This is a genomic window from Haemophilus sp. SZY H56, from assembly GCF_054332415.1.
This window is the reverse complement of sequence record NZ_JBTGNX010000006.1, coordinates 1-115,343: the sequence shown is the minus strand read 5'-3', so window position 1 is coordinate 115,343 and position 115,343 is coordinate 1. Positions and strand designations below refer to the sequence as shown.

Annotated in this window: 113 protein-coding genes, 1 other RNA gene and 1 pseudogene (1 of these 115 running past the window's edge); 56 read left to right on the top strand and 59 right to left on the bottom strand. The window is 39.7% G+C overall.

What is annotated here, in order from left to right:
* From ACXVWP_RS06230 to arsB, 7 genes are all read left to right on the top strand, one after another.
* A protein-coding gene (locus ACXVWP_RS06230; RefSeq protein ID WP_070776048.1) for a D-alanyl-D-alanine carboxypeptidase family protein crosses the window boundary here: on the top strand, window positions 1–92 show its 3' portion. Its footprint begins 784 nt before the window's first position; the window shows 92 of its 876 coding nt (coding positions 785–876); the start codon falls outside the window, past its left edge; it ends in the stop codon at window positions 90–92.
* Window positions 93–246: 154 nt separating this feature from the next.
* Window positions 247–1,128, top strand: coding sequence for a metal ABC transporter substrate-binding protein (locus ACXVWP_RS06225; RefSeq protein WP_049364985.1), 882 nt, complete (start codon window positions 247–249; stop codon window positions 1,126–1,128).
* The gene (locus ACXVWP_RS06220; protein ID WP_297567501.1) at window positions 1,128–2,024 is read left to right on the top strand and encodes a manganese/iron ABC transporter ATP-binding protein; all 897 of its coding nucleotides are present in this window, start codon (window positions 1,128–1,130) and stop codon (window positions 2,022–2,024) included. Before ACXVWP_RS06225 ends, ACXVWP_RS06220 begins: the two co-directional genes overlap by 1 nt.
* A gap of 3 nt (window positions 2,025–2,027) precedes the next feature.
* Complete coding sequence (locus ACXVWP_RS06215) at window positions 2,028–2,879, top strand: metal ABC transporter permease (protein ID WP_297567499.1); 852 nt, start codon at window positions 2,028–2,030, stop codon at window positions 2,877–2,879.
* Complete coding sequence (locus ACXVWP_RS06210) at window positions 2,872–3,705, top strand: metal ABC transporter permease (RefSeq protein ID WP_225852613.1); 834 nt, start codon at window positions 2,872–2,874, stop codon at window positions 3,703–3,705. The genes ACXVWP_RS06215 and ACXVWP_RS06210 overlap by 8 nt, the downstream gene beginning before the upstream one ends.
* A 542-nt stretch (window positions 3,706–4,247) precedes the next feature.
* On the top strand, window positions 4,248–4,529 hold the full coding sequence (locus ACXVWP_RS06205) for an ArsR/SmtB family transcription factor (protein WP_297567497.1): 282 nt from the start codon (window positions 4,248–4,250) through the stop codon (window positions 4,527–4,529).
* A 65-nt stretch (window positions 4,530–4,594) separates the two neighbouring features.
* Window positions 4,595–5,635 carry an ACR3 family arsenite efflux transporter gene (gene arsB, locus ACXVWP_RS06200; RefSeq protein WP_297567495.1) on the top strand — a complete coding sequence of 347 codons (1,041 nt, stop codon included), beginning with the start codon at window positions 4,595–4,597 and terminating at the stop codon, window positions 5,633–5,635.
* Between the two features lie 460 nt (window positions 5,636–6,095).
* Here arsB and rlmC read toward each other — a convergent pair whose 3' ends face one another.
* From rlmC to rpmH, 11 genes are all read right to left on the bottom strand, one after another.
* Window positions 6,096–7,289, bottom strand: coding sequence for a 23S rRNA (uracil(747)-C(5))-methyltransferase RlmC (gene rlmC, locus ACXVWP_RS06195; RefSeq protein WP_297567493.1), 1,194 nt, complete (start codon window positions 7,287–7,289; stop codon window positions 6,096–6,098).
* Complete coding sequence (gene nagZ / locus ACXVWP_RS06190) at window positions 7,286–8,329, bottom strand: beta-N-acetylhexosaminidase (protein WP_297567490.1); 1,044 nt, start codon at window positions 8,327–8,329, stop codon at window positions 7,286–7,288. Before nagZ ends, rlmC begins: the two co-directional genes overlap by 4 nt.
* Window positions 8,330–8,332: 3 nt before the next feature.
* Window positions 8,333–8,680 (bottom strand): putative periplasmic lipoprotein, encoded by a 348-nt coding sequence (locus tag ACXVWP_RS06185; protein ID WP_297567488.1) that lies wholly within the window; start codon window positions 8,678–8,680, stop codon window positions 8,333–8,335.
* Window positions 8,680–9,030: a purine nucleoside phosphoramidase gene (hinT, locus tag ACXVWP_RS06180; protein WP_297567485.1), complete on the bottom strand. Its 351-nt coding sequence runs from the start codon at window positions 9,028–9,030 to the stop codon at window positions 8,680–8,682. Before hinT ends, ACXVWP_RS06185 begins: the two co-directional genes overlap by 1 nt.
* Before the next feature lie 100 nt (window positions 9,031–9,130).
* Window positions 9,131–11,008, bottom strand: coding sequence for a peptidylprolyl isomerase (gene ppiD / locus ACXVWP_RS06175; RefSeq protein ID WP_297567482.1), 1,878 nt, complete (start codon window positions 11,006–11,008; stop codon window positions 9,131–9,133).
* A gap of 68 nt (window positions 11,009–11,076) precedes the next feature.
* Window positions 11,077–11,634, bottom strand: coding sequence for a manganese efflux pump MntP (locus ACXVWP_RS06170; protein WP_297567479.1), 558 nt, complete (start codon window positions 11,632–11,634; stop codon window positions 11,077–11,079).
* A gap of 10 nt (window positions 11,635–11,644) precedes the next feature.
* On the bottom strand, window positions 11,645–13,003 hold the full coding sequence (mnmE, locus tag ACXVWP_RS06165; RefSeq protein ID WP_178160955.1) for a tRNA uridine-5-carboxymethylaminomethyl(34) synthesis GTPase MnmE: 1,359 nt from the start codon (window positions 13,001–13,003) through the stop codon (window positions 11,645–11,647).
* 127 nt (window positions 13,004–13,130) lie between these two features.
* Complete coding sequence (gene yidC, locus ACXVWP_RS06160; RefSeq protein WP_111406815.1) at window positions 13,131–14,759, bottom strand: membrane protein insertase YidC; 1,629 nt, start codon at window positions 14,757–14,759, stop codon at window positions 13,131–13,133.
* Complete coding sequence (gene yidD / locus ACXVWP_RS06155) at window positions 14,759–15,022, bottom strand: membrane protein insertion efficiency factor YidD (protein WP_005695569.1); 264 nt, start codon at window positions 15,020–15,022, stop codon at window positions 14,759–14,761. The genes yidC and yidD overlap by 1 nt, the downstream gene beginning before the upstream one ends.
* On the bottom strand, window positions 14,977–15,345 hold the full coding sequence (gene rnpA, locus ACXVWP_RS06150) for a ribonuclease P protein component (RefSeq protein WP_111406817.1): 369 nt from the start codon (window positions 15,343–15,345) through the stop codon (window positions 14,977–14,979). Before rnpA ends, yidD begins: the two co-directional genes overlap by 46 nt.
* Before the next feature lie 12 nt (window positions 15,346–15,357).
* Window positions 15,358–15,492 (bottom strand): 50S ribosomal protein L34, encoded by a 135-nt coding sequence (gene rpmH / locus ACXVWP_RS06145; protein WP_005539760.1) that lies wholly within the window; start codon window positions 15,490–15,492, stop codon window positions 15,358–15,360.
* Between the two features lie 318 nt (window positions 15,493–15,810).
* Here rpmH and dnaA point away from each other — a divergent pair, with 318 nt between their 5' ends.
* The 3 genes from dnaA to recF are packed head-to-tail and all read left to right on the top strand — an operon-like array spanning window position 15,811 to window position 19,377.
* On the top strand, window positions 15,811–17,178 hold the full coding sequence (gene dnaA / locus ACXVWP_RS06140) for a chromosomal replication initiator protein DnaA (protein ID WP_128787010.1): 1,368 nt from the start codon (window positions 15,811–15,813) through the stop codon (window positions 17,176–17,178).
* 10 nt (window positions 17,179–17,188) lie between these two features.
* Window positions 17,189–18,289, top strand: a complete 1,101-nt coding sequence (gene dnaN / locus ACXVWP_RS06135; RefSeq protein WP_014064018.1) for a DNA polymerase III subunit beta — start codon at window positions 17,189–17,191, stop codon at window positions 18,287–18,289.
* A gap of 5 nt (window positions 18,290–18,294) precedes the next feature.
* On the top strand, window positions 18,295–19,377 hold the full coding sequence (recF, locus tag ACXVWP_RS06130) for a DNA replication/repair protein RecF (protein ID WP_070590556.1): 1,083 nt from the start codon (window positions 18,295–18,297) through the stop codon (window positions 19,375–19,377).
* A gap of 63 nt (window positions 19,378–19,440) precedes the next feature.
* Here the strand turns inward: recF and nagA are convergent, their stop codons facing one another.
* The 6 genes from nagA to ACXVWP_RS06100 form a co-directional block, all read right to left on the bottom strand.
* A complete protein-coding gene (gene nagA / locus ACXVWP_RS06125) occupies window positions 19,441–20,586 on the bottom strand; it encodes an N-acetylglucosamine-6-phosphate deacetylase (protein ID WP_289901509.1) in 1,146 nt (381 codons plus the stop codon).
* A gap of 36 nt (window positions 20,587–20,622) precedes the next feature.
* Window positions 20,623–21,426: a glucosamine-6-phosphate deaminase gene (nagB, locus tag ACXVWP_RS06120; RefSeq protein ID WP_197546925.1), complete on the bottom strand. Its 804-nt coding sequence runs from the start codon at window positions 21,424–21,426 to the stop codon at window positions 20,623–20,625.
* Window positions 21,427–21,516: 90 nt separating this feature from the next.
* Window positions 21,517–22,395, bottom strand: a complete 879-nt coding sequence (nanA, locus tag ACXVWP_RS06115) for an N-acetylneuraminate lyase (RefSeq protein WP_049367080.1) — start codon at window positions 22,393–22,395, stop codon at window positions 21,517–21,519.
* Between the two features lie 9 nt (window positions 22,396–22,404).
* A complete protein-coding gene (locus ACXVWP_RS06110; RefSeq protein WP_289901416.1) occupies window positions 22,405–23,271 on the bottom strand; it encodes a MurR/RpiR family transcriptional regulator in 867 nt (288 codons plus the stop codon).
* Window positions 23,264–24,202: an N-acetylmannosamine kinase gene (locus tag ACXVWP_RS06105; protein ID WP_289901417.1), complete on the bottom strand. Its 939-nt coding sequence runs from the start codon at window positions 24,200–24,202 to the stop codon at window positions 23,264–23,266. The genes ACXVWP_RS06110 and ACXVWP_RS06105 overlap by 8 nt, the downstream gene beginning before the upstream one ends.
* 11 nt (window positions 24,203–24,213) lie before the next feature.
* Window positions 24,214–24,903: an N-acetylmannosamine-6-phosphate 2-epimerase gene (locus ACXVWP_RS06100; protein ID WP_070590546.1), complete on the bottom strand. Its 690-nt coding sequence runs from the start codon at window positions 24,901–24,903 to the stop codon at window positions 24,214–24,216.
* Between the two features lie 215 nt (window positions 24,904–25,118).
* On the opposite strand from ACXVWP_RS06100, the gene nagE reads away from it, so the two are divergent.
* Window positions 25,119–26,585: an N-acetylglucosamine-specific PTS transporter subunit IIBC gene (gene nagE / locus ACXVWP_RS06095; RefSeq protein ID WP_128787006.1), complete on the top strand. Its 1,467-nt coding sequence runs from the start codon at window positions 25,119–25,121 to the stop codon at window positions 26,583–26,585.
* A gap of 509 nt (window positions 26,586–27,094) precedes the next feature.
* On the opposite strand, the gene crp is transcribed toward nagE, so the two are convergent.
* The 5 genes from crp to coaBC all read right to left on the bottom strand — a co-directional run bounded on the left by crp (window position 27,095) and on the right by coaBC (window position 30,408).
* Window positions 27,095–27,763 (bottom strand): cAMP-activated global transcriptional regulator CRP, encoded by a 669-nt coding sequence (crp, locus tag ACXVWP_RS06090; protein ID WP_049357048.1) that lies wholly within the window; start codon window positions 27,761–27,763, stop codon window positions 27,095–27,097.
* Window positions 27,764–27,779: 16 nt separating this feature from the next.
* The gene (locus ACXVWP_RS06085; RefSeq protein ID WP_005695554.1) at window positions 27,780–27,998 is read right to left on the bottom strand and encodes a YheU family protein; all 219 of its coding nucleotides are present in this window, start codon (window positions 27,996–27,998) and stop codon (window positions 27,780–27,782) included.
* Between the two features lie 21 nt (window positions 27,999–28,019).
* Window positions 28,020–28,673 carry a nucleoid occlusion factor SlmA gene (slmA, locus tag ACXVWP_RS06080; RefSeq protein ID WP_049357050.1) on the bottom strand — a complete coding sequence of 218 codons (654 nt, stop codon included), beginning with the start codon at window positions 28,671–28,673 and terminating at the stop codon, window positions 28,020–28,022.
* 3 nt (window positions 28,674–28,676) lie between these two features.
* On the bottom strand, window positions 28,677–29,132 hold the full coding sequence (gene dut, locus ACXVWP_RS06075) for a dUTP diphosphatase (RefSeq protein ID WP_049357052.1): 456 nt from the start codon (window positions 29,130–29,132) through the stop codon (window positions 28,677–28,679).
* A 73-nt stretch (window positions 29,133–29,205) separates the two neighbouring features.
* A complete protein-coding gene (coaBC, locus tag ACXVWP_RS06070; protein ID WP_289901419.1) occupies window positions 29,206–30,408 on the bottom strand; it encodes a bifunctional phosphopantothenoylcysteine decarboxylase/phosphopantothenate--cysteine ligase CoaBC in 1,203 nt (400 codons plus the stop codon).
* Window positions 30,409–30,612: 204 nt separating this feature from the next.
* Between coaBC and radC the strand changes: the two genes are divergently transcribed.
* The 4 genes from radC to mutM all read left to right on the top strand — a co-directional run bounded on the left by radC (window position 30,613) and on the right by mutM (window position 32,802).
* Complete coding sequence (radC, locus tag ACXVWP_RS06065; protein WP_289901510.1) at window positions 30,613–31,278, top strand: RadC family protein; 666 nt, start codon at window positions 30,613–30,615, stop codon at window positions 31,276–31,278.
* A gap of 217 nt (window positions 31,279–31,495) precedes the next feature.
* On the top strand, window positions 31,496–31,732 hold the full coding sequence (rpmB, locus tag ACXVWP_RS06060; RefSeq protein WP_005542826.1) for a 50S ribosomal protein L28: 237 nt from the start codon (window positions 31,496–31,498) through the stop codon (window positions 31,730–31,732).
* Between the two features lie 11 nt (window positions 31,733–31,743).
* Window positions 31,744–31,914, top strand: a complete 171-nt coding sequence (gene rpmG, locus ACXVWP_RS06055) for a 50S ribosomal protein L33 (protein ID WP_005613503.1) — start codon at window positions 31,744–31,746, stop codon at window positions 31,912–31,914.
* Window positions 31,915–31,986: 72 nt separating this feature from the next.
* Window positions 31,987–32,802 carry a DNA-formamidopyrimidine glycosylase gene (mutM, locus tag ACXVWP_RS06050; protein WP_289901420.1) on the top strand — a complete coding sequence of 272 codons (816 nt, stop codon included), beginning with the start codon at window positions 31,987–31,989 and terminating at the stop codon, window positions 32,800–32,802.
* 80 nt (window positions 32,803–32,882) lie between these two features.
* Here mutM and ACXVWP_RS06045 read toward each other — a convergent pair whose 3' ends face one another.
* On the bottom strand, window positions 32,883–34,913 hold the full coding sequence (locus ACXVWP_RS06045; protein ID WP_458472635.1) for a YadA-like family protein: 2,031 nt from the start codon (window positions 34,911–34,913) through the stop codon (window positions 32,883–32,885).
* 5 nt (window positions 34,914–34,918) lie between these two features.
* The gene (locus tag ACXVWP_RS06040; RefSeq protein ID WP_297567450.1) at window positions 34,919–37,159 is read right to left on the bottom strand and encodes an ESPR-type extended signal peptide-containing protein; all 2,241 of its coding nucleotides are present in this window, start codon (window positions 37,157–37,159) and stop codon (window positions 34,919–34,921) included.
* A gap of 358 nt (window positions 37,160–37,517) precedes the next feature.
* Here ACXVWP_RS06040 and nrfA point away from each other — a divergent pair, with 358 nt between their 5' ends.
* The 8 genes from nrfA (at window position 37,518) to ACXVWP_RS06000 (ending at window position 46,256) form a co-directional block, all read left to right on the top strand.
* Window positions 37,518–39,041, top strand: a complete 1,524-nt coding sequence (gene nrfA / locus ACXVWP_RS06035) for an ammonia-forming nitrite reductase cytochrome c552 subunit (protein ID WP_289901423.1) — start codon at window positions 37,518–37,520, stop codon at window positions 39,039–39,041.
* A 72-nt stretch (window positions 39,042–39,113) separates the two neighbouring features.
* A complete protein-coding gene (gene nrfB / locus ACXVWP_RS06030; protein WP_289901424.1) occupies window positions 39,114–39,779 on the top strand; it encodes a cytochrome c nitrite reductase pentaheme subunit in 666 nt (221 codons plus the stop codon).
* Complete coding sequence (gene nrfC, locus ACXVWP_RS06025; protein WP_297567445.1) at window positions 39,779–40,456, top strand: cytochrome c nitrite reductase Fe-S protein; 678 nt, start codon at window positions 39,779–39,781, stop codon at window positions 40,454–40,456. The genes nrfB and nrfC overlap by 1 nt, the downstream gene beginning before the upstream one ends.
* Entirely contained in the window at window positions 40,453–41,418 is a 966-nt protein-coding gene (nrfD, locus tag ACXVWP_RS06020) for a cytochrome c nitrite reductase subunit NrfD (RefSeq protein ID WP_289901425.1), read from the top strand. Before nrfC ends, nrfD begins: the two co-directional genes overlap by 4 nt.
* 147 nt (window positions 41,419–41,565) lie before the next feature.
* Window positions 41,566–43,470, top strand: a complete 1,905-nt coding sequence (gene nrfE / locus ACXVWP_RS06015) for a heme lyase NrfEFG subunit NrfE (RefSeq protein WP_297567442.1) — start codon at window positions 41,566–41,568, stop codon at window positions 43,468–43,470.
* Entirely contained in the window at window positions 43,463–43,993 is a 531-nt protein-coding gene (locus ACXVWP_RS06010) for a DsbE family thiol:disulfide interchange protein (RefSeq protein ID WP_289901427.1), read from the top strand. The genes nrfE and ACXVWP_RS06010 overlap by 8 nt, the downstream gene beginning before the upstream one ends.
* A 1-nt stretch (window position 43,994) precedes the next feature.
* On the top strand, window positions 43,995–45,050 hold the full coding sequence (gene nrfF, locus ACXVWP_RS06005) for a heme lyase NrfEFG subunit NrfF (RefSeq protein ID WP_289901428.1): 1,056 nt from the start codon (window positions 43,995–43,997) through the stop codon (window positions 45,048–45,050).
* 3 nt (window positions 45,051–45,053) lie between these two features.
* On the top strand, window positions 45,054–46,256 hold the full coding sequence (locus ACXVWP_RS06000) for a BaiN/RdsA family NAD(P)/FAD-dependent oxidoreductase (protein WP_049357757.1): 1,203 nt from the start codon (window positions 45,054–45,056) through the stop codon (window positions 46,254–46,256).
* A 65-nt stretch (window positions 46,257–46,321) separates the two neighbouring features.
* Here the strand turns inward: ACXVWP_RS06000 and menH are convergent, their stop codons facing one another.
* Genes menH through ACXVWP_RS05985 form a run of 3 tightly spaced genes read right to left on the bottom strand, consistent with a single transcriptional unit; the run spans window position 46,322 to window position 50,107 of the window.
* Window positions 46,322–47,065 carry a 2-succinyl-6-hydroxy-2,4-cyclohexadiene-1-carboxylate synthase gene (menH, locus tag ACXVWP_RS05995; protein ID WP_149785853.1) on the bottom strand — a complete coding sequence of 248 codons (744 nt, stop codon included), beginning with the start codon at window positions 47,063–47,065 and terminating at the stop codon, window positions 46,322–46,324.
* A gap of 49 nt (window positions 47,066–47,114) precedes the next feature.
* Entirely contained in the window at window positions 47,115–48,821 is a 1,707-nt protein-coding gene (menD, locus tag ACXVWP_RS05990; protein ID WP_128786994.1) for a 2-succinyl-5-enolpyruvyl-6-hydroxy-3-cyclohexene-1-carboxylic-acid synthase, read from the bottom strand.
* A gap of 5 nt (window positions 48,822–48,826) precedes the next feature.
* The gene (locus tag ACXVWP_RS05985; protein WP_289901429.1) at window positions 48,827–50,107 is read right to left on the bottom strand and encodes an isochorismate synthase; all 1,281 of its coding nucleotides are present in this window, start codon (window positions 50,105–50,107) and stop codon (window positions 48,827–48,829) included.
* Window positions 50,108–50,261: 154 nt separating this feature from the next.
* On the opposite strand from ACXVWP_RS05985, the gene ACXVWP_RS05980 reads away from it, so the two are divergent.
* A complete protein-coding gene (locus ACXVWP_RS05980) occupies window positions 50,262–51,476 on the top strand; it encodes a pyridoxal phosphate-dependent aminotransferase (protein ID WP_128786992.1) in 1,215 nt (404 codons plus the stop codon).
* Window positions 51,477–51,761: 285 nt separating this feature from the next.
* Here the strand turns inward: ACXVWP_RS05980 and era are convergent, their stop codons facing one another.
* The 5 genes from era to grcA all read right to left on the bottom strand — a co-directional run bounded on the left by era (window position 51,762) and on the right by grcA (window position 56,767).
* Window positions 51,762–52,676, bottom strand: coding sequence for a GTPase Era (gene era, locus ACXVWP_RS05975; RefSeq protein ID WP_128786991.1), 915 nt, complete (start codon window positions 52,674–52,676; stop codon window positions 51,762–51,764).
* Window positions 52,673–53,356 carry a ribonuclease III gene (rnc, locus tag ACXVWP_RS05970; RefSeq protein ID WP_128786990.1) on the bottom strand — a complete coding sequence of 228 codons (684 nt, stop codon included), beginning with the start codon at window positions 53,354–53,356 and terminating at the stop codon, window positions 52,673–52,675. Before rnc ends, era begins: the two co-directional genes overlap by 4 nt.
* A 1-nt stretch (window position 53,357) precedes the next feature.
* Window positions 53,358–54,407: a signal peptidase I gene (gene lepB / locus ACXVWP_RS05965; protein WP_128786989.1), complete on the bottom strand. Its 1,050-nt coding sequence runs from the start codon at window positions 54,405–54,407 to the stop codon at window positions 53,358–53,360.
* Window positions 54,408–54,419: 12 nt separating this feature from the next.
* Window positions 54,420–56,216, bottom strand: a complete 1,797-nt coding sequence (gene lepA / locus ACXVWP_RS05960; protein WP_289901430.1) for a translation elongation factor 4 — start codon at window positions 56,214–56,216, stop codon at window positions 54,420–54,422.
* A 167-nt stretch (window positions 56,217–56,383) separates the two neighbouring features.
* A complete protein-coding gene (gene grcA, locus ACXVWP_RS05955; protein WP_005628746.1) occupies window positions 56,384–56,767 on the bottom strand; it encodes an autonomous glycyl radical cofactor GrcA in 384 nt (127 codons plus the stop codon).
* 264 nt (window positions 56,768–57,031) lie between these two features.
* Here grcA and ung point away from each other — a divergent pair, with 264 nt between their 5' ends.
* Window positions 57,032–57,691, top strand: coding sequence for a uracil-DNA glycosylase (gene ung / locus ACXVWP_RS05950; RefSeq protein WP_126469427.1), 660 nt, complete (start codon window positions 57,032–57,034; stop codon window positions 57,689–57,691).
* Here ung and tadA read toward each other — a convergent pair.
* From tadA to ampD, 6 genes and pseudogenes are all read right to left on the bottom strand, one after another.
* On the bottom strand, window positions 57,688–58,206 hold the full coding sequence (gene tadA, locus ACXVWP_RS05945; protein WP_126469429.1) for a tRNA adenosine(34) deaminase TadA: 519 nt from the start codon (window positions 58,204–58,206) through the stop codon (window positions 57,688–57,690). The two genes, ung and tadA, sit on opposite strands and share 4 nt — an antisense overlap.
* Window positions 58,207–58,215: 9 nt before the next feature.
* Window positions 58,216–59,067 (bottom strand): thymidylate synthase, encoded by an 852-nt coding sequence (locus ACXVWP_RS05940; protein ID WP_126469431.1) that lies wholly within the window; start codon window positions 59,065–59,067, stop codon window positions 58,216–58,218.
* Window positions 59,068–59,077: 10 nt separating this feature from the next.
* Window positions 59,078–59,887 carry a prolipoprotein diacylglyceryl transferase gene (lgt, locus tag ACXVWP_RS05935; protein WP_049357737.1) on the bottom strand — a complete coding sequence of 270 codons (810 nt, stop codon included), beginning with the start codon at window positions 59,885–59,887 and terminating at the stop codon, window positions 59,078–59,080.
* A gap of 8 nt (window positions 59,888–59,895) precedes the next feature.
* A complete protein-coding gene (locus tag ACXVWP_RS05930; RefSeq protein ID WP_289901431.1) occupies window positions 59,896–60,690 on the bottom strand; it encodes a sulfite exporter TauE/SafE family protein in 795 nt (264 codons plus the stop codon).
* A 130-nt stretch (window positions 60,691–60,820) separates the two neighbouring features.
* Window positions 60,821–61,283: pseudogene (gene rppH / locus ACXVWP_RS05925) on the bottom strand (RNA pyrophosphohydrolase); the annotation flags it as partial.
* Between the two features lie 484 nt (window positions 61,284–61,767).
* The gene (gene ampD, locus ACXVWP_RS05920; protein ID WP_297567383.1) at window positions 61,768–62,331 is read right to left on the bottom strand and encodes a 1,6-anhydro-N-acetylmuramyl-L-alanine amidase AmpD; all 564 of its coding nucleotides are present in this window, start codon (window positions 62,329–62,331) and stop codon (window positions 61,768–61,770) included.
* A gap of 141 nt (window positions 62,332–62,472) precedes the next feature.
* Here ampD and ppdD point away from each other — a divergent pair, with 141 nt between their 5' ends.
* From ppdD to rhlB, 8 genes are all read left to right on the top strand, one after another.
* The gene (gene ppdD, locus ACXVWP_RS05915; RefSeq protein ID WP_128786983.1) at window positions 62,473–62,916 is read left to right on the top strand and encodes a prepilin peptidase-dependent pilin; all 444 of its coding nucleotides are present in this window, start codon (window positions 62,473–62,475) and stop codon (window positions 62,914–62,916) included.
* 6 nt (window positions 62,917–62,922) lie between these two features.
* Window positions 62,923–64,305, top strand: a complete 1,383-nt coding sequence (locus ACXVWP_RS05910; protein ID WP_297567379.1) for a GspE/PulE family protein — start codon at window positions 62,923–62,925, stop codon at window positions 64,303–64,305.
* An 8-nt stretch (window positions 64,306–64,313) separates the two neighbouring features.
* On the top strand, window positions 64,314–65,537 hold the full coding sequence (locus ACXVWP_RS05905) for a type II secretion system F family protein (protein ID WP_289901435.1): 1,224 nt from the start codon (window positions 64,314–64,316) through the stop codon (window positions 65,535–65,537).
* Window positions 65,534–66,211, top strand: coding sequence for a prepilin peptidase (locus ACXVWP_RS05900; RefSeq protein ID WP_289901436.1), 678 nt, complete (start codon window positions 65,534–65,536; stop codon window positions 66,209–66,211). The genes ACXVWP_RS05905 and ACXVWP_RS05900 overlap by 4 nt, the downstream gene beginning before the upstream one ends.
* A gap of 85 nt (window positions 66,212–66,296) precedes the next feature.
* Entirely contained in the window at window positions 66,297–66,917 is a 621-nt protein-coding gene (gene coaE / locus ACXVWP_RS05895) for a dephospho-CoA kinase (RefSeq protein WP_289901437.1), read from the top strand.
* Entirely contained in the window at window positions 66,910–67,116 is a 207-nt protein-coding gene (yacG, locus tag ACXVWP_RS05890) for a DNA gyrase inhibitor YacG (RefSeq protein WP_005695505.1), read from the top strand. Before coaE ends, yacG begins: the two co-directional genes overlap by 8 nt.
* Window positions 67,113–67,394, top strand: coding sequence for a GNAT family N-acetyltransferase (locus tag ACXVWP_RS05885; protein WP_289901438.1), 282 nt, complete (start codon window positions 67,113–67,115; stop codon window positions 67,392–67,394). The genes yacG and ACXVWP_RS05885 overlap by 4 nt, the downstream gene beginning before the upstream one ends.
* Before the next feature lie 90 nt (window positions 67,395–67,484).
* Window positions 67,485–68,744 carry an ATP-dependent RNA helicase RhlB gene (gene rhlB, locus ACXVWP_RS05880; RefSeq protein WP_289901439.1) on the top strand — a complete coding sequence of 420 codons (1,260 nt, stop codon included), beginning with the start codon at window positions 67,485–67,487 and terminating at the stop codon, window positions 68,742–68,744.
* A gap of 40 nt (window positions 68,745–68,784) precedes the next feature.
* Here rhlB and mreD read toward each other — a convergent pair whose 3' ends face one another.
* From mreD to ACXVWP_RS05860, 4 genes are all read right to left on the bottom strand, one after another.
* Window positions 68,785–69,273, bottom strand: a complete 489-nt coding sequence (gene mreD, locus ACXVWP_RS05875) for a rod shape-determining protein MreD (protein WP_149785850.1) — start codon at window positions 69,271–69,273, stop codon at window positions 68,785–68,787.
* Window positions 69,273–70,337 carry a rod shape-determining protein MreC gene (gene mreC, locus ACXVWP_RS05870; RefSeq protein WP_049357720.1) on the bottom strand — a complete coding sequence of 355 codons (1,065 nt, stop codon included), beginning with the start codon at window positions 70,335–70,337 and terminating at the stop codon, window positions 69,273–69,275. The genes mreD and mreC overlap by 1 nt, the downstream gene beginning before the upstream one ends.
* An 86-nt stretch (window positions 70,338–70,423) precedes the next feature.
* Window positions 70,424–71,479: a rod shape-determining protein gene (locus ACXVWP_RS05865; RefSeq protein ID WP_049357719.1), complete on the bottom strand. Its 1,056-nt coding sequence runs from the start codon at window positions 71,477–71,479 to the stop codon at window positions 70,424–70,426.
* A gap of 168 nt (window positions 71,480–71,647) precedes the next feature.
* Window positions 71,648–73,438 (bottom strand): ABC transporter ATP-binding protein/permease, encoded by a 1,791-nt coding sequence (locus tag ACXVWP_RS05860; RefSeq protein ID WP_128786976.1) that lies wholly within the window; start codon window positions 73,436–73,438, stop codon window positions 71,648–71,650.
* Window positions 73,439–73,603: 165 nt separating this feature from the next.
* On the opposite strand from ACXVWP_RS05860, the gene ACXVWP_RS05855 reads away from it, so the two are divergent.
* The 10 genes from ACXVWP_RS05855 to lipA all read left to right on the top strand — a co-directional run bounded on the left by ACXVWP_RS05855 (window position 73,604) and on the right by lipA (window position 83,466).
* On the top strand, window positions 73,604–75,256 hold the full coding sequence (locus ACXVWP_RS05855) for a putative transporter (RefSeq protein ID WP_128786975.1): 1,653 nt from the start codon (window positions 73,604–73,606) through the stop codon (window positions 75,254–75,256).
* A gap of 150 nt (window positions 75,257–75,406) precedes the next feature.
* Entirely contained in the window at window positions 75,407–75,715 is a 309-nt protein-coding gene (gene rsfS / locus ACXVWP_RS05850) for a ribosome silencing factor (protein WP_289901440.1), read from the top strand.
* 39 nt (window positions 75,716–75,754) lie between these two features.
* A complete protein-coding gene (gene rlmH / locus ACXVWP_RS05845; protein WP_289901441.1) occupies window positions 75,755–76,222 on the top strand; it encodes a 23S rRNA (pseudouridine(1915)-N(3))-methyltransferase RlmH in 468 nt (155 codons plus the stop codon).
* 15 nt (window positions 76,223–76,237) lie between these two features.
* Entirely contained in the window at window positions 76,238–78,196 is a 1,959-nt protein-coding gene (gene mrdA, locus ACXVWP_RS05840) for a penicillin-binding protein 2 (RefSeq protein WP_289901442.1), read from the top strand.
* Window positions 78,197–78,213: 17 nt separating this feature from the next.
* Complete coding sequence (rodA, locus tag ACXVWP_RS05835; RefSeq protein ID WP_289901443.1) at window positions 78,214–79,329, top strand: rod shape-determining protein RodA; 1,116 nt, start codon at window positions 78,214–78,216, stop codon at window positions 79,327–79,329.
* Between the two features lie 53 nt (window positions 79,330–79,382).
* Entirely contained in the window at window positions 79,383–80,096 is a 714-nt protein-coding gene (locus ACXVWP_RS05830) for a septal ring lytic transglycosylase RlpA family protein (RefSeq protein WP_289901444.1), read from the top strand.
* 130 nt (window positions 80,097–80,226) lie between these two features.
* Complete coding sequence (locus tag ACXVWP_RS05825; protein WP_289901445.1) at window positions 80,227–81,414, top strand: serine hydrolase; 1,188 nt, start codon at window positions 80,227–80,229, stop codon at window positions 81,412–81,414.
* Between the two features lie 106 nt (window positions 81,415–81,520).
* Window positions 81,521–81,799 (top strand): DUF493 family protein YbeD, encoded by a 279-nt coding sequence (ybeD, locus tag ACXVWP_RS05820; protein WP_289901446.1) that lies wholly within the window; start codon window positions 81,521–81,523, stop codon window positions 81,797–81,799.
* A gap of 1 nt (window position 81,800) precedes the next feature.
* Entirely contained in the window at window positions 81,801–82,442 is a 642-nt protein-coding gene (gene lipB, locus ACXVWP_RS05815; protein WP_458473299.1) for a lipoyl(octanoyl) transferase LipB, read from the top strand.
* A 61-nt stretch (window positions 82,443–82,503) separates the two neighbouring features.
* Window positions 82,504–83,466, top strand: coding sequence for a lipoyl synthase (lipA, locus tag ACXVWP_RS05810; RefSeq protein ID WP_005697928.1), 963 nt, complete (start codon window positions 82,504–82,506; stop codon window positions 83,464–83,466).
* 69 nt (window positions 83,467–83,535) lie between these two features.
* Here the strand turns inward: lipA and ACXVWP_RS05805 are convergent, their stop codons facing one another.
* The 4 genes from ACXVWP_RS05805 to galE form a co-directional block, all read right to left on the bottom strand.
* Window positions 83,536–85,560, bottom strand: a complete 2,025-nt coding sequence (locus tag ACXVWP_RS05805) for a hypothetical protein (RefSeq protein ID WP_297567366.1) — start codon at window positions 85,558–85,560, stop codon at window positions 83,536–83,538.
* A 97-nt stretch (window positions 85,561–85,657) separates the two neighbouring features.
* On the bottom strand, window positions 85,658–86,302 hold the full coding sequence (gene adk / locus ACXVWP_RS05800; protein WP_005695482.1) for an adenylate kinase: 645 nt from the start codon (window positions 86,300–86,302) through the stop codon (window positions 85,658–85,660).
* A 98-nt stretch (window positions 86,303–86,400) separates the two neighbouring features.
* A complete protein-coding gene (locus tag ACXVWP_RS05795) occupies window positions 86,401–87,675 on the bottom strand; it encodes an MFS transporter (protein WP_289901449.1) in 1,275 nt (424 codons plus the stop codon).
* Window positions 87,676–87,754: 79 nt separating this feature from the next.
* Window positions 87,755–88,771 (bottom strand): UDP-glucose 4-epimerase GalE, encoded by a 1,017-nt coding sequence (gene galE / locus ACXVWP_RS05790; protein ID WP_005700019.1) that lies wholly within the window; start codon window positions 88,769–88,771, stop codon window positions 87,755–87,757.
* A gap of 204 nt (window positions 88,772–88,975) precedes the next feature.
* Between galE and ACXVWP_RS05785 the strand changes: the two genes are divergently transcribed.
* Window positions 88,976–92,209: a S8 family serine peptidase gene (locus tag ACXVWP_RS05785; protein ID WP_128786965.1), complete on the top strand. Its 3,234-nt coding sequence runs from the start codon at window positions 88,976–88,978 to the stop codon at window positions 92,207–92,209.
* A 50-nt stretch (window positions 92,210–92,259) separates the two neighbouring features.
* Here the strand turns inward: ACXVWP_RS05785 and fghA are convergent, their stop codons facing one another.
* The gene (fghA, locus tag ACXVWP_RS05780) at window positions 92,260–93,087 is read right to left on the bottom strand and encodes an S-formylglutathione hydrolase (protein WP_289901450.1); all 828 of its coding nucleotides are present in this window, start codon (window positions 93,085–93,087) and stop codon (window positions 92,260–92,262) included.
* An 8-nt stretch (window positions 93,088–93,095) separates the two neighbouring features.
* Window positions 93,096–94,232, bottom strand: a complete 1,137-nt coding sequence (locus ACXVWP_RS05775; protein ID WP_458472617.1) for an S-(hydroxymethyl)glutathione dehydrogenase/class III alcohol dehydrogenase — start codon at window positions 94,230–94,232, stop codon at window positions 93,096–93,098.
* Window positions 94,233–94,353: 121 nt separating this feature from the next.
* Here ACXVWP_RS05775 and ACXVWP_RS05770 point away from each other — a divergent pair, with 121 nt between their 5' ends.
* Window positions 94,354–94,761: a MerR family transcriptional regulator gene (locus tag ACXVWP_RS05770; RefSeq protein WP_007526955.1), complete on the top strand. Its 408-nt coding sequence runs from the start codon at window positions 94,354–94,356 to the stop codon at window positions 94,759–94,761.
* A gap of 112 nt (window positions 94,762–94,873) precedes the next feature.
* On the opposite strand, the gene ACXVWP_RS05765 is transcribed toward ACXVWP_RS05770, so the two are convergent.
* Window positions 94,874–95,404, bottom strand: coding sequence for an inorganic diphosphatase (locus tag ACXVWP_RS05765; RefSeq protein ID WP_289901451.1), 531 nt, complete (start codon window positions 95,402–95,404; stop codon window positions 94,874–94,876).
* A gap of 207 nt (window positions 95,405–95,611) precedes the next feature.
* On the opposite strand from ACXVWP_RS05765, the gene ACXVWP_RS05760 reads away from it, so the two are divergent.
* From ACXVWP_RS05760 to secF, 9 genes are all read left to right on the top strand, one after another.
* Window positions 95,612–96,928, top strand: coding sequence for an NCS2 family permease (locus ACXVWP_RS05760; protein ID WP_369866748.1), 1,317 nt, complete (start codon window positions 95,612–95,614; stop codon window positions 96,926–96,928).
* Between the two features lie 179 nt (window positions 96,929–97,107).
* The gene (gene trhP / locus ACXVWP_RS05755; protein WP_369866749.1) at window positions 97,108–98,487 is read left to right on the top strand and encodes a prephenate-dependent tRNA uridine(34) hydroxylase TrhP; all 1,380 of its coding nucleotides are present in this window, start codon (window positions 97,108–97,110) and stop codon (window positions 98,485–98,487) included.
* Window positions 98,488–98,680: 193 nt separating this feature from the next.
* The gene (gene queA / locus ACXVWP_RS05750; protein WP_289901453.1) at window positions 98,681–99,772 is read left to right on the top strand and encodes a tRNA preQ1(34) S-adenosylmethionine ribosyltransferase-isomerase QueA; all 1,092 of its coding nucleotides are present in this window, start codon (window positions 98,681–98,683) and stop codon (window positions 99,770–99,772) included.
* A 112-nt stretch (window positions 99,773–99,884) separates the two neighbouring features.
* Window positions 99,885–101,033, top strand: a complete 1,149-nt coding sequence (gene tgt / locus ACXVWP_RS05745; protein WP_297567350.1) for a tRNA guanosine(34) transglycosylase Tgt — start codon at window positions 99,885–99,887, stop codon at window positions 101,031–101,033.
* A 64-nt stretch (window positions 101,034–101,097) separates the two neighbouring features.
* The gene (locus tag ACXVWP_RS05740) at window positions 101,098–101,610 is read left to right on the top strand and encodes a hemerythrin domain-containing protein (protein WP_289901455.1); all 513 of its coding nucleotides are present in this window, start codon (window positions 101,098–101,100) and stop codon (window positions 101,608–101,610) included.
* Window positions 101,611–101,613: 3 nt separating this feature from the next.
* A complete protein-coding gene (locus tag ACXVWP_RS05735) occupies window positions 101,614–101,841 on the top strand; it encodes a sulfurtransferase TusA family protein (protein WP_289901456.1) in 228 nt (75 codons plus the stop codon).
* 102 nt (window positions 101,842–101,943) lie between these two features.
* A complete protein-coding gene (yajC, locus tag ACXVWP_RS05730; RefSeq protein WP_049357671.1) occupies window positions 101,944–102,234 on the top strand; it encodes a preprotein translocase subunit YajC in 291 nt (96 codons plus the stop codon).
* Between the two features lie 23 nt (window positions 102,235–102,257).
* Complete coding sequence (gene secD, locus ACXVWP_RS05725; RefSeq protein ID WP_289901457.1) at window positions 102,258–104,108, top strand: protein translocase subunit SecD; 1,851 nt, start codon at window positions 102,258–102,260, stop codon at window positions 104,106–104,108.
* Window positions 104,109–104,118: 10 nt separating this feature from the next.
* Complete coding sequence (gene secF, locus ACXVWP_RS05720; protein ID WP_289901458.1) at window positions 104,119–105,093, top strand: protein translocase subunit SecF; 975 nt, start codon at window positions 104,119–104,121, stop codon at window positions 105,091–105,093.
* A gap of 81 nt (window positions 105,094–105,174) precedes the next feature.
* Here the strand turns inward: secF and ACXVWP_RS05715 are convergent, their stop codons facing one another.
* The 7 genes from ACXVWP_RS05715 to ACXVWP_RS05685 all read right to left on the bottom strand — a co-directional run bounded on the left by ACXVWP_RS05715 (window position 105,175) and on the right by ACXVWP_RS05685 (window position 111,644).
* Entirely contained in the window at window positions 105,175–106,215 is a 1,041-nt protein-coding gene (locus ACXVWP_RS05715) for an AI-2E family transporter (protein WP_289901459.1), read from the bottom strand.
* On the bottom strand, window positions 106,215–106,553 hold the full coding sequence (gene glnB, locus ACXVWP_RS05710) for a nitrogen regulatory protein P-II (protein ID WP_289901460.1): 339 nt from the start codon (window positions 106,551–106,553) through the stop codon (window positions 106,215–106,217). Before glnB ends, ACXVWP_RS05715 begins: the two co-directional genes overlap by 1 nt.
* 1 nt (window position 106,554) lies before the next feature.
* On the bottom strand, window positions 106,555–107,148 hold the full coding sequence (mog, locus tag ACXVWP_RS05705) for a molybdopterin adenylyltransferase (RefSeq protein ID WP_032827430.1): 594 nt from the start codon (window positions 107,146–107,148) through the stop codon (window positions 106,555–106,557).
* A gap of 112 nt (window positions 107,149–107,260) precedes the next feature.
* Window positions 107,261–109,831, bottom strand: coding sequence for an ATP-dependent chaperone ClpB (gene clpB / locus ACXVWP_RS05700; RefSeq protein WP_128786952.1), 2,571 nt, complete (start codon window positions 109,829–109,831; stop codon window positions 107,261–107,263).
* Window positions 109,832–109,966: 135 nt separating this feature from the next.
* Window positions 109,967–110,539: a 5-formyltetrahydrofolate cyclo-ligase gene (locus tag ACXVWP_RS05695; RefSeq protein ID WP_128786951.1), complete on the bottom strand. Its 573-nt coding sequence runs from the start codon at window positions 110,537–110,539 to the stop codon at window positions 109,967–109,969.
* A 26-nt stretch (window positions 110,540–110,565) separates the two neighbouring features.
* A non-coding RNA gene (ssrS, locus tag ACXVWP_RS05690) (6S RNA) lies at window positions 110,566–110,763 on the bottom strand.
* A gap of 92 nt (window positions 110,764–110,855) precedes the next feature.
* Complete coding sequence (locus ACXVWP_RS05685; protein ID WP_297567330.1) at window positions 110,856–111,644, bottom strand: outer membrane protein assembly factor BamD; 789 nt, start codon at window positions 111,642–111,644, stop codon at window positions 110,856–110,858.
* Window positions 111,645–111,752: 108 nt separating this feature from the next.
* On the opposite strand from ACXVWP_RS05685, the gene rluD reads away from it, so the two are divergent.
* The gene (rluD, locus tag ACXVWP_RS05680; protein WP_289901463.1) at window positions 111,753–112,727 is read left to right on the top strand and encodes a 23S rRNA pseudouridine(1911/1915/1917) synthase RluD; all 975 of its coding nucleotides are present in this window, start codon (window positions 111,753–111,755) and stop codon (window positions 112,725–112,727) included.
* Between the two features lies 1 nt (window position 112,728).
* Window positions 112,729–113,466 (top strand): peptidoglycan editing factor PgeF, encoded by a 738-nt coding sequence (gene pgeF / locus ACXVWP_RS05675; RefSeq protein ID WP_289901464.1) that lies wholly within the window; start codon window positions 112,729–112,731, stop codon window positions 113,464–113,466.
* Between the two features lie 48 nt (window positions 113,467–113,514).
* Here the strand turns inward: pgeF and ruvX are convergent, their stop codons facing one another.
* The 3 genes from ruvX to rsmE are packed head-to-tail and all read right to left on the bottom strand — an operon-like array spanning window position 113,515 to window position 115,228.
* The gene (gene ruvX / locus ACXVWP_RS05670) at window positions 113,515–113,934 is read right to left on the bottom strand and encodes a Holliday junction resolvase RuvX (RefSeq protein ID WP_297567327.1); all 420 of its coding nucleotides are present in this window, start codon (window positions 113,932–113,934) and stop codon (window positions 113,515–113,517) included.
* On the bottom strand, window positions 113,934–114,494 hold the full coding sequence (locus ACXVWP_RS05665; RefSeq protein ID WP_049357655.1) for a YqgE/AlgH family protein: 561 nt from the start codon (window positions 114,492–114,494) through the stop codon (window positions 113,934–113,936). The genes ruvX and ACXVWP_RS05665 overlap by 1 nt, the downstream gene beginning before the upstream one ends.
* Complete coding sequence (gene rsmE, locus ACXVWP_RS05660) at window positions 114,494–115,228, bottom strand: 16S rRNA (uracil(1498)-N(3))-methyltransferase (protein WP_049357654.1); 735 nt, start codon at window positions 115,226–115,228, stop codon at window positions 114,494–114,496. The genes ACXVWP_RS05665 and rsmE overlap by 1 nt, the downstream gene beginning before the upstream one ends.
* Window positions 115,229–115,343: the final 115 nt, after the last annotated feature.

The following is a 115,343-nucleotide window of genomic DNA, read 5'->3' as shown; positions in this document are numbered from 1 at the left end:
GCATGCACAACTTTACCGTTGATGAAGCCCAATATGAAGAAGGCTATGATGAAGCAGGTATGGATCGTCTAATCCAACAAGTTGGTGGTTAATTGTTTCAAAAAAGAGCGGTCAATTTTGCACAAAATTTTCCGCTTTTTAATTTTAATCACCTATCGATTTGATAATTATTTTCATTTAAAAAGCTTGTAAAAAATGATATTATTATGCAGAATGCTAATTCATCATTATTTTTAAGGAGATCTCATGAAGCATTTATTTAAAAGCCTATCTGTTATCGCTCTAGGTTTAGCAGCTTTACAAGCCGAAGCGAAATTTAAAGTGGTGACCACATTTACGGTTATTCAGGATATCGCACAAAATGTTGCGGGCGATGCCGCGACGGTGGAATCTATCACCAAACCTGGTGCAGAAATTCACGAGTATGAACCGACCCCTAAAGATATTGTAAAAGCTCAATCTGCTGATTTAATTTTATGGAACGGATTAAATTTAGAGCGTTGGTTTGAGCGTTTCTTCCAAAATATCAAAGATAAACCAGCCGTTGTGGTAACCGAAGGCGTCACGCCACTTTCTATTTATGAAGGCCCTTATAAAGATGCCCCTAACCCACACGCTTGGATGTCGCCATCTAATGCGTTGATTTATGTCGAAAATATCAAAAATGCATTAGTTAAATACGATCCGCAAAATGCTGATACTTATCAAAAAAATGCAGCGGCGTATGCAGAAAAAATCAAACAGCTCGATAAACCTTTACGTGAAAAACTCTCACAGATTCCTGCCGACCAACGTTGGTTAGTGACTAGTGAAGGCGCCTTTAGTTATTTAGCGAAAGATTACGATCTCAAAGAAGGCTATTTATGGCCAATTAACGCTGAACAACAAGGTACGCCTCAACAAGTGCGTAAACTTATCGATTTAGTGAAAAAAAATCACATTCCAGTGGTATTTAGTGAAAGTACCGTGTCAGCCAAACCTGCTCAACAGGTAGCGAAAGAAAGCGGTGCTAAGTACGGCGGCGTGCTTTATGTAGATTCTCTTTCTGCCGCTGACGGTCCTGTACCAACTTATATTGACTTACTGAATGTCACTGTATCCACCATAGTCAAAGGATTTGAAAAATAATGACCGCACTTTCCGCTTCAATTTCCGTTAATGATGTAACTGTGCGTTACAACAACGGGCACACTGCAATTTATGATGTTACCTTTGCATTACAAGGGGGAACAATCTGTGCCCTTGTCGGCGTAAATGGGAGCGGAAAATCAACGCTATTCAAAAGCATCATGGGCTTAATTAAACCACAACAAGGCAATATTTCGCTTTGTGGTTTGCCAATTAATCGAGCTTTGAAACAAAATTTGGTTGCCTATGTGCCGCAAGCGGAAGAAGTCGATTGGCAATTTCCAGTCTCCGTTTATGATGTTGTCATGATGGGACGCTACGGCTACATGAATTTTCTACGTATTCCAAAGGCTGAAGACAAACAAAAAGTGCTCGAAGCGATGCAACGGGTAAACATCGAGCATTTAGCTGAACGACAAATCGGCGAGCTTTCTGGTGGACAGAAAAAACGCGTATTTTTGGCTCGAGCATTAGCACAGCAAAGTAAGATTATCTTACTCGATGAGCCTTTTACGGGTGTGGATGTTAAAACTGAAAATGCGATTGTGGAACTCCTTCGCCAATTACGTGCTGAAGGCCATTTAATTTTAGTCTCTACCCACAATTTAGGCTCTGTACCAGACTTCTGTGACCAAGTGGTGATGATTAACCGTACTGTGATTGCAGCCGGTAAAACGGAAGATACATTTAATCAGCATAATTTGGAAAAAGTCTTTGGTGGTGTATTACGACACATCAAATTATTAGGTGAAGATCTGCATAATGATGAAGATAAACGTGCGGTGACCGTTCTCACAGATGATGAACGTCCCGTTGTCTTCTATGGCGAAACCAAAAATGATCCGCCTGCAACGGCTGTTAAATCCTGTCGTCTGCCTCCGTCTGACAAGGAATAAGTCATGCTTGAATATTTACTGGAACCTTTCTCCTATGAATATATGCAAAAAGCCATGTGGATAAGTGCCACAGTTGGTGGCATTTGTGCCTTTCTTTCTGCCTATTTAATGTTGAAAGGTTGGTCATTAATTGGCGACGCGCTCTCTCATTCCGTGGTTCCGGGTGTGGCGATAGCTTATGCCTTTTCACTCCCCTATGCTTTAGGTGCTTTTTTTGCCGGCATTTTGGCCGCACTTTCCATTTTATGGATCAAATCCATTTCTAAACTCAAAGAAGATGCCGTTATCGGCTTTATTTTTAGTACCTTTTTTGCCTTAGGTTTACTGATCATTTCCTTGAATCCGACCTCGATAAATGTGCAAAACATCATTCTCGGCAATATCCTCGGGATTGCTGATGAAGATATTTATCAAGTAGCCATTATTATGTTGATTTGCTTGGTCTTATTGCTTATTTTTTGGAAGGATCTATTGCTGATTTTCTTTGATGAAACGCAAGCAATTACAGTTGGACTTTCACCACTGTTTTACAAAGTTCTCTTTTTTACACTCTTGAGTGCTTGTGTCGTTGCGGCATTACAAACTGTCGGGGCGATTTTAGTGATTGCGATGGTAATAACACCAGGCGCAACCGCCTATTTACTTACTGACAAGTTCAAAACGCTGATCAAAATTGCCGTAGCATTAGGCGGAATCACTGGTTTCGTCGGTGTTTATTTAAGCTATTATCTGGATGGTGCAACAGGTGGTGTCATCGTAACATTACAAACATTGTTATTTTTATTGGCTTTTCTATTCTCGCCTAAATACGGATTAATCAGTCAAAAACGGCGTAAGGTGGTGGATTATGACTGAGATGTTCGCCATTTTCGTTGAGCCATTTCAATTTGCCTTTATGCAAAATGCGCTACTCACCGCATTAGTAGTTGCGGTTATTTGTGCACTACTCTCCTGCTATTTGGTCTTGAAAGGGTGGTCATTAATGGGTGATGCCATTTCTCATGCTGTCCTACCTGGCATTGTCTTAGCTTTTCTAGCGGGTATTCCATTAGTGATTGGTGCCTTTGTCTCTGGAATTGCCTGTGCCTTAGGTGTCGGTTATTTAAAAGAAAACAGCCGTATCAAAGAAGATACCGCAATGGGGATTGTATTTTCAGGGATGTTTGCCATTGGGTTGGTGCTGTTCACTAAAATCCAAACATCACAACATCTCACCCACATCTTATTCGGTAACGTATTGGGTGTAAGCCGAGAAGAGCTGATTCAAACGGCTATCATCGCCTTGATCATTTTTATTTTACTTGGATTAAAGCGTCGTGATTTTTTACTTTATTGCTTTGATCCGAGCCATGCTCGTGTTGCAGGTCTCTCGCCTAAATTACTGCACTATGGCTTACTCACATTGCTCGCACTCACCATTGTGAGTACGATGCAAGTCGTTGGGGTTATTTTGGTTGTAGCGATGCTAATTGCGCCTGGCATCACCGCGCTAACCCTGACAAATCGCTTCGATAAGATGCTTGTTATCGCAATCATCAGCGCTGTAACTGCAAGCCTACTAGGCGTGCTACTTAGCTATCATTTTGATGCCTCCACTGGTGCATGCATTATTTTGTTACAGGCCGTATTTTTCTTAATTGCCCTAGTTTATAGCAAAATAAAAGTGCGGTTAAATTTCTAACTAAAAAAGCTAACAGAGATGTTAGCTTTTTTATTAGGAATTGAGTTCCTGCAATATCAGTACTTCAACTTGTTCATCATTGTCCAAACTGGAATTCTGTCAATATTTTAAACACATTTTGGGAGGAATATTTAAATCAAAGATACAGACGAACAGATGGTTTTGATGCATCGCTATCTTCATAACTATACTTAGAAACATATCGGAGAAGTTCTATTTGTTGCTGCAAGAACGATAAGGAAGTGGCATAAAAAGGCACTTGAAACGATGAAAGTTCCAGAAAATCCGATTCGTATTACAAATAGTTCTTGAGGATTTTAGATATCTGATAAAAAGAATAGATGATGCTTGTAAGGTCATTCTATAAACTTATATGTTCTATGATACAAGTATGTACATAAAAGAAACTAACATTAATTACAATAATATAAGATGACAAGATTATTCAGAAGCATTTTTGATATCTCTCGAAATAAGACTTGTCAAGAAGAATAATTGGTGATACAACAAACACATCAAAATAATTTGATATGAGGGCTTTTATGAACAGAGATTTAGTAAAAACTGCAAAGATATTTAAAGCCTTTTCAGTGGCTATTCGCCTAGAGATATTAGATTTATTAAAAAATGGGGAAGAATGTGCCTGTGTTTTACTAGAAAAACTAGATTTAACACAATCAGGCTTGTCATATCATATGAAAATATTGACAGAGTCAGGAATTGTTACAGCAAGAGAAGAAGGCAAGTGGGTTTACTACACGATATCTGAGCAAGGAAGACAAAAAATAATACAGATGTTTTTATCATCTACAGCAAGAAATTAGTTACCTTTAAGGGTAACTAAAAAATACTCTTCATATCAAAAAAAATTGAAGAAAGGAGGGAAAAAATGAAGAAAATAAATGGAATTGGTTTTTTTGAGAAAAATCTGACTTTTTGGGTGTTAATTTGTATGGTAATAGGCATATTTATTGGGAAATATTTTCCTTCTATTCCAGATTGGTTAGGAAAATTTGAGTTCTACAACGTGTCTATACCAACAACAATTTTACTTTGGATAATGATTTATCCAATGATGTTGAAAATTGATTTTAAAAGTATAAAAGACATAGGAAAAAATCCTAAAGGTCTATTTATTACATGGTTTGTAAATTGGATCATTAAGCCACTCACCATGTATTTAATCGCTTCATTATTTTTCTTTATTATTTATAAAGGATTTATTAATAAGGAATTGGCATCAGAATATTTAGCTGGGGCGGTTTTACTCGGCGCTGCACCATGTACCGCAATGGTATTTGTATGGAGCAAGTTAACAAGAGGTGATAGTGGTTATACCTTAGTACAGGTAGCGAGTAACGACTTAATTATTTTGATTGCATATATACCAATTGTGAGCTTCTTATTAAAGGTTGGAGATATAAATATTCCATGGGGAACACTTTTATTGTCCATTGTATTATTTATTGTTGTTCCTCTTATTTTAAGCATGGTAACTAGAAGTATAATCATTAAAAATAAAGGAGAAGACTACCTAAATAAAACTTTTATCCCTGCATTTGATAAATACACTATGATGGGATTATTGTTGACGTTGATTATAATATTTTCATTTCAAGGACAGAAGATATTGGATCAGCCACTAAATATTATCCTTATTGCAATTCCTTTGATAATTCAAACTTTGTTTATATTTGCAATAACATTTTTCATAGCATATTTAGTAAAGCTACCATATTCAATTGCAGCGCCATGTGGCATGATTGGTGCATCTAACTTTTTTGAGCTGTCCGTTGCAGTTTCTATATCTCTATTTGGGCTAGTATCAGGAGCTACGCTAACAACTGTAGTAGGTGTTCTGGTTGAAGTTCCTGTTATGTTAGCCTTGGTAAAGTTTGCCAATTCTATGGAAAATAAATTTAATCGTTGAATATGAGTTAAAACTGCTAACAACAATCAAGTAGCGTTAATTTACAAAATGCTAGATCAGATATATGTTCTAGAATATGCATCTATAGTCTGTGGTACTATATAATCAGCAAGAAATATAATATAAGCCTTGGAGGGAAATCTTCAGGGCTGTTCTTATACCTATTAGAAGGTAGAAGAATTACCAAGAAAACCAAAGCGACCTTGCGCTTAAATCATTTTGAAATATCTTAACGCATCCATGATAGCTTCTTCTTTTTCAGGTTTACATGTGGAATAACCTGTTTCTCTTTTTGCGATTTATTATAATGCTCCCTTAGTACAATTCCACATTTCTTTTTAATTTGTGCTATATACAATGTAGAAACCTTAAATCCAAATTTCCCCAGTACACACTCTTTAATTTGCTCATAAGTAGCCTTGCTCTCAGCACTTGTCAAATCAAGTTCATCAAGCTCTATTTAAACACTTATATGTTCATCGACATTAAGTTTGGACAATAATGCTAGCGTCTCATAATGCGCTGTATGCGGGAACATATCAAATAATTGAATTTGATTAAGTTTATAATTGGTTAAATGCTGCAAATCTTTTCCCATGGAAATTGCGTTACAGCTGGAATAAAGAATAAAGTGCGGTTGCATTTCATTGAGAAACTCAGCGAGTTCCTTTCCGATACCTCGACGAGGCGGATTGACGATCACCAAATCAGGTTTATTTTCATCTTGCGTTAAAGCAAAATTAGCCGCATCCAAAGATTGGAATTTAACGTTGTTTAGCCCTAACACCTGAGCGGATTGAGTCGCCGCTTGAATAGCAGATGGCGAAATTTCAATCCCCGTCAACTCCACTTCTTGTTGATGTTTATCCTGTAAAGCTTTAGCGCAATGAAGCCCAAAACCTCCAACGCCACAAAAGAGATCCCAAAGTTTAGTAATCGGCAAATCTTGCACCCAATCTTGTGCCGTTGCATATAGCCCTTGTGCTACAAGTGGATTCGTTTGGAAGAAACCTTGAGGTCGAATAAACAACGGAATACCGTTAAAGCTTTCTGATAAGGTGTGCTGGTCCGTTAAAAAGATTTCTTTCTCACCTTCTAAGATTGCGGCATGTTGAGGTTGGATATTCACACTCACCACTTCAAGTTGTGGTAATTTTTCCAATAGCCCTGCAAATTCACGTTGAATTAACGATAGTTTAGTTTCTGAACGTAATACAAAACGCAACATCAATTTTTTTGTATGTTGGCTTTCTGTAAGCAGAATATATTTGAGCTCACCTTTTTGATTAGCCACGTTATAAGGGACTAAACCCGCACGTCCAATAAAATCTTTTAGAATCGGAAAGAGTTCAGTAAAGCGTTGTGGATAAAGTGGGCAATCACATAAATCCACCGCACTTTGTGGATCATTCGGGTCTTGTAAAATACCTAAAATGGGACGTTCCACCGCACCACTCGCAACCATTTTCGCTTTATTACGAAAAGCTGACTCAGAGGAATAAAAAGGCGGATGCCAAATTAAATCATCACAATCCAATTTGGCAAGTTGTTGTTTTAGATGCTCTTCTTTCTTGGCAAGTTGCTGTTCATAAGGCATTTCAAGCCATTGACAAGAACGGCAATCGCCTTTTTTATAATGATGGCAATCAATCATTTAGAAGCAAGCCACTCTTGTTGAAGTGCGGTCAGTTTTTGATGATTTTCAATCCAACGTGAAGTTTTGGTGAGTTCTGACCAATCAAAGGATTTTTGTTTGAAGAGAGATTTCAAGCGAGCTTGGCGTGCTGTGAAATGCTCCGTTGTTTCCTGTAACTTCAGATTATCAAGCACTTGAATGACACCTTCTCGTTCATTACAAAGCAATAATAAGTCACAACCAGCATTTAAGGCTTTTTCACTGCGAGCCACAAAATCGCCCATAAAGTCTGCGCCTTTCATGCCTAAATCATCAGAGAAAATCGCCCCTTGGAAGCCTAACTGTTCACGCAAAATTTCTTTTAACCAATAACTCGAGCCACTTGCTGGCTGGCTATCACATTGTGTATAAATGACGTGAGCTGGCATAATCGCATCAAGCTTACTCTGTTGAATTAATTGCTGGAATGGCAAAATATCATGATTAAAAATCACCTCTTTTGCTCGCTCATCATAAGGGGTTTCAAGATGAGAATCAGCTAAAACATGGCCGTGTCCTGGGAAATGCTTTCCCGTTGTAGCCATACCTGCTTGGTGCATACCATCAATAAAAGCTGCAGCTAAATTGACCGCACTTTTTACATCACTGCCAAAACTACGATCGCCAATCGCACGACATTCATTCCCCAAATCCAACACCGGAGCAAAACTCAAATCAATATCTAACGCCACCATTTCTGCCGCCATTTGCCAACCCGCTTCTTTCGCTATTTGTTGTTGCTGAGTTGAATCCTTAACTAATGCCGCAAAAGCCTGCATTGCGGGTAGCTGAGTGAAACCTTCACGGAAACGTTGCACGCGCCCACCTTCTTGATCAACCGTGATCAATAAAGGCTTTTTTACTCTCTGGCGAATGGATTTAATTAGCGCTTGAACTTGCTGACGATCATAAAAATTGCGGGTAAATAAAATCAAACCAGCAACTAAAGGATGTTCCAGTAATTCAACTTCTTCTTGTTTGAGCTCATGACCTTCAAGGTCAATTAATAATGTGGACATAAACTATTGTAAGTAAAGACGATAATTGCTACTTTCTGTGCTTGGTTTTGGTAGCTCAAACACTTTCTTTTCTTGTGGTTGCAATAAAATATTGCCTGATTGGCTTTCTTGCTGATTCGGCCAAACTTGCGTTACACCTTGTGTGTTATACCAATAAAGGTGGTAAAGCACATTGAGTTTTTGCGTAGTTTTATTTTTAAAAGCTACCGTATTATCCGACAAATCAACATCTAAAGCGGGTGCTAAATTTGACGCCATATTTAAAATTGGCTTATTGGTTCCCACAATATTTGGTGCAGATGAACAAGCCGTTAAAAATAATACCGTTGCTGTAATTAGGATCTTTTTCATTATTTTGCCAACATTCTACCTAAAGGTTCACCACCAACAAGATGCATATGAATATGGAATACTTCTTGTCCACCGTGTTTATTACAATTCATAATCAAACGATAACCGTCTTCGGCAATGCCTTCTTCTTTAGCAATTTTAGCCGCGACAGTAAATAAGCGACCCAAGATAACTTCATCTTGTTCTGTCACATCATTAAGCGTTGGAATGACTTTATTTGGGATAATCAAAATATGGGTTTTCGCTTGAGGTGAAATATCTCGGAATGCGGTCACTAATTCATCTTGATAAACAATATTGGCGGGGATTTCTTTGCGAATAATTTTGCTAAAAATAGTTTCTTGAGCCATAGTCTTCTCCTTGTTTTATATAAAAAAGTGCGGTCAAAATTTACCGCACTTTGCTTTTATTTTCCATCAGAAATTGATGATGAATGACATTTCAATCAGCTTAGTGAGCTGCACCTTCTTCTGAATCATCTTGATTAATAAAGCTGGTATTAATCTCGATTTGTGCTTTTTCACGCAATGCTTGCATTAACTGTCCTTGCAATTCACCTTGACGCGCACGAACAAGTTGAGTGCTAAATTTCGCTAATTCTTGTTCACTTAAAGTAGGCTCTTCTACACGTTCAAGAGCAACCACAACCACATCACCTTTGCTGTTACGAGCAACTTGATAAGCCGCTTTGCCATCTTGTGGTTTTGCAATAGCAAATACACCTTCATAAAGCACTGGATCTTTATTATCCACTAACGTAAAGGTTTGTGGCTCACTAAAACTAATACCGGCAGGTAATTTGGTTAGTTCGGCAGATAGCGCTTTAACGGCTTGCTCTGCTTTTTCAGCTAATACTTTATCGGCTTTTTCACGTTTTAAGAATTGCTCAATCGTTGATTTCGCTTCATCAAGGCTTTGTAAACCTTCAGCTTTATGATCAACGACACGTACTACAACAAATTCATTTTCACCAACAATTAATGGCTCAGAATTTGCACCGCCGTTTGAAATATCTGATTCAAAAATGGCAGAAGTCACATTTGGGAAATTTAATGCCGCAGGGACATTATTTTTACCAAAATAATCTGTTTCTTCGACTTTCACGCCTGCTGCTTCTGCTACCGCAGCTAAAGAATCACTGCTTTCTGCCGCTTTTGCACGAACCGCTTTTTCTACCGCTTGAAAACGACTTCCTGCTAGATTTTTACGTACGGTATCCACAATTTGTTCTTTTACTTCGCCTAAAGTACGTTCTTTACGATCTTGCACTAAAATAATATGGTAAGCCCCATCCACATTAACTGGTGTACTATATTGACCAACATTTAATAATAATGCTGCATCTTCAAAGTTTTTCGGTAATTCGTTGTCTTTTACCCAACCTAATTCACCGCCTTGTGCACCAGAAAGTTTGTCCACAGATTTCGCTTTTGCTAACTCAGCAAAATCAGCGCCTTTTTGCAGTTCTTGATAAACCGCATCCGCTTCTTTCTCAGTGGCTAATTGGATATGTGCTAATTTTTGGCTAATAAATTGCGCTTTATTTTCTTGATAATATTGTGCAATTTGTGTTTCAGTGACAGGTTGTAATTTACCTAATTCATTCGCTGAAACGCGAATATATTGCACTTTCGCCTGTTCAGGTTGAACAAGTGATTTCGCATTCGCATCGTAATACGCTTTAATTTCTTCTTCTGTCACCTTTTGTTTTGCCACTTCATCGGCTAATGGAAGAGTTGCAAGACGAGCGATACGTTTTTGGAAAAAGGTTTGCGCACTATCTTTTACTTGAGCCGGCACAACAAATTCACTGTCAGCCAAACCGTTTTGCATTTGTTCAAGTGTTAATGCATTACGTAAAATAGCTGCATAAGTATCAGACGTTAAACCATTTTGAGTCAATAATTGTTGATAACGAGTGTTATCAAATTTACCGTTAGATTGTAAATTAGGATCGCTTACAATCGCACGTTTGATCATGTCATCGCTGACACCTAATTTTAATTCTTTGGCATATTGACGGATTAATTCTTGATCTACTAAACGTTGAATTAAATTTTGACGAAGTGCTGTCACAAATTCTACAGAGTCAGTTTTCGCTAAGAAACTCTCGCCTTCTTGTTGTGCTCGCGCTTCAAACTCTTGGTTATAACGATTTAAGAAATCTTGTTGAGAGATGGTTTCGCCATTTACTTTTGCCGCAAAACTATCATTGCTGCTATACAGATAACCTGACATCCCACCAATCAAAAATGAAACTGGAATTAAAGCAAAGATCGCTTTTCCGATAAAGCTATGGGCGATGCCATGCATTTTTTCAATTAACATTCAATTATTACCCTTTTAAAAAAAGACAAAGTTCGTAAGATTATAATCTAAAAGGCGAAAATTCGCACTTAAAAAACACCATGTTCGTGTAGGATTTTCACAGCCATGACTAATAACACTAAACCGCCAAAAATCTCTGCTTTGCTTTTGAATTTTTTCCCTAAAAAATGACCGCTCTTTACGCCAATAAAAGAGATGACAAAGGTTGTTAAACCAATGATGAAGACAGCCAACAAAATGTCCACGGAAAGAAAAGCAAAAGAGACACCAATGGCTAACGCATCAATACTCGTTGCCACACCAAGTGTTAGCAAGTGTTTTAAACTAATCAATGAGGGAGTGGGTTCATCATCTGAGCTAATTCCTTCTCGAATCATATTCACACCGATGAGAACGAGCAAAATAAACGCAATCCAGTGATCCCAATTTTGAATCATATGACTAAATTGCAGTCCGACAACATAGCCTATCGCAGGCATGATGCCTTGGAATAACCCAAAGCAACATGCAATAGCTAATGCTTGTTTCCAACGAAAAGCCCGCATTGCTAAGCCTTTAGAGGTGGAAACTGCAAAGGCATCCATCGAAAGCCCTAGAGCAATAACCCACAACATATGAAAAGTCATAAACTACAAGTTATTTTCCAATACAGAAAGAACTGAAAATATTGCCGAGTAAATCATCCGAGGTAAATTGCCCCGTAATTTCACTCAGGTTAGCTTGAACTAAACGAAGTTCTTCTGCCAGTAATTCACCCGCATGAAATTCAGTTAATTGGACTAATCCAATTTGTAAATGTTCGGCCGCTTTTTCTAAGGCATCAAGATGACGACGGCGTGCTAAGAAACCACCTTCCATTCCCGTTTGGAATCCCATCGCCTGTTTTAAATGCTCACGCAACAAATCTACACCCTGATGTGTTTGGGCGGATAAACAAACGGTCGTTGTTCCATTTTCTTCTTTTAGCCCAACTGCCTCGCCACTTAAATCTACTTTATTGCGAACAATGGTCACTGGCATATTATTTGGCAATTTTGATAAAAATTCTGATCGCACTTTTTCGATATTTTGGCTATCAGGGTCGCTGCTGTCTAACATTAAAATGATGCGATCGGCTTGCTCAATCTCCGTCCAGGCACGTGAGATCCCGATACGTTCAACTTCATCTGTCGCTTCACGAAGCCCGGCGGTATCAATAATATGTAAAGGCATGCCATCAATATGAATATGCTCACGCAACACATCACGCGTTGTACCAGCAATATCTGTCACAATGGCTGCTTCTCTGCCCGCTAAAGCATTCAGTAAACTTGATTTACCTGCATTTGGACGACCAGCAATCACCACTTTCATCCCTTCACGTAAAATCGAGCCTTGTTTTGCTTCGCTACGGACTAAATCAAGCTGATCAATAATTTCTCGTAATTTTGCTTCGATTTTACCGTCTGCCAAAAAGTCAATTTCTTCATCGGGGAAATCAATCGACGCTTCCACATAAGTACGCAGATAAATCACGGAATCCACTAACTGATTCACTTTATTAGAAAATTCACCTTGTAATGATTTTAATGCTGAACGAGCAGCTTGCTCCGAAGTCGCATCAATCAAATCAGCAATGGCTTCAGCTTGGGCTAAATCTAATTTATCGTTTAAAAAAGCTTGTTCAGAAAATTCACCTGGACGCGCAAGACGAACACCATCAAGTTGTAAGATTCGTTTTAGTAACAAATCTAATACCACTTGTCCGCCATGACCTTGCAATTCCAATACATCTTCACCAGTAAAGGAATTCGGCGATTTAAAATAAAGCGCAATGCCTTGATCTAATACTGTGCCATCAGCATCTTTAAAAGGTAAATAATCTGCCATTCTTGGTTTAGGACATTTACCGAGCACCGCCTGTGCCACTTCAACCGCTTTCGGGCCAGATACACGCAAAATACCAATACCACCACGTCCTGGTGCTGTCGCTTGTGCGACGATTGTTTCTTTCATAAAAACTCACTAAAAATTGACCGCACTTTTATCTGCGATAAAAAAATGAGAGGGCGCATTAATACGCCCATGAGATTATATATCAATCAATGATAGAAAAAAGGCATCTTTCGATGCCTTCTATTTGTTATTTTTTACGGGTATGTAACCCTTTTTTCTCTAAACCACGGTAGATCATTTGTTGTTGTACGATAGTGATTAAGTTAGACACTAACCAGTAAAGCACTAGACCTGCCGGGAACCAGAGGAAGAAGAACATGAAGATCAACGGCATGAAATTCATCACTTTTTGTTGCATTGGATCTGCAACGGGTGTCGGTGACATTTTTTGTAACAAGAACATTGATCCGCCCATTAAGATTGGGAGAATGTAGTAAGGGTCTTGTGCCGATAAATCTTGAATCCAACCAAAGAATGGTGCATGACGCAGTTCAACCGCTTCCATAAACGTCCAGTATAATGCGATAAAAATTGGCATTTGAAGGATTAATGGTAAGCAACCGCCAAGTGGATTTACTTTTTCTTCTTTGTAAAGTTTCATCATTTCTTGGCTCATACGTTGGCGATCATCACCAAAACGTTCGCGCATTTCTTGCATTTTTGGTTGCAACATACGCATTTTCGCCATAGACGTGTATTGTGCTTTTGTGAGCGGATATAAAATCGCTTTCACCACTAAGGTGACACAAATAATTGCCACACCCCAGTTAGATACAATACTTTGAATGAAAGTTAATAACCAGAATAATGGTTTCGCGATGAACCATGCCCAACCATAATCGACAGTTAAGTCTAAGTGGTTAGCCACTTCAGCCATTTTGTTTTGTAATTTCGGACCTGTCCATAATGAGCTGGTAATTGTTTCTGTTGCACCCGCTGGAACAGATACTACTGGACCACGATAACCAATAGACGCAACGTTATTTTTGCTATCTGTAATACTATAAAGTTGGTTATTTACATCTTGATTTGGGATCCAAGCTGATACGAAATAGTGTTGTAAAACAGCAACCCAACCTGCTTTGGTATCGATAGAAAGATTTTTGTCTTTCATATCGCTGAAGCTGTATTTTTTGTAATTTGTTTCAGAAGAAGAATACGCACCACCGGTATAAGTAGGCATTGCTACGTTACCGCTGCTTTCAACTAATGTATGTTTTAATTGACCGTAAGGTTCAACTTCAATTGCGCTACCACTTTGGTTCACAATTTCAAAGTTAACACCTACATCGTAGCTATCGCGTTTTAATACAAAGATTTTACGATAAGTGACACCATCTTTTTCAAATGTTAATGGTACAGAAAGTTCATTTTGACCTTCTGCTAATTTGAAATTATCACCCGTCACTTGATATTGTGCACGACCTGCTTTTGTATCGATCCCGTTTTTACCGATTAAGCCGCTTTGTGCAATGTAAACATGCTCGTTTGTATCTTTTAATAAAACGAAAGGTTCTTTTGAATTTAATTCTGCATCATATTTTAATAATTCAGAACTGATTACATCACCACCTAATGTATCCACTTTCAAACGGAATACATCATTTTCTAATGTGATAATGTGACCTTTGGTTTGTGAGTCTGCCACTACTTCGGCAGATGAAGAAGAACTTGCCGGTACATCAGAAGAGGCGGTTGTTGTTTGTTCCGTGGTCTGTTGTTGAACCGGTGGATTTTTATCAAGTTGCCATTGCTGATAAACAAGGAAAGAAATAAAGAGTAGTGCAAGCACTAATAGGCTACGTCTTGAGTCCATTATTTTTTCTCATCGTTATTATTAATCTTTTTCGGCGGAACAGGATCGAATCCACCGGCGCTTAAGGGGTGACATTTTAATACACGTTTTAGCGTAAGCCAACTACCTTTTAACAATCCATGTGTTTTTAACGCCTCAATACCATAGCAAGAACAGGTTGGCACAAAACGACAGCGAGGCCCGATTAAAGGACTAATCGCTACTTGATAAAACTTAATTAAAGCGATGAGGATTTTTGTGCCAAACGAATGTGACGTGCCCATAATTTATCCAAAGTTTGTAAAAACGTTTGATTATCAAGCTGACCAATGCCACGTTTCGCCACAAAGACAAAGTCACAAGAAGGCAAATTATGTTGGGACAAACGAAAACTTTCACGAACTAAACGTTTGATACGATTACGATCATGCGCTCGTTTAAGATGTTTTTTAGCCACAGTTAAACCTAAGCGTGGATGCTCAAGATTATTTTTGCGTGCGAGAATGGTAATTTCAGGGGTGCTTGCTCGAAACGGTTGTTCGAAGACATTTTTGAATTGAGCGGGAGTTAACAATCGTAACTCCCGAGAGAAGTTTAGCTTAATCACTAAAAGAGGTGATTATGCAGATAAACTTTTACGACCTTTAGCACGACGACGAGCTAAAACTTGACGGCCGTTTTTAGTTGCCATACGAGCACGGAAACCGTGAGTACGACTACGTTTTAATACAGAAGGTTGAAATGTACGTTTCATTATAATCTACCTAAATCAAAATGGTTTACTGTTTTGATAGCCAAAACACAACAAGGGTTATAAAAAATAGACCGCAATTTTAATCATAAATTGGGCTTTCGTCAAATAAGAAAAGAGAAAATTCCGAAATAATCTTCCGTTTCTTCTAAAATCGTGGGGATTATACGGATTTTGGGCAAAATCTCAAGCAACCTTTTTGTCTTTTTTTGATGAGCAACAGAAGATCTTTCGCCTAAATTATTGTAAAATCCTCTTCGATTTTTAACCGCACTTTTGCGGCTTTTATTTTATACGCATATAACATAAGGATAATTTATCGTGAGCCTTTCCACCCTATGGCAAGATTGCTTATCACAGCTACAAGATCAAGTTTCTCCGATGGATCTCAGCACTTGGTTACGCCCATTACAAGCGGATGTCATCTCACAAGATCAAGTGGTGTTATATGCGTCCAATATGTTTGTAAAAAGCTGGGTGGAAAATCATTACTTGGCTCAAATTCATCAAATTTGCCAAGCCCTTGCTAAAAATCCAAACCTACAAATTATCGTAAAAGAAGGGGTAAAACCAGCGCCAAAAGCAGTTGAATCAGCCCCGAGTCAAACAGCTAATCATCAAGAAAGTGCGGTGAGTTCTCAGCAAGAATCTGATTCACTAACTAAATTTGAATCACATCTAAATCGTAAACATGTATTTGATAACTTTGTTGAAGGTAAATCAAACCAACTCGCCCGTGCAGTAGGTCAAAAACTTGCCCTTGCACCTGGTGAACCAACAGCAAATCCATTCTTTTTATATGGGGGGACAGGTTTAGGTAAAACTCACTTATTACACGCCATCGGTAATGGTATTTTAGCGAATAAACCGAATGCCCGCGTGCTTTATATCCATGCGAATAATTTTATGCAGCACATGGTAAAAGCAATGCGTGATAATAAAATGGATCAATTCAAAAAATTCTATCGTTCTCTTGATGCCTTATTAGTGGATGATATTCAATTCTTTGCAGAGAAAGAAAAAACACAAGAAGAATTTTTCCATATTTTCAATAGCTTATTTGAAACCAGCCGTCAAATTATTTTGACCTCTGACCGCTATCCAAAAGAAATTGAGAAAATTGAAGAACGCCTAAAATCTCGTTTCGGCTGGGGTTTAACCACTGCGATTGAACCACCTGATTTAGAAACCCGTGTTGCGATTTTGCTGAAAAAAGCAGAAGAACATAATATGGCGCTGCCAGAAGAAGTGGCATTCTTTATTGCTCAACGTTTACGCACTAACGTTCGTGAATTAGAAGGTGCGTTAAACCGTGTGAAAGCGATGCAAGACTTCAAAGGTGGTCACATTGATATTGATTTTGTCCGTGACACATTAAAAGATATTCTCGCCTTACAAGAACGTTTAGTAACCATTGAAAACATTCAAAAAATCGTGGCAGAATACTATCGAATTAAAGTGGCGGATTTAAAATCAAAAAGCAGAGCGAGATCAGTCACTCGTCCACGCCAAGTTGCGATGGCATTAGCCAAAGAATTAACCAATAAAAGTTTACCCGAAATTGGACGAGCTTTTGAACGCGACCATACGACCGTCTTAAATGCCTGCCGTGAAGTGCCAAAATTCCGTGAAAAAGACAGCAGTATTCAAGAAGATTGGGCGAATTTAATTCGCACATTATCGGCATAAGGAGCCAATGATGCAATTTAGCATTTCAAGAGAAAACCTATTAAAACCCTTACAGCAAGTTTGTGGCGTATTGAGCAATCGTCCGAATATTCCTGTATTAAATAACGTGTTATTACAAATTGAAGATAACCGTTTAACGATTACAGGGACAGACCTTGAAGTTGAGCTTTCTAGCTATACTCAACTTTCGTCTTCAACCGCTGATGGCGCGTTCACTATTCCGGCTAAAAAATTCTTAGATATTTGCCGTACATTATCAGATGAATTTGAAATTACAGTTACCTTTGAAGAAGATCGCGCCATTGTAGAATCGGGTCGCAGTAAATTTAATCTCACTACGCTGCCCGCTGAAGAATATCCAAATCTAACGGATTGGCAATCTGAAGTGGATTTTGCCTTACCGCAAAGCACCTTACGTCGCTTAATTGAAGCCACCCAATTTTCAATGGCAAACCAGGATGCTCGCTATTTCTTAAACGGCATGAAATTTGAAACGGAAGGTAATTTATTACGTACTGTTGCAACTGACGGTCACCGTCTTGCCGTTTGTACGATCGAATTAGATCAAGATCTGCAAACTCATTCCGTTATTCTCCCTCGTAAAGGTGTATTAGAACTGAATCGCCTATTAGAAAGCAGTGATGAACTTGCTCGTTTGCAAATCGGCACGAATAATCTTCGTATTCACTTAAACCACATTGTGTTTACCTCAAAACTTATTGATGGCCGCTTCCCGGATTACCGTCGAGTATTACCACGTAATGCAACGCGTATCGTAGAAGGTAACTGGGAAACCTTAAAACAAGCCTTTGTACGGGCTTCTATCCTTTCAAATGAACGTGTACGTAGCGTGCGTTTAAACTTAAGTGAAAACCAACTTAAAATTACCGCATCTAACCCAGAACACGAAGTGGCAGAAGAAATCGTGGATGTGAATTATCAAGGTGAAGAAATGGAAGTGGGCTTTAATGTGACTTACATTTTGGATGTATTGAACGCCTTAAAATGCCAACAAGTACGTATTCGCCTCACGGATGCGTCATCAAGCTGCTTAATTGAAAACAGCGAAGATGCAAGCGCTGAATACGTCATTATGCCAATGCGCCTCTAAGAATAATGGCCATTTCTCGCTTAATTGTTGAAAAATTTAGAAATTTAAATGCCGTGGATCTTGAATTTGATCACGGCTTTAACTTTTTAGTCGGCAACAACGGCAGCGGAAAAACGAGCTTATTAGAAGCCATTTTTTATCTCGGGCATGGACGCTCTTTCAAAAGTGCGGTCGCAAATCGCATCATTTCTTACGACGAACCTCATTTCACGCTTTTTGGCCAAATTCAAGAAAGCCAACATCAATGGTCTGTTGGCTTACAAAAACTTCGTCAAGGTAATACCATCGCAAAAATAAACGGTGAAGACGGCAATAAAATTGCCGATCTCGCTCACCTTTTACCCATGCAATTAATTACGCCTGAAGGACTTACCTTATTAAATGGCGGCCCTAGTTTTCGACGTGCATTTTTAGATTGGGGCTTATTCCACCACCATAACAGTTTTCATTCCTCTTGGGTTGCATTAAACCGCTTATTAAAACAGCGAAATGCCGCATTAAGTCAAAATCAGCCTTATTCTGCGATTAAAATTTGGGATATTGAATTAGCCAAATTAGCCCACCAAGTGAGTGATTGGCGTGCTGAATATGCAGAAGCCTTACGTCCAGAAATTGAAAAAACCTGCCAGTTATTTTTACCTGAATTAGAAATTACTGTTAGCTTTCATCAAGGCTGGGAGAAAGCGACAGAATATGGTGAATTATTGGCGCAAAACTTTGAGCGAGACAAAGCCATTGGTTATACAGTTTCAGGCCCACAAAAAGCGGATTTCCGCTTTAAAGCCAATGGACTACCTGTAGAAGATGTGCTCTCTCGTGGTCAATTAAAATTATTGATGTGTGCGCTACGTTTAGCGCAAGGTGAACATTTAATGATTCAAAAACAGCGTCATTGCATCTTTTTAATTGATGACTTTGCCTCTGAGTTGGATCAACATAAACGCGCCCTGCTTGCGGAACGCTTGCAACAAAGTGGTTCTCAAGTTTTCGTAACCGCTATTACTCAAGGGCAACTCAAAGAGATGCAAGTGGGAAAAGGAAAATTGTTCCAAGTAGATACTGGTAAGATCGCCGAACTACAGTCATAAAAAATAATCCGATCTGTTTGAAGATCGGATTACGTTTAAAACAATACTATTTTTGACCGCACTTTAGTTTGGTTTCCACTCACCATTCAATACGGTACCAATCACGTCATAATCTTTTGTGAATACCGCCAAGTTTGCGACTTTTCCTGCTTCAACAGAGCCTAAACGATCATCTACGCCGATTGCTCTTGCTGGGTAAAGGTTACTCATGCGAATCGCTTCTGCTAATGGCATTTCTACATACTCTACAGCATTCTTAATAGATTCCATCATGGTAATTGATGCACCTGCAATCGTACCATTTGCATCATAGCAACGACCGTCTTTCACATAAATCGGTTTTCCTACAAAGGTGAAGGTTTCCAATTCAGGTGGTGCACCTGCAGCAGCAAGAGAATCAGTCACAATACAAAGCTTGTCACCTTTCGCTTTTTTATCTAAGCGAACGTTACCAAAATTCACATGCACACCATCTACAATAATGCCTGTGTAAACATCGGAATCTAGCACTGCACCAACTACGCCCATTGCACGTCCTGAACTGATCGGCGACATGGCATTGTGTAAGTGAGTCGCAAAAGTTGCCCCTTTATGAAAAGCGTCTTTCGCCACTTCATAAGTCGCATTAGAATGCCCAATAGACACAATAATGCCTGCTTTTACAAAATCCGGAATATATTGCACCGTTGGGTTTTCAGCGGCAATGGTAAGCTTGGTAATAACATCAGCATTATCACATAAGAAATCCTTCATCTCTGGCGTCGCTTCACGGATATATTCCGGGCGATGCACGCCTTTTTTCTCAAGACTTAAATAAGGGCCTTCGATGTGTAAACCAAGCGCTTGATTTTTATGCTTATTCAAATACTCACGCATAATGTTTACTGCCAGTTTGATATCTTCATCTGGTGCAGTAATAAACGTTGGTAAGAAACTGGTGCAGCCTGATTTCAAGTTAGTGGCTTGCATGATTTCTAATGTTTCCACGCTTGTTTGATCGTTAAACATCACGCCGCCACAGCCATTTAATTGCAAATCAATAAAGCCTGCTGTGAGATTATGCCCTTTTAAATCAATGGTTTTAATCCCACTTTCTAATTCGCTTTGTGGAATAACGGATTGAATATATTCCCCTTCAATAACCACCGCATAATCTCTTAACACCTCATTTTTGGTGTAGATTACGCTGTTAATTAACGCATACTTCATCATACCTTCCTAAAATCAAATTAAAATTAACCGCACTTATAATACACTATGAATCGCGCGACCTTCCAATTCGGTAAAATATTTCACTGTTTTCACTTTTAATTCTTGCAGAGCAGGCTCATCACATACCAAAACGAAATGACGATGAAGCTGTAAAGCACTCACTGTCCAAAGGTGATTAATACTACCCTCAACTGCAGCTTGTACAGCTAAGGCTTTATTATGACCCGTTGCTAAAATCATCACTTCTTCTGCATCAAGTAATGTACCCACGCCGATTGTTAAAGCATATTTGGGCACTTGATTTACATCGTTATTAAAGAAACGAGAATTAGCAATAATGGTATCAGGTGTTAAAGTTTTAATACGGGTACGCGAACTTAAAGAAGACGCAGGTTCGTTAAAGGCAATATGTCCATCAACACCTACGCCGCCCATAAATAAATGAATCTTGCCGTAAGATTTAATTTTTTCTTCATAACGACGACATTCTTCATCATGGTCATCGGTGTTACCATTCAAAATATTGATATTTTGCGGTTGAATATCAATATGGTTGAAGAAATTATTATGCATAAAACTGTGATAGCTTTCGGGATGTTCTTTTGGTAAACCCACATATTCATCCATATTAAAGGTCACCACATGTTTAAAACTCACTTCTCCTGCTTGATTTAATTTAATCAATTCTTGATAGGTCTTAAGTGGTGTACTGCCTGTTGGTAAACCTAATACAAAAGGACGTTCTGCGGTAGGTTTAAAATGATTAATTCGATCAGCAATATGACGCGCCGCCCAACGGCTGACTTGTTGTTCATTGTTCAGAGGAATGAGACGCATAATAACCTTCCTTATCAGTACCACACTGACATTCTTTCCGCCCCGCTATAGAAGGAAGAAAGAAGTAAGTGCGGTCACTTTTCCATTAATTTATAAATATTTTGCTTTTAACTCTTTCGCTTTCGCTAATTGCTCTGGTGTTGCTTTCGCTGTCATTGGCTCACGGCAATAACCTGCATCCACACCCTCTAGTTTCAATAACTCTTTGATAGTGAGATATAAGCCATTCGCTAAAATGCCCTCAATAAGATCATTGGTCACGTGTTGAACTTGAAGCGCATCAGCCAATTTACCTTGTTTGGTTAATTCAAAGATTTGTCTTGCACGGACACCGTTTACGTTGAATGTACTACCGATCGCACCATCTACACCTAGAGAGACTGCAGGTACCATCATTTCATCAAAACCAGCCCAAATTAAGTGATTTGGATAAGCTTTTTTCAAGCGTTCTAATAGATAGAAATCCCCAGCGGTAAATTTCACACCTAGCACTTTCGGGTTTTTATAAAGTTCGCCGAATTGCTCAATCCCCATATTCACGCCAGTTAAGAACGGAATTGAGTACACGATCATGTTATTGCCTGTTTCAGCAATGATCGTGTCATAGTAATGTTTGATTTCAGGGAAGCTAAATTTATAGTAGAACGGGGTTACTGCAGAAAGACTGTCATAGCCTAATTCCGTTGCATATTTACCTAATTCCACTGCTTCATGTAAGTTCACACTACCCACTTGTGCGATTAGCGCGACTTGGTCTTTTGCTTCATCTTTCGCGATACGGAAAATTTGTTTTTTCTCTTCCGTAGAAAGCATGAAGTTTTCACCTGTTGAACCGCCTACATATAAACCATCAATTTTCATCTTATCAATGTTATAGCGAATGATTTCACGCAAACCTTTTTCATTGATAGAGCCATCTTCATTGAATGATACTAATAACGCACTAAAAATACCTTTTAAGTTACGCATTTTTCTCTCCTATTTGATACGTTGTTCTAAAATGACATTTAATGTTTTTTGCTTTATTTTGACCGCACTTTCCTGCGATGCCTGTACTAATAAAGCGTAAATCAAATCTAATACGAATAATTGGGCAATCTTCGTGCCGATAGAATCGCCTTGCAACTTACCTTGCTTATTCCCATTCACTAAAACAAGATCAGCATATTCAGTGATGGGGGAACGCAAACTGTGCGTAATCGCAATGGTTTTGGCGCCATTTTCTTTCGCAATTTTCATGGTATGAGTGGTTTCTTGCGAATAACCGGAATGGCTCAAACCAATTGCGACATCCTTTTTCGTCAATAACGATGCCTGCATATACATAAAATGATTATTACCCGTCGCATCCACTTGCACACCGATACGCATCAGTTTATTTTTGGCATCTTCCGCAGTAATACCGGATGTACCCACACCAAATAAGAAAACACGATTCGCTTGTTGAATGGATTTTACTGCCTCTTCCAACTGCTCAAAATCCAACAAATTAATGGTTTCATCCATCACGTTATTGATGGCAGATTTCAGCTTATGCGCAATATTCAATGAGTTGTCAGAATCGGTAATATCGGAATCTAATACGGTGTTATCTTTGCCATCTTTTGTGGCTAGCTCGATGGATAATTCCAATTTAAAATCACTGAAACCTTTAAAGCCGAGAGTACGGCAAAAACGTACAAAGGTCGCCTCCCCCACTTCTAAATGGGCGGCAATTTCAGCTAAAGGCGCTTGCACCGCAAGATCGGGATTCAATAAAATCGCATCCGCAATTTTCTTTTCTGTTTTCGTTAAACTACGATATAACGAGCTGATGATATTTAAAATATTGCCGTTTTTAGCCATAAACCACTCCCGTATTTTTGGCTTGTAATAAGCAATCTTTTACCCAGTAAGCCGCGCCAATCAAGCCCGCATCTTGTCCAAATTGAGCACGTTCTAATTCACAATGATAAACAGCAGGAAGTTCACTTAATAAAGCTTGAACTAACGGTAAATAACCTTCTGCCAACCCTACGCTACCGCCAACCACGACTTTTTGCATGTCTAATCCAATCTTCAAATCCGCAATTAAATTCGCAATAGCTTGAGCTGAACGAGTCACAAGTGCGGTTGCTTTTTCATCATTTTGACGGAAACGCGCAAAAACTTCTTTAGGATCGCAAGGCTCATCCCATTGAGAAGAAACTGCTTCAATCGCGCGACCGGATGCAATAGCTTCAACACAACCGCGGCGGCCACAACCACAAACAGGGCCATTAGGATCGGCCAAAGTATGCCCTATATGCCCCGCAATGCCGTTTGGCTCAGTAAGTAAACGATGATTTAAAATTAAACCGCCCCCTACGCCTGTTGAAACCGTAATAAAGGCAAAGTTTTGAACATCATTAGGGTTTTGTAATTGATATTCTGCATAGGCTGCAGCTTGCACATCATTAAGCAAACCAATCGGTTTATCGGTATGTTGTGCAATACTGTCTTTTAATGGGAATTGAGCCAATCCACCCAAATTTTTAGGGTTAAGTGCGGTCAGAACGCCTTGATTAATAATGCCCGTTGAAGCAACGGCGACATAATCAAACTGCCCTTCATATTCTTTTAGTAACTGAGCAAGGATTTGATGCATGGCTTGAGCGGCATCATCCTGTGGCGTAGAAATCTGTTTTCGCTGCTGAATTTCACCATTTTTCACTATAGCAGAAGCGATTTTCGTGCCACCAATATCTAATGCCAAACAACGCTGTAATGTCTGACCACTATCCACTGTTAATGACATATCTTCTTCCTTTATTTTTTGGCTGAATGAATGGCTTCGGTGAACCAACTTACGATATGCTCTAAGCGAGTTAATGCAGAACCAACTGTCACACAATAAGCACCAATTTCAATGGCCGTTTTCGCCAACTCAGGGGTGTTATAACGTCCTTCCGCCATGACTCGACAGCCTGCCGCTTTCAAATCTTTAACTAATTGATAATCAGGCTCCTCTGGCACTGTACCACCTGTGTAGCCAGACATCGTACTGCCCACAATATCAAAACCCAGTTTTTGACAGTACAAGCCTTCTTCTAAATTCGAACAATCTGCCATGGCTAAACAGCCTAATTCGTGGATTTTTTTGACCGCACTTTCAATATCTACTGGTCTAGGACGATTTGTCCCATCCACGGCGATAATGTCTGCACCGGCTTTCGCTAAATCTTCAATATCATGCAAAAATGGGGTAATTCGCACTGGACTGTCAGGTAAATCTCGTTTCACAATACCAATAATCGGCACATTCACAGTAGGGCGTGTTGCTTTAAGATTTTCTATACCCTCTATACGTAATCCGGCAGCGCCACCAGCAACAGAAGCCTGTGCCATGGCCGCCACGATTTCTGGTTTATCCATCGGGCCATCATCAACTGGTTGACAAGACGCAATAAGACCAAATTTAATTTTATCTAAGACTTCATTATGTGATAATTTCGACATATAAACTCCTATTCTAAGCACGGATACCTGGTTTCCTTTTAGTTGAGTCTCATTATAGTAGATGTTACACCATAAAAAAATATTTTTTGAAGTATAATTTCAAAATTTGTGATCGGCTTCTCAAATTTGAGATAAAGTAACAACATCTATACAAAATATTTTTTTTTACTTTAGAATATGAAGTAATACTTCATTACTATAAATAGGAGAAAAAAATGAATGTGTTAGGTTATGCGCAAAAAATTGGGCAGGCCTTAATGGTACCTGTTGCGGTCTTACCAGCAGCGGCTGTACTGATGGGTATTGGTTATTGGCTTGACCCTGATGGCTGGGGCGCTAACAGTCAACTTGCTGCATTTTTAATTAAATCAGGTGGTGCTATCATCGATAACATGGGTCTGCTTTTTGCCGTTGGCGTTGCTTTCGGTTTATCTAAGGACAAACATGGTTCTGCTGCACTTTCAGGTTTAGTGGGTTACTATGTGGTAACCACTCTACTTTCACCTGGTAGTGTTGCTCAGCTACAACATATCGATGTAAGTGAAGTGCCCGCCGCTTTCGGGAAAATCAATAACCAATTTATTGGGATTTTGATCGGGGTGATTTCAGCTGAACTTTATAACCGCTTCTATCAAGTAGAATTGCCAAAAGCGCTTTCCTTCTTCAGCGGAAAACGCCTTGTGCCAATCGTCGTTTCTTTTGTCATGATGTTAATTAGCTTCGTACTGCTTTACATCTGGCCATATATTTTCGGCGGTTTAGTATCATTCGGTGAAAATATTAAAGATTTAGGCGCTGTTGGTGCAGGTCTTTACGGTTTCTTCAACCGTTTACTCATTCCTGTTGGCTTACACCATGCATTAAACTCGGTATTCTGGTTTGACGTGGCTGGCATCAATGACATTCCAAACTTCTTAGGTGGTGCGAAATCACTTGCTGAAGGCACTGCAACAGTTGGTGTAACCGGTATGTATCAAGCCGGTTTCTTCCCTGTTATGATGTTCGGTTTACCGGGTGCCGCATTAGCGATTTATCTCAGCGCTAAACCAAGCCAAAGAACAAAAGTGGCATCAATCATGCTTGCAGGGGCATTTGCCTCATTCTTTACTGGTATCACCGAGCCATTAGAATTCTCTTTCATGTTTGTTGCGCCAGTGCTTTACTTCATCCATGCAGTATTAACCGGTATTTCTGTCTTTATCGCCGCAACAATGCATTGGATCGCAGGCTTCGGTTTCAGTGCAGGTCTCGTGGATATGGTGCTTTCATCACGCAACCCGTTAGCCGTTGAATGGTATATGCTAATCGTACAAGGCTTAGTATTCTTCGTGATTTACTATGCAGTATTCCGTTTTGCAATTAAAGCGTTCAACTTAAAAACATTAGGTCGTGCAGAAGAAGCAGAAGAAACCCCTGCAGCACAACCAGCAGCAAGCCAATCTCGTGAAGAAAGAGCGGTCAAATTTATTGATGCTTTAGGTGGAGCTGATAACTTCAAAAATATTGATGCTTGTATCACTCGCTTACGTTTAAGCTTAGTGGACCAACACAAAATTAATGAAGAACAGCTTAAGTCTCTTGGTGCAAAAGGTATCGTGAAAATCGGTAACGATGGCTTACAAGTGGTTCTCGGCCCTGAAGCTGAACTTGTGGCAGAAGCCATGAAACAAAAAGTGAAATAACACACCAAATAAAATACCGTCTCAGAAATGGGTCGGTATTTTTTTGCGAAAAATAAAGTAAAAAATGACCGCACTTTAGCTGAGAATTTCTCGTTTAAAGTAAGTTAATGAATGTTTGAAAATTGAAGATTGTTTTGAAGGGTGGTGGAACTAAGCAGAATTGGTCTTAACAGCAAGTGGCTTACTGTATCGCATCCCTGCGGGATTTCTACCTAGCCCACCATAGATTTAAAGCATCTCTGGGGTTCCAGTCTGCGATATAAAATTAAAAGATTAAGAATCTTTTAAAAGAAGCCACTTATATATTCAGGAGACTAATCCTGACTTCCAAACAAACCACGTTGGAAGGTAGTATTATAATAGAAGTCTTCCGCTATTTTGTCAATTAAGATATTGCACTAAAAGAAGTATTTTTTCGCTTTTCGTATAAAAATTAACAAAGGCATTTCAACTATCACATCAATGTAACAAAAACAAAATAACCGTCTTATTAAAGACGGTTATTTTTTCTATCGAGTGCCATAAACCACAATGGTTTTGCCGTGCGCATGAATTAGATTTTGATCTTCCAGCATCTTAATTATTCGCCCTACGGTTTCACGAGAACAACCCACCATTTGACCGATTTCCTGGCGCGTGATTTTAATCTGCATACCATCCGGATGAGTCATGGCTTCAGGCTGTTTTGCTAGATGCATAAGCGCCTGAGCAATACGCCCTGCCACATCCAAAAAGGCCAAGTTAGTCACTTGTCGAGAGGTATTTTGCAAGCGTTTTGATAACTGAGAAGTAAGAAACATTAAAATCTCAGGATTAATTTGAATAAGCTGACGATATTTTTTATAGGAAATTTCCGCAATTTCACAAGGCGTTTTGGTTTTCACCCAAGCAGAACGTTTCGATCCCTCATCAAATAAACCTGCTTCACCAAAAAATTGCCCAGCCCCCAAATAAGATAAAATCATTTCTTTGCCTTCGTCATCTTTTGATGACACCATTACTGTTCCTTTAATTAAGAAATACAGAATATTGGCATCTTCCCCAGCATGAATTAAAGTCGACTTTGCTGGATATTTATGTAAATGGCAATGTGTTAGGAACCAATCAAGCGCAGGATCGCGTTGCTGCTCATCATCCTGAGGCTTTTGTTCTTCAAGTAATTCTACATCTTCTGACATATAAGCTCCTATTGATTCATTTTAGAAATTCCATTTTATCTTTGATATCAATGGATTCATGTAATTCTGACCAAACAATCACTGCACTTCCATTGTGAATTTTGTTTAGTAGGTGTTGTTTTTTTTGTTCTAAAGAAAATTCGTGTGAACCATAATCAGTCCCTTCTCTAAGCACCACACTTTCCACAATATTTTCTAAGGTTTCTGTTGGCAATTCTTGCCACGGAATAATCATATATTTATCAACTAAAGTCAATTAAGCAAAAAGCGGTTCAAGAAAACGCCATTGCTGTTCAAAACTTTGATTGGCGCCTAAACGGAAGTTTGTGCGGACATAACGCATAAACTGCCCTTCACAAAGCGTGACTAAATGCGCAGCAATGACTCGTTCATCAACATTAAAGCTACGACCTTCACGTAATTTTCGCATTTGTAGAATATTCACCAATTGCATTTCAAGACGATCGAAAAATTGCGCAACACGAGCCTGCAAAAGAGGCGCTTCAAACATCAAGGCATGCCCTGTCAAAATACGGGTTAAACCAGGATTTTTACGCGCAAAGTCGAGGATCATCTGCATAATATCACGCACTCGATTCATCGTATTGGTTTCATGACGAATTGATGTGGTGATACGGCTAAATAAATTCGCTTCAATATTATCGATCAACGCTTCAAACATTTTGGTTTTGCTTGGGAAATACCGGTAAAGTGCCGCTTCTGACACCCCTACTTCTTTCGCTAAACGTGCTGTTGTCATACGTTCCATTCCCCGTTCAGAATGCAGCATATGCGTCAGCACCGTCAACACTTGTTGCCGACGTTCTTTTACCGTGCGTTTTTCGATTTTTGGCGGTTTGATTTCCGCTGCTACCTCATCTACTTCTACGAGAGATAATTGTTCTACCATAGTTTATTTTTTACCTGAATGACCAAAACCGCCTTCACCACGCTCAGTTTCGGCAAATTCGCTGACAATATTGAATTCAGCTTGTACGACTGGCACAAAAACTAACTGTGCAATGCGGTCACCAACTTCAATTTTGAACGGTTCATGACCACGATTCCATACAGACACCATTAATGGGCCTTGATAATCTGAATCAATTAAGCCCACTAAGTTACCTAATACGATACCGTGTTTATGACCTAAACCTGAACGAGGCAGAATCACGGCTGCAAGGTTCGGATCGGCAATATAAATTGAAAGGCCTGTTGGAATAAGTTTGGTTTCGCCTGGTTGAATTTCAATGCCCTCTTCAAGCAATGCTCGCAAATCCAAACCAGCTGAACCTTCGGTTGCATAGGTTGGTAAAGGAAATTCGTTGCCAATACGACTATCTAAAATTTTTACATCAATTTTTTTCATGCCTATTTATCCTTTAAAAGAAATCTGTCATACAAAAGTGCGGTCACCAAATCCAACGAATTTTGAACGTATTTTATTTGTGATAATGCTCAACAATTTCAGTGACCAACACGTCTGCCAATTTATTTTTATCAGCTAACGGCAACGCTTTTTCGCCTGTTTTCCAAAAGATCTGCAAAGCATTTTGCTCTTGTCCGAATACTTGCCCACCCGATACATCATTGGCACAAATCATATCTAAATTTTTGCGTTGAAGTTTGCTCTTCGCATATTCAGCGACATTTTGCGTTTCAGCTGCAAAGCCCACTACAAATGGACGATCTTTTTCTAAACTTGCCACAGTGGCGATAATGTCTGGATTTTTCACCAATTTAAGAGAAAACTCATCGTTATCATTGGTTTTCTTAATTTTTTGATCTGCAACTTCCGCTACTCGATAATCTGCTACCGCAGCACAGCCAATAAAGATACGATTTTTGACCGCACTTTCAAGGGAGGCTTGCCACATTTCATGGGCGGTTGTCACATCAATACGATGAACATTTTTCGGTGTAGCCAGATTAACAGGCCCCGCAATTAAGGTGACATTTGCCCCACGTTTTGCAAAAGCCTCAGCAATTGCAAAACCCATTTTGCCTGAGCTGTGGTTAGAAATATAACGAACAGGATCGATAGCTTCACGCGTCGGGCCTGCCGTAATAGTGACACTTAAATCAGCTAAATCCTGCTGAACAGCAAAAAGTGATTGAAGCGACTCAAAAATTTCAGCAGGTTCAGACATTCTACCCGCTCCCACATCACCGCAAGCCTGAAAGCCACTATTTGGCCCAACAAAATGAATGCCTCGCGCAGAAAGAGCGGTCAAATTTTGTTGTGTAATTGCCTGTCGGTACATCTGTTGATTCATAGCTGGTCCGAGCAAAATAGGTGCACTTGTCGCAAGACAAATCGTGCTAAGTAAATCATTTGCCATTCCAACGGTTAAACGCGCAATAAAATCGGCACTAGCTGGCGCAATTACAATCGCATCAGCCCATTTGGCCAGCTCAATATGCCCCATGGCTAATTCAGCTTGAGGATCAAGTAAAGATTGAGAAACTGCATTGCCAGAAATGGCTTGTAGCGTTAAAGGTGTGACAAATTCAGCGGCAGCGGGTGTTAAAGTCACTCGAACTTCTACGTTAGATTTGCGTAATAAACGAATAAACTCAATGGTTTTATAGGCGGCGATGCCTCCTGTAATTCCGACAACAATACGCTTTCCGCTCAAGCTCATTTGCTACTCCGCTACGACTTAATAGAATGGATATGTTTTTTTGTGTGTTAGTACTTAACAACTTAAGGTCGCCTATTTTACTTCAAATTTCGCCAATAAAAAATTTTATTTTTGCGATCTCGATTTCAAAAATAAAACTGACTTCTCGCCAAGATTGAAAACATCATGAAAATTGACCGCACTTTTTTCTTTTCATTAATTAATATGCAGACAAACTCTCCTTTAATGCCTCGTGAAAAATTATTGAAATACGGCGTTGAGGCCCTAGAAGATCACGAATTACTTGCTATTTTTCTACGAACAGGGATTAAAGGTTGCCCTGTCATGGCATTATCACATAACGTGCTGCAACATTTTGGCTCCCTTCGAGCCTTATTAAGTGCAGATAAAGAAGCCTTTTGCAAAGTAAAAGGATTAGGCATTACGCAATTTGTTCAACTGCAAGCCACCACCGAAATGACAAAGCGTTATCTGAAACAAGAATTACTGATAGAGCATGTATTTAGCGACACATCTACAGTAAAGCTTTATCTTCAAGCAGAGCTTCACCACGAAGAACGTGAAATTTTTATGGTGTTATTTTTAGATAATCAACATCGTTTGATTAAAAAAGAGCGGTTATTTTTAGGCACAATTAATGTGACGAATGTTTATCCTCGTGAAATCATCAAAGAAAGTCTTTACTGCAATGCAGCTGCCTTAATTTTAGCCCACAATCATCCTTCTGGTATCGCAGAACCCAGTTATTCCGACAAACTGATTACACAAAAAATTATCGAAGCCGCCGAGTTAATAGATATTCGTATTTTGGACCATTTTATTGTCGGCAAAGGGACTTGTTATTCTTTTGCAGAACATAATCTGTTATAGTTTTAGGGAATTTGATGATTTTTTATCATTTATTTCTATTTAAAGACGGAAAAATCGCTTTTAGACTTGAGAAATAAAAATAAAGTCAGTATAATTTGCGACCTTTAATATAGTAAGTGGGTCGGATACTGCGACCTGACGAGGAAGCAAGCTTAGTTTTAAGCTTTATTATCCGAACCATAAGCTCGAGCTTATATTTAAATTATTGGAGATTATTATGTCTAGAGTTTGTCAAGTAACAGGCAAGCGTCCAGCTGTGGGTAACAACCGCTCACACGCAATGAATGCGACACGTCGTCGTTTTCTTCCAAACCTTCACACTCACCGTTTCTGGGTTGAAAGTGAAAACCGTTTCGTAACCTTACGTTTAACGGCGAAAGGTATGCGTATTATTGATAAAAAAGGCATTGATGCAGTGTTAGCTGAAATCCGTGCTCGTGGCGAAAAAATCTAAGGAGCTAAAACATGGCAGCTAAAGGCGCTCGTGAGAAAATCCGTTTAGTTTCTACTGCAGAGACCGGTCACTTCTACACAACTGATAAAAACAAACGTAATATGCCTGAAAAAATGGAAATCAAAAAATTTGATCCAGTAGTGCGTAAACACGTTATCTATAAAGAAGCAAAAATCAAATAATTTTGCTGATTTGAAAAAAGCCCGACATTGTTCGGGTTTTTTTATACCACAAATTCATTATCGAGATTATCTATGCCTGAACTTCCTGAAGTTGAAACAGCCCTGCGTGGTGTCAGCCCCTATTTGAAAGGTTTTATTATTGAAAAAATTGTAGTGCGCCAACCTCAATTACGCTGGGTGGTTTCTCCTGAATTAACAACGCTTAAAAACGTCAAAATTTTAGATACCTCTCGTCGTGCGAAATATCTCATTATTCATACTGAAAAAGGTTATATCATTGGTCATTTAGGCATGTCTGGCTCTGTTCGAATCGTGCCGCACAATAGCCCTATTGATAAACACGATCACCTTGATATTGTAATGAATAATGGCAAATTACTGCGTTATAACGACCCGAGACGCTTCGGTGCATGGTTATGGACTGAAAACTTAGATGACTTTCATCTTTTCCTAAAACTTGGTCCTGAACCACTTTCTGATGAATTTAATGCGGAATACCTTTTTAAAAAATCACGCAAGAAATCGACCGCACTTAAAACTTTTTTAATGGATAATGCTGTCGTCGTGGGCGTAGGAAATATTTATGCCAATGAAACGCTCTTTTTATGTGGTTTGCACCCAATGAAACTAGCCGAAAACCTCACGCGAAAACAATGCGTCTTAATCGTTGAAACGATTAAAAACGTATTAGCGAAAGCCATTATACAAGGTGGTACAACATTAAAAGATTTCTTACAACCCGATGGTCGTCCAGGTTATTTTGCGCAGGAATTGCTAGTTTATGGAAACAAAGGTAAACCTTGTCCTAAATGCGGCACTAAGATTGAAAGTATGATTATTGGGCAACGCAATAGCTTTTATTGCCCTCATTGTCAGAAAAAGAAATAGCTGTATAAAACTATATTTTTATGGCATAAATTAAATAATAAAAGGCATGGAATCCATGCCTTTTATTATTTTTACATCAATTACCAATGGTAACCTGCACCAACTGCTACACCCATTTTACCTTGTGTATCGCTAGTACCTGCTAAACGAATAATGATTTTACCGTTATCTGAAATACGTGACATACCTAATGCCACAGCATTTTGACCTTGGTAATTACCCGCCGCTACAGATACCATGCTTCTACCTGGAATGTAAGCTTGTGGTAATTGAGACGCTGCTAACGCACTTGCTGTACCTGCATTAACACGTTTGCCTAACTTGTTCACTTGACCATTTAACTTATTGATCTTGTTATTCATGTCAGCTTTTACTTCGTGTAATTGGCTGCCGTTTACTACATCAGTACTATCTGCTGCAATGCGTCCAGGTGCAACATTGGTAATTGGTTTATTACCTGCATCAATACCATTTTTAGTCATACTTGGACCATTTTTAATGGTAACACCATTGCTATCAATCACAGTATCCCCCGCAGTGAATTTATTCGCTGTTACAGTATTCACTTTAAGATCTTTATTTAGCTTAACTTTAACACCTTTAGGGTTAGCCACTGTAGTGATATTATCATCACCAGTAATCTCAACTTCATCGCCTAATTTTTTCACATCAGATTTATTACTATCACCAACAAAAGTTAAGCCTTTTGAGCTAATTGCCGTATTAGCATCTGCACCTTTTTGGATGTCATTTTTGGTTTTTTGCGATAAATCAATATGATAATTAGTCACAGATGTACCGTTGATATCTTTCTCACCTCTGTTTTCAACAACTAATGCTTCTGATGTAGTTACATTCGCTGAAGTATTCTTGGCACTAACACTATAAATAACTTGGCCGTTAGCTCCAATTCTTGATGTAACAATCGTATTTTTACCCTCTTCAACTTCTGTTTTGGCTGACTTTAATTGCGCCACATTAACAGCATCTGTATCTTTCTTACCAGCCGTAACGTTACTAATTGCTTTGCTCCCTGCATCAATTCCCATTGATGTCATGCTTGGACCATTATTAATAGCGACACGATTGCCCTCAATAACAGTATTGCCTGCAGTAAATTTATCCGCTGTCACATTTCCTGCTTTCAAGTCTTTCGTGGTTGAAATCGTGAAGTTAATACCATTTTGTTCAAGTTTGATATTATCACCAGCGATATAGTTTACCGTCTGACCTGATGCCACATTTGCAACTTCAGTTCCGGTCACTTCGCCAGTTGAACCTTCTTTCTTCGTCGCAGTGGCATTCCAACCTTTACTCGCAAGTTCTTTCACTTCGTGTAACTGACTACCATTCACTGCATCTTTACTATTGGCATCCAAAACACCATCTGCAACATTGCTAATTTTATTATCAGCAACATCAATACCTGTTTTAGTGACACTTGGACCATTAGAAATCGTTAAACCATTATCATTAATGATTGTATCACCTGCTTTTACACTATCTACTGCAATATTTTTATTTAATGTTACCTCAACTTGGCTTCCGCTTGCTTTGGTAGTGATATTTTTATCTCCCTTGATTGCAACTTCGTCATCAAGTTTTCTCACACCAGTTTTAGTACCGTTATCGCCTGTGAAAGTTAAACCTTTTGTGTTTACCGCAGTACTCGCATCAACACCTTTGTTGATATCTTCTTTCGTCTTATCTGACAAATCAATATCATAATTGGTCACTGTAGTATTACCAGCTTTATCTAAAACAGGTTCACCTGTTTTTACTTTTAATGTACCTGACTCGCTTGTCACACTCGCTGATGTATCTACGGCATCAATTGTATAAATACTTTCACCATTAGTGCCTTTAGATTTCTTGATAGACGTATTTTTACCTGCTACTACTTCTGTTTTAGCTGCATTAACAGTCTTGTTCAATTGTGAAACATTTACAGCATCAGTATCAGCAGTACCAGCGGCTACATTTGTGATTTTATTATCTGCAGCATCAATTCCTGATTTAGTAACACTTGGACCACCAGCAATAGTTAAACCTTCGTTATTAATGGTTGTATCACCTGCTGTTACATTATCTTTAGCATTAATATTAGTCACATTAATCATATCATATCATTTAACTTAAAGGTGACATTATTGCCCTCTTTAGTGATTTGAATGTTGTCATTCTCACTTTTTAAATCGACTGTCGCATCTGGTGCGATATTAGATTTATTTTTACCGCCATCGACTGACAGATTCCAACCTTTGTTAGCAATCTCTTTCACTTCTTTCAATTGTGAAACATTCACTGCATCAGTCCCTGCCTCTCCTGCTTCTACATTGCTAATTTTCTTATTACCAGCATCAACCCCTTTATCTTTATCGATTGAAATAGGACCAACACCAATATGATCAAAACTTACCTCATTACTTGTTCCAATAGTAAATTCCTTACCATTTTGAGAAATAGATATATTTTTACCATCAATAAATTTAACAGTACTGCCCGCCTTAACCGCTTCTTTTTTGGTATTGTCATTTGCAACAACATTCCAATAAGTCTTGTTGATGGCATCTGCAACAGAAGTTGCTGTCACTGGCGCATCCCCGTTAGCAGGTGTATTAACTTGTCCATTGTCACCGGCAGAAATCGTAGTTGTATTTACATCCACCTTGAAGGTTTTGACGCCATTCTCATCTCGACTACTTGCTGTCGTATTTTTGCCATTTTCAATATCAACTAAGCCTTTAATCACATTTTTGCCATCAGAATTAATATTATTTAGGCTTTGATTTGCAGCATTATCAATTTTATTTTTCGTTGCATCATCAATTTTCACTTCAACACCATTGTTAGCTGCAACTGTCGTTAAACCATTTGAACCTGTGATATTTAAAGATTGAGCTTCGAGATTAACCGCACCATTCCCTGTATCACCTGCTGTCTTCAAGTTGATGGCTTTAATGGCAGTATCAACTGCACCACTGGTTACAGCCTTATTATCCCCTTTCGTTACTGCAGTTGATTTATTTAATGTAAATGTCACATTGTCTGCATCGGCTGTACTGGTAATATCGGTACCATCCCCTACAATGCTTAAAGATTCACCCAATTTTTTCGTAGTACTTCCAGTATTACCTGTAAATGTAATTGGTTTATTACGTACACTATTAATTGCCTCTACAACATCACCAGCCTTTGCAATCGCATCGCCATCTGGCGTAGACGCATTACTTTGTGTATCAGAAGAAATTGTCGTCGTATTTACATTAAACGTCACATCAGTTCCATTTGCTGTTTTCGTTACAACTGCGGTTGTTTGTGTGCCATTTTTAAAATTAACGACATTATTATTGTTAATTCTCGCTTTAGAAGCATTATTTTCTAATACATTAAAGCCACTATTGTGTAATACCGTATAAAGTTGAGAACCATTTACAGCATCCGTTGAAGTTGGTGAAAGACGCCCTGCTGCCACATTATGAATTTGGCGTTCGTTACCGGCCTTGCCGACAGAAACAGCGCCATTGATTAAAGACTTATAAGCTGCAAAGTCAATCTTTTTACTTAAACCAGCATCATCTTTAAATTCTGCATTTCTAGTTGTACTATCGAACATATTCCCATTAGCTTGCGAATCAGCACCTAAAGCAACCGCATCCTGTGCAATTGCTTCAGCATAGCGACCGATTGCCACAGCTCGTCGCTGAGTAGCTCTCGCCGTATAACCTAGCGCCAACGACTCTCGCCCAGTTGCCTCTGAATTAGCCCCTTGAGAAATAGCAAAAGCCTCCGCTGCATTGGCGGCAAAACCTATTGCGATACCATGCTCTTTTTTCGCCTCTGAATCTCGTCCAGCTGAAATAGCGTAGCGTCCCAGCGCTTTCGCCCCATAGCCTAAAGCAATAGCTGAAGTATCTGCGGCTTTACTTTCTTCACCTATAGCAATCGCAGCGAAATATTTCTCTTTCGTTGTTGAATTTTCTATTGCTGTCGCATTACGTCCTATCGCAATAGAAGTCCAATAACCGGGTTTCTCATTTTCGCTTGTTTTAGCCCCCGATCCAATGGCAATAGCCCATTTTCCTTTGGCACTTGTTGTACTATCTCCAATTCCCACTGCATCTTCGCCAACATTAACTGGATTAACGTTCTCCCCCACAAATTTAGCTTGCGTAGGCATAATAGTGATTAAACCAATCGTAAGAATAGAAAGTTTAAAAAAAGAAAGCGAAGGCATCTCACTTATCGTACATTGTTTTAAACTGGCTGAGGCTTTTGTTTTACCTTTTGCAAACTCAGATGCAACAACAAATGATCGCATCGTTTTATTCCAAATAATTTTAAAAACGCAATTCATAAAAACTCCATTAAAATAAGCTCAATGAGCTACCATAAATATATGCTATAGTATTACTGAATAATACTGATGACAGTATAATCAATCATCATATTGATTGAAAGAAATCATTTATCAACAAGTCGGTATTTCTTTTCCCATATTCCCATAGAATAATCATGCTAAAATGATACCTCTTTATAGGTATTTTTATTCGAAAATTTGATCAACCCCAAGCTTTCCCAAAAAAAGCGTAGAAAAAGCCCTTCTTTTTGGTATCTTACACTTGCCTTGAACTATTTTTATGAGTGTATTCAAAAGCTTAATAAGAAACGTTCGCATTTTGTTTTTTTATTCTTTCCTGAATGGAGTAATTATCGTGAGCATATTGAGAAAAAGTCTTATACTGGCGACTTCTTTCGCAGCTTTAGGTGTATATAATTCAGCAATGGCTGAAATGGTTTATAAGCCTCTTGAACAACCTGTGGAAGCACCAAATTCTAGCTTAAAAATTGAAGCAGTAAATGAAAAATTTGCTGAGAAATATCCTAGCCAATTCAATTCGTGGAAAGCGACTGAAAAAGGTGACAAAATCATCTACGCCGACGAACAAGATCCTCGTTTAATCGTGTTATGGGGAGGCTATTCTTTCGCAAAAGAATATAATGCACCGCGTGGTCACGTTTATGCAGTGGAAGATGTACGTAATATTTTACGTACTGGTGCGCCAAAAAATGCAAATGATGGTCCACAACCAATGGCATGTTGGACTTGTAAAGGCCCTGATGTTCCTCGTTTAATTGCGGAATGGGGTGAAGATGGCTACTTTGGTGCAAAATGGGCTAAAGGTGGTCCAGAAGTGGTTAACTCTATCGGTTGTGCAGACTGTCACGATACTACATCAAAAGACTTTGCTGAAGGTAAACCTGCATTACGTATTGCGCGTCCACACGTTCTTCGTGCATTGGATCACTTAAATACTGCACTTCAAGCAAAAGCAAAAGCTGAAGGTAAAGAACAAGCTAACTTAAGCTTTAACACAGCTGCTCGCACTGAAAAACGTGCTGAAATCTGTGCGAACTGTCACGTTGAATACTACTTCGCAGGTGATTTAAAACAAGTAACCTTCCCTTGGGATAACGGTCAAACTGTTGATGACATCGAAAAATACTACGATGATATCGGCTTCAGTGACTGGACTCACTCGCTTTCTAAAGCACCAATGTTAAAAGCGCAACACCCTGACTTTGAAATTTGGTCTTTAGGTATGCATGGTAAAAACGGCGTAACTTGTGTCGACTGTCACATGCCTAAAGTACAAGGTAAAGACGGTAAAGTTTATACCGATCACCAAATCCAAAACCCATTCGATGCATTTGATAGCACTTGTGCAAACTGTCACGATCAAAGCAAAGAAAAACTTAAAGACATCGTCGCTTCACGTAAAAAAGAAGTGAAAGATGCAATGGGGCGTTTAGAAGATCAAGTTGTTCGTGCTCACTTTGAAGCAAAAGCAGCATGGGATGCAGGTGCAACTAAAGAAGAAATGGAACCTGCTTTAATGGATATCCGTCACGCTCAATGGCGTTGGGACTACACTGCAGCAAGCCATGGTGGTCACATGCACGCTCCAGATGTAATACTTCGTGTATTAGCTTCCGGTTTAGACAAAGCAGCAGATGCTCGTGCTAAACTTGCAGCAATCTTAACTAAACACGACGTGAAAACTCCGGTTGAAGTACCAGATATTTCTACAGCTGATAAAGCATGGAAAGTAATGGGTATCGATATCGAGAAAGAACGTAAAGCGAAAAAAGAATTCTTAGAAACTGTTGTACCTCAATGGGTAAAAGAAGCGAAAGCCAATGGCAAATTAGCTGAAGATACCGCAACAAAACAATAAAAAAAGAACCGCACTTTGTAGCTGAAGTGTCGAAGTGCGGTCATTTTTAACCCTATATTTGAGGTAATCAGAATGAATTTAACTTCTTTAATCAGCAAATCGGCAAAATCCTTTGCATTGCTTGCAATGCTTGTGGCACTGCCAATGGCTGCAAATGCTGAAGAGATGGCTAAAACACCAGCCTCTCAACTCACTTACGAGCCACAAATGGATAACCAACGTGATCCAAACCAATATTGTGCAAAATGTCACAAATTTGACAAAGTCGATAAAAACCAAACTTTAGATCAATCTGGTGGTGAATTACACTTTGGTAAATTCCACGGCGCTCACTTAAATCAAAAAAGCCCTAACACGGGTAAACCGATCAACTGTGTCAACTGTCACGGTAATATTTCGCAAGATCACCGTCGCGGAGCAAAAGATGTGATGCGTTTTGAAGGTGATATCTTTGGTGATAAAAAACCAATGTATACCGCGCAAGAACAAAACCAAGTTTGTTTTGCTTGTCACCAACCTGCAAAACTTCGTGAAAAACTTTGGGCGCACGATGTTCACGCAATGAAATTGCCTTGTGCAAGCTGCCACACATTACACCCGAAAGATGATGCGATGAAAGGTATTCAACCGAAAAATCGTGTGAAACTTTGTGTAGATTGCCACGGCGAACAACAAAAACGCAAAGCGGCAAAAGAAGCACAATCACAAACGCAATCAACCGAACAAAAGGATAAATAATGACAGCTTGTTCACGCCGAAACTTTGTTTCCGGCATGGGGGCATTAATCCTTATGACGGGGGCATCAGTCACCTCTTTAGCGAAAGAGGAAAAGGCGGATAAACCGAAACGCTATGCAATGGTACACGACGAAACAGCTTGTATCGGCTGTACCGCTTGTATGGATGCTTGTCGTGAAACTAACCACGTTCCTGAAGGCGTTTCACGTTTGGAAATTCTCCGTAGCGAACCTTATGGCGAATTCCCAAATCAAGAATACGAGTTTTTCCGTCAATCTTGCCAACACTGTACAAACGCCCCTTGCGTGGCAGTTTGTCCAACCGGTGCATCATTTATTGATCCTGAAACAGGTATCGTAGATGTGCATAAAGATCTTTGTGTAGGTTGCCAATACTGTGTTGCAGTTTGTCCTTACCGCGTACGTTTCATTCACCCAGTACACCGTACTGCGGATAAATGTAACTTCTGTCGCGATACAAACTTAGCAGCTGGCAAACAACCTGCTTGTGTAGAAGCCTGTCCAACCAAAGCATTAACCTTTGGCGATATGAATGATCCAAGCAGTGCAGTTTCCCGCAAAGTGAAAGAAAATCCGGTTTATCGCACGAAAGTGGAATTAGGTACTCAACCAAATCTTTACCATATTCCATTCCAACATGGGGAGCCAAGAAGATGACATTAGATTATCCTGTTCCGTTTCACACGCCTAATTTGGTGTGGGATTCAACAATCGCTATCTATTTGTTCTTACTTGGTATTTCTTCCGGTGCGGTACAATTAGCGATTGCTTATAAACGTAGTCACAAATTAGAAAATCCTAGCAAAAACTGGATTATCAGAGCAGCCGCCGTTTTAGGTTCTGTGCCAACATTAATTGGTTTAACCCTGTTAATTTTCCACTTGGCACGTCCTTGGACATTCTGGAAATTGATGTTTAACTATCAATTTAACTCTGTAATGTCTATGGGGGTAATGTTATTCCAAGTTTATATGCTGTTCTTGGTATGTTGGTGTGCGGTTATCTTCAAAGAAGATATCATGGCGTTCATTCAACATTTTATGCCAAAACTTGGGTTCGTCGGTAAAATTATCAATGTATTAGAACGTTTAACTGGTCCTGTAGAAGTCATTCTCTTCATCTTAGCTGCTGTACTAGGGGCTTATACCGGTTTCTTACTTTCAGCATTGATTAGTTACCCAATGTTAAATAACCCTGTTCTACCAGCGTTATTCTTGGCTTCAGGTACATCTTCAGGTATCGCTGCAACCTTCTTATTTATCCTCATTGCAGGTAAATTAAAAGGTGATAGCCATGAATCACACTTCATTCATAAATTTGAAGTGCCAATTATGGTGACTGAACTTGGTTTATTAATCTGTTTCTTTGTTGGTCTACACTTCGGTGGTGGTCAGAAAGTAGTTGCATTGCATAATGCGCTTTCCGGCTTCTGGGGTGCAGTGTTCTGGATTGGGGTATTCTTAATTGGTATCATCATTCCTCTACTTGCGAACCTTGCAGCAAAAGACAGCTTAAAATACAATAAGAACTTTATTATCCTTGTGTCAATCTTCGACTTAATCGGGGTTCTCTGCTTACGTTACTTCATCTTGTACGGCGGACAACTTACCGTTGCATAAGGATAAATTTCTTATTTAATCAAAAGGCGTATACAATACGCCTTTTGTTTATTTAAAAGACTAAAGTGCGGTTAATTTTACGTATGTTTTTCATGCTTAAAATCAACCTTATTTTGTAAAATACAACCTTTAATACTGAAGAATACTATGATTCCCGAACTCGGATTTCTCTCATTACTCTTTGCCACCACCGCGGCGCTCTTACTTTCTATCGTGCCGCAAATTGGTATTTGGCGAAATAAACCCTCTCTCACCAACACGGCTTGGGGATTAAGTTATTGCTTCGGTATTTTTACGAGCGTTTCAATCGGTATTCTTGCCTACTCTTTTGCAACAGATGATTTCACTTTGGAATACGTGGCAGCGCACTCCAATTCTCAACTACCAACATTTTTTAAAGTCGCCGCCACATGGGGCGGACATGAAGGCTCTATTTTATTTTGGCTTTTTACATTAAGTCTTTGGTTAGTGGCTTTTGCCTTTTTCTCTCGCAAAAATGACCGCACTTTTTCTGCACAAACCCTTTCTTTACTTGGCTTAATTTGTCTTGGGTTTGCTATTTTTATTTTGTTCTACTCCAATCCATTCGGACGTGCGTTTCCTGCCCCTTCGGAAGGACGAGATCTCAATCCAATGCTGCAAGATATTGGCTTAATTTTCCATCCACCACTGTTATATGTGGGTTATGTGGGCTTTGCTGTTAACTTTGCCATGTCAATTTCAGCCTTAATTTTTAATCGCTCTGCACAAGCGATCGCACGTACGATGCGAGCCTGGGTTCTCGTTTCTTGGTTATTCTTAACCTTAGGGATCGTTCTCGGTGCCTGGTGGGCATATTACGAGTTAGGCTGGGGCGGCTGGTGGTTCTGGGACCCTGTTGAAAACGCCTCACTTATGCCATGGTTATTGGGACTCGCACTGCTACACAGCTTGATGGTGACGGAAAAACAAGGTATGTTTAGCTACTGGACAATACTCTTTTCCCTGCTCGCTTTTGCATTCAGTGTATTAGGCACATTTATTGTCCGTTCAGGTGCATTAACCTCTGTTCATGCTTTTGCTTTAGATAGCTCCCGTGGTTATGTGCTATTACTGATTTTCTTTTTATTGACTGTCGGCTCGCTCAGTTTATTTGCCCTACGCACAAATACCAATGAAAGTGCGGTCAAATTCCCGCTCATTTCTAAAACCGGAGCTATTTTAGGCTTAAACATCGTATTAACCGTGGCCACCGTCAGCACATTCTTAGGCACTTTCTATCCAATGCTATTCCAAGCCATGAGTTGGGGAAGCATTTCCGTGGGCGCGCCTTACTTTAATAGCATTTTCTTGCCATTGCTCACTTTAGTGCTTTTTGCGATGGCGGCGACACTTTGCTTAAGCTGGTTTAAATCTGATAAAAAACGCTTTTTCAAACGCTTGTTATTACTTATTCCTGCTGCAATGATTGCTTATGGCATGATTTGGAATGCGCTACAAAATGACAACGCATTACGCTTTCATTTCTTCGCTTATGTATTACTCACCCTTGCTATTTGGGTATTATTCGTCACCTTATGGCAAAATTGGGCAAAAGTAAGACTTGCCTATTTCGGGATGATTCTCGCACACTGTGGCGTGGCGATTGCCACAATGGGTGCCGTGATGAGTAGTTACTTTGGCAGTGAGTTAGGTGTTAGAGTTGCGCCACAGCAAAGCCAACAATTAGGCCAATTTGAATTCCACTACGATCGTTTTTCCAATGAAATAGGTCCAAACTTTACCGCCGAAGTCGCTTTCTTTAGCGTGTCAAAACAAGGCAAACCTTACGCTGAAATTTTACCGGAGCGCCGTTATTATGATGTTCGCACCATGACTATGAGAGAAGTGGGCTTAGATGCAGGCTTTTGGGGCGATTTATATATTGTGATGGGCGATAACTTAGGTAAAGGTGAATTCACATTCCGCTTACATTACAAACCACTTATTCGCTGGTTATGGCTCGGAGGCATTTTAATGGCACTTGGCGCATTATGTTCAGCCATCAATTTGAAGAGAAAACGTGATGAATAAAAAGTTTATTTTGTTTTTACCGCTGATTTTGTTATTGAGTATTTGCTTACTGCTTTTTGTTGGCTTACACAAAGATCCAAAACAAATTGCCTCTGCACTCATTGATAAACCTGTGCCGGAATTCTATCAAGCGAATTTGCTTGAACCGAGTCAAATTGTCAGCCCAAGAGATTTTCCAAAAAAGCCTTTTCTGCTTAATGTGTGGGGAAGTTGGTGTGGCTATTGCCAACAAGAACATCCTCTTTTGATGGAAATTTCAAAAGAAGTACCCATTGTTGGAATCGACTATCGTGACAAACCTCAAAATGGCATTGCGATGCTAGAGCGCATGGGCAATCCATTTATACTCACTATTGACGATAGCCGTGGTGAATTTGCGATGCAATTGGGCGTAGATGGTGCGCCAGAAACCTATGTTGTCGATGAACACGGCATGATCCGTTATCGTCATTCTGGCTATATGGATAAAGAAACATGGCTCACTGAGATCAAACCAAAACTTGATGGATTAACTAAAAAGTAAAATGAAAAAATTAACCCGATTTCTGACCGCACTTTTACTGACGTTTGCCCTTTTTGCTCACGCAGAAATGGTGGATACCTATGCGTTTAAAAACCAAGCCGATCGTACTCGTGCTGTTGAACTGGCAAAATCCTTACGTTGCCCACAATGTCAGAATCAAAACTTAGTTGAGTCCAATTCACCAATTGCTTATGACTTACGTATTGAAGTCTATAAAATGGTGGATGAAGGAAAAACGAATCAGCAAATTATCGACACGATGACAGCTCGTTTCGGTAATTTCGTAAACTATAAGCCACCTTTTCAATGGAATACGGCACTACTCTGGCTATTGCCTATTTTGTTATTAATTGGGGCTTTTGCATTAATTTTATTTTCTACTAAAAAATCAGAAGGCGAGCCAAAACAACTCGAAAATCAACCTCATCGTGCGCCTAAAGAAGAAAAAAGTGCGGTCAAATTTGAAACCAAATCCGCCATTTGGGTCTTTGCTATTTTATTAATTCTTCCCTTAAGTTATTATTTTTCCCTTGATCGTTTTGAGCGAGTTCAACAAGGTGAAAAAGAAATGATTGAGCTTGCCAATAAAAAAACAGATACATCAATGGTGCATCAAAAAGAAGATATGGTGCTCAAAATTCAAAATAAAATTCGAGAAGATGTAAATAACCCTGAGCTTTGGGCTCAGCTAGGTGATGCCTACATGCAAAATGATGAATTTGATCATGCGCTCATCGCCTATGGCAATGCAGAAAAAATTTCAGGCACAACGCCCGCTATTTTAGGCCTAAAAGCGACCGCACTTTATTATCAAGCCGGTCAAAACATCACACCACAAATCCAGCAAATAATGGATGAAGCCTTAAAACAGGATAAAAATGAAATTTCAGTCCTCACGTTACTAGCGACTGAGGCCTTTAAAAATCATCAACCGGAACAATCCAAAGCCTATTGGCAGCAATTATTAGATTCGGGTAATGCTGCCGTGGATCGCCGTACTGTCATCCAACGAATCAAAATGATAGACTATTTTGAAAAAGGACAAACCTCACAATAAGCTATGTCTCATTATTCAGAAAATATCATTATTGGCGCCGGTGCTGCCGGCTTATTTTGTGCCGCACAGTTAGGCAAGCTGGGCAAACAAGCCACCATTTTTGATAACGGTAAGAAAATTGGTCGAAAAATTTTAATGTCTGGCGGTGGATTCTGTAATTTCACCAATATGGAAATCACATCTGGCCGTTATATCAGCCAAAATAAACATTTCGTCAAATCTGCCTTAAAACGTTATACACAATGGGATTTCATTGCTTTAGTCGCTGAATACGGCATTCCTTACCACGAAAAAGAATTAGGTCAGTTATTTTGTGATAACGGCGCAGAAGATATTGTGAAGATGCTCGGAACTGAATGTGACAAATACAGTGTCAACATTCAACTACGAAGCGAAGTGAATGATGTTGAAGCCGTTGAAAACAACCCTAGCGTACGGTTCAAATTAAAGGTAAATGCAGTTGAATGGCAATGCCAAAATTTGATTATTGCCACGGGCGGGCTCTCTATGCCTGGCTTAGGCGCTTCGCCTTTTGGCTATCAAATTGCAGAACAATTTGGGTTAAATGTGATTCCTCCGCGAGCAAGTCTTGTGCCATTCACGTGGCGAGAAAGTGACAAATTCTACTCGGCGCTCTCTGGTGTTTCATTAGATGTAGCTGCAACGAATCAGCACAAAACCTTTACTCATCAAATGCTGTTCACCCATCGTGGCTTATCAGGCCCTGCTATTTTACAAATCTCCAATTATTGGCAACCTGGTGAAAGCATTCATTTAGATTTATTGCCTTATAACAATATTCGACATCACCTAGATGAGATGCGTCAATCTTCGCCAAAATTGCAATTAAAAACCGTATTAAGTCGCTTATTACCGAAAAAATTAGTCGAGCTTTGGTTAGAACAAGGCTTGATTCAAGATGAAGTGATTGCGAACTTAAGTAAAGTGCGGTTAGAAAATTTAGAGAATTTAATCCACAACTGGCAATTTGTTCCTAATGGCACTGAGGGCTACCGAACGGCTGAAGTCACGATGGGTGGTGTCGATACTCATGAGATCTCATCTAAAACCATGGAGGCGACAAAGATTAAAGGTCTCTATTTTATCGGTGAGGTGCTAGATGTTGTCGGCTGGTTAGGTGGCTACAACTTCCAATGGGCATGGAGTTCGGCTGCTGTTTGTGCAATGGGGATTGCTGAAAGTTAAGCCCCTCTTTACATTTAAAAGACAAAAAGCCGATGTTCACGCATCAGCTTTTTGTTGTTTAGGACTTAAGGATTAGCGATTTTTAAAACGATATCTTCAATTTTTTTAGCAAAATATGTCGAATTTTCTAAATGAGCATTATGCCCAGCATGAGGAGTAATCGTTAAATCAAGTTGATTATCCTCTGCCATTTGACGAAACTTTTGATCTCGTTCTCCACAAAAATAAAAAAATGGCTGCAAACTTAACCGCACTTTCTCTCGAAAATCAGGCTGTTTGGCAAGGCTAGTGGCTAATAACATCTTACCAATATTTGCCCCGCAATTGGCTTTTCGCTTTTCAATTAATGCTTTGCGTTGTTGTTCATTCAAATGAGAAAAGACGGGTTGTTGATACCAATCTTCGAGTACGGCTTCAGGGGTTTCATGGAAAAACCGCTCCGCCCACATTTTGTCATTAGCTAAACGGCTTTGTTTTTCTTGCTCAGACTGTAAACCTAAATTTGCCCCTTCTAAAATGACCGCCTTTAAATGCCCTATTTTTACTCTAGCTTGCAGTGCATAATATTGTGCGATTCGTCCACCAAGTGAATAACCGATCAGGATATAAGGTTCATCTTTTATGAGACTTTGTATTTGGCTTTCAAGAAATTGAGCCGTTTGCTCAAAATCTTCAACCACTACAGCTTTATTCTCGCCATGAAACGGTAAATCGAGAGAGAGACAACGAAAGTGCGGTAGATTTTCGATGACTTTTTGCCAGTCCGATTTTGTACCTAATAAACCATGGAGAAAAACAAGATTCATCATAATGCCATATAAAGAAATCCCCTCTTAAGAGGGGAAATGAATGAATAAATTATTCACCAACCACAGCGTGGCTGATTTGTTCAATCAAGCGTTTATAAGTCTCGCTACCATCACTAGGATTCGTTTTGATTTCAATTAAGGTTGCGCGGCGACGTGTGTAAGCCTGTTTCAACACTGCGCTTAAATCCGCCCAAGTGTAAGGTAAGGCGTATTTCAAGCCAAACATATTCGCAATCTGTGAGAAATCACCATTATGCGGCAAGCGATAGAATTGTTCTTTCACCTCTTCATCAACGGGCAACATATCAAAGATTGCGCCACCATTATTGTTGATTACAAAAATAATGGTTGGTTGAGTCACGTTCTTAAATAAGGCTAAAGAGTTCAAATCATAAAGCGTGGACGTATCGCCAATCATCGCCACTACAGGTTGATTAGAACCAATACCAATACCCGCAGCGGTTGCTAATAAACCGTCAATTCCGCTTGCACCACGGTTGGTGAAAATTGGATAACCTTCTGGCAATTTCGTTAACGCATCCACCAAGCGCACAAAAAGGCTATTTCCTAAAAACAAAATACCGTTGTAAGGTAGAACACGCTCAATATGATGTGCTAATGAGGCTTCATTAAGATTGCCGCCGACTTGTTGCTCGATAAAAGTTGCACAGAATTTTGAAAGCGCAAGTGGTTCGAGTAACCAAGGTTTTTGACGCAATGGCGGATGTGCACGCAACCAATGATGCGTTTTTGCATTAAAGCGAGTTTGGGTATGATGATTTGGGTCAACTGCATTTTGACTTTGCTCCACCACCCAAAATTCGCCTTGGAATTCTGCTAAGAATTGGTTGATACGTTTACTGATAAAACGAGAACCAAATTGGATCACAATATCTGCTTGAAGCAATTTTTGCTTCACAGTTTGATTTGCTAACCAAATATCCGCATAAGGCATGAGAGGTTCTACACCAGATTGAATATCCGTCAGCAAAATCCACCCCATGGTATTTGCCCATGAGTTAATCCCCATTGCTTGTTCTGGGGTTAATTGCCCTGCAACAATAACACCTCGTTTCGTGCGCCAAGTATCCCAATTTTCATGCATAAGCACTTCTTGTTGCAATGGCTGATGATCAACCCAATTTTTAGACTGGCTTAACCAACGTTGAATTGGCATTAACCACGGATGGCTGTCAATTTCTTGTTCTTGTGCATTATAAAGTGGCTCTGCAAAAGGTACATTAATATGCACCACGCCTGGTTGTTGCTTTTGTTTATAACACGCTTGTTCTAACGTAGAAATTAACCATTTTGCTGCATAATCGGCTTGAGGTTTAGGTAAATTTACGCTTGCGACAGGATAGTCCGCAAACATATTTTGTTGTACGATGGCTTGATTCGCACCACATTCCCATAATTCAGGTGGTCGATCGGCAGTAAGAATAATTAAATTCACGCCTGTTTGGCGAGCTTCAATAATCGCAGGATATAAATTGGCTGCTGCCGTGCCTGACGTCACAATCACGGCAACAGGCGCTTGTGTGGATTTCGCTATCCCCAAAGCAAAAAAGCCTAAGCCACGCTCATCAAAATGACTATGACACGTTGCTCGAGAGGCATTTTGTAAACGCACAGCTTCTAACGTTAAAGGTGTTGAGCGAGAACCTGGCGCAATACAAAAGTGACTCACTCCTTGGCGAACCAAGGTTTCTAAGATCACTTTTGACCAACAACGATTAAATACGCTTACAGACATTCTTCTTATTCTCCGTTATTCTCTGCAAACAGGGAAATGAGCCCTGCCGCTTTACGTTCAATTTCCAACCACTCTTCTACAGGTTGTGAGCCTTCCACAATACCGGCGCCAGCAAATACACGCACTCGGTTTTCTTCAATAAAAGCCGAACGAATGGTGACGCAAAATTCTGAAAGATGTTGACTCATCATGCCTAATGTACCGGCATACCAACGACGATCAAAAGTTTCAATTTCAGCCAAGGCTTTCTTCGCTTGCTGCTGTGGTAAGCCTGACACTGCGGCCGTTGGATGGATCGCTTTCAGCAAATCGGCATCCGTACAAAGTGCGGTCAATTTTGCTTGCATTTTTCGAATCAAATGCTGCACTTTGCGTAATGGCTTTAATGCGACATCATCAACAGTAATTTGCTCCACTAAGTGACTGATATTTTCTGAAATATCCTCAACGACCAACCAGTTTTCATTGAGGTTTTTTTTATCATTTAACAGCCAATTCGCACGTTCATCATTTTCACTCGGATTATCACTAACAGGCGCCGTGCCCGCAAGGGCCTCTGTAAATAACAGACGATTATCTCGTGCAAACAGGCGTTCTGGTGTTGAGCCCACAAAACAGTTTTGGGCGTTATCTGCCCATAGAAAATGGTAACAACCGCTATTTTGGGCTTGGCTTGCAGCAAGAAAATCTTTTCCGTTTAACTCACCTTGAATATGAAGCACCGTTTCATTTGCTAAGACAAGCTTGGTTAATTCCCCTTGTCGAATTCGAGTGAGCGCTTGATTGACCCAATCACACCACGTACCTTGATTCGCTTTTGGCTCTACACTTTCAATAGTTAATTGATTAAACGGTGAAAGTGCGGTCATTTTTTCAAATGAATTCAAAATCGTTTTTGCCGAATCAAGCTTATTTGTTTCAACAAAAACTGAAACCACGGTCTCACCATTTTGCTGTTCAATTAAAACTTGAGGCAAAATAAACTGACTTTCACCTTGAAACTGTAAACGGCCCACTAAAGGGAAATCATGCTCTTGAATAAATTGCTGTGCCAAATTCACATCTGAAAATGACCGCACTTTACCCACGGCAGCGACGGTTTTAGCTTCATCACGAAAACGCAAATAAAATTGCGGATAGACTGACTGCCCTTTCATCCACGCCAAAAGATCAACATCCGATTCCACCTTCGTTTGAAGATGTACAATAGATGCTTGCAGATCCGTTGTCGCCAAAGCATCAAATTGGCGAATTAGCGCAGATTTAGCTTGTTCTAAAGGGCTCATGAAAAATAATAAAATACACAAAAAATTAGCCCATATTCTACCGCACTTTAATACATTCAAAAAATTTTTTTATTAAATCTTTTCAAGATAAGAATTTAAGCGTAAATTAGGCATAATTTTTGAATGAAAATCTAATTATCATAGGATGTTATTAATGCGCTCATTTCCAAAATCAGACAAATTAGAACACGTTTGCTACGATATTCGCGGGCCGGTTCACAAAGAAGCTTTACGCCTAGAAGAAGAAGGCAACAAAATCTTAAAGCTTAATATCGGCAACCCTGCCCCATTTGGTTTTGAAGCACCTGATGAAATTTTAGTTGATGTGATCCGCAACCTACCATCTGCACAAGGTTATTGCGATTCCAAAGGTTTGTATTCTGCGCGTAAAGCTATCGTGCAATACTATCAATCTAAAGGTATTCATGATGCGACCGTAAACGATGTATACATCGGGAATGGTGTATCTGAATTAATTACCATGTCCATGCAAGCACTCCTTAATGATGGTGATGAAGTATTAGTTCCAATGCCAGACTATCCATTATGGACAGCGGCTGTCACTTTAGCGGGCGGAAAAGCGGTACATTATTTATGTGATGAAGAAGCGGGCTGGTTCCCTGCTATTGATGATATTCGCGCGAAAGTCAATGCCAAAACTAAAGCTATCGTCGTGATCAACCCTAACAACCCGACAGGTGCAGTTTATAGCAAAGAGTTACTCGAAGAAATTATCCAAGTGGCACGTGAAAATAATCTGATTATTTTTGCAGATGAAATTTATGACAAGATTCTCTACGATGGTGCAATTCATCATCATATCGCTGCTCTTGCACCAGACGTATTAACCATTACATTCAATGGATTATCAAAAGCATATCGTGTTGCGGGTTTCCGTCAAGGTTGGATGATTTTAAATGGGCCAAAACAACATGCCAAAGGCTATATTGAAGGCTTGGATATGCTGGCGTCGATGCGTTTATGTGCAAACGTACCAATGCAGCATGCGATTCAAACCGCATTAGGTGGCTATCAAAGCATTAATGAGTTTATTCAACCTGGAGGTCGTTTACTTGAACAACGTAATAAAGCCTACGAATTACTAACTCAAATCCCGGGTATTAGCTGCGTAAAACCAATGGGGGCAATGTATATGTTCCCGAAACTCGACATCCAAAAATTCAATATTCATAGTGATGAAAAATTTGTACTCGATTTATTACGTAAAGAGAAAGTACTTTTAGTACATGGTAAAGGGTTTAACTGGCATTCACCGGATCACTTCCGTGTGGTGACACTTCCTTATACTGGCCAATTAGAAGAAGCCATTGGTAAATTGGCACGATTCTTAGAAACTTATCGTCAATAATCAGAATAAAAAAGAATCGATAAATTTAATCAGCCTTCTCAAATTGAGGCGACACAACCAAAGATTGAAGCCTTGCTAAGCATGCCGTCATGACTATATTGAAGAAGGCAGGCGCAATGATTTTTGTGGACGATAAAACATCATGTTTTTCTAGCCAGAAATTGACTAACAGAGAAGAGATTCAACCAAAAATTAAAAGGACTGAGCCCAATACAATATTGTCATCAGTCCTTAAATAAATCATCTAAATTTTGGAGTCAAATCATCGCTCTTTTTGGCTTAAATTCATTCATCCATATAACCTAAACTTCTTAAGGCGCGTTCATCGTCCGCCCAACCCGACTTCACTTTAACCCAAAGTTCAAGGTGTACTTTATTATCAAATAAGCGCTCCATGTCAGCGCGTGCTTCCATACCAATGGTTTTAATTTTTTGCCCTTGAGCACCAATCACCATTTTCTTTTGACCTTCGCGCTCAACCAAAATCAAGCCATTGATTTCATAAGTACCACGTTCATTTACTTTAAATTGTTCAATTTCAACAGTCACCGAATAAGGCAGCTCTTCTCCGGTGAAACGCATTAATTTTTCACGGATAATTTCTGACGCCATAAAACGTTGTGAACGATCGGTTACATAATCCTCTGGGAAGTGATGAACGCCTTTACGTAAGGACTGACGAACAATTTTCTCTAATTGATGGACATTATTACCACGTTGCGCGGATATTGGCACAATGTGAGCAAAGTTAAACTTACTGCCTAAATCCGTAATAAATGGCAACAAATCATCTTTATTCTTGACGTTATCAACTTTGTTGATAGCGAGTACAACAGGCGCTTTGGCATTACGTAATTTGTTTAACACCATTTCATCATCGGCATTCCAATGTGTGCCATCTACGACAAAAATAATGAGATCCACATCCCCGATCGCTGAACTTGCTGCACGATTCATTAAACGGTTAATCGCGCGTTTTTCTTCGATATGAAGCCCCGGCGTATCCACATAAATTTCTTGGTAGATGCCTTCGGTTTTAATTCCCACAATACGGTGACGCGTGGTTTGCGCCTTGCGAGACGTAATCGAGATTTTTTGACCCAAAATTTTGTTTAACAGGGTAGATTTCCCCACATTTGGGCGGCCTACAATGGCGATAAAACCACAATAGGTCTCTTGTTCTTGATTTAATTCGGTCATTTTATTTCCAATATTTTTAAAATTTGTTCTGCGGCCGCTTGTTCTGCTTTACGGCGGCTAGAACCTTTTGCAATAAAAGTGCGGTCAATATTTGGTACGTTTTTTACCGTACATTCCACGGTGAAGGTTTGGCAATGAGCTTCACCTTCAATTTTAATTACTTCATAAGTTGGCAAGGCGAAATGCTTACCTTGTAAATATTCTTGCAAGCGTGTTTTGGCATCTTTCTGGTTATCACCCGGCTTAATTTCAGCGAGTAAAGTTTTATACCAACTACGCACAATATCTGCCGCTTTATCAAAGCTTGAATCCAATGCCATTGCGCCAATTACCGCTTCAACACAATCGGCTAAAATAGATTCTCGACGAAATCCCCCGCTTTTCAACTCGCCAGAACCTAAGGACATATAATCCCCGAGTTCAAAATTTCGGGCAATCATTGCCAGTGTCGGCTCACGCACTAATGTTGCTCGCATTCTGCTTAGTTCACCTTCATTACAACGAGGGAATTGATGATAAAGCGCATCTGCGATGACATAATTGAGGATAGAATCACCTAGAAACTCTAGGCGTTCATTATGTTGAGTGGCGGCACTGCGGTGTGTCAGTGCCAATTTTAAGTGTTTTAGATCGGAAAATTGATAACCAATTTTTCGTTCTAGTCGATCTAAATGATTCATATTAATTAATTTTTGTAAAGAAACGGTCTAAACGGAAGCCTGTAGGCCACTCATTTGGTTCTTTTTCTAAACTCATCCAAATATAAGTGGCTTTACCCACGATATTTTTTTCCGGTACAAATCCCCAAAAACGGCTGTCATCACTATGATCACGGTTATCCCCCATCACAAAATATTGCCCTTCAGGCACAATCCATTCTGCAGTAGGTAAGCCTTCTTGTGGATAGAATTCAATCCCCGAATAACGGCGCATTGGCTCCACTAAAATCGTGTGTGTCACGTCACCGATTTCCAAATATTCCACTTGCGTTGGGAATGCTGGATTTGTGGGTTCTTGTTTATATTCAAACGCTTTAGTTTGGCAATCTACTTCGCATGGTTTGCCATCTTTACCATAAACCAGTGTTAAAGCACTTTTTTCAACATCAAGGATAATACGGTCACCGCCTTTACCCACAATACGTTTGATGTAATCCACACCTGACATATTGTTTTTAGATGTTAACGCAAGATTTTCAGCATATGACGCTCTCGTTGCACCTAAACTCGTACGAAGTAGTGCTTGTTCCGGCGCTTTAAACACGATCACATCACCACGTTCTGGTTTGTTACCTTCAATAATCGTATTTTGGAAAATAGGATCTTTAATGCCATAAGTATATTTATTCACGACGAGAAAATCCCCTACGCGCAAGGTCGCTTCCATTGATCCCGATGGAATTTGGAATGGTTCAAAAATAAATGAACGCACAAGGAATACCACGGATAACACAGGGAAAAGCGAAGAAATAAATTCTGAACCTTCTGAAATTGGCTCAATTTTCGCTTTTTCTTCATCCGTTAATGCTTTGCCTGAACGTTGTTCTGCGCGTGCGATTTGACGACGACGTCTTGGCATCACCGCAAAACGGTGATAGCACCATAAAATGCCAGAAAGTGCGGTTAAAATCAGCAATAAAATACTGAATGTGTTAGGCAGTTGGAAATGGTCTAACGCTTTCCAACCGGCAAATCCCACAACTAACAACAGAATAAAAAATACATTCGACATTGTTCTACTTTCCTATTTATCTTTACCAACGTGTAAGATCGCTAAAAACGCTTCTTGCGGCACTTCCACGTTACCTAAAGATTTCATTCGTTTTTTACCTTCTTTCTGTTTCTGTAAGAGTTTTTTCTTACGGCTCACATCACCACCATAACATTTTGCTAATACGTTTTTACGCAATTGTTTTACGGTTGAACGCGCAATAATGTGGTTACCAATCGCAGCTTGGATCGCGATATCAAATTGTTGACGTGGAATCAGCTCACGCATTTTTTCAACTAACTCACGACCACGATAAGGGGCGTTATCTTTATGAACAATTAACGCTAACGCATCAACACGATCACCATTAATCATGATATCCACGCGCACCATGTCCGCCGCTTGGAAACGTTTAAAACCATAATCCAAGGAGGCATAACCGCGAGAAGTTGATTTCAAGCGATCGAAGAAATCTAATACGACTTCGCCCATTGGGATTTCATAAGTTAACGCAATTTGGTTGCCGTGATACACCATATTGGTTTGTACACCACGTTTTTCCACACAAAGAGTAATCACGTTACCTAAGAATTCCTGTGGTACTAACATATTACATTCTGCGATAGGCTCGCGAATTTCTGAAATATTATTCAATGGCGGTAATTTCGCTGGACTATCCACATAAACCACTTCACCATTGGTCATTTCGACTTCATAAATTACAGTTGGTGCCGTGGTAATCAAATCAAGATCGTATTCACGCTCTAAACGCTCTTGAATGATCTCCATGTGTAAAAGCCCCAAGAAACCACAACGGAAACCAAAACCTAAAGCCGTCGAGTTTTCTGGTTCATAGAAAAGTGATGCATCGTTTAGGCTTAATTTACCTAACGCATCACGGAAAGCTTCATAATCGTCAGAGCTAACTGGGAATAAACCAGCATAAACCTGCGGTTTTACTTTCTTAAAGCCTGGCAATACATGGCTTGCCGGATTATGTTGATGGGTTAAGGTATCCCCTACTGGTGCACCTAAAATATCTTTAATTGCACAAACAACCCAGCCTACTTCGCCGGTATTTAATACGGTCGTATCCACTTGTTTTGGCGTAAAAATCCCTAAACGATCAACGTTGTAAGCCTGTCCGGTAGACATTACTTTGATTTTATCGCCTTTACGCAATACGCCATTTTTAATACGAACCAATGACACCACGCCTAAATAGTTATCGAACCAAGAGTCAATAATCAATGCTTGTAATGGTGCATCAGAATCACCTTCTGGTGCGGGGATTTTCGCAACAATTTCTTCTAATACATCTTCGATACCCACACCGGTTTTCGCCGAACAACGTACCGCTTCCATCGCATCAATACCGACAATGTCTTCAATTTCTTCGGCAACACGTTCAGGATCAGCAGCAGGTAAGTCGATTTTATTTAAAATCGGCACGACTTCTAAATCCATTTCAATGGCGGTATAGCAGTTTGCCAAGGTTTGGGCTTCTACACCTTGTCCCGCATCCACAACTAACAATGCCCCTTCACAAGCCGCAAGAGAACGCGATACTTCATAAGAGAAGTCCACGTGTCCTGGTGTATCGATAAAGTTTAATTGATATGTTTCACCGTCTTTAGCTTGATAATTTAAGGTTACACTTTGCGCTTTAATGGTAATGCCACGCTCACGCTCAAGATCCATGGAATCCAACACTTGCGCTTCCATTTCACGATCCGAAAGGCCCCCACAGGTCTGAATTAATCGGTCAGAAAGGGTCGATTTACCGTGGTCAATATGGGCAATAATAGAAAAGTTACGAATATTCTTCATAAATAGATTAGTTTTCTCAAAAATCATTAAATTTAACTGGCGGATTGTACCTGAAAAGCACGGAAATCGCTAGGGATCAAAGGGAAAAGTGCGGTCAAATTTTCAAACCTTTTAGATAAACAAAACCCCGAATGACTTCGGGGTTTCTTTTTTCATTCAAACTGAAATTATAGGCTTTCAGTGAAAGTACGAGTAATAACGTCGCGTTGTTGTTCTGGTGTTAAAGAGTTAAAACGTACTGCGTAACCAGAAACACGGATAGTTAATTGTGGGTATTTATCAGGGTTGTTTACTGCATCTTCTAACGTTTCACGACGTAATACATTTACGTTTAAGTGTTGACCACCTTCAACTTTAACAGTTGGTGCTACGTTTACTGGTAATTCACGATATTCGATTTGGCCTAATTCGCTAACTGCTACAACTTGGTCTTCAGCAAATTCGCCTTTGGCACATAAGCAACGCGCTTCATTTTTCTCGCTATCTAATAACCAGAATGAGTTTAAAAGATTGTCATTTGCTGCTTGAGTAATTTGAATACCTTTGATCATAAAATGCCTCCTAGCTTGGCGTTTGTATATTAATTGAACTGTGCAAATTTTATCAAATTATTTTAAAATTTCAATTTATTTTGACTTAGAACAGATTCTTTTTTTCAAACTATCTTATAAAATTGATCTAAATTAAAGTTTTAGATATAAAAAATACAATATATATTTTTATTTAACAAAATATTAACATACTTAATCAAATAAAGTCTTTATAAGTCATTTCACCTATAATATTCGGAAACTTATCTAATAAGGAAATATAACATGAAAACTTGGACAGATGTTATCGGTCAAGAGAAAGAAAAACCTTACTTTAAACACATTCTACAACAAGTGCATCAAAAGCGACTTGCCGGAAAAACCATTTACCCACCGCAAGATGAAGTATTTAATGCCTTTAAATATACGGCATTTGATGAGGTGAAAGTCGTCATTTTAGGACAGGATCCCTACCATGGCCCAAATCAAGCACACGGTTTAGCTTTTTCGGTAAAACCCGAAGTCGCTATTCCCCCTTCTTTACTGAATATGTATAAAGAATTAGCTAACGATATTCCTGGTTTTCAAATGCCAAATCATGGTTACTTGGTGAAATGGGCGGAGCAAGGTGTGCTGTTGCTTAACACTGTGCTAACTGTAGAGCGCGGTATGGCACATTCACACGCTAAATTTGGTTGGGAAATCTTCACCGACCAAGTAATTGCAGCACTCAATGAGCATCGTGAAAAAATAGTATTTTTACTTTGGGGAAGCCATGCGCAGAAAAAAGGGCAATTTATTGATCGCAATCGTCATTATGTTTTAACTGCCCCGCACCCCTCTCCACTTTCTGCACATCGTGGTTTTCTCGGATGTCATCACTTTTCTAAAACCAACGAATACTTAAAACAACATGGTTTAACTGAAATTGATTGGCAGGTTTAAGATTGTGATTCAACATCAAGCGGGAGAGTCTTTTCCCGCTTTTCTTCTTTTTTCTGCTCTCGTCTCTTTTTGAAAAAATCACTCAATTTCTGACCGCACTTTTCTGCCAACACGCCAGATGAAATTTGTAGTGTGTGGTTCATTTTATAATCATCAAAAAAGTGGAAACGAGAACCTACAGCCCCTGTTTTATAATCTGATGCACCGAAGACTAATCGTTTAATACGGCTATGTAAAATCGCGCCCGCACACATGGTACAAGGCTCAAGGGTGACATAGAGTGTGGTATTGAGCAGACGATAATTTTGAATATGTTGTGCGGCATTACGCAATGCGACAATTTCAGCGTGAGCTGTCGGATCATTTTCAATGATAGATAAATTCCAGCCTTCACCGAGAATATTTCCTTCATCATCTACCAACACAGCCCCGACAGGAATCTCGCCGAGTGCTTCTGCACGATCGGCAAGCATCAGGGCGTGTTGCATAAATTTCTCGTCTAAATCTGACCGCACTTTGAATGCCTAAACTGAGAAAGGATACTTGATCGGTTCGTGAGATTGATACCCCACCACCTTGAAATCATCCATCGTTACCCAAGTTTCAAGATCTTCAAGGGTTTTAATATCAGGATTAATTTCTAATTGTGGTGAAGGGAATGGTTCACGTTTTAATTGCACATCACGCATTAACTCAAGTTGGTCTTCATAAATATGCGCATTTACAATTTTATGATATGCCTTACCCGGTTTATTGCCGGTAATTTGCGCTATCAAAGCAAGGAAAGTAAAGACCTGAATTTGATTGAAGTTTAAGCCAAGTGGTACATCACAAGAGCGTTGGTAGCTCGTTAAGTGCAATGTATCGCCGACTAAAGAGAAAGTATGTGTGTGCATGCAAGGACGCAAACAGCCTAGGTCAAATTCGCCTGGATTGAAGAACGTCAGGATTTCACCGCGGTCATCAATGCCTCGGCTTAAATTGTTCACAATTTTACGAAGTTGATCGATGGTTTCGCCATTCGGTTTACGCCATGCTCTACCTTGCACACCATAAACGCGCCCCATATCATCGGTGCCTTTACGATGTGGATTGGCAAGCCAAGCGGCATTTTCATTGGCATTGGCATCCCATGTTTTGGTGCCAAGCTTGCGGAAATCTGCCGCATTATCATAACCACGGATATAACCTAAAAACTCCGCAATTGCCGCTTTCCAATAGCTTTTACGTGTTGTAATTAAGGGAAATTGATTATTGGCAACATCATATTCTAAATCTGCATTAATCACCGTAAGGCAACGCTTGCCAGTACGCTCGTTAGCAACCCACTCACCTTCATTTACAATGCGTCGGCAAAGAGCTAAATATTGTTTCATCAAAAACTCCTTACTTTTTAACCGCACTTTTCGCACGATTGTATGCCCATGCCATAATTAACCCACCACCGATAATCATCGGTAAGCAAAGAGCTTGGCCACGTGTCATGATGCCTAAGAAAGATTCCACTTCAGGCTCACGGACATATTCAACGATAAAACGGAAAATTCCGTAACCAACCAGGAATAATCCTGCTACTGAACCTACTGGGCGAGGCTTTTTAATAAAGACATTCAGAATAGTAAACAGCACGAAACCTTCTAAGAATGCTTCATAAAGCTGTGAAGGATGGCGTGGTAATAACAATGGATCATTTGGGAAAATCATGGCCCAAGGTACATTGGTTTCTCGTCCCCAAAGTTCTAAATTAATAAAGTTACCAATGCGTCCCATCCCTAAACCAAATGGAATCAAGGGTGCAACGAAATCTGCCGTTTGCCAAAAACTTCTTTTTTGAGAATAAGAGGTCCAAATCATTGAGATAATCACCCCAATTAATCCACCATGGAATGACATTCCCCCTTCCCAAACACGGAATAAATACAGTGGATCTTGCACAAAATGATCGAAATTATAGAAGAATACATCACCAATGCGGCCACCTAAGAATACACCCATAAAGCCATTAAAAAGTAACGTATCAACTTGATCGACGGTCCAACCACTATTCGGTTGATTTGCACGACGAACCGCTAGCCAACGAGCAAAGATAAAGCCTAATAAATACATTAAACCATACCAACGCAACCCTATATTGCTATCACCTAAAGTGAAAATAGTCGGATCAAAATGTGGAAGCATCAAAAATTCTGAATTCATAACATTCCTTATTTCATAAACATATCAACTGCGATGGCAATTAATAGCAAGGCGAAGCCTTTTTTCAAGGTTGATACAGGGAGTTTTGAGGTCGCCGTTGCCCCTAATTTAGAAGTGAAAAATGAGGTGGCGGTAATACCGAGCACTGCGGGCAAATAAATATAACCTAGGGAATAATCCGGCATGGAAGGATTCCCCCACCCACTCACTATAAAGCTTAACGTGCCAGATAAACCAAGAAGTGCGCCACAAAACGCAGAAGAACCGATAGATTTTTTCATATCGACACTGCGAGAGTTTAAAAATGGTACGATAAAACCACCGCCGCCAATGCCTGCTGCGCTTGATGCCATACCAATCAAAATACCGCCAATAACGGAGGATTGTGTTGTTAAAGGCTTAGCATTTACTGTGTTTTTCTTAATAGAAATGACCATTTTGGCTGCTAAATAAACAACTAAACAAGCAAAGATTTTAGCGGATACATCACGATCGAGTTTGCCAATAAATAAACCTGAGATAAATACCGTAATCATAATCACTGGTGCTAATACTTTAACGGCACTCCACTCTATATTACCCAATTTATGGTGGCGCTGAGCGGAAGAAAATCCGGTAATCACAATAGTCGCAAATGAAGTCCCTAAGGCTGTGGACATCAACATTTGATCTGGAATGCCCATCATCGGCAATAAATAAACCAAGGTTGGTACAACAACTAATCCGCCACCAATACCAAATAATCCAGCAAGAAAACCAACGATAGCCCCGACAAGCAAACAAAGTAAGATAAAAGTGAACATTATTGCCCCCTTGATTTATAAGATGGACGTTTTTGATATTTAGAAAAACCGTTCTTACGAGGCGCGTGATACGGTTTACTTATCTCATGCTCCTGCGTATTTTCAAGCAATGTCTTGTCGTTACCAAATATCGCTTGGGCAAACTCTTTCATCGCTTTGCGGTAAACATCTTTCTTAAAGGACACAACCTGACGTACGGGATACCAAAAACTTACCCAACGCCAACCATCAAATTCGGGTGATTTTGTTGTGTTCATATTAATATTTTTTTCATCACCCACTAATTGCAACAGAAACCAACGTTGTTTTTGCCCTATACACATGGGTTTGCTGTCATAACGCAACAATCTTTTCGGCAGCTTATAACGCAACCAATGTTTAGAGGCATAAAGCACCTTCACATCTTTGGGTTGTAAGCCAACCTCTTCATATAATTCACGATACATGGCTTGTTCGGCACTTTCGTTATCGTTAATTCCACCCTGTGGGAATTGCCACGAATTTTGCCCGTATCGTTTAGCCCAAAGCACCTGCCCTTTGCGATTACAAATGACAATGCCTACATTTGGACGGTAGCCATCAAAATCGATCACTATCGTTCACCTTAAATTTTGTACAAAAATAATTTGCAGATTGTTTCATAAATTGGCTTTTTTATCAACCGAATGGGCATATTTAGCCTATTGTGGATAACTCTGTTAACAACACTTGGATAGTCCAAATTTAACTGTATATGAAGTTTAAAAACTGCTTTTCACTCTTCACTTTTTTCACTTCTGCATAACATTTAATCAAAAATGTCTCGAAAAAAATGACCGCACTTTTTTTCATCAAAGTACGGTCAAAAATTAAGCCATTTTTTAGTTTAAACATCGCTTGCTTGATAAATAAATAGCAGCTGTGAGTTATTCAATATTTCTGTGGATAAAATTGTGATTGAGCAAATAGAGAGTGTTGCATAACTCTTCTCTGCATTTTAGCGTCAATTTTGGAGAGAAAATTTTCTCTTTAATTTCATTAAGATAAAGCTTATTCACAGAAATCATCTTATTCACATTCGAGCAAAAAATTTAGTGATTATTTTTTATCCAAATCTTTTTTAACTAATGCTAAATAGCGTTCCCATTCAAAATATTGACCTGGATCGATCTTACGACCAGGCGAAATATCGCAATGCCCAACGATACGATCGAGCGTTATTTTCGGATAAGCTTGCATGATATCTCGTGTTAATGCAGCAAGCATCTGGTATTGTTCCGCTGTAAAAGGTTGTTCATTACTGCCCTCTAGCTCAATCCCAATCGCAAAATCATTACATTTATTGCGTCCTTCAAAGCAAGAGAGTCCTGCATGCCATGCCCTGTCATCAAAACTGACATATTGTGTTACCTTACCATTGCGTTCAATTAAGCAATGGGCTGACACACGAAATTGATAAATTTCTTTAAAATAGGGATGGATGGTTGGATCGAGTTTTCCTTGGAAGAAATCATCTACATACCCCCCACCAAACTCTTCTGGCGGCAAACTGATGTAATGAATGACGAGTAATGAAATATCTTCTACATCAGGACGTTCATCAAAATGTGGTGAAATCACTTTTCTTGTCTGGCTTAACCAGCCATTTTTTATCTTATTCATCTGTTTTTCTGCGATTAAATTTTATTTTTGCGCTCTCGATCGCAAAAGAAGTGCGGTCGGTTTTACTTTCATTTTTCTCTTTTACACAATGTTGTCGCCAATTCTGGCATTTTTTTATTCAACCAAAAGGAAATTAATTTAATGAAACTGACTTTTTCTAAACCTTTACATAAAGGTTTTACGTTAATTGAATTGATGATCGTGATTGCGATTATTGCTATTCTCGCGACGATCGCTATTCCGTCTTATCAAAATTATACCAAAAAAGCAGCCATCTCTGAATTGTTGCAAGCTTCAGCACCTTATAAATCTGATGTAGAGTTATGCGTCTATAGCACCAATTCCACAACAAACTGTTCTGGTGGTTCAAATGGTATTGCGGCAGACATCACTACCGCAAAAGGCTATGTTAAATCCATTACCACGAAATCGGGCGTGATTACGGTAACAGGAAATGACACATTGGATGGAATCAGTTATTCTTTAACAGCGACAGGCTCAACCTCATCAGGTGTCACTTGGGCAACCGCTTGTCCAAGCAATGCGGATTTATTCCCTGCGGGTTTCTGCTCTCCTACTAAATAGCGAAACATGGCCTATCAAGCAATCGCAAAAAATGGCGAGATTTACCAAATCTCGCCACAATATTGGCAACAAAACCAACAGCAGCAAGCTTTACTGCTGCGTTACTTTGCGCTACCACTTAAAGAAGACGAGCACCATTTATGGCTTGCAGTGGATTCACTCAATAACCTTGCGGCTTGTGAAACCTTTGCTTTTTTAAGTGGAAAATTAGTTGAACCGATTTTATTTGAAACACATCAACTCAAACAACTTTTACAATCCCTTGCACCTAAAGCAAATCAAATAATAGAAGAGCAAACGACGTTTTATCATCATTCAGAAGACGAAAATACTGCCAATATATCTAATGACGATGAACCTGTTATTCAATTATTAAATGGTATTTTTGAAACAGCCCTGCAAAAAAATGCCTCCGATATTCATTTAGAAACGCAGCCAAGTGGGCTCTTAATTCGTTTACGTATTGATGGCGTACTACAACCACAGCCGATTATCAGTAAAGCACTCGCCAATCGTGTGATTTCTCGTTTAAAACTCTTAGCCAAATTGGATATCAGTGAAACTCGATTGCCACAAGATGGCCGCTTTCAATTCAAAACCACGTTCTCCGATATTTTAGATTTCCGCCTTTCTACCTTGCCCACTCATTGGGGAGAAAAAGCGGTATTACGATTACAACAAAATAAACCTGTTCAGTTAAGTTTTGCTGAACTTGGCATGACAAAAAACCAACAACGTCAATTTCAACATGCACTCAGCCAACCACAAGGTTTAATCCTCGTGACTGGACCAACGGGAAGCGGAAAAAGTATCTCGCTTTATACCGCACTTCAATGGCTCAATACGCCAGATAAACATATTATGACGGCAGAGGATCCCGTTGAAATTGAATTAGAAGGCATTATTCAAACTCAAGTGAATCCGCAAATTGGTTTAGATTTTAGCCGATTACTTCGTACATTTTTACGACAAGACCCTGACATTATTATGCTTGGTGAAATTCGAGATGAAGAAAGTGCATTAATGGCATTAAGAGCAGCTCAAACCGGCCATTTAGTGCTTTCGACCTTACATACCAACGATGCCCTCTCAGCCATTTCACGCTTGCAACAATTAGGCATTCAATCTCACGAAATTGAAAATAGCCTCTTATTAGTTATCGCACAGAGATTGGTGCGTAAACGTTGTTTAAAGTGCGGTCAACATTTTAATGATTCTTGCGATTGCCATCAAGGGTATCAAGGGCGTATTGGGGTGTATCAATTTTTACAATGTGAAAATAACTGTTACCAAACTGATTTCGATTCACTTTATCAAAGCGCATTAGAAAAAGTAAAAGATAACATCACCGATCTCGATGAAATTCAACGCGTGTTAGGTAAAAAATAGGAGTCTCTATGGCAAAGCAAAAACTCTTTTATTTCCAAGCCTATGATCAGCGACAACAATGGCAAAAAGGTAGACTTGTTGCTCAATCTAAACAAGCCGCACAATTTCTGTTAATTGCAAAAGGTTTTAGTCACATTCGCTTGCAACAAGATTGGCAACTTAATCAGAAACCGAAAAATGCAGAAATCAGTGCTTTATTGAATCAACTGGCTACATTGCTCAGTTCTGCCATTCCATTAAAAAATGCATTACATATTTTGCAAGACAACTGCACGCAATTGGGATTGCATCAGTGGCTTAGCGCCTTAATTGAGTTAATTGAAAGTGGTCTTCCGTTTTCACAAAGCTTGGAAATACAAGGAAAGTATTTAAACTTTCAAGAGATTCAACTTATTCAAGTGGGAGAAATGACCGGAAAACTGGCAGAGGTATGCACTAAAATTGCAGAACGTCGAACGCAATCATTAACGCTTCAACGCAAATTGCAAAAAATTATGCTTTATCCTGCCATGGTATTAGGTATTTCGCTTTCACTTACGTTGATTTTATTACTCTTCGTTGTACCGCAATTTGCTGAAATGTATGGTGAAAATTCCGCTGAATTGCCTACATTAACTGCCGTATTATTAGCGATGTCTCAATTCCTACAACATCATTTTGTTGCGTTAATGATTGCCTGCTCTTTCGCTATTTTTATGTTGAAGATGGCATTAAAACATTTCCTTTGGCTAAATCAAAAAAAGAATGCACTAATTAGTCGCATGCCAATTTGGGGCAATATCATTTGCCTTTCTCGCCTAATCAGTTTTAGCCATAACCTGCAATTAATGCTTCAATCCGGAGTGGCATTAACGCCAGCCTTAAATAGTTTCCTCCCCAAACAACAAACCTGGCAAACACAACGTACCTTAAAAGGTGATATTCTGCTACAACAAGAAGTGCGGTCAATTTTACAGTGGGTTTCGCAAGGTTATCCATTTTCAGAAAGTGTCAGTAGTCATCTTTTCCCAATGGAAGCACAACAAATGCTACAGATTGGAGAAAAAAGTGGAAAACTTGCGTTGATGTTGCGTCATATTGCTGATAACTATCAAGAAAAGCTCAATCATCAAATTGATTTACTTTCCCAACTTTTAGAGCCTTTAATGATGCTCATCATTGGTAGTTTAATCGGTATTATTATGATGGGCATGTATCTGCCGATTTTTAATATGGGATCCGTAATCCAATGATGATATTAGCCTTTTTCTTATTGGGTGGTTTAGCGGGTATCTTTGTTTGGCTTTATATTGATCGTTTTATCCCCAATCTCCAACAAGAGATTTATCAGAACTATATCGAACTTTATCCTGAAAACAGTCCTATTTGCCATAGCGAAAAAGCAGCGATTCAATCTCAAAAGTGCGGCCATATTTTTCTTTATTTTTTAGGGTTTGGACTCAGTTTTGCTGTACTCTATTATTTTCTTCAGGATGAATTATTTACTTTATGGCTCGCGATTACGCTTAGTCTATTTTTTATTATCAGTTGGCTAGACTGGCATTATCAACTGATTTCACCGACACCTTGCCTGTTTTTATTTTTCCTGGGTTTATTCGGCGCACATCAAGAGTTTTCAATCCTGACACTTTCTCAAAGTTTAGAAAGTGCGGTTAGTTTTTTCAGTGTTTTTTATATTATCTATCATTTGTCTAAATGGTTTTATAAGAAGGAAGCATTAGGCCGTGGTGATTATTGGCTTGCTTTAGGAATAGGTGCTTATCTCACCATCGCACACTTACCACTTTTCTTATTCATCGCCTGTCTATTAGGTATCATAGTCTATTGGATTTCTCGCAAACCTGTTTTACCTTTTGCGCCCTTTCTTTGCTTATCTTTAATCATCACCAGTGCAATAACCCTATAAATGTAATATATTGGCAACATTGAAAAATATTGTGTTTAGGAGATAGATGTAAAACATTCTCCTAAATCAAGTAGCAAGGAATATTATGACTTATATTGTAGGCCTCACTGGCGGCATCGGTAGTGGAAAAAGCACAATTGCAAATCTCTTTGTTGAACTTGATGTACCCATTGTTGATGCCGATATGGTGGCAAGAGAAGTGGTTGAAAAAGGCTCGCCGCTACTTGCTCAAATTGCTGAACACTTTGGTAAATCGATTCTGAATGAAGAAGGAGAATTAAATCGAGCCGAGCTACGAAAAAAAGTATTTGCAGACGAAAATGAGAAAAACTGGCTCAATCATTTATTACATCCAGCTATTCGCGAAAGAATGTTGTCACAGTTAAACAGTCAGACCGCTCCTTATACCTTGTTTGTCGTTCCACTGCTTATTGAAAATAAGCTCACCACGCTTTGCGACCGCATACTTGTTGTCGATGTTAAACCTGAAACTCAGCTGGCTCGTGCGTCATCGAGAGATCATAATAATATTCAGCAAATTCAAGATATTATGAATGCACAAGTCAGCCGTGAAGAACGATTAAAATGGGCGGATGATATTATTTCAAATGATGCAAAATTACCTGAAAACTTACCGCACTTAAAACAAAAAGTGCTAGAATTACACCAATTTTATTTAAGTGAATCGAGAAAGAAAAATGTCTGATGAAATTTTTGAAGTCCCTTGCCCTACGTGCCAAAAGCCTGTACCTTGGACACAGGAAAGCCAATTTCGCCCTTTTTGTAGCAAACGTTGCCAACTCATTGATTTAGGGGAATGGGCTGCAGAAGAAAAAGCTATTCCAAGTGACACAGCAGATTTTGCCATGGACCCCAATCTCAGTGATGAATGGAGTATCAAATGAGTCTTCAGCATCATGATAATGGTGAGCAGGGAGAGTTTTTCTTACTCGATGAGCAAGGGAAGAAAATCGCGAAACTCACCTATTTTTATGAAAAACCCGATACCATTAATGCTAATCATACATTTGTTGATGATTCTCTTCGAGGGCAAGGTATGGCAGACAAACTCTATCAAGCCTTAATTCATTTTATCCAGGCTAAAAAGCTGACATTGCACCCAACTTGTAGCTATATTGCAAGAAAATGGGAACGAACCCAATCTGCTCAATCCCAAGCTTAAACCTATTAATAAGCGTTTTATTTTTAAGGATATTTTTCCAGCTTCGTGCTATCCTTAGCCCCATTTATTTCTGAGAACCTGTTATTTATTATGCAAGAAAATTATTTAAGTCAGCAGCGGTTTGCTGATCTTCCATTACATCCTATCGTACAAAAAGCCCTACAAGACAAGGGATTTGAATATTGCACCCCAATTCAAGCATTATCATTACCTATTACCTTACAAGGAAAAGATGTTGCAGGCCAAGCGCAAACCGGCACAGGTAAAACGATGGCATTTTTAACGGCAACATTTCATCACTTATTGACGCATCAACCTGATTTTGCTACCAATCAACCTCGCGCATTAATTCTTGCACCAACACGTGAACTGGCTGTGCAAATTAATAATGATGCAGAGTTGTTAGCTAAAACAAGTGGACTACGAACCGCACTTGCTTATGGTGGTGATGGCTATGATAAACAGCTCAAAGCTATCGAAGCCGGTGTGGATATTTTAATTGGTACCACTGGTCGTGTGATTGACTATGTGAAACAAGGCATTATTCGTTTAGATGACATTCAAGTTGTGGTACTAGATGAAGCGGATCGCATGTTTGATTTAGGTTTCATTCGTGATATTCGTTATTTATTACGCAAGTGTCCTTCTCCGCAAGAACGCCTCACCATGCTCTTTTCTGCTACGCTCTCTTACAAAGTGCGCGAACTTGCCTTTGAAGATATGAATTCCCCAGAATATATTGAAATTGAACCGGAACAAAAAACGGGCCATCGAATTAAAGAGGAACTTTTCTATCCGTCAAATGAAGACAAAATTCCTCTCTTACTGACATTAATGGAAGAGGAATGGCCGGAGCGTTGTATTGTCTTTGCAAATACTAAACATAAATGTGAAGAAATTTGGGGTTATTTAGCAGCAGATGGTCATCGAGTGGGATTACTCACCGGGGATGTGGCACAGAAAAAACGTCTTTCATTGCTCAAACAATTTACCGATGGTGAGCTCGATATTCTCGTGGCAACTGATGTTGCTGCGCGTGGGTTACATATTTCAGACGTGACTCATGTTTTTAACTTTGATCTACCTGATGACCGAGAAGATTACGTTCACCGTATTGGTCGTACTGGTCGAGCAGGTGAAAGTGGTGTGTCTATCAGCTTTGCTTGTGAAGAATATGCGATGAATTTACCGGCAATTGAAGAATACATTGGTCATTCTATTCCCGTCAGTCAATATGATCCGAATTCATTGATTAGTGATATTCCCAAACCTTATCGTTTAAAACGCAATCTATCCCCTCAAATGCGAAATACTACAGCAAGAAAAACAAACTATCGTCGTAAAAACTAAAAAGAAAAGCTGATGAACTCCCTCATCAGCTTTTTTATGATTAATGCAATCCGACTCGTCGACGTGCAGTACGCATCAATAAGAAAACCCATGGCCATAACACACCTGATGCGATGGCACCAAAGATTTCCTGCCAATTAAAAAATGCCCCATGCAAAGAGAATTCAACCAAGAAAATAGCCACTCGAATCGCAAAAACAAAAAAGAGTACCAATAAACTTTGGAACCAAAGAGAAAGGTTGCGCAACATTAAGTAATATTTGGAAACAAAATAGAAGGCGACAGAAAGTACCAATGCATGAACTCCAAGAATAGAGCCTAGCACGATATCCCATAAAAGCCCGAGTAAAAATGCCCAACCAATACTTACTCTATTGGGCAAAGCAAGCGTCCAATAAAGCAAAACTAAAATTAACCAAGAAGGTTTAAAGGCTTGAAAGCCTGCTGGCCATGGGGCTAATTCCATTACTAATGCGACAATAAAGAAGCACAAAATTGTCGCCCATTGAAAAATAAAACGCCCTTGCATTAATCTTCATCCCTATGTTCTTGCTGCTCCGGAGAAATGGGTTCCTCTTGTTGAGGCATTGTGGTCGGAATGTCAGGATCCACAATTTCTTTTCCTGTATGCGGCTGTACTCCATCCTCTTGATCATCTGTAATTTTGGTTTTACTCACTGAATGAGTTGCTTCATTAGCTTGACTTTCCAAACGTTGCTGCACAAGACGACGCACCTCTTCCGGTGACATGGATTTCACTTTCGACATATCAAGGTTGCTTGGCCAAAGTAAAAGCAAATAACGTAAACGATCTAATTCAGCCAAAGGTTTCGCTTTCACCGTCGCAAAGTAATTTGATCCATCACGAGACACACTTTGTACGACTGCCACCGGATAGCCTTCCACAAAACGCCCCCCCAAACCTGAAGTGACCAATAAATCGCCTTTTTCAATATCCACAGAACGAGGCACGTTATCTAAGGTAAGCTCATCAGAGTGTCCTGTACCACTTGCGATCACGCGCACATCATTACGTAAAACTTGCACTGGAATAGAATGGGTTACATCGGTTAAAAGCAATACTCGACTCGTATTTTCTCCCACTGATATAATCTGCCCAATCATTCCTTTTTCATCAATCACAGGCTGACCAACATAAGCACCATCACGTTCCCCTTGATTGATCACCACTTGCTGACGATAAACGTCAGTTTCAGCTGTAAGCACTTCTGCAATCTTTTTATATTCATCGGTGCGTAAAGGCGAATTAAGCAGTAAACGAAGACGTTGGTTTTCTACCTTGAGTTGATCCAATAATAAAAGATCGGCATTTTTCTCACGCAGCTGCTCACGTAATACCTTATTTTCAATAAGCAGTTTATTGGTGTCCACCAAGTTGCTTGATACACCATCTAGAACCGTTCTTGGCCCATTCGCAAGGTAATACAAGCCCCCTACGGCAGTTTCCATGACACTACGCGCCTTCGTCATTGATGAAGTTTTTCCATCAACTAAAATCAATGTTATCGAAGCAATCACCGCTAATATAAGTCGAATACCTAATGGTGGTGCTTTACCAAAAATGGGTTTCATTCACTATCCTAGGGTTGAAAGGAAAAGTGCGGTCAAAAAATCAGACAAATTAAAAACACCGATTTTTCGAACCGCACTCTTAGAGATTAAATTTCGTCGCTAAAAATATCACCACCATGCATATTAATCATTTCAATTGCTTCACCACCACCTCGGGCCACACAAGTCAATGGTTCTTCAGCGATAATTACTGGTACGCCACATTCTTGTGAAAGCAATACATCAATATTACTTAATAAGGCTCCACCACCTGTTAACACCATACCGCGTTCAAAAATATCTGCTGCGTGTTCTGGTTGGCATTCTTCAAGTGCAGTACGTACTGCCGCAACAATCCCATTTAATGGTTGTTGAAGCGCTTCTTGCACATCACGAGAGGTTAATTTGAATGAGCGAGGTGCACCTTCAGCAAGATTATGTCCGTGCACTTCCATTTCTAAAATTTCATCACCTTCTTGAATATATGCTGTACCAATTTCATGTTTAATACGTTCAGCTGTTGGTTCGCCGATAACAGAACCAAAAGTGCGACGGACATAAGAAATGATCGCTTCATCAAAACGATCTCCACCGATACGGACTGAAGATGAATAAACAATACCATTTAAGGAAATCACGGCCACTTCAGTAGTCCCACCACCAATATCAATCACCATTGAACCAATCGCTGTTGATACGGGTAAGTTTGCACCAATCGCTGCAGCCATAGGTTCTTCAATTAAATAGACTTCTCGAGCACCAGCACCCAATGCGGATTCTTTGATTGCACGACGTTCAACTTGAGTTGCACCAGCCGGTACACAAACGAGCACACGTGGACTAGGACGCATAAAATTGCCTGTATGAACTTGTTTAATAAAGTATTGCAACATTTTTTCAGTAACAGAGAAATCAGCAATCACACCATCTTTCATCGGACGAATAGCCACGATACTTTTTGGTGTACGACCCAGCATTTGTTTTGCTTCTTTACCTACTGCAGCAATACTTTTGTATGCCCCCATACGATCTTGACGGATCGCCACTACTGAAGGTTCATCAAGCACAATACCTTGGCCTTTTACATAAATTAATGTATTTGCTGTACCTAAATCGATAGAAAGATCGTTTGAAAATAAACCACGAATTTTTTTAAATAACATAAGAATTCCGTCATTAGTTTAGTAAAAAATCGCTCATTTCTGAGCATAGAAAAAATTGTGCTAAATGTACCAAAAAATCGAGCTTGATAACAGGATTTTTTAGCTTGCTCATTAAAGCTTATATCGCTATTTTCGAGTAAGATAAATATGGCCGATTTAAAATATACCCTATTTAAGATCTTGGCTAGTGAATTGCCACTTACTATTATCTAAAATAACTAACTGTTGCTGATGGAAAGCTTGTAAGGTTGAACGATGTCCCACACTGATAATCGTTGTATTAGGTAAACGTTCTTTTAATAGACGATACATCGTATCTTCTAGGCCCTCATCCATACTTGCAGTCGCTTCATCTAGGAACGCCACTGTCGGTTTATGCAATAACAAACGAGCAAACGCTAAACGTTGTTGCTCTCCAAGCGAAAGAATACGTGTCCAATCTTGCTCGCGATCTAAACGATCTTGTAAATGCCCTAAAGACACTTGTTTTAATATCTCAATCATCTCATCACGATTAAAGGCCTTTTCTTCATTCGGATAAGCCAATGCAGTCAATAAACTGCCTTGTGGTAAATAAGGTTTTTGCGATAAGAAAAGCTGATGGATTGGACAATATACATCCCCTTCAGAATATGCCCAAAGCCCTGCCACCGTTCTCAACAACGTGGTTTTACCCACGCCCGAATTACCTTGAATTAATACCGTTGAACCTTGTGGCAGTGTCAAATTTAAATTTTCAATTAAGGTTTTTCCAAATGGATTACTAATGGTTAAATTCTTAAAGATCACATCAGTTTCATGTTGGTGTAAATTCGACGTAGATTGACGATTCGCCATATCAATCGCATAATTAAAGCCCGTTAAACGATCTAATGTGGCTTTGTATCCGGCAAAACCATCATAAGAATTACGGAAGAACGAAAGATTTGAATGCAACTTGCCAAATACTTGTAGCGTTTGCATAAGATCGCCAAGTTTAATTTGCTTCCCGAAATAACGTCCCACTTGGATGAGCAAAGGGAACACAACCGAAACTTGGCTAACCACTAGGTTAAAACCAGAGAATTTTAAGGTTCGATAAACAATATCCCACATGTTATTGATCACCGAACCGAATTGTTTATAAAGTTGGCTACTCTCGACTTTCTCACCCGCATAAAATGCCACACTTTCTGCATATTCTTTGATACGAATTAAAGAATAACGATAGTTAGCGTTTAAGCGTTCATTGATGAAATTCAACATAATTAACGGTCGACCTAAACGGAATGCAATCGCAGTAGTGATAATCACATAAGCAAACACCAAAAACACCATCATGCGTGGAATTTCAGTACCAAATACCATCATTGGTCCCGCTAATCCCCACAATAAGATCGTGTAAGAAATCATCGAGGTAACAGCATCAATCACACCAGTGCTTAAGGAAAGCGAGGTTCTCACATAAGATTGCACATCTTGTTGAATACGTTGATCAGGGTTATCTAAGTTAGCGGAAACATACTGGGTTTTATAGTACGCTCGCTTATCCATCCATTTATCCACCAACTGACTATTCAACCATTCAATCCAATTAATAGAAAAACGTTGTTCTAAATAATAACTAAGCAATGCCGTCATGACAGAGCTTGTCGCAATCACACAGAACAGCACCATTTGATCCCAAAATACCGATTCATTAAATTCCTGTAAGGAGGTGTACATATTGTTATACCACTCGGAATGGACCAAGCTAATACGCACACTGACCAATGTCATCGCCACAATTAACAAGAAAAATAGCAAAGGTTTAATACTTCGACGAGGTGAAAGATACCCACCCGCAAATTGCCAAAATTGTTTACCCCAGTGGGTAAAACGGACTAATAAGAAAATACCAAAGCTAAACACAACAGCCGTCATCGCTAGTGTTTTTACTATCCATAAAAGCGAATTAATGGCCTCTTGAGCGTAATCCATAATCAACCTATAAAATCAAAAAAGTGCGGTCATTTTAGGCGGTGTTTATTTTTACGCAAGAAAAAATGTGATGGAAATAACATTTTTTGACTTTGTTACAAGCGGGTAGGAAATCAAATTGTTATAATCCAAAATAGTTAAATCTTAATAAATTTAGAGGTAAATATGAGTGAAACGGCAATAACCATCGGTTTACTCGCCCTCGTAGCCATAATAGGTCTATGGATTGGGCACTTCAAAGTTAAGGGGGTCGGCCTAGGTATTGGCGGCGTATTATTTGGCGGTATTTTAGTGGCGCATTTTACAACACAATATGATATTAAGTTAGATAGCCACACATTACATTTTGTACAAGAATTCGGCTTAATTCTATTTGTTTATACGATTGGCATTCAAGTAGGCCCTGGCTTTTTTGCTTCTTTAAGGAAATCAGGATTAGCCTTAAATGGTCTAGGGATCTTAATCGTTGTACTCGGTGCATTAGTCACCATTCTAATTTACAAACTTGCCGAAATTCCACTTGACGTGGTACTGGGTATTTACTCTGGTGCAGTCACCAATACGCCATCTCTCGGTGCAGGTCAACAAATCCTTTCTGAATTAGGTATGACGCAAACCACATCTACCATGGGGATGGCCTATGCAATGGCCTATCCTTTTGGAATTTGTGGTATTTTGCTTTCTATGTGGCTGATTCGTCTTTTCTTTAAAATTAAATTGGATGACGAAGCTGAAAACTTCGAAAAAGAAAGTGGTCACGATAAAGAAGCGCTCAAAAGCATGTCTCTGAAAGTCACCAATACTAATCTCAATGGTATCCATTTGATTGAGATCCCTGGTTTTGACGATGAAGATGTCGTTTGTTCTCGCTTAAAACGAGGTGAATTAGTCATTGTGCCAAAAGCGGATACCGATGTTCAACTTGGTGACATTTTGCATTTAGTTGGCAATCCTGAAGGCTTAAAAAAAATGCATCTTATTATTGGGGAGGAAGTCGATGTGCCAGTCGCAAGCTTGAGTGGTGAAATTCGTTCTGAACGCGTTGTGGTTACCAATGAAAAAGTATTAGGTAAACAAATTCGCCATCTCGGTATCCATCAAAAATATGGTGTGGTGATTTCACGTTTAAATCGTGCGGGTGTAGAGTTGGTTCCGACTGCCCATACAGCCCTTCAATTCGGCGACGTATTACACATGGTGGGTAAAACCGACATTCTCAACCAAGCCATTTCAGTGATTGGGAACGCGAAACAGAAACTGTTACAAGTACAAATGTTACCCGTATTTATTGGGATTGGCTTAGGGGTGTTACTCGGCTCTATTCCTTTCTATATTCCAGGCTTTCCTGTGGCATTAAAATTAGGGCTAGCGGGAGGACCATTAGTTGTCGCATTAATTCTTGCTCGAATTGGCTCTATCGGTAAACTCTATTGGTTTATGCCACCAAGTGCAAACTTGGCATTGCGCGAAATTGGTATAGTGCTCTTTCTCGCTGTAGTCGGCTTAAAATCTGGCGGTAGTTTTGTGGATACACTCACCAATGGTTCAGGCCTTGAATGGATGGGATATGGTATTTTCATCACACTTATTCCATTAATGATTGTAGGTGTTATTGCTCGTTTATATGCCAAATTAAATTACCTTTCACTTTGTGGTTTATTGGCGGGTTCGATGACAGATCCTCCAGCGCTCGCTTTCGCCAACGAACTTAAAGAGGGAAATGGTGCAGCAGCACTCTCCTATGCGACAGTTTATCCTCTCACTATGTTCTTAAGGATCGTTTCACCACAATTGTTAGCGATTCTTTTATGGGTTTGATATTCTTCTGACTTGGGGCAGAATAACTGCTCCAATATTTATACTAAGTGCTATTTCAAACATAAAACAATTCAAATAAATCGCCCCTAAGTCTACCCCTTTCTCTCATTCAATGATAGAATTCCTCGCTTTACTTCAATAGGAAAAGAAATGTCATTAGTTGAATTTGTAATTGATAAACTCGATGATTTGAAAGGCATGGAAATTGTACATTTTGATGTAAAAGCTAAATCATCGATTACTGAAAATATGATTATTTGTACTGGCGCATCTAGCCGTCAAGTCTCTGCTATGGCCGATAACCTTATTGCGGAATGTAAAAAAGCCGGTTACGAAACCTTTGGTGAAGAAGGGCGCAATACGGCTGATTGGATCGTGGTCGATCTCGGTCAAACTATCGTACATATTATGCAACGTGATGCGCGTGAGATGTATCAGTTAGAAAAACTTTGGGCATAAAGTGCGGTCAATTTTGATTGTGTTTTGAAAGGGAAAAGGATGAAAATCACATTAATCGCTGTGGGCACAAAAATGCCAGCTTGGGTGACAACTGGATTTGAAGAATACCAACGTCGTTTTCCTAAAGATATGCCTTTTGAACTGATTGAAATTCCTGCTGGAAAGCGTAGCAAAAATGCAGATATTAAACGCATCTTAGAACAAGAAGGCAAAGCAATGCTAGCGGCTTGTGGAAAAAGCAAAGTGGTGACATTAGATATTCCAGGCAAACCTTGGACAACGCCACAACTTGCTGAACAATTAGAGAGTTGGAAAAACGATGGTCGTGATGTGTGCTTGCTTATTGGCGGACCTGAAGGCTTATCTTCTGAATGCAAAGCTGCGGCAGAACAAAGCTGGTCACTTTCTCCGCTCACCATGCCCCATCCATTAGTGCGTGTTGTGGTGGCTGAAAGCTTATACCGCGCTTGGTCGCTAACCACAAATCATCCTTATCACAGAGAATAACGTGTTACATTACCGATGAATTTAAAGAAATTCTTTGCTGCCCCAAGCCATGATGCCATCCGTGATAAAAAAGCTGAACGGAATTTATTTGCACGTCGCACATTGGTCGCATTCGTTGGTATTTTAGCGCTAAGCAGTGTGTTATTTGCCAACATTTACCATCTTCAGGTGATAAGTTACGAAACATATCAAACTCGCTCTAACGGCAATCGCATTAAATTACTTCCATTGCCGCCTACTCGCGGATTAATTTATGACCGTTATGGTGAACTACTGGCGGAAAATCTCACCTTTTTCGGCTTATATATCGTGCCAGAAAAAACGGAGAATTTAGACCGCACTTTTGAAGAGTTGCGCTATGTTGTAGGGCTCACAGACAAAGACATTGAGCATTTCAAAAAAGAGCGCCGCCGCGGTACTCGCTATACACCTATTTTACTCAAACAAAACTTAACGGAAGAACAAATTGCTCGTTTTGCTGTGAATCAATATAAATATCCAAGCCTTGATATTCGTCCTTATTTCAAACGAAATTACCTGTACGGCGAAGCGATGACTCATATTTTAGGCTATGTTGGACGCATCAATGACCGAGATGTTGAACGCCTGAAAAAAGAAGAAAAATTCGCCAATTACTCAGGCTCGACAGATATAGGAAAACTGGGTATTGAACGTTATTACGAAGAGCAACTCCATGGCTCGACGGGTTTTGAAGAGGTTGAAATTAATAACCGTGGCAAAGTTATTCGTAAATTGCGAGAACAACCAGCTACTGCGGGTAAAAGTATTCATCTGACTATCGATTTAGCTCTACAACGCTATATTATGGCATTACTGTCAGGGCAAAAAGGCGCGGTTGTCGTACTGGATCCTAAAGATAACAGTGTACTAGCGATGGTTTCTACACCAAGTTACGACAATAATTTATTCGTCGATGGCATTTCTTCTAGTGATTACAAACGTTTACTAGAAGATCCAACTCGACCACTTTACAGTCGTGCAACGCAAGGCGTTTACCCCCCTGCCTCCACAGTAAAACCATTTGTTGCTGTTGCTGCGCTAACAGAAGGCGTAATTACGACCAATACCACTATCTTTGATCCAGGTTATTGGACATTACCCAATTCAACAAAACGTTTCCGAGATTGGAAAAAATCAGGACACGGTTATACGGACTTAAATAAAGCGATTACTGAATCATCAGATACTTTCTTCTATCAAACCGCCTTTAACTTAGGTATTGATCGTTTTTCTATGTGGATGAAACGTTTTGGTTTTGGTATGCCGACAGGTATTGAAATCCAAGAAGAAGCCTCAGCCAACATGCCGAGTAAAGAATGGAAACAAAAACGCTATAAAAAACCTTGGGTACAAGGTGATACAATCTCGGTGGGGATTGGTCAGGGTTATTGGACGGCTACACCATTACAAGTGGCAAAAGCAACCTCTATTGTGGTCAATAACGGCAAAATTCATACACCACATTTAATGAAATCCGTTGAAGGCGCCACCATTGAGCCCTATCAAGATCCACTTTTATATGAAGATATTACCGATCCGAAACAAGCTTATTGGGATGCGGCTAAGCGTGGTATGTTCAATGTGGTGAATTCAGGTGCAGGGACAGGGCGAAAAGCCTTTATCGGCACCAACTACCATGTAGCCGGAAAATCTGGTACGGCACAGGTTTTCAGTTTAAAAGAAAACCAAAAATATGATGCTGCAGGGTTAAAAAAGGAATTGCATGACCATGCTTGGTTCACCGCTTATGCACCCTACGAAGATCCAAAATTGGTTGTTACGATTATTTTAGAAAATGCCGGTGGCGGCTCAAGTAATGCAGCGCCAATTGTGCGTCAAATTATGGATTTCTACTTGAATAAACGCTTGCCACAAATTGAACGTCAAGAAAATGCTGAAAAAGAGAAAAAGACAGCCCAAACTAATTTAGATGCGCTAGCACTAGACCCCTAACCAAGTGAGAATGAATAATGGAAGAAAAAGTACCTTTATGCTTGCGATTATGGCAACGTTTACATATTGATTTCTTATTATTTATTGGGCTCGTTGCTATTACGGCTTACGGTATGCTTGTGCTTTATAGTGCATCAGGTGCCAGCGAAGTGATGTTTCAAAATCGCATTATTCAAGTCATATTAGGCTTTACTGTCATGATCATTATGGCACAGCTGCCCCCAGAATTTTATCAACGTCTGGCACCTTATTTATATTTGATGGGTTTTATTATGCTAATTTTGGTTGATGCTATCGGGACCACAAGTAAAGGCGCTCAACGTTGGTTAGATCTCGGATTTATTCGCTTTCAGCCTTCTGAAATTGTAAAGCTCGCAGTACCATTAATGGTTGCCGTCTATTTGGGTAACCGTCCATTACCCCCTAAAATGAGCGAGACTTTCATCGCTATCGCAATAATTATCATACCTACCTTACTTGTAGCCATTCAACCGGACCTAGGTACATCAATTCTCGTTAGTGCATCAGGCTTATTCGTGGTGTTTTTAGCCGGGATGAGTTGGTGGCTTATTATTTCTGCTATACTTGGTTTAGCAGCCTTTATTCCTATCATGTGGATGTATTTAATGCATGACTACCAACGCATGCGTGTATTAACTTTGCTTGACCCCGAAAAAGATCCTTTGGGGGCAGGTTATCACATTTTGCAATCTAAAATTGCCATCGGTTCAGGCGGTATATCTGGAAAGGGATGGATGCAAGGAACACAATCCCAATTAGAATTTTTGCCTGAACCGCACACTGATTTTATTTTTGCCGTAATGAGTGAAGAGCATGGAATGATTGGTTTCCTTATTTTGATGGCAATTTATTTATTTATTATTATCCGTGGATTAATGATTGCAGTTAATGCAGAAACTTCTTTCGGGCGTATTCTTGCTGGAGCAACCACACTGATTTTCTTTGTTTATATCTTTGTAAATATTGGCATGGTAAGCGGCATTTTACCTGTTGTAGGAGTACCTTTACCACTCTTTAGCTACGGCGGAACTTCATATGTCGCTATCATGGCAAGCTTCGGTTTGGTGATGTCTATCCATACGCACAAGCCTCGTTTTATGAAAGGGAACTAATTTCTCTTTTAGCTTTCTTATAAAGAATACGGATAATATTGAAAGTAATAAGTATGATATTTAAAAACTTCTTAAAAACGACCGCTCTTTTCACTATGATCATTAGCTCAAGCCTCTCAGCTTTTGCCGATACTAAAAAAATGTATGGTATCCAAGGCGATTCATTATCAATTGCCACAACCATTCAAACACCCCAAAGCTACCAAGTGAATGGTAAAACCTACACCACACAAGGTGATGAAGCAAAATCTTACTCCAAAGAAGGAATGGCAAGTTACTACCATCATAAATTTAATGGGCAGAAAACAGCGAATGGTGAACACTATGATTCGACACGTTATACTGCTGCCCATAAAACCTTACCATTAAATTCATATGCAGTTGTCACAAACTTGCATAACAATCGTAAAGTGATTGTACGAATTAATGATCGTGGTCCGTTTAGTGAGAAACGTATCATTGACTTATCTCATTCGGCTGCGAAAGAATTAGGTCTTATTGCTCGTGGTACAGGGCAAGTAAGAATTGAAGCATTACATGTGAATCATAAAGGTCAAATTTCAGGTGTTGGGGCAAAAACACTTGCTAAACATGCGAAAACAAAAGAAGCAATTCGTCGCTTGGTATCAAATAAACATAAAAAGGAAAAAAAATCACAACTCAAACATCACAAAGAATGTAAAAATTGCCTCAAAACTAAAACGACTTATTCTATCGCACAAAAAACAAGCAAAAAACACGAACATAAAGCTCGTATTAAACGATAAGGTTTATTTTATTGTATTCACGGAGCAAGCTATAACGCTTAGCAATTAAGCACAAAATGATAAAAACACCTAATAAATTATCATTCATCATTTATACTTATAAACCGAATAGACTATTAAAGGAAAAACTATGTTAAAACAATCTACTAAATTGAAAAAACTCTCCCTACTTACTGCATTCATGGCAACTTCAACATTTGTCACAGCTGAAGATATTCAATACGGTATTGCTATACCCGAAATAAATGCCCAAACCTATATTTTAATGGATTATAATTCTGGAGCCGTATTATCATCACTGAATCCAGATCAACGTCAATATCCAGCCTCATTAACCAAAATGATGACTAGCTATGTGATTGGCGAAGCTTTAAAGCAAGGTAAAATTCATAATGAAGATATGGTCACTATTGGCGAAAGTGCTTGGGGTAGAAACTTCCCTGATTCTTCAAAAATGTTCTTAAATTTAAATCAACAAGTATCCGTCGGTGATTTAAACAAAGGAATTATCATTGTTTCAGGTAATGATGCTTGTGTAGCGGTGGCAGAACATATTTCTGGTACCGTTGCGAACTTCGTTGATACCATGAATAAATATGTGCAACAATTTGGCTTAAAAAATACCCATTTCACTACACCACACGGTTTAGATGATCCAAACCAATATTCAACTGCTCGTGATATGGCGATTATTGGTGCACATATTATCCGCGATTTACCTGAAGAATATAAAATCTATTCAGAAAAAGAATTTACTTTTAATAAAATTAAACAGCCTAACCGTAATGGTCTATTATGGGATAAAAGCCTTAATGTAGATGGCATGAAAACGGGTCACACAAGCCAAGCTGGCTATAATCTCGTTGCTTCTGCAACAAACGCAAGCAATATGCGTTTGATTTCTGTTGTCATGGGCGTACCAACCTATAAAGGTCGTGAAGTAGAAAGTAAAAAACTCTTACAATGGGGTTTTGCTAACTTTGAAACCTTAAAAACCTACAAAGCCAATGAAGAAATTTCAACACAATCGGTTTACTACGGTGATAAAGGAGAGGTAAAAGTTGGTGTATTACAAGATGGATTTATTACCGTACCCAAAGGCAAACAAGCTGACTTAAAAGCACGTTACGAATTAGATAACAAATACTTACAAGCACCTTTAGCAAAAGGCCAAGTGGTGGGTAAAATCATTTATCAATTAGATGGTAAAGATGTCGCAACCGTGAGTCTTCAAGCATTAGAAGATGTGCAAGAAGGCGGCTTCTTAGGTAAAGGTTGGGACTGGTTAGTGTTAACGGTTAAAGGACTATTTGATTAAACACCTTGAAAACTAACCGCACTTCCCCATTTATATTTCATCAACAAATTCATAAGGTGTGAATTTAACCGATTATCACACCTTATCTTTAAATTAAGGAAACAAAATGGCAAACGAAAATGATTATGAAAAACTGAAAGAATTAATGGAATTTCCTGCTGCAATGACTTTTAAAGTAGCAGGCATTAATCGCGAAAATTTAGCACAAGATCTTATTGCAGTGGTACAAAAATACTTACCGGGTGATTATATTCCAAAAGAAAAACGCAGCAGTAAGGGCACTTATAATTCTGTTTCAATTGATATTGTGGTACAAAACTTTGAGCAAGTAGAAACACTTTATAAAGAGCTTGCTAAAGTTGAAGGCGTCAAAATGGTTATCTAAAATGAATAAAACTAATTTAATTGTCCGTCAATTAGGTTTGCAAGATTATCAGGAAATTTGGCATAAAATGCAGGAATTCACCGATAATCGAAATACAGAAACGACTGATGAAATTTGGTTAGTTGAGCATCATCCTGTTTTCACTCAAGGCCAAGCTGGCAAACCAGAACACTTATTACAACGTAGTAATATTCCTGTTGTTCAATCCGATCGCGGCGGTCAAATTACTTATCACGGTCCAGGCCAGCAGGTGATGTATGTGCTCATTGATATTAAACGTCATGAACATTTAAATGTCCGTCAATTAGTGACCGCACTTGAACAATCTGTCGTGAAAACCCTCGCAGACTATGGTATTAAAGGTTATCCAAAATCCGACGCACCAGGCGTATATATTGACGGCAAAAAAATCTGTTCATTAGGTTTACGCATTCGCAAAGGCTGTTCTTTTCACGGTTTAGCATTTAATATCAATATGGATCTCAATCCTTTCCATTATATTAATCCTTGTGGCTATGCAGGGCTTGAAATGTGTCAGCTTGCTGACTTTATTGGTAAAGAAGAAGCGACACTTGACAAGGTTTCCCCCAAATTAATTAAACACTTTGCCGAACTTTTGGGCTATAATGTTACAAATTTATAACATTCACTTTTATAACATATAAAAAATGCCTAAATCAGGCATTTTTCTTTAGGAAAGAACAATGTCAACGCCTTTTAAAATGGAACGCGGTGTGAAATACCGCGATGCTGCCAAAACATCAATTATCCCTGTTAAAAATATCGATCCTAATCAAGAATTATTGAAAAAGCCGGAATGGATGAAGATCAAATTACCGTCTAGCTCATTAAAGATCGAAACGATTAAAAACGGGATGCGTCGTCATGGCCTACATTCGGTATGCGAAGAAGCGTCTTGTCCAAATTTACACGAATGCTTTAACCATGGCACAGCAACCTTTATGATTCTAGGCGCAATTTGTACTCGTCGCTGCCCTTTCTGTGACGTTGCACATGGTAAACCCTTACCGCCAGATCCTGATGAACCACGTAAATTAGCTGAAACCATCCAAGATATGAAGTTGAAATATGTGGTGATTACCTCTGTTGACCGCGATGATTTACCTGATCGTGGTGCGGGTCATTTTGCTGAATGCGTAAAAGAAGTACGCGCATTAAACCCTGGTATTAAAATTGAGATTTTAGTGCCTGATTTCCGTGGTCGGATTACGCAAGCCTTAGAAAAATTAAAAGATAATCCACCAGATGTATTCAACCACAACTTGGAAAATGTACCACGCTTGTATAAAGAAATTCGTCCTGGTGCTGATTATCAATGGTCTTTAAAATTACTTCATGATTTCAAAGAAATGTTCCCAAATATCCCAACGAAATCGGGCTTAATGGTTGGGTTGGGCGAAACCAATGAAGAAATCCTTGAAGTGATGGAAGACTTACGCGCAAATGGCGTAACCATGCTTACGCTTGGTCAATATCTCCAACCAAGTCGCCATCACTTACCGGTTGCACGCTATGTGCCACCAGCAGAGTTTGATGAATTCCGTGATAAAGCCAACGCTATGGGCTTTGAACACGCTGCCTGTGGTCCATTTGTTCGCTCTTCCTACCATGCTGATTTACAAGCAAGTGGTGGATTAGTGAAGTAATCAAAACAGCTAAAAAAATGACCGCACATTGAATTTCAAGTCCGGTCATTTTTTATGTCATCCTTTCAACTAGTCAGTTACGGCGGGCTTCCCTTCTTCCCCCTCATCAGTTTCCATCATGCTTTCTTGACGAAGGTCTTCAAGGGTACGACCATTAATTAAGTAGCCATTTTCTGTTTTTTCCACTCTAGAAACGTAATTATCACCTTCTTCTACAAATTCTCGGTGAAGTTTTCCATCATGTTTCACAAAGCTACTTAAATATTGCCAAAAGTATGAATTTTCCTTAATGGCTAAGGCTTTTTCATTTTGATCATCAAACAACATTTTATTTAATGTCAGATTAAATGTGCCTTCAATATTATCAGGAATCATATCTGATGAATCATCTTCTGGCACTTGAGGCACAATACCACTCACTTCCAATTTAACTGGATAAGCATTGGTTTCAGGATAAGTATTTAAATTGAAATTTAACGTTGCATTATCAACAATTAAATCAAGCTCTTTCCAGGAGTTTTTAATGTATTTCTCAAATGTTGCTGACGTTAAATGCGTGTTACACAATGCACCATAAAAAGGTGCTGAACAAAATCTTGCTGATAAATGAGCTTTGCTATGATTAACTTTAAATGGCGCATCCAAAGATAATTTTTCAAATTGGAAACCTGCACTTGGATAACCAATTTTATTCGCAGACAATGTGATATGCTCATTATATTGGTCATTGTCTAATGTTTTCGTCTTATCACTGGCTGATATGTTATCAAGCACTAAATCGGCCATATTAAATGATTTTAACGCGGCTTCAATATTGGTTTTACCACTAAACTCTTTCACCCATTTATCTTTGGCATTTAAGAAATCTTTATTGTCTTTTGCCGTTGCTTCTTTCTCTGCAATGGTATCTAACAAAAACGGTACAAACGCCAGTTCATTTGCCACATTGTAATCATCTAACTGAATATTAACCTTACCTCCTTTGGCTTCCCATTTACGTTCTTTCTCGGCAGGCGTTTGCTTCACACTTTCAACATTCAGTTTAAAATCCACATTGGCTTTAGTTAAATTCGTATTCGCCAACTTAAGTTCAAGACCTGTATTTTGTAAGTTAAAATAAGGTTGATTATTTTTAGGAACATTAACAGAAAGCACAGATAACGAACTATCAAAACGATCGTTTTGTGTAAAAATTTTTGTTAATAAATTGACGCCATCTTTAATGCTTAATGAACCATCGCTTAATTTTTTAAATTCATGATGAAAATTGATCGAACTTGGCACGCCGTTTTGCTTAACGAATAAATTTAAACCACCTGCTGTTGCTTGACTTTCTTCTGTTGTGCGGCTTTTATTGGCTATGCGCAAAATATCACTGCTGAATTTTGTGCTCAGATCACGTTTATCAGCCTCACCTGGTTTTACATCGAAATGGTAAGTTGCATTTTTAAGGTAAATATGTGTATTTTCACCATTTAATAATGCTAATTCAGCATTTTTCGCGGTTAATTCAATACTTGATAGGTCGTATTGATTTATGCTAATAGGTACAAGGCGAGCTTCACCTTCAATTTGTTCCAGTTTAGTGTCTTTATCGTAATTAAAGCCACTTAAGGTTGTTTTCAGCTCAACGTCTTTATTTTTTAAGAAATGAAAACCGATAGAAAGGTTTTGGGACTTATTCGCAAAATCTCGGAATTCCGTCGAAATATCAGACTGTAAATAATCCCCTACCGGCGAAAATTTACTATTAATTGTATTTTTATCAATCGTGATATTTAATGTTTTATTTAATTGACGAACTAATTGATCGGATAACTGTGACTCAGCCGTAATAAAGAAAGGCAACGCGGTGAGCTTAGTTGTAATGACATTTGTACTTTTCGCATCACTATTTTTTACACTAAAGATTAACTCTCGAATAAAAAAGTTTTTCGCAGTTTGTGTCACATTTAATGTTGCTTGGTTATCCAAAGAATAAGGGAAATTTTTTAATACCTGATCGATTTTGTGATTAGTATAAAATTGTGCGCCGATCCCAAGTGCCACTGCGATAGCCGAAATCGTCAATGTTATTGTTTTTTTCTTGCTCATAACGTCCCCAAATACGATCTCTATTTACAATCTTGAAATTCTTTTAAAAAATTAACCGCACTTTTCTCTTCAAAGTGCGGTCAGTTTCCTGTCTATTTTAGCCTAAGATTTTATCTAATTCTTGGCTTACAGCTTCCACTTTTTGAGTACCATCTAAACGGAAATATTGCGTATTACCTGCTTTTGCTTCAGCTTGGTAATAATCAATTAATGGGCTGGTTTGTTTGTGGTAAACCGCTAAACGATCTAATACAGTTTCTGGTTTATCATCTGCACGGATAATTAAATCTTCACCCGTTACATCATCTTTACCTTCCACTTTTGGTGGGTTGTAAACGATGTGGTAAGAACGACCCGATGCTTGGTGTACACGACGACCACTCATACGTTCAACGATCACTTCATCCGGTACATCAAACTCTAAAACGTAATCAATTTTCACGCCAGAATCTTTTAATGCATCCGCTTGTGGAATCGTACGTGGGAAACCATCTAATAAGAAACCATTTGCACAATCTGGTTGAGAAATACGATCTTTTACTAACGCCACGGTTAATTCATCCGGTACTAATTTCCCTTCATCCATTAATGCTTTTGCTTGTTTGCCTAATTCAGTCCCTGCTTTAATCGCTGCACGGAACATATCCCCTGTTGAAATTTGTGGGATACCAAACTTGTTCATAATAAATTGCGCTTGTGTGCCTTTTCCTGCACCAGGTGCACCTAAAAGAATAATTTTCATACGAATCTCCAATAAATAATAGACCTGTTTAAAATACCGTTAAAGCCTTGTTTGGTCAAATGATTTTGCTGTTAATTTTGACCGCACTTTATTTTATTTTAAGCTTTTTCATTTCCTTTTTCATTCCATGGCGCCACCCAGAATAAACAAATCATTCCTGGGATAGCGAGAAATAAACAAATCCAGAAAAAATGATAGTAGCCCACTGCTTTAACCAAGTAACCAGATAACATACCAAGTCCTTTACTTGGTAAAGCGGAAAGGCTGGTAAATAAGGCTAATTGAGTGGCTGTATAAAGCGGATTCGTTTCGCGAGCCATAAAGGCGACAAAGGCAGCAGTACCGAGACCAACACCAATATATTCACCGGCAATCACGAAACCTAATTTCCAAAGTTCTGCAGCGCCGATATGGTCAAAATGCCCAAATGCAGCTAACCAAATAAATCCACCAATAGTGATTAATTGAATAAAACCAAATACCCATAATGCGCGATTAATCCCTAAACGCAACATGATCACGCCACCCACGAGACCGGCTGAGATACTTGCCCAAAGTGAAGTGCTTTTTACCACCAACGCAATATGTTCTTTCTCAAAGCCCATATCATAAATAAATTTGGTTTGTAACGTGGTAGCAAACGAATCGCCAAATTTATACAAGAACAAAAAGAGTAAAAAACCGATGGCTTGGGCGACGCCTTTACGTTGGAAGAACTCTTTCAAGGGTATCCAAAACACCCTATAGAAAGGTTGATCACGATCGACCTGTGCAATATTTGGTTCTTTCGCTAAAAAGAGTGTCATAAATATGCCTGCTAGCATACAAAGTGCGGTCAATAAAAAGACGATTTCCCACGGATAAATCGTCGCTAAATAAAGCGACAGCCCCCCAGGAATTAAACCTGCAACACGATAAGCATTAATATGGATGGTGTTCCCCAATCCTAATTCATTATCGGTCAAAATTTCACGACGGTAAGCATCGAGTACAATATCTTGTGTTGCTGAGAAAAAGGCAATAAATGTGGCAATTTTAGCCACTGCACTTAACTCTGTCAGGGGATCAAACTGACTAATCGCATAAAGGGAAATCAGCAAAACAACTTGAGAAATCAATAACCAACTACGACGACGCCCTAAAAAATGCGGGAAATAGCGGTCTAATAATGGTGCCCATAAAAATTTCAAACCATATGGCACCATCACTCCTGTCAAGGCACCGATTAATTCAACAGAAAGCCCTTTATCTGTCAGCCACACTGGCAACATTTGCAATAACACGAAAAGTGGTAAGCCCGAACTAAATCCAGTGAAGACACAGATCAGCATTTTGCGGGTAAATATTTGACTAGAAAGGGATTGTTCTGACATAAAGTGCGGTTATTTTTGAGCGTGTTTTATCTGATTAAAATAGTAAGGGCGGAATGTACTCCACCCAACAAGAGTGAGATTAATCTCTGTATCCTTTCGGATTATTTTTTTGCCAATTCCAAGTGTCTTTCATCATTTGCTCAAGACCACGTTCAGCTGTCCAATTTAACTCTTTTGCTGCAAGACTTGGATCAGAATAACATGTTGCAATATCACCAGGACGACGTGCGACAAGACGATACGGGATTTCAATATTGTTCGCTTGTTCAAACGCTTTCACCATATCAAGCACAGAATAACCCGTACCTGTACCTAAGTTATAAATGTGTAAACCTGCGTCATTTTCATGGCGATTTAATGCTTTTAAGTGACCGATGGCTAAATCCACCACATGGATATAATCACGTACACCTGTGCCGTCATGAGTATCATAATCGCTACCAAACACCGAAAGTTGCGGTAATTTACCAATGGCAACTTGGCTAATGTAAGGTAATAGATTATTTGGAATGCCGTTTGGATCTTCACCAATCAAGCCACTTGCGTGAGCACCCACTGGGTTGAAATAACGTAAGATCGTCATACTAAATTGCGGTTCAGCTTTCGCAACATCGGTCAAAATTTGTTCCACCATGTATTTAGATGTACCGTAAGGGTTGGTTGTACCGCCTACTTTGCAGTCTTCTGTAATTGGAATAATTTCTGGATCACCATAAACCGTTGCAGATGAACTAAATACAAAGTTCCACACGCCTGCTTTTTTCATTTCTTGAATCAAAACAATCGTGCCTGATACGTTATTCATATAGTATTCAGCTGGTTTTTGAACACTTTCACCCACAGCTTTTAAACCCGCAAAATGGATGACCGATTGAATACTGTTTTCAGCAAAGATTTTTTGTAATAAAGCACGATCTAAAATATCGCCTTCATAAAATTTCACGTCTTTACCGGTAATTTCTTTAACTCGTTCTAAAGATTTTGGGGAGGAATTGCATAAATTATCCAATACCACCACTTCTTTATTTGCATTTAATAATTCCACTACGGTATGTGAGCCGATATAACCCGCTCCACCCGTTACTAAAATCGCCATGGGTTGCTCCTTAATCATTTTGTTCGTGAATTATAACATTGATTTCTACGATACATAAATTTATCCCCTTTTTTGACCGCACTTTGGTGTGATCGTTGTCACAGAATAAACATTTTTCTATAAGAATTTGATTTGGGTCATTGAAGCACCTCTCGATGAGACGAATAATAGCCTGCGAAAATCGAAAAGATAAAGGAAGACAACATGAAACCTCAAACACTTCAAAAAACCGCACTCGCACTACTTGTTGGTTGGTATGCCGCCAATGCAGCCGCTTATTCTGAACAGGGGCAAGCTGGTAATACCAAAAGCTGGGAAAGCACCGAATACCTTAAAGACTGGGGCTTGACCTCAATGAATGCTTCCACGGCTTACGCCCTTGGCTTTAATGGTTCAGGCATAAAAATCGGCGTGATGGATTCAGGCGTGCTATTAAACCACCCAGAATTTCAAGATGGTCGAATCCACGTTGTAAAAACGGAAGGGACTTATAGTAAAGATGGCATGCGTTATCCCGATGCATCGGTGGGAAATGGTCCAATTAATAAAAATGAACCAGTAAAAAACGGCAAACGCAATTTCGATAAAACAGATAATAGCATCTTCACTAAAGGTGAAGCCTTCAATATTGACGGGGCATGGCATAAATATACCAATGATGCGCACGGTACGCACGTTGGCGGGACAATGGCGGCAAGCCGCGACGGCAATGAAATGCATGGTGTAGCATTCGGTGCTAACCTCTATTCTGCTAATACTGGTGGTAACGACAACATGACCTATGGCCCAAACCAAGACTATAGTTTCTTCTTACAGGGCTACTCTGCCCTAGCAGATGCCGGTGCCAAAGTAATTAATAACAGTTGGGGTTCAAACCGTCGTGTTAATTCATCCTTTGCTGGTGCACAAGGCTACAAACCAAAATATGATTGGCGTGATGTGCCTGAATATGGCGTGCAATATTATGATGTACCAAAAGCACCTGAGCCAATTTCCAGTCCTGCGGCACATATTTATTTAAGTAACTTAGTCGAGGCTGAAAAAGCTTATTATCAATTTGTCACGAGTGGTGAGAAAAACTTTGTTGATGCGGCTTATGAAGTGGCAAAAAATAAACAAGTAATTCAAGTCTTTACCGCGGGTAACCGCAGTATGATGGCGGAGTCCTTTACGCGTGCGATGTTGCCTTATTTCAGACCTGATGCAGAAAAATACTGGGTAAACGTCACCGGTCAAGTCGGTGGTGAAGGCTATCCAAATGACTCAAATGACGATGTAAGTGATGAAAAAGCAGGCGCAGATATTCAAGAATTTAACCTCGCCGGCCATTCAAAATGGTGGACGATTGCGGCGCCATCTGCCAACATCTATTCCTCCTACATTCAATTACAAGACAACAATACTTATGGTAAGCCTATCTACAAATCGGCTGGTGGTACTTCAATGGCTGCACCTCATGTAAGTGGCGCGTTAGGTGTCATTCTTTCTCGCTATCCATACATGACAACCGATCAAGCGCGTGATGTCATGCTAACCACAGCAAGACAAACCACGCTTCGTAAAGGGTTTGAAGGTAAACCGTTAGAACGTTGGGAAACTGAACAAGGTGTACCGAGTAACGTTTGGGGTTGGGGGATTTTAGATCTTGGCAAAGCCATGTTTGGCCCAGGTCAATTCTTAGGAAACGTGAAAATTAACCTCAATCAAAATGATGTTTGGTCAAATGATATTAGCGATAAAGCCATCAAAGCACGTCAAGTCGAAGATCAAGCTGAAGTGGCAACTTGGACAACGCGCAAAGCTGAATTACAAGCATTAATGCAAAATCGTGCAGGCGCGACAGCTGAAGAAAAAGCAGAATATCAAGTAGGCTTAGCGCGTGAAGCCGCTCGTAATGAACGTGCCGCACAAGGTTATATCGGTGCTTTAACTAAAAATGGTTCTGGCACCTTAACCCTCACGGGTGATAACAGTTTCACAGGTGCAATTACTGTAAATGAAGGTCAGCTTTCAGGGTTAAATCAATCCCTTGGTTCGGCACAACAAGTTATCGTAAAACAAGGTGCAACATTGGAAGTATTACCGAAAGCAGAAATCACTAAACCAAGTGAGAATGGATTTGCCACCGAAACCTTAACCAGCACGGCGAGAACGGTCACTGCAACGGTAGAAAAAGGTGGTCGTCTCTTACTGAATAATGGTATTGCTAACGTCAATGCCACCTTTGCAGACGGTTCTGTTTTAGTGCCAAATAAATTTGATGAAGAAATTCTGCCTCAATTACAACAAGACCCACAAAAAGCGGTATCAGTTCAAGGTACCGGGTCATTTGTGGGAGCTGAAAATACGATAGTTGAAACACCTCACACTTATGATTTCTTTGCGGTTAAAAATGAAAGTAATGCATATACGCTGAAAGTGACCGTTCAGAAAAAAGCCCTTTCATCGGCAGCAACCACTGAAAATGAAGTGGCTATCGCCAATGCCTTAGATGCAGCAACAAACAGTGCAGCGTATCAAAGTCTCATTTGGGGAACAAAAGAGAACGCTCGCCAAGCCTTTGCTCGTTTAAGCTATGATGAAGATCTCGCTGCCGAACAACACAATGTGTTAAATGGCTTATTGCTTCGTCAGCAACTTGCCCAACTGGGCGCAGTAAGAGCTCAACTTAATTCAGGTACACAAATTTGGACAAGTGGCACCTTCACCCACTTTAGCACGGATAGTTTAAGCAGCCATGCGTACAATCAACTTGTGGGTATTGATGCAACCATTGATACAGACAAACATTTAGGTGTATTTGTCGGCTCAACACAAAATAGCCACAAAATTGACCGCACTTCGAAAGATCGTGCCGTACATTTAGGCTTAACAGCTGAACATCGTTTCAACGTATTAACACCGAAAATTGGCTTTATTCAAAGTTGGGGTAAACACGAACAACGTGCAGAATTTGCGCAAGGTGTGAAAACTCATAGCCAAACACAAAATGTCTTTGCTGAGCTTGCCTACACTGGCTTAAAAGGCAAACATTTTGCGATTGAACCTTATGCTAGCGTAAGTTATATGCACATCAAAAATAAAGGTGTGACAAAAGGCGAAGTGCAGTTAAAAGACAACAATCGTGATTTAATCGTCACCTCTGTAGGTTTACGTCCATCCATTCCATTTGCAGTTGGTAGCGTTCAATTAAATCTATTAGGTGATGTGACTTATCATCGTTTCCATAAAGATAAAGCCGCTGAAGGCAGCTTGGTGATCAATAATCAAGGTGTCGCAAATCTTTATGGTAAAGAATTGAAAAATATCGTCACGACAGGTGTCGCATTGCAAGCGCAATTCACGCCGGCATTTAGCGTAAAAGTTGGTTATCAAGGTGCTTACCACCACGATACCAAAGTGAATAATGTGAATGCGGAATTACGTTTCTCGTTTTAACGATATTCAATAAGACAAAAGTGCGGTCAATTTTGACCGCATTTTTTTGGTTACTTCAAAAATGCCGCATGATAGGCAATATGCTCACCAATAAAACTGGCGATGAAGTAATAGCTATGATCGTAGCCTTTGTGGAAACGCACATCGAGCGGTTGATTTGCCGCACGACAGGTTTCGATAAAATCTTCGGTGCGTAATTGTGTTGGCAAAAATTCATCTTCTAAGCCCTGATCAATACGCATACCTTGCACTTTATAGCCTTGTTGAATGAGCGAGCTGGCATCATATTGCTGCCATTTCTCACGATCTTCCCCTAAATAAGCAGTAAAGGCTTTTTCTCCCCAAGGCACTAGGCTTGGCGATAAAATAGGCGAAAAAGCAGAAACACTTTGATAACGTTCTTGGTTTCGTAGTGCCAATACCAATGCACCGTGCCCGCCCATTGAATGTCCCATAATGGAACGTTTGCCGTTGGTAGGGAAATTTGCTTCAATTAAAGTAGGCAATTCATTCAAGATATAATCATACATCTGATAATTCGTCGCCCAAGGCTGCTCGGTCGCATTAAGATAAAAGCCCGCACCTTGCCCTAAATCGTAAGCCGCATCGTTCGGCACTTGCTCTCCACGAGGACTAGTATCAGGGGCAACCACAATCACTTGATGTTCTGCTGCATAACGCTGAAAGCCTGATTTGGTAATGAAATTTTGTTCAGTACAAGTTAAGCCAGAAAGCCAATAAATCACACCAAGCGGTCGATTTTCCGGATTATTTGGCAAATAGACAGCAAATTTCATTTCGCATTGAAGCGTTTGGGCATCATGTGCCCAAACTTGTTGCAAACCGCCAAAAATTTGATGTTGTTCAATCAGTTTCATTGCGTACCTTAGTAATGAATAACCGTGCGGATCGATTTACCTTCGTGCATTAACTCAAAGGCTTCATTGATTTGATCGAGTGTCATTGTGTGAGTCACAAACGGTTCTAACTGGATGTCACCTTTCATTGAATCTTCCACCATTTTCGGCAGTTCAGAGCGACCTTTCACGCCACCAAATGCTGAACCTTTCCAAACACGGCCTGTGACCAACTGGAACGGGCGCGTTGAAATTTCTTGGCCTGCACCTGCTACGCCGATGATAATGGATTGTCCCCAACCACGGTGTGCACTTTCTAATGCTTGACGCATTACGTTTACGTTGCCGATACATTCAAAGGTATGGTCAATGCCCCATTTGTTGATGTCTAACAACACATCTTTGATAGGTTTATCGTAATCATTCGGATTTAAACAATCCGTTGCACCAAACTGTTTTGCCAACTCGAATTTTGCAGGATTGGTATCAATAGCAATAATACGACCCGCTTTAGCTTGACGTGCACCTTGTACCACCGCTAAACCAATCGCTCCCAAGCCAAACACCGCAACAGAGTCGCCTTCTTGCACTTTTGCTGTGTTATGCACCGCACCAATACCTGTGGTAACGCCGCAACCAAGTAAACATACTTGTTCATGATTTGCTTCTGGGTTAATTTTCGCCAGTGACACTTCTGCAACAACAGAATATTCACTAAAGGTCGAACAGCCCATATAGTGATAGATCGGCTGACCTTGATAAGAAAAACGCGTTGTTCCATCTGGCATTAAGCCTTTACCTTGCGTATCACGCACTGAGACGCATAAGTTGGTTTTACCAGAACGACAAAACTCACATTCACCACATTCTGCGGTATAAAGCGGAATGACGTGATCACCTGGTTTTACGCTTAATACACCTTCGCCCACTGCAACGACCACACCTGCACCTTCATGTCCAAGCACTACAGGGAATACGCCTTCAGGATCGCTCCCTGATAACGTAAATGCATCAGTATGGCAAACGCCTGTGTGAGTATTACGGATTAACACTTCGCCTTTGCGTGGCATTTCTACGTCGATTTCTACAATTTGTAAGGGTTGATTTGGGGCGAATGCTACCGCCGCACGAGATTTGATCGTTGAGTTGATTTGTTTAATTTCCATTGTTTTTCCTCTTAATTCATTGACAAAGTTGCCTTGCCTAAGCAAGATAGCAACAGTTTACACTTTAGAGTTCACTCTAAGGCAAGCGTTTTTTGCAACTTTTTATTTGGAAGGAAGGGAAATGACTTACACCACCGCTAAAGCTGCCGAAAAAATCGGTATCTCCGCCCACACTTTACGTTTTTATGACAAAGAAGGCTTATTGCCTAACGTTGGGCGCGATGAACACGGCAATCGCCGTTTTACTGATAACGATTTGCAATGGTTGAGTTTATTACAATGCTTGAAAAATACAGGAATGAGCTTAAAAGACATCAAACGCTTCGCTGAATGTACCACCATTGGCGACGATACCATTGACGAACGCCTTGCATTATTTGAAAGCCAAACGGAAAATGTGAAATGCCAAATTGCTGAATTAAAACGCTATTTAAACCTACTGGAATATAAGTTAGCATTTTATCAAAAAGCCAAAGCGTTAGGCTCAGTGGAAGCCGTGAATTTGCCACAGATTCCTGAAACGACCTAAGTTAAGAGCTTGGTCCAACTTTTTGGGTTAAGTCAAAATTGACCGCACTTTTGCCCATAGATAAATAAAAAGGCATCAATCTGATGCCTTTTCAATTCATTAACATGAAAAATTAACGCTCATTCCAACGTTTGATTGATTCACGAATCACTTCTTTCGCTTCTTCTACATCGCCCCAGTGAGTCACTTTTGTTAAACCTGTTTTTTTCAATGCTTTGTAGTTATTGAAGTGGAATTCAATTTGTTTGATTAATTGCGCTGGCACATCTGCAAGGCTGTTGTATGCATTGCCGGTATCGCGATCATCTGCTGGCACACAAACGATTTTATCGTCCACTTCGCCATCATCAACGAATTTCATCACACCGATAACTTTTGCTTCAAGGAATACACCTGTTGCAAGTGGTTGGCGCGTTAATAATAAAACGTCTAACTCATCGCCATCTTCGTCTAAAGTTTGTGGAATGAAACCATAGTTAGTTGGTTTTGCGAAGATCGCTGGCTCAACACGGTCTAATTGGAACGCTGCAACTTTACGGTTCCATTCGATTTTGTGGCAGCTACCTTCTGGAATTTCATTTACCACATTGATAATGCCGGCATCTACATCGCCTGGCGTTAAAATTTGATTAAAATCAGCCATTGTTTTTCCTTTTTTGATTACGTTAAAAACTCTCAGAGTATAGCAGTTTTTAGCCGATAAAAAAATATGTGAAAAACATCCTCAAAACTGACCGCACTTTCCCGCCAGCCTAGCAAAAAAACGATTGCGCAAACGTTTACTTTTGAGTGATTTACTATAAAATAGCACGTCCTTTTTTTTGATTATTAACCTAGGGTAGGGGACTTTATGTCAAGTTTAGAAAAAACCTTTGAACTCAACAAACGCGGTTCAACGGTTCGTCAAGAAATCATTGCGGGTTTAACCACCTTCTTAGCCATGGTGTATTCCGTAATTGTTGTGCCTAAAATGCTTGGTGATGCAGGCTTTCCCGCTGAATCCGTGTTTATCGCAACCTGTTTAGTGGCGGGTCTTGGTTCGATTTTAATTGGCTTTTGGGCAAATGCGCCAATGGCGATCGGCTGTGCTATTTCATTAACCGCTTTCACCGCATTTAGCTTAGTGATTGGTCAACATGTTTCTATTCCTGTGGCATTAGGTGCCGTATTCCTCATGGGTTTGGTGTTCACCTTAATTTCGGCAACAGGTATTCGTTCATGGATTTTACGTAACCTGCCATCAAGTATCGCGCACGGTGCAGGGATCGGGATCGGCTTATTCTTACTTTTAATCGCCGCAAACGGCGTAGGCTTAGTGGTCAGCAACCAAGCGGGTTTACCGGTTAAATTAGGTGATTTCACCTCGTTCCCTGTGATGATGTCCTTAATCGGCCTTGCATTCATTATCGGCTTAGAAAAAATGAAAGTGAAAGGCGGGATTTTATGGGTCATCATTGCCATTACTATCGTAGGTTTAATCTTCGATTCAAACGTAACATTCAATGGACAGATCTTCAAAATGCCAACCTTTGGTGAAAACTCACTTTTCTTACAATTAGATTTGCAAGGTGCATTACAACCAGCCATTTTACCAATTGTTTTTGCTTTAGTGATGACTGCCGTATTTGATGCAACTGGTACTATTCGTGCCGTTGCAGGTCAAGCTGACTTATTAGATAAAGACGGACAAATCATCAACGGTGGCAAAGCCTTAACCTCTGACTCTGTAAGTAGCTTATTCTCAGGTTTATTCGGTACTGCGCCAGCAGCCGTTTATATCGAATCAGCAGCAGGTACAGCCGCAGGCGGTAAAACGGGTATCACCGCTATCGTCGTCGGTGTATTGTTCTTATTAATGTTATTCTTCCAACCACTTGCATTCTTAGTGCCTGGTTATGCAACTGCACCGGCGTTAATGTATGTGGGCTTATTAATGCTAAGCAATGTGAGCAAATTAGACTTTGATGATTTCGTCGGCGCAATGAGCGGCTTAGTTTGTGCGGTATTCATCGTACTCACCGCAAACATCGTAACCGGTATCATGCTTGGCTTTGCGGCATTAGTGATTGGTCGTATCGTGAGTGGTGATGTGAAAAAACTCAACATCGGCACGATTATCATCGCCATTGTACTTGTCGCATTCTATGCTGGCGGCTGGGCGATTTAATTAAATGTATCTTGATAAGGCGAACGAATGGTTCGCCTTTTTTATTTCTAGCCTTAAAAAACAATCGAAAAACCAACCGCACTTTTACTTTACAAATCCCTAAATCCGCCTAAAATACAGGCCTTTAATACGGCTTGCCAAAAGCAAGCTACTGACCTGAAATCAGACAAGAGAACATTATGACAACCCCATTTAAACCTGAATTACTCTCCCCTGCGGGATCCCTCAAAAATATGCGCTACGCCTTTGCTTATGGCGCAGATGCCGTTTATGCAGGCCAACCACGTTACAGTTTACGTGTACGCAACAATGAATTTAATCACGCCAATTTAAAAATCGGGATCGATGAAGCCCATGCGCTTGGCAAAAAATTCTATGTGGTCGTAAACATTGCACCGCATAACTCCAAACTTAAAACCTTTATCAAAGATTTACAACCTGTCATCGACATGGGCCCAGATGCCTTAATTATGTCTGACCCAGGCTTAATTATGTTGGTGCGTGAAAACTTCCTGGATATTGATATTCACCTTTCTGTACAAGCGAATGCGGTAAACTGGGCAACGGTAAAATTCTGGGAACAAATGGGGTTAACTCGTGTGATTTTATCGCGCGAATTATCCATTGAAGAGATCGCAGAAATTCGCCAACACGTGCCAGATATCGAACTCGAAATTTTCGTACACGGTGCGTTATGCATGGCGTATTCTGGCCGTTGCTTGCTTTCTGGCTATATCAACAAACGCGACCCAAACCAAGGTACTTGCACCAATGCTTGCCGTTGGGAATACAAAATGGAAGAAGGCACTACGGATGAAGTGGGCAACATTGTGCCAAAAATCGACCCTGCTCAACAAATCGAAGTGAAAAATGTGGCGCCAACCTTGGGCGAAGGTGCAGTAACGGATAAAGTCTTCCTTTACACCGAATCACAAAAGCCTGATGAGCAAATGACGGCGTTTGAAGATGAGCACGGCACTTACTTTATGAACTCAAAAGACCTGCGTGCAGTACAACATGTAGAAAAATTGACCGCTCTTGGTGTGCATTCTTTAAAAATCGAAGGCCGTACTAAATCATTCTATTACTGCGCAAGAACCGCACAAGTTTATCGCAAAGCCATTGATGACGCGGCTGCGGGCAAACCATTTGATGAAAGCTTAATGGATATGTTGGAATCCCTTGCTCATCGTGGTTATACCGAAGGTTTCTTACGTCGCCATACGCACGATGAATACCAAAATTACGAATATGGCTACTCTATTTCTGAACGCCAACAATTTGTCGGTGAATTTACCGGTAAACGCAATGAGCAAGGCATGGCTGAAGTGGCGGTGAAAAATAAATTCTTGCTTGGTGATGAAGTGGAAATGATGACCCCACAAGGCAACATCGTTTTTAAAATTGAAAAAATGCTCAATCGCAAAAACGAACATGTGGAAGCCGCACTTGGCGATGGCCATTTTGTCTTTTTAGATGTGCCACAAGACGTCCAACTTGATTATGCATTGTTGATGCGTAACTTGGTCAACACCAACACGCGTAATCCACATAATTAATTTGTTAAAAAATTGTTGCACTTGTTAAAGAATGTACTATAATACATCCCATACCTGATTTGTTAATTCAACAACTCATAGTATGACTCCAAATATTTTGCCCTTTCACCTTTTTGAAAGGGCTTTTTTTCTTGTTCTTTCCTCCGAATAGCTCTAGACTATGCCCCATTTTTAGCTTTCATTATTTACAATTATGCGTGTTTCTGACTTTCATTTTGACTTACCTGATGAGCTGATTGCTCGTTACCCTAAAGAAGATCGCTCTTCTTGCCGTTTGCTACAACTCAATGGCGAAAACGGGGAAATTTCTCACCGCACTTTTACCGATGTATTAGATTTAATCGATGAAGGTGATCTGTTGATTTTTAACAATACGCGTGTAATCCCAGCTCGTATGTTTGGTCGTAAAGCCAGTGGCGGAAAAATTGAAGTGTTGGTGGAACGTGTTTTAAGTGTACATCATTTCTTAGCGCATATTCGCTCATCAAAAGCCCCGAAAGAAGGTGCAGAATTATTTTTAGGCGAAGATAAGCTCGGTGAAAATAATGGCGTAAAAGCGATTATGGTCGGTCGTCAAGATGCCCTTTTTGAAGTGGAATTAGCGGATAAAAGTCGCAATGTACTTGATGTGTTGCAAGAAATCGGTCATATGCCGTTACCGCCTTATATTGATCGCCCAGATGAAGAAGCGGATCAAGAATGCTATCAAACCGTATATAACAAAGTGCCTGGTGCAGTGGCGGCACCAACAGCAGGCTTGCATTTTGATGATGAGCTTTTACAAAAATTACACGAAAAAGGCGTCAATTTTGAATTTGTGACTTTGCACGTGGGCGCAGGTACATTCCAACCCGTACGTGTTGAAAATATTGAAGATCACATCATGCACGCAGAATATGTGGAACTTTCTCAAGAAGTCTGCAATGCCATTATTGAAACGAAAAAAGCGGGTAAACGTGTCATTGCAGTGGGTACAACATCAGTGCGTTCTGTTGAAACCGCTGCCCTATCGGCAGAAGAAAATGGCAATCCAGATTTAATTGAACCTTATTTTTCTGATACGTCTATTTTTATTTACCCGGGCAAATCATTCCGTGTGGTGGATGCGTTGATTACCAACTTTCACTTACCGGAAAGCACATTGATTATGTTGGTATCGGCCTTTGCAGGCTTTAGCCACACCATGAATGCCTATAAAAGTGCGGTCGAAAATCGCTATCATTTTTTCAGTTATGGCGATGCGATGTTCATCACTAAAAACCCCAATGTGAAAGGCTTAGAATAAGTGGTTTGACTTATTTTCAGCCAACTCATAAAATACTCGTCCAGAAGCCTGTACTAACAGGCTTTTTTATTGAATAACAACCTTCGAACTGTTTATTCGTTGAGGAAAGAAAATGAAATATGAATTAGATAAAACCAGCGGCAGTGCACGTCGTGGTCGCTTGGTGTTTGAACGTCCACAAGGTACGTTCAGCGTAGAAACCCCTGCATTTATGCCAGTGGGCACCTATGGCACGGTAAAAGGCATGACACCGGAAGAAGTGCGTGCGACGGGTGCAGAAATTTTGCTTGGTAATACCTTCCATTTATGGCTTCGTCCTGGACAGGAAGTGATGCGTAAACACGGTGATTTGCACGATTTTATGCAATGGCATCGCCCGATTTTGACGGATAGTGGCGGCTTCCAAGTATTTAGTTTAGGTAAATTACGTAAAATCACCGAAGAAGGAGTGAAATTCCAAAACCCAATTAACGGTGAGCGCATTTTCCTTTCACCTGAAAAATCCATGGAAATTCAATATGATTTAGGTTCTGACATCGTGATGATTTTCGATGAATGTACGCCTTATCCAGCGACTTTCGATTATGCGAAAAAATCCATGGAAATGTCTCTTCGTTGGGCAAAACGTAGCCGTGATCGCTTTGATGAATTAGGCAATAAGAATGCCCTATTCGGTATTATTCAAGGTGGCGTGTTTGAAGAATTACGCAAAGTCTCATTAGAAGGCTTAGTGAATATTGGCTTTGACGGTTATGCAGTGGGCGGTTTAGCGGTAGGCGAACCAAAAGAAGACATGCACCGTATTTTAGAATACATCTGCCCACAAATCCCGGCTGATAAACCGCGTTATTTAATGGGTGTGGGTAAACCGGAAGATTTAGTGGAAGGCGTACGTCGTGGTATTGATATGTTTGACTGCGTAATGCCAACCCGTAACGCTCGTAACGGCCATTTATTCGTGACAGACGGCATTGTCAAAATCCGTAATGCAAAATATCGTGATGATACCAGCCCATTGGATCCTGAATGTGATTGCTACACCTGTAAAAACTACACCAAAGCCTATTTATACCATTTAGATAAATGCGGTGAAATTTTAGGTGCTCGCTTAAATACCATTCATAATTTACGCTATTATCAACGCTTAATGGCGGAAATTCGTCAGGCTATTGAAGACGAGCGTTTTGATGATTTTGTGGTGGAATTCTATGCTCGCATGGGCAAACCAGTTCCCCCATTACAATTAGCGGATAACTCATAATTGCTGAAAGTGTGGTAGAAAAATGAAGCGTTTTTTGACCGCACTTTTTAACAAAGGAAACCTTATGCAAATCCTTGAACCTCAACAATTTGCCACTTGGAATGAGCCGATTGATATGCTTTATGCTTGTCATAGCAAAGTGAAACGCTTTTGTAAACAGCTCACCATTCTTCCTGGCTACTTAGAAAAAAATGGCGTGAATCAAGCCGTATTAAATGATGTGAAAACCATTTTGCAGTATTTTAATCACGCGGCACCTCTTCATCATGATGATGAAGAAAAAGACTTTTTCCCCGCTTTAATTGAAAAAGCACCTCAAGCGAAAGAGTCGGTGGATGAATTAGAACGCCAGCATGTTACTTTGCATGAAAATTGGGCAAAGCTTTCGGAGCAGCTAGAAGAATTGATTGCAGAGAAACGTACCGATGTAGATGAAAGACTGATTACGCAGTTTGTGGCGAGCTATGATAGACACATATCCCTTGAAGAGCCGCTATTTGAGCTTGGTAAGCAATATTTATCCGCAGAACAACTCACGGCTATGGGCAAAATTATGTTTGCTCGTCGCCAAGCTTAAACCATGAAATATCAATTAAATTTGACCGCACTTTCCTGCCCGATTCCGCTTTTAACTGCAAAGAAGGCTTTGGCAAATTTAGCGTCAAATGATGAATTAGTTTTGCAATTAAATCGTCAAAGTGCGGTCGAAAATTTTGTTGTTTTTTGTGAAGAAAATCAATGTGAATTAGTGGATCAACATTGGCTTTCCGAGCAAATCTTCGAAGTTTGCTTGAAAAAAATCAATTAATTCCAAAATTCTCGTTGTTATTGCCTTCATCGGCTTTTACTGAATGCCGTTTTATGGTATTTTACGACCACTTTTAACTTTTCATTTTATAAGGAAAACACAATGGAAGCACAAAGCCCAATGTCCACGCTATTTATTTTCGTGATCTTCGGTTTAATTTTTTATTTTATGATTTACCGCCCACAAGCAAAACGTAATAAAGAACACAAAAAATTAATGTCTGAATTGGCGAAAGGCACTGAAGTATTAACCGCTGGTGGCGTCATTGGTAAAATTACCAAAGTAACCGAAGGTGCTGAAATTGTTATCGCATTAAACGATACCACTGAAATCACGATTAACCGTAACTACATTGTTTCAGTATTACCGAAAGGTTCTGTAAAATCTCTCTAATTTAAATTCCTAAAGGGAAAACTATGTTAAATCGTTACCCATTATGGAAGAATCTAATGGTGATCCTTGTGGTCGCCATTGGTGCTTTATACTCTCTTCCAAATATCTATGGTGAAGATCCTGCGGTGCAAATTTCCGGTACTCGCGGACAACAAGCAGACACCACCGCATTAACTGAAGTACAAAATGTACTGAAAGAAAATAACCTTCCAACCAAATCTATCGTTCTTGAAAATGGCTCTATTCTTGCCCGTTTCACCAACACAGATGATCAACTTCTTGCCAAAGATAAAATTGCAGAAAAACTAGGCAACAGCTATACCACGGCATTAAACCTTGCACCGGCAACACCGACTTGGTTAAGCAGCATTGGGGCCAACCCGATGAAATGGGGTTTGGACTTACGTGGTGGTGTACGCTTCTTAATGGAAGTGGACATGAATTCTGCTTTGGCTAAACGTCAAGAACAGTTACAAGACACATTACGTGGCGAGTTACGTAAAGAAAAAATTCAGTTTACCGCGATTAAAAATGGTGACAAATTTGGTACAACGGTCACGTTAGAAAACGCTGACCAGATATCAAAAGCAGCACGTATTATTCGTCAGCTACACCCAACATTAGATGTGTCTGATATTGGTGACAACACCTTAAACCTTGCCCTTTCTGAAACGGCATTAACAGAATCACGTAACTTAGCGATCGAGCAAAACTTAACGATTTTACGTAAACGTGTCGCTGAATTAGGCGTAGCTGAAGCGGTTATCCAACGTCAAGGTGCAGAACGTATCGTAATCGAATTACCGGGTGTTCAAGATACTGCCCGTGCAAAAGAGATCTTAGGTGCAACTGCGACACTTGAATTCCGCATTGTGAATTCGTTGGTGAACCCTGAATCAGCAGCGCGAGGTATGTTACCTTCTGACACAGAAATCAAATATGACCGTCAAGGTAGACCTGTTGCACTTTACAAACGTGCAGTATTGGGTGGTGAACACATCATCAACTCAAGCTCAGGTTTAGACCAAAACACCAGTACGCCACAAGTCAGTGTCACCTTGGATAGTGAAGGCGGCGAAATCATGTCGCAAACCACCAAGAAATACTACAAAAAACCAATGGCAACCTTGTATGTAGAATACAAAGACAACGGTAAAAAAGACGAAAATGGCAAAACTATTTTAGAGAAAAATGAAGAAGTGATTAACGTTGCTACTATTCAAGGTCGCTTTAGTTCTAACTTCCAAATTACGGGTGTAAGTAGCTCTGCAGAAGCACAAAACCTTTCTATGTTATTAAAATCAGGTGCATTAATTGCACCAGTGCAAATCGTTGAAGAACGTACAATTGGTCCTTCACTGGGTGCACAAAACGTAGAACAAGGTATCAATGCAAGTTTCTGGGGATTAATTATAGTCATCTTCTTCATGTTGATTTACTACAAAATCTTCGGCATTATCGCAAGCTTTGCATTAGTGATTAACATCGTTTTATTAGTCGGTTTAATGTCTATCCTACCTGGAGCAACACTTTCCATGCCGGGGATTGCGGGTATCGTATTAACCTTGGGGATGTCGGTGGATGCCAACGTACTTATTTTTGAGCGTATCAAAGAAGAAATTCGTAATGGTCGTCCAATCCAGCAAGCTATTAACGAAGGTTATAACGGTGCATTCTCCTCTATCTTCGATGCGAACTTAACCACAATTTTAACGGCAATTATCCTTTATGCAGTCGGTACCGGTCCAATTCAAGGCTTTGCGGTAACCCTTGCATTAGGTGTGGCAATTTCAATGTTTACAGCGATTACCGGAACACGTGCTATCGTGAACTTCCTATACGGCGGTAAACGTCTTGAAAAATTATCAATTTAGGTAGGATAAGATGAGATTATTTGCAAAAGATAAAAACGGACATTTTATCCGTGAAGTGAATGGGATTAAATTGCCATTCTCTCTCACTGAGTTTATGAAAGTGAGATTTGTAGGGTATGCATTTTCCGCTATTTTGATGACGATTTCCCTCTTCTTCATTATTACAAAAGGCTTCAACTGGGGCTTAGATTTTACGGGCGGTGTGGTATTTGATACTCACTTCTCACAACCCGCTGATTTAGAGAAAATCCGTGGCACATTAAACCAAAACGGGATTTCAAGCCCAATTGTACAAACAACGGGTTCTGTACAAGATGTCATGATCCGTTTACCAGCCGACAATAACGATTCTGGTATCGGTGAACACGTTAAAGGCATGCTCCAAACAATCGACCCGAATATTCATATTAACAGTATTGAATTTGTGGGGCCTAACGTTGGTGAAGAGTTAGCTCAAGGTGCAGTTTATGCGACTCTTGCTACTCTTGCGATGATGTTGATTTATATCGGCTCACGCTTTGAATGGCGTTTAGCTGTGGGCGGTATTGCCTCACTTGCTCACGACGTAGTCATTACCCTCGGTTTGTTCTCTGCATTACAAGTTGAAATGGATTTAACCTTTGTGGCGGCAATTCTTTCCGTTGTGGGTTACTCTATCAACGATAGTATCGTGGTATTCGACCGTGTACGTGAAAACTTCCGTAAAATTCGTCGTGTAGATACTATCGATATTATTGATATTTCCTTAACGCAAACCTTGTCGAGAACCATCATGACCTCTCTCACAACACTTCTTGTTGTGATTGCCTTGTTCTTCTTTGGTGGGCCATCCATTCATAACTTCTCGTTAGCGTTATTAATCGGTATCGGTTTTGGTACCTACTCATCAATCTTTATCGCGATTGCGATTGCTTATGATGTTGGTCTACGTCGCGAACACATGATTCCACCAAAAGTGGATAAAGAAATCGATGATTTACCTTAATCTATCGAACATGAGATAAAAAGAAAGCCGCCATAATGGTGGCTTTTTTATTGCTAAAATTAAGTGCTTTTTGACCGCACTTTATTCGTTTACATCACCTAATAAAGCTGCATATTTCTTCGTTGATTCGGAACTTTCCAGGGTAATTTTAAACGCCATTGTCAGCGGCACAGAAAGCAACATGCCTACCGTACCAAGTAACCATCCCCAGAAAAGTAATGAAAAGAATACGACCAAGGTAGAAAGCCCTAAGGTTTTTCCCATCATTTTCGGTTCAATAATATTACCGATCACAATATTTGATGCAATAATACCAACAGTTACGCCCATTCCTACACCAAATCCATTCAGTAATAAAGCTTGAACCACAATCGGCACTGCGGCAATAATTGAACCGATATTCGGAATATAATTTAATAGGAAGCTTAAGGTTGCCCATAAAATCGCATATTGCACCCCCGTTACATCCAACAAAATCCAAGTCGCAACACCTGTCAACAAACTTGTCACCGTTTTCACACCAAGATAACTAATCACACCGTCTAAAATACGATCAATGTGATGCTCTTCCGCAACAACATCATGTTCATTGGCACTTAAAACTAACGCAAGTTTATGCTTCATGGTTGGTGCTTCAAGCAGCATAAAAATCACGGCTAAAATCAACACAAAAACATTCGTCACAACGCCAGAAAAGTTTAATAACAAACGGCTCACAAAGTTCATGATCACGCTCGGATCAAAATGCTCCATAATGGCTTCGCGAGAAATCACAATCGGCAATTTCAGTTTTTGAGCTAATGCTATAACGTCATTTATACGCTCTGAAAGTAGCACTTTATATTGCGGAATAGAACGTGTAAATTCCTGCACACTGCTGTTAATTAATCCCGCCAGGAAAAAGAATACAATTAAAATCAAAACAAATAACAAGGCAATCGCAATACCATGTGGTACTTTGCGTTGTGTCATTGCTTTAATCACGGGTGAACAAATAATGGCGATAAATAATGCCAATAAAAAAGGCACAACAATCTCTGCCGCCAGTTTAATTCCCGCAAACACAATCACTAAAGCCGCCATAGCAACGACAGTGCGGTTAAAATTTAAGTTTTTTTCCACTAAATGGCTTCCTCATTTTCTTCGCCTGTACGAATACGAATCACACGTTCTATATCATAAACAAAGATCTTTCCATCACCGATTTTGCCTGTTTGGCAGGTTTCAACAATGGTTTCAAGGCATTGTTCAAGCAAATCATCTGGCACGACAATTTCAATTTTCACTTTAGGCAGAAAATCCACCATATATTCTGCACCACGATAAAGCTCTGTATGTCCTTTTTGACGGCCAAAACCACGAACTTCAGTCACCGTCATTCCGCTAATGCCAATATCAGATAGATTTTCACGCACATCATCTAATTTAAATGGCTTAATAATGGCTTCGATTTTTTTCATCTTATTTCTCCAAATTTTCGCGTCGTGCGGCTTTCGGTCGAAAGCTTGTAATCACTTCAGGCTTGGTATCAATATAAATACCATCAATTAATTGCAAGCAATAAGGCACTGCACTAAAAATCCCTTTCACTAAGACTTTACCTTGCTCATCTTTCACGCCTTCTAAAGTTTCTTTGATGGCTTTTGGCTGACCAGGTAAATTCAAAATCAAACTATTTTTACGAATCACACCAACTTGACGAGATAAAATCGCAGTCGGTACAAAATGCAAACTCACTTGACGCATTTGCTCGCCAAACCCAGGCATTTCACGATCGGCTACCGCTAACGTTGCATCAGGTGTCACATCACGTTTTGCCGGTCCTGTACCGCCCGTTGTGAGCACTAAATGACAATGGTACTCATCCACCAATTCTTTCAACGTTTGTTCAATTAATGGCTGCTCATCTGGAATTAATCGCGTTTCCACTGCAAAAGGATCTACCAACGCTTGCTCTAACCATTGTTGTAATTCGGGAATCCCTTGATCTTGATACACACCACTTGATGCACGATCTGATACTGAAACCAAACCTATTTTTAAAAGTGCGGTCATTTTTTTCCTCATTTTTATACGCAATAAACAGCGTCATTCTACCCTATTTTATCTTTTACCAAAGCATAAAAAAGCCATTTAGCTTTCACTAAATGGCTTTTCATTTTAGAGCTTATTGTCTCGCCTGAACTTTACCGTCAGTATAATCAACGGTTACCACTTTACCTGGTAATAATTGACCAGATAAGATTTGTTGTGCCAAGCTGTTTTCGATCTCTTGTTGAATTGCACGTTTTAATGGACGCGCACCATAAATTGGGTCGTAACCCACTTCACCAATGAAATCTAATAACGCTTCAGTAAACACTAATTCGTAACCACGGGTTTCCATACGTTTTGCTAAACGTTCTAATTGGATGCTTGCAATCGCACGGATATTGTCTTTACCAAGTGGGTGGAATACCACAGTTTCGTCAATACGGTTGATGAATTCCGGACGGAAATGTTGGCTCACCACTGACATCACTAAGGCTTTCATTTCACCATAGCTTTCGTCTTTGCTACCTTGGATTAAATCAGAACCCAAGTTAGAGGTCATAATCACCACCGTGTTACGGAAGTCCACAGTACGGCCTTGACCATCAGTTAAACGACCATCATCCAATACTTGTAATAAGATATTGAATACGTCCGCATGTGCTTTTTCCACTTCATCCAACAAAATTACCGAATATGGACGACGACGTACTGCTTCAGTTAAGTAACCACCTTCTTCATAGCCTACGTAGCCTGGAGGCGCACCCACTAAACGAGAGACGCTGTGTTTTTCCATAAACTCTGACATATCAATACGCACCATCGCATCTTCACTGTCAAAGAGGAATTTCGCCAAAGTTTTGCAAAGCTCTGTTTTACCTACACCAGTTGGACCTAAGAATAAGAACGAACCAATTGGGCGGTTAGGATCAGAAAGCCCTGCACGGCTACGACGAATTGCATTTGCTACCGCATCTACTGCTTCTTCTTGACCGATCACACGTTTATGCAATTCTTCTTCCATGCGTAAGAGTTTTTCTTTCTCGCCTTCCATCATTTTAGAAACAGGAATACCTGTTGCTTTAGAAAGCACTTCGGCAATTTCTTCATCAGTTACACGATAACGCAATAAGGTCATTTCTTTGCCTTCGCTGGTTTCAGCGGCAGCAAGTTGTTTTTCCAATTCAGGAATACGACCGTATTGAAGCTCAGACATTTTGCTTAAATCACCAGCACGACGCGCTTGTTCCATTTCAGTTTTCGCTGCATCTAACGCTTGTTTGATGTGTTGAGAACCTGAAAGTGCTGCTTTTTCTGATTTCCAAACTTCTTCAAGTTCAGCGTATTCACGTTCTTTATCAGCAAGCTCTTTTTCTAACATGTCTAAACGCTTACGGCTGGCTTCGTCTTCTTCTTTTTGTAATGCTTGTTGTTCCAATTTTAATTGGATAATACGGCGTTCAAGACGATCAAGCGGTTCAGGTTTAGAATCTATTTCCATACGGATGCTCGAAGCGGCTTCATCGATTAAGTCGATGGCTTTATCCGGCAATTGACGATCGGAAATATAACGGTGTGAAAGTGTTGCTGCTGCTACGATTGCTGGGTCAGTAATATCTACATGGTGATGGATCTCATAACGCTCTTTCAAACCACGTAAGATCGCAATGGTATCTTCGACACTTGGCTCATCCACAAAGACTTTTTGGAAACGACGCTCAAGTGCGGCATCTTTCTCGATATATTGACGATATTCGTCTAATGTAGTTGCCCCCACACAGTGTAATTCGCCACGTGCTAAACTTGGTTTTAATAAGTTACCTGCATCCATCGCACCATCAGTTTTACCTGCACCAACCATGGTATGGATTTCATCAATAAAGAGGATTACGCGACCTTCTTCTTTTGATAACTCATTTAAAACAGCTTTTAAGCGCTCTTCAAATTCACCGCGGTATTTCGCACCAGCAATCAGTGCGCCCATATCTAAAGAAAGTACACGTTTGTTTTTTAAGCCTTCAGGCACTTCACCATTAACAATACGTTGTGCTAAACCTTCCACGATAGCGGTTTTACCTACACCAGGCTCACCGATTAATACAGGGTTATTTTTGGTACGACGTTGCAATACTTGAATCGCTCGACGAATTTCTTCATCACGACCAATAACTGGGTCAAGTTTGCCACTTTCAGCACGAGCGGTTAAATCAATAGTATATTTTTCAAGAGCTTGTCTGCTTTCTTCTGCATTTTGATCGTTCACGCTTTGTCCTCCGCGAATATGTTGAATCGCTTGTAAAATTTGTTCTTTTTTTGCACCACATTTTTTCAAAATGTCATTTAATGTGCCTCGCTCTTCAAGCGCGGCTAATAAGAACAACTCACTGGAAATAAATTTATCTTGTTTTTGTTGTGCTAATTTGTCACATAAATTCAATAAGTTGAGTAATTGACGAGAAATTTGCACATCTCCGCCATTACCCGACACTTGTGGCAACTTATTCAATTCGGCGTTTAATTCATTACGTAATAACGCCACATTCACGCCACTTGCTGTCAAAATCGGTGCAATTGAACCGTCTTGTTGATTTAAAAGTGCGGTCAATAAATGCACTGGTTCGATAAACTGATTATCTTTACCTAGCGCTAATGACTGTGCTTCACTGAGTGCTTGTTGAAATTTTGTGGTAAATTTTTCAATATTCATACCTTATCTTCTCCTGCATTAAATACTCGGGGTCATCCCCTTTATGAGTAACTAGATAAGACCCTTTTTTGGTATTTCAAGAGAAAAAATCAACAATTTTTAATTTTTTCTATCGAATTTTATTTCTTGATAGGTTTAAGCAACTAAAATTCGGTGAAGAGGCACGTCCCACGCTTCAGTTGGAAGCTGTTCGACTTGCTGACATTGATGGGCTAATCCCACAGGAATAAAAGAAGCATTTTGCCAATTTTGTAAGGTGCGGTCATAAAAACCACCGCCCATACCAAGGCGATTCCTTTGTTTATCAAACGCGACAAGTGGTGTAAAAAGAATATCTAATTCATTCAAAGGCAATACGTTTTGCACATTGAGTTTTGGCTCCCAAATGCCAAATTTATTTTTCAACATTGGTGTATCTGGCAAATAACGTAAGAACAAAAGATGATTAGGATTGAAAGGGTGTAATACTGGTAAATAAACGCACTTATCTTGTGCCCAAAGGGTTTTGATAAGTTTATCCGTGGAGATTTCACCATCAAAGGAAACATACAAGGCAATATGCTGCGCATTTCGTGCTTCAATTAATGCAAGCGCTTGCTGAGTGATGGAATCTTCTGCCTGTTGCTGCTGAAGTGCGGTCAAATTTGCTCGTGTTTTACGAATTTGTTGACGGAGTTGATGGCGAAGCGTTTGCTGTGTTGATTTCATTTAATCAGAAAGAATGGATTTTAAAGGAAGGTCCCAGAGTGCCGCTACGAGTAGTAGTCCTTGAACCCGATGGTTCAAGGAAACCGGTAAGGTCATTTTTAGGTTTCTTTAGCCCAATGACAAAGTCAAAGGTCAAGCCTACACACCAATGACGGGAAACCGATTTATAAGATTTTAAGTATCGGCTCAGGGACATAACCCATCCACGAACACCCCAGGAAATCTTTTAAATTTATACTAGCTCAATTTGATCAATTTGACTAGCCTTTATTTTAAATAATTTGCTTTTACCTCTAGATTATAAACAACATATAAATTATTTTTTAATTGGTTGAATTAAATCTGAATCGTCAAGTTTCTTTATTTCAGTAAATTTTTTATCTTTGTTCGCTTCAATTACCTTCTGCGTTTGATCCGCTAATTGCTGTAAACCCATTCGATCATATGCTTCTTTCATTAAGAATAAACCTTCATAGGTCGCTTGTGCATCAGGATATTGTTGCAACATACCCACTACGCGATTTGATACTGCGACCCATGCATCACGTTTTGCATAGAATTTCGCAATCTCTAACTCATGACGCGCTAATGAGTCTTTGATATACGCCATACGTGCTACCGCATCTTGTGAATATGGACTATTCGGGAACGCACTAACTAAACTTTGAAAGTTAGAAAATGCCGTTTTCATAGATGTTGTTTCACGCGTTGCACGATCGATGCCAAAGAAATCTTGGACCATATTATCAGCAGTTGCTAAATTTGTTAACCCTGCCATATACACGGCATAGTCACGGTTTGGACTTTGTGGAAATTGGTGTAGATAATTATCTACTGTCACTAATGTTGCCGTATAATCTTGTGCTTTATAGTTTGCATAAATTAAATCAAGCATAGCTTGTTCTTGATAAGTACTGCCTGGAAAACGTTCTGTTGTTGCATTTAAATAACGAATTGATTCTTTATAGCTACCTTCTTGCAAAGCAGATGAGCCTTTTGCATAAAGCTCATCAACTGAAGATTGTTCCACTTCTTTCTTACCACTACAAGCCATAATAGCCAATGAAGTCATAGCAATAAGTGCGAAAGATTTTATTTTATGCATTCTTTTTCCTTAATTTTTACGAAAATCAATAAATAAGTTACAATTAGCGAATATTGTATAGAACATTACACAATAAGCCAACTTTTTAAATTTTTAGATGGATTGTTTATGCCACAAATTACCTTAACGGCTGAAATTCAGCCCGAACAAATGGGACAACGTTTAGACCAAACCCTCGCAGAGTTGTTCCCTGAATATTCTCGTTCACGTTTAAAAACCTGGATTGAAGCAAAACAGGTAAAAATGAACGATGAAATTGCCGATATTCCTCGTACTAAAGTTTATGGCGGAGAGCAAATTGAAATTTCAGTAGAAGTAGAAGATGAAAACCGTTTTGAACCACAAAATATTCCGCTCAATATTGTTTATGAAGATGACGATATTATCGTGATTAATAAACCTAAAGATCTTGTGGTTCACCCAGGTGCTGGAAATCCAAATGGCACGGTACTTAACGCGCTACTCTATCACTATCCACCTATTGCCGAAGTACCGCGTGCAGGGATTGTGCATCGTTTAGATAAAGACACAACGGGTCTCATGGTTGTTGCCAAAACCATTCCTGCACAAACCAAACTCGTACGTGACTTACAAAAACGTAAGATCACTCGTGAATACGAGGCTGTTGCAAGTGGCATTATGACCAAAGGTGGAACCGTAGACCAACCCATGGCTCGCCACGCGACAAAACGTACACTGATGGCTGTTCACCCAATGGGTAAACCGGCTGTGACGCACTATCGCATTATGGATAATTTCCGTAATTACACCCGCTTACGCTTACGTTTAGAAACGGGTCGTACTCACCAAATTCGTGTGCACATGGCGCATATCGCACATCCATTATTAGGTGATCAAACTTACGGAGGCCGTCCTCGCCCACCTAAAAATGCAAGCGAAGTCTTCACTGAGGTGCTACGCAATTTTAAACGCCAAGCCCTACATGCGGTTATGTTGCGTTTAGCTCATCCTATCACAGGTGAAATGATGGAATGGTATGCCCCATTGCCAGATGACTTTGTCGAATTACTGCATGCCTTAAAAGCGGATTACCTCGAACACAAAGACGAATTGGATTATTAAGATGAAAACCATTGTTCCAAACTGGAATGTTCCACCACATATCCAAGCTTTTACAACCACAAGAGAAGGAGGCGTAAGCCTGCCGCCTTTCGATAGTTTCAATTTAGGCGATCATGTCGAAGATGATAAAAGTGCGGTCAAAACTAACCGCACTTTACTGGTCGAAAAATTTAATCTGCCACATTTCCCGTTGTTTTTAACTCAAACGCACAGCACTCGTGTAATCACGGTGCCTTATGAGGGTAATAATTTAGAGGCTGATGCGATTTATACCAATCAACCTAACCAAGTATGTTTGGTCATGACGGCTGATTGCTTGCCAGTTTTATTCACTAATAAGCAAGGGACTGAAGTAGCTGCGGCACATGCGGGTTGGCGTGGACTCTGTGATGGTGTATTAGAAGAAACCGTGAAATGTTTTCAATCTGCCCCTGAAGAGATTATTGCGTGGTTTGGCCCTGCTATCGGCCCTAATGCATTTCAAGTTGGCAAAGAAGTGATTGAACAATTTATGGCGTTTGACCCGATTGCAGAAACGGCTTTTCGACCCGATCCGAATGAAGTAGGAAAATACCTCGGCAATCTTTATCAAATCGCCACACAACGCCTCAATAAATTAGGTATTTCCCAAATTTACGGTGGGGAGCATTGCACATTCAATGAAAAAGAGAGCTTCTTTTCCTATCGTCGAGATGACAAAACAGGAAGAATGGCGAGTCTAATTTGGATAAAAAAATAAACCTATCAATACAACAAACCGCACATTAAAGCGCGGTTTATTTTTGGCTTATTCTGAATAGTTTTCGAACCAACTTTCTAAAATCAGGCAAGCAGAAATCCCATCTACTTTGCCTTTATTGAGAGCTCGATAACCGCCACGCTGGAAAATTTCATCACGAGCAGAAACCGTCGTTAAGCGCTCATCTTGTAGTTCGACTTTGATACCGAAACGACCATTTAAGCGATTGGCAAATTTTTTCGCACGAAGTGTTAAATCTTGCTCGGTGCCATCCATATTTAAAGGCAATCCCACCACAATAACATCAGGTTTCCAGTCTTTTAAACATTTTTCAATGGCATCCCAATTGGGAATCCCAGCTTGCGCTTTAAATGCAGGTAAGGCTTGCGCCGTCCCCGTGATACTTTGCCCGACGGCACAACCAATACTTTTTGTGCCAAAATCAAATGCGATTGCCGTGATGCCCATTAACTATGCCCTACTTGTGAAAAGACAAAATTATGAGGATGAATCCCCAATAATTGATTCGCGGCGGGATAACGATCTTCATAAATGGTTTCAAATAAAATAGTGTCTGACGCTGGCGCGACTAGCCATGCATTATCTGCAATCTCTTGTTCTAGCTGTCCCGCTGTCCAACTGGCACAACCGAGTGCAACAAGATATTTTTCGGGCGCATCCTCTGAACCAAAGGTTTCCACAATATCTGCCGAAGTGGTCAGAAACATCTCATCAGTAATTTTATAACTATGCTCAAATTCTTTCGCAGTTTTCTTATGCAGAATAAAACCACGCTCAGAATGCACTGGACCACCCGCAAGCACAAGTTCACTGCTAAAAGTGCGGTCATTTTTCATCATAAAATTCATTTTTGAATACAACTCAGCAATGCTTAAATCGGTGGGTTGATTAATCACTAAGCCCATCGAACCTTGCTCATTATGCTCACACATATACACCACAGTATTTTGGAAATAATCCTCCAACTGTGGCATCGCGATTAAAAATTGCCCTTGTAAATCCATCATTATCCCAAATCTCCAAAACAAATTTGCAACGCACTAATCGCCGCTAAAGAGGCTGTTTCTGTACGTAACACACGCTTTCCTAATAAAATCTCAGTAAATCCTTGTTGTTCAGTTTGAGCGATTTCTTGAGGTGATAAACCTCCTTCTGAACCAATAAGCAAACGAACCCCTTCTTTTGGAATAGAAGGCAAGGTTTTAATAGAATATTGGGCTCTTGGATGTAAATTCAATTTCAACGCGCCATCATTTTCTGCACACCAATCTTGTAATTTCATTAACGGACGAATTTCTGGCACAACGTTACGGCCACATTGTTCACAAGCTGCAATGGCAATTTTTTGCCATTGTTGGATTTTCTTATCCATACGCTCACCATCTAACTTCACACCACAGCGTTCTGACCATAATGGTGTAATCACATTCACGCCCAACTCTACGGATTTTTGAATGGTAAATTCCATTCGATCGCCGCGTGAAATAACCTGCCCTAAATGAATCGATAAATTCGACTCTTTATCACTTAATTCACAACCAAGAATGTCCACTTTAACGGCTTTTTTGCTCGCTTCAATAATTTTTGCTGGATAAATATGATTACTTCCATCAAATAATTCAATTTGCTCACCTTCAGTCATGCGAAGTACACGTCCTACGTGATTAGCCGCATCATCTGAAAGTTGGCAAGTAGATTGATTTTTAAGGGATTCGGGATGATAAATTCTTGGAATACGCATAATATTGAGTCTTTGATATAAGGAAAAAGTGCGGTCATTTTTGATCTGCACCCCAAAAGTTGGACTCAACAAACCAACAATTGAGGTGCAGATTTTTTATGGGTAAACACTACAC

Coding starts and splice junctions, on each gene's coding strand:
- ACXVWP_RS06225 (WP_049364985.1), top strand. CDS start 247: ATGAAGCATTTATTTAAAAGCCTATCTGTTATCGCTCTAGGTTTAGCA.
- ACXVWP_RS06220 (WP_297567501.1), top strand. CDS start 1,128: ATGACCGCACTTTCCGCTTCAATTTCCGTTAATGATGTAACTGTGCGT.
- ACXVWP_RS06215 (WP_297567499.1), top strand. CDS start 2,028: ATGCTTGAATATTTACTGGAACCTTTCTCCTATGAATATATGCAAAAA.
- ACXVWP_RS06210 (WP_225852613.1), top strand. CDS start 2,872: ATGACTGAGATGTTCGCCATTTTCGTTGAGCCATTTCAATTTGCCTTT.
- ACXVWP_RS06205 (WP_297567497.1), top strand. CDS start 4,248: ATGAACAGAGATTTAGTAAAAACTGCAAAGATATTTAAAGCCTTTTCA.
- arsB (WP_297567495.1), top strand. CDS start 4,595: ATGAAGAAAATAAATGGAATTGGTTTTTTTGAGAAAAATCTGACTTTT.
- rlmC (WP_297567493.1), bottom strand. CDS start 7,289: ATGATTGATTGCCATCATTATAAAAAAGGCGATTGCCGTTCTTGTCAA.
- nagZ (WP_297567490.1), bottom strand. CDS start 8,329: ATGTCCACATTATTAATTGACCTTGAAGGTCATGAGCTCAAACAAGAA.
- ACXVWP_RS06185 (WP_297567488.1), bottom strand. CDS start 8,680: ATGAAAAAGATCCTAATTACAGCAACGGTATTATTTTTAACGGCTTGT.
- hinT (WP_297567485.1), bottom strand. CDS start 9,030: ATGGCTCAAGAAACTATTTTTAGCAAAATTATTCGCAAAGAAATCCCC.
- ppiD (WP_297567482.1), bottom strand. CDS start 11,008: ATGTTAATTGAAAAAATGCATGGCATCGCCCATAGCTTTATCGGAAAA.
- ACXVWP_RS06170 (WP_297567479.1), bottom strand. CDS start 11,634: ATGACTTTTCATATGTTGTGGGTTATTGCTCTAGGGCTTTCGATGGAT.
- mnmE (WP_178160955.1), bottom strand. CDS start 13,003: ATGAAAGAAACAATCGTCGCACAAGCGACAGCACCAGGACGTGGTGGT.
- yidC (WP_111406815.1), bottom strand. CDS start 14,759: ATGGACTCAAGACGTAGCCTATTAGTGCTTGCACTACTCTTTATTTCT.
- yidD (WP_005695569.1), bottom strand. CDS start 15,022: ATGGGCACGTCACATTCGTTTGGCACAAAAATCCTCATCGCTTTAATT.
- rpmH (WP_005539760.1), bottom strand. CDS start 15,492: ATGAAACGTACATTTCAACCTTCTGTATTAAAACGTAGTCGTACTCAC.
- dnaN (WP_014064018.1), top strand. CDS start 17,189: ATGCAATTTAGCATTTCAAGAGAAAACCTATTAAAACCCTTACAGCAA.
- recF (WP_070590556.1), top strand. CDS start 18,295: ATGGCCATTTCTCGCTTAATTGTTGAAAAATTTAGAAATTTAAATGCC.
- nagA (WP_289901509.1), bottom strand. CDS start 20,586: ATGAAGTATGCGTTAATTAACAGCGTAATCTACACCAAAAATGAGGTG.
- nagB (WP_197546925.1), bottom strand. CDS start 21,426: ATGCGTCTCATTCCTCTGAACAATGAACAACAAGTCAGCCGTTGGGCG.
- nanA (WP_049367080.1), bottom strand. CDS start 22,395: ATGCGTAACTTAAAAGGTATTTTTAGTGCGTTATTAGTATCATTCAAT.
- ACXVWP_RS06110 (WP_289901416.1), bottom strand. CDS start 23,271: ATGGCTAAAAACGGCAATATTTTAAATATCATCAGCTCGTTATATCGT.
- ACXVWP_RS06105 (WP_289901417.1), bottom strand. CDS start 24,202: ATGTCATTAACAGTGGATAGTGGTCAGACATTACAGCGTTGTTTGGCA.
- ACXVWP_RS06100 (WP_070590546.1), bottom strand. CDS start 24,903: ATGTCGAAATTATCACATAATGAAGTCTTAGATAAAATTAAATTTGGT.
- nagE (WP_128787006.1), top strand. CDS start 25,119: ATGAATGTGTTAGGTTATGCGCAAAAAATTGGGCAGGCCTTAATGGTA.
- crp (WP_049357048.1), bottom strand. CDS start 27,763: ATGTCAGAAGATGTAGAATTACTTGAAGAACAAAAGCCTCAGGATGAT.
- ACXVWP_RS06085 (WP_005695554.1), bottom strand. CDS start 27,998: ATGATTATTCCGTGGCAAGAATTGCCAACAGAAACCTTAGAAAATATT.
- slmA (WP_049357050.1), bottom strand. CDS start 28,673: ATGGTAGAACAATTATCTCTCGTAGAAGTAGATGAGGTAGCAGCGGAA.
- dut (WP_049357052.1), bottom strand. CDS start 29,132: ATGAAAAAAATTGATGTAAAAATTTTAGATAGTCGTATTGGCAACGAA.
- coaBC (WP_289901419.1), bottom strand. CDS start 30,408: ATGAGCTTGAGCGGAAAGCGTATTGTTGTCGGAATTACAGGAGGCATC.
- radC (WP_289901510.1), top strand. CDS start 30,613: ATGCAGACAAACTCTCCTTTAATGCCTCGTGAAAAATTATTGAAATAC.
- rpmB (WP_005542826.1), top strand. CDS start 31,496: ATGTCTAGAGTTTGTCAAGTAACAGGCAAGCGTCCAGCTGTGGGTAAC.
- rpmG (WP_005613503.1), top strand. CDS start 31,744: ATGGCAGCTAAAGGCGCTCGTGAGAAAATCCGTTTAGTTTCTACTGCA.
- mutM (WP_289901420.1), top strand. CDS start 31,987: ATGCCTGAACTTCCTGAAGTTGAAACAGCCCTGCGTGGTGTCAGCCCC.
- ACXVWP_RS06040 (WP_297567450.1), bottom strand. CDS start 37,159: ATGAATTGCGTTTTTAAAATTATTTGGAATAAAACGATGCGATCATTT.
- nrfB (WP_289901424.1), top strand. CDS start 39,114: ATGAATTTAACTTCTTTAATCAGCAAATCGGCAAAATCCTTTGCATTG.
- nrfC (WP_297567445.1), top strand. CDS start 39,779: ATGACAGCTTGTTCACGCCGAAACTTTGTTTCCGGCATGGGGGCATTA.
- nrfD (WP_289901425.1), top strand. CDS start 40,453: ATGACATTAGATTATCCTGTTCCGTTTCACACGCCTAATTTGGTGTGG.
- nrfE (WP_297567442.1), top strand. CDS start 41,566: ATGATTCCCGAACTCGGATTTCTCTCATTACTCTTTGCCACCACCGCG.
- ACXVWP_RS06010 (WP_289901427.1), top strand. CDS start 43,463: ATGAATAAAAAGTTTATTTTGTTTTTACCGCTGATTTTGTTATTGAGT.
- nrfF (WP_289901428.1), top strand. CDS start 43,995: ATGAAAAAATTAACCCGATTTCTGACCGCACTTTTACTGACGTTTGCC.
- ACXVWP_RS06000 (WP_049357757.1), top strand. CDS start 45,054: ATGTCTCATTATTCAGAAAATATCATTATTGGCGCCGGTGCTGCCGGC.
- menH (WP_149785853.1), bottom strand. CDS start 47,065: ATGATGAATCTTGTTTTTCTCCATGGTTTATTAGGTACAAAATCGGAC.
- menD (WP_128786994.1), bottom strand. CDS start 48,821: ATGTCTGTAAGCGTATTTAATCGTTGTTGGTCAAAAGTGATCTTAGAA.
- ACXVWP_RS05985 (WP_289901429.1), bottom strand. CDS start 50,107: ATGAGCCCTTTAGAACAAGCTAAATCTGCGCTAATTCGCCAATTTGAT.
- ACXVWP_RS05980 (WP_128786992.1), top strand. CDS start 50,262: ATGCGCTCATTTCCAAAATCAGACAAATTAGAACACGTTTGCTACGAT.
- era (WP_128786991.1), bottom strand. CDS start 52,676: ATGACCGAATTAAATCAAGAACAAGAGACCTATTGTGGTTTTATCGCC.
- rnc (WP_128786990.1), bottom strand. CDS start 53,356: ATGAATCATTTAGATCGACTAGAACGAAAAATTGGTTATCAATTTTCC.
- lepB (WP_128786989.1), bottom strand. CDS start 54,407: ATGTCGAATGTATTTTTTATTCTGTTGTTAGTTGTGGGATTTGCCGGT.
- lepA (WP_289901430.1), bottom strand. CDS start 56,216: ATGAAGAATATTCGTAACTTTTCTATTATTGCCCATATTGACCACGGT.
- grcA (WP_005628746.1), bottom strand. CDS start 56,767: ATGATCAAAGGTATTCAAATTACTCAAGCAGCAAATGACAATCTTTTA.
- ung (WP_126469427.1), top strand. CDS start 57,032: ATGAAAACTTGGACAGATGTTATCGGTCAAGAGAAAGAAAAACCTTAC.
- ACXVWP_RS05940 (WP_126469431.1), bottom strand. CDS start 59,067: ATGAAACAATATTTAGCTCTTTGCCGACGCATTGTAAATGAAGGTGAG.
- lgt (WP_049357737.1), bottom strand. CDS start 59,887: ATGAATTCAGAATTTTTGATGCTTCCACATTTTGATCCGACTATTTTC.
- ACXVWP_RS05930 (WP_289901431.1), bottom strand. CDS start 60,690: ATGTTCACTTTTATCTTACTTTGTTTGCTTGTCGGGGCTATCGTTGGT.
- ampD (WP_297567383.1), bottom strand. CDS start 62,331: ATGAATAAGATAAAAAATGGCTGGTTAAGCCAGACAAGAAAAGTGATT.
- ppdD (WP_128786983.1), top strand. CDS start 62,473: ATGAAACTGACTTTTTCTAAACCTTTACATAAAGGTTTTACGTTAATT.
- ACXVWP_RS05910 (WP_297567379.1), top strand. CDS start 62,923: ATGGCCTATCAAGCAATCGCAAAAAATGGCGAGATTTACCAAATCTCG.
- ACXVWP_RS05905 (WP_289901435.1), top strand. CDS start 64,314: ATGGCAAAGCAAAAACTCTTTTATTTCCAAGCCTATGATCAGCGACAA.
- ACXVWP_RS05900 (WP_289901436.1), top strand. CDS start 65,534: ATGATGATATTAGCCTTTTTCTTATTGGGTGGTTTAGCGGGTATCTTT.
- coaE (WP_289901437.1), top strand. CDS start 66,297: ATGACTTATATTGTAGGCCTCACTGGCGGCATCGGTAGTGGAAAAAGC.
- yacG (WP_005695505.1), top strand. CDS start 66,910: ATGTCTGATGAAATTTTTGAAGTCCCTTGCCCTACGTGCCAAAAGCCT.
- ACXVWP_RS05885 (WP_289901438.1), top strand. CDS start 67,113: ATGAGTCTTCAGCATCATGATAATGGTGAGCAGGGAGAGTTTTTCTTA.
- rhlB (WP_289901439.1), top strand. CDS start 67,485: ATGCAAGAAAATTATTTAAGTCAGCAGCGGTTTGCTGATCTTCCATTA.
- mreD (WP_149785850.1), bottom strand. CDS start 69,273: ATGCAAGGGCGTTTTATTTTTCAATGGGCGACAATTTTGTGCTTCTTT.
- mreC (WP_049357720.1), bottom strand. CDS start 70,337: ATGAAACCCATTTTTGGTAAAGCACCACCATTAGGTATTCGACTTATA.
- ACXVWP_RS05865 (WP_049357719.1), bottom strand. CDS start 71,479: ATGTTATTTAAAAAAATTCGTGGTTTATTTTCAAACGATCTTTCTATC.
- ACXVWP_RS05860 (WP_128786976.1), bottom strand. CDS start 73,438: ATGGATTACGCTCAAGAGGCCATTAATTCGCTTTTATGGATAGTAAAA.
- ACXVWP_RS05855 (WP_128786975.1), top strand. CDS start 73,604: ATGAGTGAAACGGCAATAACCATCGGTTTACTCGCCCTCGTAGCCATA.
- rsfS (WP_289901440.1), top strand. CDS start 75,407: ATGTCATTAGTTGAATTTGTAATTGATAAACTCGATGATTTGAAAGGC.
- rlmH (WP_289901441.1), top strand. CDS start 75,755: ATGAAAATCACATTAATCGCTGTGGGCACAAAAATGCCAGCTTGGGTG.
- mrdA (WP_289901442.1), top strand. CDS start 76,238: ATGAATTTAAAGAAATTCTTTGCTGCCCCAAGCCATGATGCCATCCGT.
- rodA (WP_289901443.1), top strand. CDS start 78,214: ATGGAAGAAAAAGTACCTTTATGCTTGCGATTATGGCAACGTTTACAT.
- ACXVWP_RS05830 (WP_289901444.1), top strand. CDS start 79,383: ATGATATTTAAAAACTTCTTAAAAACGACCGCTCTTTTCACTATGATC.
- ACXVWP_RS05825 (WP_289901445.1), top strand. CDS start 80,227: ATGTTAAAACAATCTACTAAATTGAAAAAACTCTCCCTACTTACTGCA.
- ybeD (WP_289901446.1), top strand. CDS start 81,521: ATGGCAAACGAAAATGATTATGAAAAACTGAAAGAATTAATGGAATTT.
- lipB (WP_458473299.1), top strand. CDS start 81,801: ATGAATAAAACTAATTTAATTGTCCGTCAATTAGGTTTGCAAGATTAT.
- lipA (WP_005697928.1), top strand. CDS start 82,504: ATGTCAACGCCTTTTAAAATGGAACGCGGTGTGAAATACCGCGATGCT.
- ACXVWP_RS05805 (WP_297567366.1), bottom strand. CDS start 85,560: ATGAGCAAGAAAAAAACAATAACATTGACGATTTCGGCTATCGCAGTG.
- adk (WP_005695482.1), bottom strand. CDS start 86,302: ATGAAAATTATTCTTTTAGGTGCACCTGGTGCAGGAAAAGGCACACAA.
- ACXVWP_RS05795 (WP_289901449.1), bottom strand. CDS start 87,675: ATGTCAGAACAATCCCTTTCTAGTCAAATATTTACCCGCAAAATGCTG.
- galE (WP_005700019.1), bottom strand. CDS start 88,771: ATGGCGATTTTAGTAACGGGTGGAGCGGGTTATATCGGCTCACATACC.
- ACXVWP_RS05785 (WP_128786965.1), top strand. CDS start 88,976: ATGAAACCTCAAACACTTCAAAAAACCGCACTCGCACTACTTGTTGGT.
- fghA (WP_289901450.1), bottom strand. CDS start 93,087: ATGAAACTGATTGAACAACATCAAATTTTTGGCGGTTTGCAACAAGTT.
- ACXVWP_RS05775 (WP_458472617.1), bottom strand. CDS start 94,232: ATGGAAATTAAACAAATCAACTCAACGATCAAATCTCGTGCGGCGGTA.
- ACXVWP_RS05770 (WP_007526955.1), top strand. CDS start 94,354: ATGACTTACACCACCGCTAAAGCTGCCGAAAAAATCGGTATCTCCGCC.
- ACXVWP_RS05765 (WP_289901451.1), bottom strand. CDS start 95,404: ATGGCTGATTTTAATCAAATTTTAACGCCAGGCGATGTAGATGCCGGC.
- ACXVWP_RS05760 (WP_369866748.1), top strand. CDS start 95,612: ATGTCAAGTTTAGAAAAAACCTTTGAACTCAACAAACGCGGTTCAACG.
- trhP (WP_369866749.1), top strand. CDS start 97,108: ATGACAACCCCATTTAAACCTGAATTACTCTCCCCTGCGGGATCCCTC.
- queA (WP_289901453.1), top strand. CDS start 98,681: ATGCGTGTTTCTGACTTTCATTTTGACTTACCTGATGAGCTGATTGCT.
- tgt (WP_297567350.1), top strand. CDS start 99,885: ATGAAATATGAATTAGATAAAACCAGCGGCAGTGCACGTCGTGGTCGC.
- ACXVWP_RS05740 (WP_289901455.1), top strand. CDS start 101,098: ATGCAAATCCTTGAACCTCAACAATTTGCCACTTGGAATGAGCCGATT.
- ACXVWP_RS05735 (WP_289901456.1), top strand. CDS start 101,614: ATGAAATATCAATTAAATTTGACCGCACTTTCCTGCCCGATTCCGCTT.
- yajC (WP_049357671.1), top strand. CDS start 101,944: ATGGAAGCACAAAGCCCAATGTCCACGCTATTTATTTTCGTGATCTTC.
- secD (WP_289901457.1), top strand. CDS start 102,258: ATGTTAAATCGTTACCCATTATGGAAGAATCTAATGGTGATCCTTGTG.
- secF (WP_289901458.1), top strand. CDS start 104,119: ATGAGATTATTTGCAAAAGATAAAAACGGACATTTTATCCGTGAAGTG.
- glnB (WP_289901460.1), bottom strand. CDS start 106,553: ATGAAAAAAATCGAAGCCATTATTAAGCCATTTAAATTAGATGATGTG.
- mog (WP_032827430.1), bottom strand. CDS start 107,148: ATGACCGCACTTTTAAAAATAGGTTTGGTTTCAGTATCAGATCGTGCA.
- clpB (WP_128786952.1), bottom strand. CDS start 109,831: ATGAATATTGAAAAATTTACCACAAAATTTCAACAAGCACTCAGTGAA.
- ACXVWP_RS05695 (WP_128786951.1), bottom strand. CDS start 110,539: ATGAAATCAACACAGCAAACGCTTCGCCATCAACTCCGTCAACAAATT.
- ACXVWP_RS05685 (WP_297567330.1), bottom strand. CDS start 111,644: ATGCATAAAATAAAATCTTTCGCACTTATTGCTATGACTTCATTGGCT.
- rluD (WP_289901463.1), top strand. CDS start 111,753: ATGCCACAAATTACCTTAACGGCTGAAATTCAGCCCGAACAAATGGGA.
- pgeF (WP_289901464.1), top strand. CDS start 112,729: ATGAAAACCATTGTTCCAAACTGGAATGTTCCACCACATATCCAAGCT.
- ruvX (WP_297567327.1), bottom strand. CDS start 113,934: ATGGGCATCACGGCAATCGCATTTGATTTTGGCACAAAAAGTATTGGT.
- ACXVWP_RS05665 (WP_049357655.1), bottom strand. CDS start 114,494: ATGATGGATTTACAAGGGCAATTTTTAATCGCGATGCCACAGTTGGAG.
- rsmE (WP_049357654.1), bottom strand. CDS start 115,228: ATGCGTATTCCAAGAATTTATCATCCCGAATCCCTTAAAAATCAATCT.